The organism is Alishewanella tabrizica (assembly GCF_014652375.1).
GTDB classification, from domain to species: domain Bacteria; phylum Pseudomonadota; class Gammaproteobacteria; order Enterobacterales; family Alteromonadaceae; genus Alishewanella; species Alishewanella tabrizica.
On the sequence record NZ_BMYR01000002.1, the window covers coordinates 115,343 to 230,685 of the forward strand.

The following is a 115,343-nucleotide window of genomic DNA, read 5'->3' on the forward strand; positions in this document are numbered from 1 at the left end:
CGATGTATTTTCGTAATCCTGTAGCCGTTGCGTGTGAGTGCATTTTTCCGTTTAATCCAAAGTCGCTATATCAAGTTACGTATGCAACATTACTTAATATGTGAACCACACAACTTACAATCGCGCATCTCAGCACCTCGTGTTGTCGTTATGCGCCAATCAAAGGAATTGCGAATGCATTTAACACTCTCAAATCTCTTATGCAGTGCCACCCTTGCGGTGAGCTGTTTGTTGCCGGTGGCATCGGGATTAGCGGCTGCGCCCGCTAATGAACAAACGCCGTCTTTACAGCAGGCCTATCAACCTTTTTTTCATATTGGTACCGCAGTGAGTTTGGCGCAGTTACAACAACCAAGCCGTAGTGAGCTTTCGTTAATCGCGCAGCATTTTAATAGTTTAACCGCTGAAAACATTATGAAATGGGAGGAAATTCAACCCATTGAAGGACAGTTCAATTTTGCTGCAGCCGATCAATTAGTTGCGTTTGCCGAGCAGCATAAGATGTTTATGGTAGGGCATACATTATTGTGGCATGAGCAAACTCCCGCCTGGGTATTTGAAGAGGCTACTGGCAAGCCGGCCAGCAAGGCACAATTGCTGGCGCGTTTAGAGCAGCATATTAGTACGGTGGTAGGCCGTTATAAAGGCCGTGTGCACGGTTGGGACGTGGTTAACGAAGCATTAAACGAAGATGGTAGTTTACGTGATACCAAATGGCGGCAGATTTTAGGCGACGATTACATTGCCACGACGTTTGCATTAGTGCATAAGATCGATCCCAGTGCCAAACTGTATTACAACGATTATAACTTGTATAAACCTGAAAAACGCGCAGGTGTTCTACGTATTATTGCCCAACTACAAGAGAAAAATGTTCCTATTCATGCGATTGGCGAGCAAGCGCATTACGGATTAATCTCGCCTGATTTTACGGAAGTGGAAGACTCTATCAAGGCGTTTGCGGCGACGGGATTAGAGGTGATGATTACCGAGTTAGAGATTTCGGTGTTGCCTTTCCCTCCTGGGATGACACCGGGCGCAGATATCAGCCAATATCAAGAGCTGCAAGAGCAGCTGAATCCTTATCGGGAAGGGTTGCCCGCTGATGTTGAGCAGGCTTGGGAGCAACGTTATTTAGATCTTTTTGCATTATTTCTGCGTCAGCAAGACAAATTGCATCGTGTCACCTTGTGGGGACTGCATGATGCACAAAGCTGGCGTAACAATTTCCCGATGCGAGGTCGTACGGATTACCCCTTATTATTTGATCGACAATTACACACCAAGCCACTGCTGCCGGCTCTGATTAAACTGGCTGAAGCGCAATAAGCGTTTTTTACGTTTAACATTTTCGTAAAACGCGACGCGTCAATAAAAAATCATACAGCAGAAATGCATTTTCATAAGAGCGCCCGGATTGCAGCCGATGGCGTTCTTCTTTTTAATCCTCCTTAAAAGGATGCCCTGAACATGAATTGCCTCGCTTATTTTGCCAAGATCATTCTGATCGCACTGGTGTACACCACGAGCTTAGCAAGCCAAGCTGAGCCAACGCAGTCCACGGCGACACAGACTTCACCTCAGTTAGTGCCCCTTTATAACTATTTGGGATTCAGACTTATCGGACCTAAGTGGTTGGTCGTGCCGGGTGAACGCGTGGTAAGTTTTAAGGTAATAGCACCTAATAACGATCAGCCTGTATTACAAGGAGAAACGACTCGCGCAGCCTATTGGCCAGAAGCGGCGCAATGGGTAAGTTTAGCGGATGTTTCTGCACTCACCGCGCCAGGCGAATACCAGTTTTTGGTGCCTGGGTTAAAGCCAATCCACTTTACTATTGCTGCCGCGCCTTACAGCGCTGTTCATGATAGTGCGATTAAAGCGTTTTACTATAATCGCGCTTCAATAGCCCTTGAACCTCGTTTTGCTGGTCCATGGGCGCGGGCAGCAGGGCATCCCGATACTAGCGTTAAAGTACACACCTCAGCCGCTTCGGACGCGCGGCCTGCTGGCTTTACCTTCAGTGCGCCCAAAGGATGGTACGACGCAGGGGATTACAACAAGTATGTGGTAAATTCGGGCATTAGTACCTACACCTTATTGCGTACCTATGCCGACTTTGCAGACTTTTATCAACAACGGCAATGGCAGATACCTGAATCAGATAATGCGACTCCCGATTTGCTAGACGAAATTATGTGGAATCTGGACTGGCTAAGTGCCATGCAAGATCCAAACGATGGTGGTGTTTACCATAAATTAACCACATTGGCTTTTGCCGGTATTGTGATGCCTGATCAGACCCATGCCGAGCGTTTTGTGGTGCAAAAAAGTACCGCCGCAGCACTGAATTTTGCCGCGGTGATGGCAAATGCTAGCCGAGTGATTCAGCCCTTTGAAAGCCAATGGCCAGGTAAAGCTGCGTTATATCGTCAACAAGCACTCGCGGCATGGCAATGGGCTCAGCAACATCCTGCGGTTTATTATCAACAACCTGCCGATGTACACACCGGTGCCTATGGCGATGAGCAGTTAGCCGATGAATGGGCTTGGGCTGGCGTGGAGCTATTTTTGTTAACAGGGGAGCCAACATATTTAACCGCGTTTCGCCAGTTAACTGCACCACCCACTGCGCCGTCTTGGGCCAATGTCGCAGCACTGGCCTATTACAGCTTAGCCGCTGAGCTGCGCCAGGGGCGAAACCTCGATTCGGTTATTGTGGGGCAAGTTACCCAAGGGCTGCTGCAGGCGGCCGATCAACTTGTCAGTATTCATCAGCAATCGGCGTATGGCGTTGCAATGCGTGCAGACGACTTTGTTTGGGGCAGCAATGCCGTCGCAATGAACAAGGCGATGTTGCTCTATCAAGCGTGGTTAGTATCGCCTCAGCCACGCTATGAACAGGCTATGCAGGGCTTATTAGACTATGTCTTAGGGCGTAATCCATTACAGCTATCTTATGTAACCGGTTTTGGGATAAAGCATCCGCAGTTTATCCATCATCGCCCTTCTGCAGCAGATAACGTGGACGCGCCGGTGCCGGGATGGTTAGTGGGCGGGCCGCAACCTGGGCAGCAAGATCAGTGCGCGTACACCACTACCTTACCAGCATTAAGTTATGTTGATGATTGGTGCAGTTATGCTAGTAACGAAGTCGCGATTAATTGGAACGCACCCTTGGTGTATGTGTTAGCGGCAATGCATCACCTGCCGATGGCAACGAACAACTCTGTTGAGCCAGAAACTGCCTCAAAATAGAGTAACAGGGTGCAATAAAGGTGCGTTTTCTGTTTTCACTATTCTGATTTTTCCAAGACGGTTTGACGCTGAAACAGCCATGTCGCACTATCAGATGCGGCTAAAACATCAGCGGTTATAGTCGTTAATTAACCCAAAATTGGCGAAGCATGCAGTACGTCAGTAGTAAGTAAAAATATAAAAAAAGCTGGTAAACAGCGCATCGGTTAAACAATGCAACGCGACAAATAGCGCGATTTGCTGTGATCTCCGATGCATTAAAAACACACATGGGAGACCTTCGATGGTGCACAGCAATCGAAACCAACACTTAACCAAAAAACCTGTTTTTAAACGCTCGCTATTGTTAATCGCCATGATGGGATTAACTGCAGGGGTTAGTGCGCAAGAGACGACAGAACAAACCGAACAAGATAAACCCAAAGTTGAAGATATCGAAGTTATTCAAGTAAGTGGTACACGTGCTAACTTACAAAGCGCCCAAAATATCAAACGGCTCGCTGATACCGTGGTTGATGGGATCTCTGCGGAGGATATTGGTGTATTACCGGATCGCAGTGTCCTTGAGGCAATTCAACGGATCCCAGGGGTATCGATTGAGCGGTTTGCGGGGCCAGATGATCCAGATCATTTTAGCGTGGAAGGGAGTGGCGCCATTATTCGCGGTATGACACAAACCCGCAGCGAATTTAATGGTCGTGATTCTTTTACCGCTAACTCTGGACGGGGATTATCGTTTCAAGATGTCTCGCCTGAGTTAATGGCCGGTGTTGATATTTATAAAAATCAAACCGCCGACATGGTTGAAGGCGGCATTGGCGGAACCGTGAGCTTACGCACGCGTAAACCCTTTGATGCTGCGGGACGTTTGTTTGCGATCAGCGGAGATTGGTCTTATGGCGATATTGCCAAAAAAGGCAGCCCAACAATATCCGCTTTATTCAGCGATCGGTTTGTATTAGATAATGGCAGCGAGTTTGGTTTTTTAATTAATGCGGCACGCTCGCAGTTATATGGCGCATCGCATGGTATTCAATCGGATGCCTATGTACCGGTTTATGCTAGAACCATTGCCGGTGCCGAAAACTTTGTAGGAACGGATAATAATGGCTTAGTGTGGATGCCTAATGCCTCTAATTTACTGAATAAGTTTGATGATCGTAAAAGAACCGGTTTTTCCTCCGCGTTACAGTGGAAAAATAGTGACGACACCTTTTTAAGTACGTTTCAATATATTCGCTCTGATGCCCGCTTATCTTGGCATGAGCAAGCGGTGAAATACCAAGGGGGTTATTTTAGTATCGACAATCGGCGCTCACGGCCCTTGGCAGGTACCCAATTTGAATTTGATGATCAAGGCTTGTTTGAATCAGGGATCATTACGCAAGGGGTAGACGGTTGGCGTGCTGCCGATGGTAACGTAGACCGTGTGGCCCGTGGCTGGGGTGATAATCCGCGCGATCAGTTTGGTTATGTTACGCAGTTTGATAGCCGAGTAAAAGACTCTGAAAATCTGGTAGAAGACTTTTCGTTAAATCTCCGCTGGAAAGCCACTGATCAGTTGGAAATTACTACCGATCTTCAATTAGTACAGGCAGAAACCACCGATAACGACGTTACCGTTCATACGGCAGCGTTTGCGGGCCAAGAGTATAATATTCGCGGCAAAACACCCACTATGCGCTTGTTAGAGCCTTGGTTTGGTTATCGTGATGCCAATCCTGAGTTATTTGCGACAGGCTATCCCGGTTTTAGCGGCGATCCTGCCGGCGATAGTAACTACTTTCAAGATCCTACGTCTTATTTCTTACGCAGTGCGATGGATCACTACGAGCGCTCTGAAGGCGAATCGGTTGCCGGACGTATTGATGCCAATTACCAATTAGATAATTTGGGGATTTGGACATCGGTACAAACGGGTGTGCGCTATGCAAAACGGGAACAAACGGTGCGTGCAACCGATTGGAACTGGGGGGCATTAGCCCCTGAATTTAGCAGTGTTGCGCCAGCAGGCTGGCTAGATACGATTCCGGGTGCCGCCAATGATTTTGAATTAGTCGATTGGTCTGGCTTTCATGGTGGTGGTGTTGCCAATATTCCGGGCAATAAAACCATCCATGCCACTGAAGCTTATGTTCGTTCAATAATGGGCGCAAATCCAGCACGACAACCCTTTAGCTCCGCGGGCGGTAGCTGGACGCCGTATCCACAACGGGCGGGAGTCGATTCTGAGTTTGGCCTGTTTACGCCCGGCGAAGTGAACGATACCACTGAAACGAATAAAGCCGTTTATGTTAGGTTTAATTTTGAGGGCCAAGGCGAGCGTCGTTACTCCGGTAACATTGGCTTGCGTTATGTGGTATTGGATCGTGAAGCGATTGGTGCGGTGACGTTTCCTGATTTAATTCCAGACTTTTTACCTCCAGAGTCATTAAGAAATCGACAGCTTAATCCAACTTTGGTGCTGGATTATGTTAATCAGCAAGTCAGCAATGGCACTTATGCATCGGTGGAAGATGCGCTGCGCGCAGAAGAAAATCGCTGGATCGGCGATCCTTTAAATTACCTACCCGATAACGATAGGGCTTTTGGTAATGATGCTGAAGAGCGTTTAAGCGCCAAAAACTCGTTTAAAATGTGGCTACCCAGCTTTAATTTTAAATATGAAATTACCGATGAGTTGATTGGGCGTTTTGCCTTTTCTAAAGCCGTTGCCTTACCTGATATGGGTGACGTGCGTAATCGTATTTCCTTGGGTAATGAATCGGTGCAGGCCGAACGGCCGATACAAGTGATTGATCCTGATAATCCTCCATTGCCGCAAGATAACCTGATTCAACGGGCTTATGTGCCGGCTTGGACCGGTAGCGGCGGTAATCCATTCTTAAAACCGATGGAATCGGTGCAGTTTGATCTTGCATTAGAGTGGTATTTTGCTGAAGTGGGCCAATTAAGTGCGACGTTATTCAACAAAGATTTGAAAAACTACTTTGTACAAGGGGCCTTTGCGCAAAACCTGACGAATCCGGTCAGTGGCGTGAATCAAACATCGTTAATTAGCACCACCACCAATGGCGGTGATGGCAAAATGCGTGGTGTAGAACTGGCTTATCAGCAGTTTTATGATGGGCTACCGGAGCCGTTAAATGGCTTTGGTATTCAAGCTAGCTTTACCTACATTAAAGCCAGTGGTGTGCCGAATAATGAGGTGGATGTTGAAGACGAAAGCTGGTTAGGGGATGATTTTGAAGATACTGGGATCCGCGTTAATATGGATACCATTCCGCTACAAGGTCAGTCTGATCGCACCTTTAACATAGTAGCGATGTATGAAAAAGGTGATTGGAGTTCACGTTTGGCCTACAACTGGCGTTCAAAATATCTGCTGACTACACGCGATGTGATCAGTAAGGCGCCGTTATGGTATGACGATCATGGACAGTTAGATGGTTCTATTTTTTATAATATTACCGAAAACTTTACCATAGGGCTGCAGGCTACCAACATTACTAATGCGCAATCTGAAACCCTGATGCTCCTCAATAACGAGGGACAAGAAGCAGGACGCTCTTGGTTTGTGGCTGATCGGCGGATAGCGTTTGTGGTGCGCGGCAACTTCTAAGCACGTTACGCCATCGCTCAGTGGTTGACTAATACTGAGTGATGGCGCATTAAGGCGTTACGTGACTATGTTAAAACAACGTATTGTTATTTTAGGCGGTGGGACCGCAGGATGGATGGCTGCAGCCGCCTTATCACGATTTTTGCCTTCGCAGCAGTATTCTATTTGCTTGGTGGAGTCAGAGCAAATCGGCACGGTGGGGGTCGGTGAAGCGACTATTCCTCATATTCGACACTTTAATCAATGGGTGGGTATAGAAGAAGCCGAATTTATGCAGGCGACGGGGGCGACCTATAAATTAGCCATTCGTTTTCAGGGATGGGGAACGGCGAACAGCGATTATTACCACCCTTTTGGGGTGAGTGGCGACATGCTAAACGATTTACCCTTTCATCAGGTGTGGTGGTGGTTACAACAGCAACACCAGCCCACTTATCCTTTTGATCACTATTCTTTCGCTGTGCAATTAGCGCAACAAAAACGCTTCCGCTTTCCCAGTACCGACATTGCAGATGTTGCTTCAAGCTTTAATTATGCGTATCAATTAGATGCGGGTAAATATGCCATGTTGCTTCGTCAACATGCGACCGCGCAGGGCGTGAGCCGCATTGAAGGCAAGGTGCAGCAGGTGTTGCAACAGCCTAATGGTGACATCAGTGAATTAGTGTTAGAGCAGGGGATGCGTTTAAAAGGCGATTTTTTTATTGATTGTTCTGGTTTTTCGGCGCTATTGATTGGCCAAACATTGCAAACTCCCTTTGAGAATTGGCAACAGTGGTTGCCTTGCGACCGCGCTCTGGCCATGCCGAGTGCTGCCGATGTTGATCCGGCACCGTACACGTTATCTAAGACGATGGCCGCAGGCTGGCGTTGGCGTATACCGCTACAACATCGCACGGGAAATGGCTTGGTATATGCCAGTGCCTTTTTAGCTGATGACGCTGCGGAGCAACACTTAGTGCAGGAGGTCAATGAGACGGGGTTTGCGGGGGCTTCAATAAAAGCATTACGCTTTACCACGGGGCGCCGTCAGCAAAGCTGGCGACATAATTGCGTGGCCATTGGTTTGGCGGCGGGCTTTTTAGAACCCTTGGAATCGACCAGCCTACATTTAATACAATTAGCATTAGAAAAATTGTTGCTGTACTTTCCGGTGCATACGGCGGGGCAGTCTATCGTGTCGACAAGTGAACGTGATGCCTTTAATGATCAAATGGCGACAGAGTATCAGCGTGTGCGAGATTTTCTTATTTTGCATTACAAAGTAAATACGCGTTCTGAACCGTTTTGGCAATATTGTGCGCACATGTCTCTTCCAGACAGTTTGCAGCAGCGGCTGGCGTTATTTCAGGAAAGTGGGCAGCTGGTAGCGTATCGGCAAGGATTATTCCAACCGGCGAGTTGGTTAGCGGTATTGTTAGGGCAGGGCGCTCGCCCCAACGAAACTGATTTTCGCTTGCAAGCGGCTGCCAGCGCACCTTATAGCGCCTGGTTGCAGCAGTATTATCAACACCTGAAAATGCAAGCCGGCCAAAGTCCTTCTCATCGGCAGGCGTTGGATAATTCATCGCGCTCGTCAAATGCGCCGCCAGTGCATTCTCTATATGGCTATCGTGAAGCCAGTGCAGCAGGAGGGCGTGTATGCGTGCGCTAAATCCTGTGGTAGTCATAGGCAGCGGTGTGTGGTTAGAGCTTGCGTGTGCCTGGATCGCCGCGCCGTTACGTCGTTTTGGTATGCGTGTAGTTGCCGTGGTATTACCCAGTGATCCCGCGGAGAGCCGTAGCACGCAATTTGGCCCAGCGCTGACGGCGTTGTGTGAACATCTTGCGTGTACTCCGTTGTCATTAATCCAGCAGGCTCAAGGGCATGTATCGTTGGGATGTCATTATGAGTTTGCAGCAAGGCAGGGTTTTATCCCCTATGGTTTTTACGGTCTGCAAGCCGAGGCTAGTGAATTTGAGCAGGTGGTATTACGTTGCTTACGTGAGTCGCCAGCCTTGGCAAACACGATAAGTATTGATGCGTTATCAGTTGCCGCGCAGGCGGCCTTACAACAAAAATTTGCGATTGCCCCGAATACTCGACCCGATCTGCAGCAAGCGTTAGCATTTGGTGGGCAAATGGACAGTGTGGCCTTGGCAGCCTGTTTACATCAGCATAATCTGGCTGCAGGTGTGACATACCATGCGTGTGCGTCTCTAGTTTGTGTGCGCAATACGCACGGCATAGCAGAAACCATTAAAACTGATAATGGGTACGAACAGCCAGTGCATTTTCTTATAGATTGTCGACGTTCTTCGGACGTATCGAGCCATGCAACTGCAGCAACGCCCGCTTTGCAACAGCCTTTTGCACTGCGCTTATGGGCCGATAGTCGGCCTGAACCGCTCTCGCCTTACAGTTCGGCGATCCAGCTGAGTGGGAGTTGGGTGGTAAAGCATCGGCTGGCTGATCGAGAACATTGGCAATGCTTACTGCAGCCGCCTGCAACAGTGGCTTTGGTGTTAGCCGAATTGCAGCAAAAAACCGGTATTGCCGATTGGCAACAAGTGCGCTTTCCAGTGCCTAAGGGTATGGATAATCCTTGGCAAGGCAATGTGCTACGTTGTGGTGAAGCCGCAGCTGTCTTAGATCAGCCCTTATATGATGGCGTGTCTGCCTTATCCTTTATGTTACCGCTTTGGTTAGCGTTGTTGCCTGGGCAGGCAATGCGACCCGCTGCGGCCAGTCTGTTTAATACACAATGGCAGTTATTTCAGCAAGAAGTACACATGTATCTGCAATGTCACACTGAGCCATTAGCCACTGCACAAGGTCAGCTCTTTGCACGCGCCGGTCGTTTGTTACCGGCAGAAACGGATGCCATCTTACCGGCGCAATGGTTTGGTTTACTCGTTGGTTTAGGTCTCAGGCCAGCGTTACCCAGTATGTTATTGGCAACACGCAGCACAACCGAATTGTTTAGTGCGGTACACCAAATTCAACACAGTATCGCGCGGCTCGTGTCAGGAATGCCTAGTTACACCGATTTCCTCGCGTTAACGCGTAATGCGGTTTAAAAAGAGACCAACATGATCAATAAATTAAAAAAAATAATTATCTTAGGGGGCGGCTCTGCCGGCTGGATGACTGCAGCAGCGCTTGGGAAGGTATTAAAGGATCAATACTGTCAGATCCAGCTTATTGAGTCTGATCGCATTGGTACGGTGGGTGTTGGTGAAGCGACTATTCCTCAAATTATGTTGTTTAATGAGTTAATTGGCCTAGATGAAAATGCGTTTATGCGTCGCACTCAGGCAACCTTTAAGCTGGGTATTCAGTTTGTCGACTGGCACCAAATTGGCAGCAGTTATATTCATGCTTTTGGCGATGTAGGCAAAAATATGGAAGGCCTACAGTTTTACCATTATTGGCTAAAAATGCGGGCATTAGATCGTGCCGCGCCGCTCGATGAATATACCCTGACATCATTGGCCTGCCATGAAAAACGTTTTATGCGAAGTATTGCCGCGGGCAATTCACCGTTATCGAATATTGCCTATGCGTTTCATTTTGATGCTGGCTTATTTGCCGCCTATCTGCGAGAGCTTGCTGAAAACTGGGGGGTACAACGTACAGAAGGTGAGGTGTTATCGGTACAACAGCGGGCAGATGGGTTTATTCATGCCCTGCAGTTGGCTGATGGCAGTGTGCACGAGGCTGATTTTTTTATTGATTGCTCCGGTTTTCAAGGCGTACTGATTGAGCAAACATTAAAAACGGGCTATGAAGATTGGCGGCATTGGTTACCTTGTGATAGCGCCATTGCCGTACCTTGCGCCAGTGCTGGCGAGCCATGGCCTTTTACGCGCGCCAAAGCACATACCGCAGGTTGGCAATGGCGAATTCCGCTGCAACATCGTATCGGCAATGGCCATGTATTTAGCAGTAAATTTATGTCGGCAGATGAGGCCACGGCAATTTTGCTGCAAAATTTAGATGGCGCGCCCTTAGCAGAGCCCAGACAAATACGTTTTACGACGGGTAAGCGTAAGCAATTTTGGCAAAAAAACTGTTTAGCGATTGGATTAGCCGCGGGTTTTATGGAGCCATTAGAGTCAACCAGCCTACATTTAATTCAGGCCGCCATTTCAAAGCTGTTTAGTTTTTTTCCTGATCGAGATTTTGCACAAAGCGATATTGATGAGTTTAATCGGCAAATGCACTTTGAATACGACAGTATCCGCGATTTTTTGATTTTACATTATCACGCTACAGCACGTCGTGATTCGGCTTTTTGGCGTTATTGCAGTAGCATGCCAATACCTGATGCGCTAACGCAAAAAATCACACAATTTCGCGATCATGGACGGATCTTTCGTTTTAACAACGAAATGTTTAGCGATCTAAGCTGGTTTGAAGTCATGCTTGGGCAGGGGATCACGCCAGCACGTTATCATCCCTTAGTGGATGCGTTTCCAGAAGACGCATTAGATAAACGCTTGCAAGGGATCCGCCAAGTGATCCGTAGCGCTGTGGATTATATGCCGTCACATCAAGCCTTTATTAATCAGCATTGTAAAGCGGACAAGATTTATTGATGTTGTCCAGTGTAAAGACCACAACGCCATACACCCCTCGGATAGCCGTAATCGGAGAGGAACAGCAGCCGCTTTTGCTGGTGGATGACTTTTGGCCCGAACCTAACCAACTGCTGCAGTACGCGTTGCAACAAGGTGCTGTTAATCCAGCCACGGGCTTGTATCCTGGTTTACGCTCGCCTGCACCGCCGATATTTGGGCAGCGTGTGCTGGCACAATTAGCGCCACATATCCAGCACGTGTTTGGACTGACCGCAGCGCGTATTCAGCGCGTCGAGAGTTATTACGCGATGGTGGCCACGCCGGTTGCACAATTATCGGCGTGGCAGTGTATACCGCACTTTGATCGCCCCAAACCGGATGATCTCGCTATAGTGTATTATTTATGTCACGCGCAGCAGGGTGGCACCAGTTTTTATCGGCATCGACGCAGTGGTTTTGAAGCGATCACGCCTGAACGGCAAGCGGCCTATCAGCGCTCACTTAGCGACGATTTTCAGCAATATGGGACGCCAAAAGGCTATATAAATGGGGATAACGCCATGTTTGCACGAATTGCGCAAGTCCCTGCGCGGTTTAATCGTTTGCTGTTGTATCGTTGTTCATCATTACATTCTGGCGATATCGCGACAGATTACCCTTTTGATTTAGATCCGCGCAGCGGGCGCTTTACCATTACCGCGTTTATTACGGCGCGCGATTAAGGTGTCGCAATACGGTTTGCCGTTGTGGTAAGGAATGAGCCCGCGATGCGATTATCCTTTCTGCACCTCGGTAACGATAGCCGTAAATTGTCCCTCGGCCAGTTGTGTACTAACGCTATCGCCAACACTTAATTGTGCCGCACGCGTAATCGCCTGTTGCTGTGCATTAAAACTAATACTGTAACCCCGTGCTAAAGTGGCGAGCGGACTGACGGTATGTAATTGCGCGCTAAGCCTCATCAGTTGTTGCTGGCCCTGTTTTAATTGTTGCTGCTGGGCATGCTCCAGCCGTCTTGCCAGTTGTTGCAGCAATCCCTGTTGTTGCTTAACCATTTTAGCGGGCGATAAATGCTGCAGGCTTTGCTGTAAATAACTGTGCTGGCGTTTGGCGTGTTGCAGTTGCTGTTGCATTACCCGCTGTAAGCGCAATTGTAATTCATCTAAACGCTGCTGTTGTTGTTCTAATCGGCGCTGTGGATGTAAGTGTTGCAGGCGCTGTTGTAGTTGACTTAGTTTTGGGGCTAGTCGTTGCAAGTACAGGCGCTGCGCTCTGGCTAAACGAAGCGCCAATTGTTGCAGTGTAAGCAGATGCTGGCTTTGATCCGGTGACACTAATTCCGCGGCGGCCGAGGGCGTGGGAGCACGTACATCGGCGACAAAATCGGTGAGAGCAAAATCAATTTCATGCCCCACCGCACTGACGATCGGAATAGGGCAGGCCGCAATTGCGCGTGCTAAGATTTCATCGTTAAAACACCAGAGATCTTCTAAAGAACCACCGCCTCGGCCAATAATGAGTACATCTACTTCATTGCGGCGAATGGCGGTGCTTAGCATGGCACGTAGTTGTGCTGCCGCAGTCTCGCCTTGCACTTGGCAAGGATAAATTATCACCTCAAGCGCAGGCGCCCGCCGTTTTAATACGCTAATAATATCGCGAACTGCAGCACCGGTTGGCGAGGTAATCACACCAATAGTCCGCGGCTGTGCTGGCAATGCTTTCTTGCGTTCTTCGGCAAAGAGTCCTTCAGCCGCCAGCTTGGCTTTAAGTTGCTCAAATTGTTGTTTTAGTAAGCCATCACCAGCAGGCTCAATAAACTCGGCTAACAGCTGATATTCACCTCGGGGCTCGTATACGCTGATCCGAGCACGAATTAATACTTGCTGGCCATTTTGTGGCCGCACCAAGGCATTCCGATTCGCCTGCTTAAACATGGCGACTTTTACCTGTGCGGCCTGATCTTTTAAACTAAAGTACCAATGCCCTGAGGCGGCAGCGACAAAATTTGAAACTTCACCCACCAGCCATAATTGCTGAAATTGTAATTCCAAGGTTAAACGCACTTCGCTATTTAAACGGGAAACGGTGTAAATATCATGATTTTGCATAGCGGACTCGGTATCTGCCTGTGGTTTACGGTACGGAAATGCAGTGTACGCCATTGTGACCTTACCTGACAAAAAGAAAAAACCGTTTGTTCTATCGGCGGATTTCCGCTAAAATTGCACCGCAACATTCCCTATCTTTTCATCCACACAGCGAGATTGTTGCAATGCTTAGGATCATTAAAGAAGCCCTTACCTTTGACGACGTGTTATTGGTACCGGCGCACTCTTCCGTGCTACCCCATACTGCGGATTTACGCACAAAATTAACCAACACAATCACGCTGAATATTCCTATGGTTTCCGCCTCTATGGACACCGTAACGGAAGCGCGCTTAGCCATTGCTTTAGCGCAAGAAGGCGGCATTGGTTTTATTCATAAGAATATGACCATTGAAGAACAAGCTGCCAACGTGCGCAAAGTCAAAAAATACGAAAGTGGCGTGGTCTCTGATCCTGTTACGGCCTCGGCCGAAATGACGGTGCGTGATGTGCAAGCACTGGCCCAGCAACATGGTTTCTCTGGCTTTCCGGTATTAGACAAGCAAGGCGATCTGGTGGGTATTGTTACCGGCCGCGATATGAGCTTTGAGGCTAACCTGCAAGCTAAAGTTACCGAAGTGATGACGCCACGCGAAAAGCTGGTCACTGTGAATGAAAACGCACCGCGTGAAGATGCCTTAAAGCTGATGCACAAACATCGTATTGAAAAAGTCTTAGTCGTGGATGATAGCTTTAAATTAAAAGGCCTGATCACCGTTCGCGATTATTACAAAGCGGCCAGCAAGCCTAATGCGTGTAAAGACGAGTTAGGTCGTTTACGCGTCGGTGCTGCGGTGGGCGTAGGCCCGGGCACCGATGAGCGCATTGCTGCCTTAGTAGAGGCCGGTGTCGATATTCTGCTGATTGATACTTCGCATGGTCACTCGCAAGGCGTGATTGACCGCGTGAAACAAACCCGCGCTCAGTACCCTGATTTACAAATTGTTGCCGGTAACGTAGCAACAGCCGAAGGCGCCAAAGCACTGGCTGAAGCCGGTGCCAATGCGGTAAAAGTGGGCATTGGTCCAGGTTCTATTTGTACCACCCGTATTGTGACAGGTTGTGGTGTACCACAAATTACCGCCATCTCTGATGCCGTTGAAGGCGTTAAAGGTACTGACGTGTGCATTATTGCTGATGGTGGTATCCGTTTCTCTGGTGATGTAGCCAAAGCCTTAGTGGCTGGCGCGCACTGTGTGATGGTTGGTTCTATGTTTGCCGGTACTGAAGAAGCGCCGGGTGAAGTAGAGTTATATCAGGGCCGTTACTATAAGTCTTACCGTGGTATGGGCTCGTTAGGTGCTATGGCACAGCGTAATGGTTCATCAGATCGTTATTTCCAGGGCAGCAACAATGCGGAAAAACTGGTACCTGAAGGTATCGAAGGCCGTGTGGCGTATAAAGGCCCGATTGAAAATATTATCCATCAGCAAATGGGCGGTTTACGCTCAGCCATGGGCTTAACCGGTTCTGCAGATATCGAAACCTTAAGAACCAAGCCGCAGTTTGTTAAAGTGACAGCAGCAGGCATGGGCGAGTCGCATGTGCACGATGTGCAAATTACCAAAGAAGCACCCAACTATCGGTTAGGTTAACCGCTTTCGGCTTTCAGGGCTGGCTTATGGCCAGCCCGCTTACTTTGTAAAGGTTAGTATGAACAAAAATATCCATCATCATCGTATTTTAATCCTCGACTTTGGTTCGCAATACACCCAGCTTATCGCCCGCCGCGTGCGCGAAATTGGTGTTTACTGTGAGCTTTGGGCTTGGGATGTGACCGAAGCGCAAATTCGTGAATTTAATCCAACCGGTATTATTCTCTCTGGCGGCCCAGAAAGCGTACATGAAGCTAATTCCCCACGTGCGCCACAGTATGTATTTGAAGCCGGTGTGCCGGTATTAGGCATTTGCTATGGTATGCAAACCATGGCCGAGCAGCTGGGCGGTAAGGTGCAAGGCTCGGATATGCGCGAGTTTGGTTATGCGCAAGTCGAAGTTATTGCACCAAATGATCTGTTTGCCAAAATTGAAGATCATATTGGTAGTAACGGTAATGGCTTGTTAGACGTCTGGATGAGCCATGGCGATAAAGTAGTGCAAATTCCTGAAGGTTTCATTACGTGCGCCAGCACGCCAACCTGCCCACATGCCGGCATGGTAGATGAAGTACGCCAATTCTACGGCGTGCAGTTCCATCCTGAAGTGACGCACACTCGCCAAGGCCTGCGGATGCTTGAGCATTTTGTGGTGGATATCTGTGGCTGTGACAAGCTATGGACGCCAGCTTCAATTATTGAAGATGCGGTAATTCGCTTAAAACAGCAAATTGGTGATGATCAGGTTATTTTAGGTTTATCAGGTGGGGTTGATAGCTCTGTGGTGGCCATGTTGCTGCACCGCGCTATTGGTAAAAACCTGACTTGCGTCTTTGTGGATAATGGCCTGCTGCGTTTAAACGAAGGCAAGCAAGTGATGGATATGTTTGGCGATCACTTTGGTCTTAATATCATCAAGATTGATGCTGAGCAACGTTTCCTCGATGCTTTAGCCGGCGAAAATGAGCCAGAAGCTAAGCGCAAAATTATTGGCCGGGTCTTTGTCGAGGTGTTCGACGAAGAATCGCAAAAACTGGAAAATGCCAAGTGGTTAGCTCAAGGTACCATTTATCCGGATGTGATCGAGTCAGCTGGCTCGGCCACCGGTAAAGCCCATGTGATTAAATCGCACCATAACGTGGGCGGCTTGCCAGCGCATATGAAGCTGGGTTTAGTTGAACCACTGCGTGAGCTGTTTAAAGACGAAGTACGCAAAGTTGGCCTTGAGTTAGGTCTGCCGTACGATATGCTGTTCCGTCATCCGTTCCCAGGTCCAGGCTTAGGTGTACGGGTACTGGGCGAAATCAAAAAAGAGTACTGCGATATTCTGCGCCGTGCCGATGCCATCTTTATTGAAGAACTGCATAAAGCCGATTTATACAATAAAGTCAGCCAAGCTTTTGCCGTATTCCTGCCCGTAAAATCGGTGGGTGTGATGGGCGATGCCCGCAAATACGACTGGGTAGTATCACTGCGCGCGGTAGAAACTGTTGATTTTATGACGGCCCATTGGGCGCACTTGCCATATGAGTTATTGGGTAAGGTGTCGAATCGGATTATTAATGAAATTAATGGTATTTCACGAGTGGTGTACGATATTAGCGGCAAGCCGCCAGCCACCATCGAATGGGAATAGTTTTGGCGTTGTCTTTGTCACTGTAGCGGCATTGTCTTCGCCGCTCACCCCGGTCACATACTATTTGTATGCTCCCGGGGCTGAGCGACTCGACGGCTTTGCTACAGCGACAAATCCTTAGCCAAAACACGAGTCAATAAGGTGTTTTATTTGCCGCTTACCCCAGTCACATACTACCCGTATGCTCCTGGGGCTGAACAGCTCGACGGCTTTGTCAGCCTGCCGATGATTTAGGATAAGGCGTTGTCTTTGTCACTGTAGCGGCATTGTCTTCGCCGCTCACCCCGGTCACATACTATTTGTATGCTCCCGGGGCTGAGCGACTCGACGGCTTTGCTACAGCAACAAATCCTTAGCCAAAACCCGAGTCAATAAGGTGTTTTATTTGCCGCTTACCCCAGTCACATACTACCCGTATGCTCCTGGGGCTGAACAGCTCGACGGCTTTGTCAGCCTGCCGATGATTTAGGATAATGTTTAGTTTTAGTCAAAATGGCAGTTAAGAATAAGGCGTTGTCTTTGTCACTGTAGCGGTATTGTCTTCGCCGCTCACCCCGGTCACATACTATTTATGCTCCCGGGGCTGAGCGACTCGACGGCTTTGCTACAGCGACAAATCCTTAGCCAAAACTCGAGTCAATAAGGTGTTTTATTTGCCGCTTACCCGAGTCAAATACTATTAGTATGTGACCCTATTTTTCCAGCCAGTTTACTACTCTCAAGCCTGCTACACGTGCAAACTCGCGGGTATTGTTGGTAACCAATGTTAAGCCTTCACTTCTGGCATGGCCTGCGATATGCAGATCATTAACGCCTATCGGTGTTCCGGCTTTTTCTAATTCCGCGCGAATATCACCATAGTGTTGTGCTGCTTTTTCGCTATAGGGTAATACCACTAATCTGGAGCAAAAATCTTCTACTGCTTGCCGGTTTTGTTCTGGCTTTGCGCTTTTTTCGACACCATGGCACAGCTCAGCATAAGTAATACTGCTAATACAGAGCAAACCTGCATACTGGTTAAAGGTTTCTAGCACTTCCAAGGGGCGACGTTTAATCACGTAGATACAAATATTGGTATCGAGCAGGTATTTCAGCATTAAAAAGCTTCTCGCTCTGCTTGTTCTTGTGTTGCGCGCTCAGGCATAAAGTCTTCTGTCACGGCAGGCCCTTGTAAGAAAAAAGAATCCCAGCTATGGCTAACAGGCGTGAGGATGCGATCTTTTCCTACAACGCGCACTGTGACTTTTTTTACATCGTCCGGAAAGCGCGCATCAACCGGCAAGCGTACCGCTTGCGTATTGTTATTTTTAAAAACAGTACCTGTATCCATAATACGCTCCTAAAGTTTACGAGTATAATAATTATAAACCCTAATAGTAGATACTCAAGGTATCTACCAGCATTGGTGTTTGATAATCCTAAATACCTTATATGGATAACCTGTTTCAATGAGCAATAAACCCACATTAACGTTGCTAAAACATTACCCTGAGCATATTCCAGAAATAGCCAAGTGGCATTTTCAAGAATGGGGTGAGCTCTTTCCAGAGAAAAGCGAGGCTGATTTTGCCAGCGATTTAGCCGCAACATTAAATGACGGCACTGTGCCTTTGAGTTGGGTGCTAATGTTAGATGAGCAGGTGGTGGGGACTGCCTCTATTTTATTAGACGATATGCAAACCAATCGGGACTTGTCACCCTGGCTGGCGAATATTTATCTGGCACCTGCGGCGCGCGGTAAAGGTTTAGGCAAATGGTTAGTGCAACAGGTAATGTTGCAGGCACAACAGCTGGGTTTAACCAAACTGTATTTATTTACGGAAGATAAACCCGAGTTCTATCAGCAGTTCGGGTGGCAGCCATTAAAACAGGAACGCTACGAAGGCACCTTAGTGACTATTATGTACTGGCATAACTAGCCAGTACCGTTACCCCGCATAACTTGCTAATAAACGTAAACGTTGCTGTTCTAAAGCATGAAGCGGGCGGAGATCACAGTCAAAAGGTGCATTAGCGTTTAGCAACTTGCCAATTGGGTTGTAGAGCCAATTCAAGCTATTTTGCTGCGGCTTCTCATGCTGTCGAGTGCAACTAAGAATACGACTGGCAAGTTCATTCAGTGTGGCTTGTTGTTGCCATAGAGGCTTAATTAGCTGTTCTATTAATTTTGCTGCAATACTAGCGTTTTCCGTCATCTCATTTAAGCTTGCAGCAGGTTCAGACACGCTTTTTATATTTACCCATTCGCCAGCATACACATGCTCTAGGCTGTGTGTTTCGGTAGCGAATGGCGTCTGCCAACTGTTACGTGTCAACACGTGTTGCTGCTCTGGTGTCAAACGGCGTAATAAACCTTCTACAAATTGCAAATGTGTAGTTAAGGCTGAATGCGTAACTGCGTGACTTAGCAACGATCTGTTGTTGGCTAGGGCGTTACGCCAAAATAGGTAATCGTGTTGCAATAGCGTTTGAGCCATATTTACATCGCCTTGCTGGGTAAGAAGCCAAACCTTTGCCAGATATAAGCGATGTGCATAATGTAATACGCTGTAAGAAGGGGCGGTTGTAGTGCTTAGCGGTAAGTCTTCTTGCCAGTGGCTAAACCTTAACAGCGTATCATAAAACGCCAATATGGCCTGCTCTTGCTCAAGTAAAGTGGCAAGCTCAGATTGCTGTGTAACTAAGGTGTCATGGCAAGTGTCTTCACGACAGGGTGAAAATAGGTGTGTTAATAGCGCGCTATGCGTTGCCGTTAACTGGTGACTCTGTTGTAGTAGGTATTGATAGCCATTCAGCTCTGGAGCCGTGTGCGGTTGGTTTTCTATCAGGCCTTGTAACATCAAGGCCTCTGGTGAAGCGGCCTCGTCCTGCCAATTAATCGCAAGCAATACCAGATAACCACTTATTAGCACCGAAATTATGCCCACACATAACCATAAAACGAAGGTAATCAATTTTGCTAGCATAGTGGCCGTATCCTTATGATCATGGCGTAATGTCGCTACAAAGTTGATATTAAGTGACTAAATTGTTTTGATCAAGGCTAAATGTATTTTAGGTTAGCGCCATAGCTTAGCTCTAACACTTAAGGTATGAGCTATACCACTAAACACTTTAACGCGTGCCGCGAGACGCTATTATGTTTGAAACACCGGTTCCAATAATCGAAACGTGCCAGCAGCAGCGTCCATTTCGACATTCGCACCCACCGGTACAATAAACTGTTTCGGAATATGACCAATCATGGCACCACGGTAGGCGGGGATGCCCAATGGCTTAATAAAATCAGTGAAAATCTCATCCAGCGTTAAACTGCCCCAGCCACTACCGGGGTTACAGCGATTGCAATCGCCAAAAATAAAGCCGTTAATTTTATCCAGTGCTCCCATCAGTTTTAACGTACTCATCATACGATCAATTCGATAGGGTTGCTCTTCAATATCTTCTAAAAATAAGATTTTATCTTGAAAATCAGGTAGGTATGGCGTTCCAGCTAAAGCGGTTAATACCGTAAGATTACCACCAATCAACTGACCTTGGGCTTTACCTGAGGTGATGACACGCGTGCGGTTTTCTCGCACCACCAATTCGCCTTTAGGATCGTGCTCATTTTGGTAGGTCAGTAATTCGCGTTGAAAAAAGACCCGCTCAAACTGATCAACATTAAAGGCATTCCAACTGCCAATACCATTAGGGCCATGAAAACTGATCAACCCGGCTTTGGCCAACAACGCGTTGTGTAGCGCGGTAATATCGGAGTAGCCCAATAGCGGTTTTGGATTACGGCGGATCATGGCGTAATCAAGTAGCGGTAAAATGCGAGCTGCACCTGAGCCACCACGAGCACAGATAATGGCACTTACCTCAGGATCGGCAAACATAGCATTTAAATCGGCAGCACGATCTTCGTCTCGTCCTGCTAAATGCCCTCGACGCTCCTGATAAAAGCGGCCACTCTTCACGTTAAAGCCTAATGCGCGTAAAACTTCTTTAGCAATGACGAGATCTTCTTGATCGGCAACGGCAGCTGAAGACGCAATTAAGCCAACGGTGTCACCTTTGTTGAGCGCTCTGGGCAATATACGTGTGGGCAAAGGTGTTGCTGGGGCAGCTGCTGCGGTTACACTGCAACCGACTAAGGGCAACACACTTAGCGCTAAGGCACTGTGTTTTATAAATTGACGTTTGTTCACAGGCAACTCCTCAAACTGTTCTCAGTAACGCACCGATTAAGCAGTAATAAATTATTCCTATTGATAGCATGATTTTGGAATAATTGCAGCAGCTATACGTCAAAAACCAGCAACGCATCCCATCGAGATGATGATCAGTCAAATAGAAAAGGAGAAAAACGTCCTATAAAAAAGCCGCAGTATTGGCTGCGGCTTCGAGGATGAGCATAGAAGAAAAGCTTATTTCTTGGTTTTTTTAGCCAATTTTTTAGCCGCCAACTTACCGGGTTTTTTCACTTTTTTCGTGACTTTGGCTTCTTTGTTTTTTGGGCGTAAGCCGTCAACTACCCGGCGTTTTAACGGTTGTTCAGTGTAGCGTTCAATTTTTCCCACAACCGCCATATCGTGTGCTTCTACCAGTGAAATAGCCGTGCCCTTTTTGCCCGCGCGGCCAGTGCGGCCGATCCGGTGAACATAGACATCGGCGGTGCGTGGCAAGTCGTAGTTAATCACATGGCTAATATCATCAATATCCAGACCTCGGGCGGCCACATCGGTGGCAACCAGAATACGGACCTGATTATTAGTGAAACGTGCTAACGCTAATAAGCGTTTGTCTTGTGGCATTTCTCCTTGTAACCAGCAGCTGCGAATGCCGGCTGTTTCCAACTGGCCGGTCAAGGTCGCTAAACGTTCACGGGTTTTTACAAACACGATGGCTTTGGTTACGTCGGGTTGTTTTAATAAGTGAATCAATAGTGCCAGCTTATGGTTAGCATCATCGGCCAGATGGCACCATTGTAAAATTTTGGCTTTTTCTTTGCGCGATGGCTGCGCTTCTACCCGCTCAGGTTCTTTTAAAACATTGCTGGCAAAACGCTCAAGTGAAGCGCCTTCCAATGTAGCAGACAGCAGCAACGTCTGGCGACGGCGCTTGGCTTCCAGCACAATACGGTTCATCTCACCGACAAAACCCATATCTAACATGCGATCGGCTTCGTCAAGAATAAGCAATTCAACTTCGTCAGCTTGAAAACTTTCTTCGTCTAAATATTCAATTAATCGCCCAGGAGTGGCAACCAAAATGTCGTTATTTTTTTCTAAGGTATCTTTATGGCTACCATAGTTAATACCGCCGGTAATTAAACCAACATTTAAGGTGGTGAACTGGCTAAATTGTCTGAACTCGTCGTATACCTGATACGCGAGTTCGCGAGTCGGTGTCATCACCAGTACACGGGCAAACCCAGGATCGCGCCGCGGGAAATCGAGTAAATATTGAATAGCCGGTAATACAAATGCCAGTGTTTTACCGGTACCGGTTGGCGCACTGGCCAACAAATCGCGACCCTCTAAGGCAATAGGAATCGCCAATTGTTGGATCTGGGTCGGCTGATCAAAACCTGCCAAATCCAGCGCCCGATTTAGGGCGTCATCCAGTTGAAACTCGGTAAAAGACATCTGTGGTACCTCAACGTTATGCGTTTACCTTATGACATTATAAGCAACTGCGGGTAAACTGGCAGTGGAGGGCTTATGTCAGCAGGTTTTCAATGTAAACAATTCTATATTGCGCATCAGTCTTGTGCGATGAAAGTCGGCACTGATGCACTGTTATTAGGTGCTTGGGCGCAATTACCCACTTGCGGCGCTGTGTTAGATATTGGCGCAGGCAGTGGTATTATTAGTTTGATGCTGGCGCAGCGCAGTCAGGGCGCTTTAGCCATCAGCGCGGTTGAGCTGGATGACGCCGCAGCAACGCAAGCAACGGACAATGTCCGGCACAGTCCCTGGCCGCAGGCCATTACTGTAATAAAGGGCGATATTCTAACCTATCAGACAGCACAACGTTATGCTTTAATTGTTTCAAACCCACCTTTTTTTCAAGATGCACTTGTCAGCCCAGATCGAAAACGACAACAAGCGCGACATACGCAATCCCTGCCGTTTCCCGCCTTGCTCAGTAAAGCTTCCAGTGTATTAGCAGATGATGGGCAGTTTTGTCTGATATTACCGGCGGCTAGCCAAGCAGTTTTTATGCAAGCCGCGCAGGCCGCAGGCTGGTATTGTCGGCAATTATGTGCCATCCGCAGTAAGGCAGAAAAGCCGGTTAGCCGTTATTTACAAAGGTGGGGAAGAGGGGATCTCGTAGCAAAGCGGTGTGACCCAATACAACACGATTCGCTGATAATACACGATGCTGGCGGCGGGTATTCAGCCGCCTATCGTGCATTATTGCGTGATTTTTATTTAGCCTTTTAACCTGCAGTATTTTCGGTGCGCAAAAACTGGGCTAACACGGCCTGATGTTGCTGTGCCCATGCGCTGATCGCTCGATCATCACCTGTTACCACTTCGTCGATAAACGCCGTGGATAATGCTTGCGTGGCGGCTTTAATCACCTGTTGTTGCGCTGTCGGTTCGGCATTACGGCGCCAACCCGAAAAAATATTGTGGCTGCCGGCGCTAAATACAGCCAGTATTTTATAGTGGCTGGCCATCGCTTCGTATAAATCAAAGCGATCTTGTGGGGCAGAGTAAAAGCCAGGAACCCGAATTTCGTCTTCAGTGGTGGTGATGTGCAAGGTGGGCAGATGAATATCAGACAACACGCTCACTAAGGATTGGCTGTTATAAAAGGGCGGTGCGGAGATTAAAATCGCCGCCTTAATACGCGGATCCTTTAAACTCACCGTCGAACCATTCTGTTCAACTTGGGCGCCGCTCAATAGCATTGCGGTATTGGCGCCATACGAATGACCCGCCATAATAATGTGCTCGTGATTAATGTCTGTAGCATAGTCAGACGCTAGAAACTGGTCCAACGCAAAAGTCACATCTTGCACTCTGGCTAACGCTTCGCTGGCATCAGCGGCATCCATTAAGCGAAACGGTAATAACAAGCGACTGCCGCGCCAAACTTGGCGATCACTGCCAACATGCTGTAAATGCAAGCTGGCATAGCCTTGACTGGCCCAATATTGACCAAGGTAGGCGTAACGCTCTTTTGACCCCCCTAAACCATGCGAAAAAACGATTAATGCTTTGGCTTTTTGACGTCCTACAGGTTTAAACAAGAGTGCCGGTACTTGGCGGTCGCGGCGGGTATCGAGCCAATTAAAATCGATCTCGGTAACCCGTTGCGATAAGCGCTGCGTGACCTGTTCGGCATAAACAACTGAGGGTAACTGTAATTGCTGTTGCCAAAGGGTATGATCGGGCGCGGGTTTTTGTGCACAGCCGATAAACACAAACAATAAAAAAAGGCTAGAGAGGCCGGCGCAAAAGGGTTTTTGTCTTAATACACGAGACAATTTGCGTGAAAAGCTTAATCTGTTTAAGGAAAAAAAAGCAAACATAGTAGAGGAGTTAACCTTCGCCATTGATAGTAATAAGCAATACGCTGGAAAGGCAATAAAGGTTTGCTTCGTTCGCAAGAACGCCATCGCTAAGCAACTAAATCGCTAAGCGATTATTTTGGGGCACGATACCGGCATTATACGTCGGCACACTCCAACAAAATTTGCTCAATCCATTGTGCTAACCGAGCATCGGTTTGTTCATATTGGTTTTCGTCGTCCAGTGCTAAGCCATAAAACCACTCACCATCTGGAGTTAAAGCTTTAGAAGCAATAAAGTCGTAACCTGTGTTGGGCCAAAACCCCACGCGTTTTACGTTTTGTTGTGCAATTTCGTGGTGTAACATGCCAAGCGCATCCTGAAACCACTCGGCATAGCCAATTTGATCACCCATACCATAGAGCGCAATAATTTTACCGCTTAAATCCACTTGATTGATTTCAGGCCAGTGCGCTTCCCAATCTTCCTGAATTTCGCCAAAATCCCACGTAGACAGCCCTAAAATCAGCATATCGTAGTGCGCCATAGCGTCCAGAGGCGTATCTTTTAAGTTATGTAATGCCACCAATTCAGGCCCAATCAGTGCCTGAATTTTCTCTGCGACCATTTCGGTATAACAGGTGGTTGAACCGTAAAATAAGCCAATTTTCATTAAACACTGCACCTTAAGTATTGCATCTTAAACACTGCATCTTATTCACTTTGTCAGTATTTTATACCCAAATACCCTAAAGATGCGAGCTTAGCGGTCTTAACTGCGAACGGCTATTAGGGGCGAGCTTGGATTTGGATACAGTGAGGTGCAAAACACGGTTGAAGTCTGTTACTCGCCCAGTAAATCCGTTACTATAAGGCTATCCAGATTTTAAAAGCTTGCTATGAGCATTATACCTTCGAGTGCGTCTTCGATGGTGCTACCTGACAGCACCTTAGCACACATACAACAGTTCTTAGATCAGCTCTACTTAGAGCAAGACGCCAGTCCGCACACGTTAAGTGCTTATGGCACTGATCTAAAACATTTTGCCCAGTATTTGTTATCAAAACAGTTATCGTTATTGGCCGTCAGTGCCAATGATATCAATGGCTATTTAGCCGAGCGTATAGATAAAGGCTTTAATCCACGGAGTACCTCGCGCTTATTAAGCAGTTTGCGCCGATTTTATCGCTATTGGCATCAGCAAGGGGCGGTGGCCGCAAATCCGGTTGAACACTTGCTTAACCCGAAAATAGGCTCTAGTTTGCCTAAAACCCTGTCTGAAGCCGATGTAGATGCATTACTCTCAGCGCCTGACTTAACCGATACGATTCAATTTCGTGATAAAGCGATGCTAGAACTGCTGTATGCCACGGGATTACGAGTAACTGAATTGGTAAGCCTAACCATGCAGCAGCTGTATATTAATCAAGGCGTAGTGCGGGTATTGGGGAAAGGCCGCAAAGAACGTCTAGTGCCCATGGGCGAAGAGGCGCAGTTTTGGTTAACGCGCTATTTGCGTGAAGTACGGCCAGCCTTATTGGGCAATGATCAGGATGTGGTGTTTCCCAGTAATCGCCAGCAAGAAATGACCCGGCAAACCTTCTGGCACCGTATTAAGTTTTATGCGAAAGTAGCGGGCATTCAGGCAACGTTGTCGCCACATACGGTAAGGCACGCCTTTGCCACGCATTTATTGAACCATGGCGCTGACTTACGCGTGGTACAACTGTTATTGGGGCACAGTGATTTATCCACGACGCAAATTTATACCCATGTTGCTCAGGCTCGGCTAAAGCAACTGCATCAACAGCATCATCCGCGCGGATAATGCAGATTAGGAACTCATATGAATAAAATTGTTAACACGGTAACCGCAAGTATTGTCGCCAGTACATTGTCTTTTATGGCGTTTGCCGATCAGGCAAAAATTACTGCAGCATTAGATCAGGTGGGATTGAAGGTACAACAAGTCAGCGCCTCTCCTATGACTGGGGTATCCCAAGTGGTGACGGATCGTGGACTCTTTTTTATGTCGGATGATGGCCGGTTTTTAATTGCGGGTAATGTACTGGATTTGCAAAATTGGCAGCAAGTGCGCGGTCAACAAGTGCCCACCAATTTAAAAGATCAATTAATGGCGCCCATTATTGTCGACAAGTTGGCTGAGCAAAAAGCCAGTATGATTGAATACAAAGCCCCTAACGAAAAATATGTGGTGCACGTATTTACTGATCCCAGCTGTGGTTATTGCCGCAAGCTACACTCAGAGATGAAAGACTATCTAAAAGCCGGTATCACCGTGCGTTATCTTGCTTACCCCCGTGCGGGTGTTAGCTCAGAGACGGGCTTACAAATGCAGCACATTTGGTGCGCTAAAAATCAACAAGGTGCCATGGATAACGCGAAAGACGATAAAAACGTTGCCAAAGCCATGTGTCAAAACCCGGTTGCCAACCATTATGAATTGGGGCAGTTTTTTGGGGTAACGGGTACGCCAGCGGTCATCATGCCAAACGGTCAGTTAGTGCCGGGATATATGCCGGTTGCCGCGATGTTGGAACAACTGAAAGCGGGTTAAGGAGTTATCGCGTTGTTGCTAAAACAGATTAATCGACGGCCATTACCACAGGGCGAAAGCGTGCTTGATCCCGCCTTGCATCCTATTTTACAGCGCCTCTACCTTAGCCGTGGTGTACGGAGTAATAACGAATTACAGCGCAATGCGGGCGCATTACTGCCTTTTAGTCAGCTAAAAGGTATGGTTAGCGCAACGGCTTTGCTGATCGATGCTCTGACACAGCAACAACGGATCGTTATTGTGGGTGACTTTGATGCGGATGGCGCAACCAGTACCGCCGTACTGATGAGTGGTTTAAAAGCCTTTGGTTTTAAGTACCTTGAATATATGGTCCCCAACCGCTTTGAGTATGGCTACGGCTTAACGCCCGAACTGGCTGAAATTGTGGTAGCGCAAGGCGCCGAATTGATTATCACCGTGGATAACGGCATTTCGGCAATCGAGGGCGTAGCCTTAGCGAAAAACGCCGGGGTAAAGGTATTGGTTACCGACCATCACTTACCAGGTGCCGAATTACCGGCAGCGGATGCTATTGTTAATCCTAATCAGCCGGGATGCGACTTTCCTAGTAAAGCACTGGCTGGTGTGGGTGTGGCCTTTTATCTGTTGCTGGCACTGCGAGCCGCGCTTCGCGATCAGGGCTATTTTCAGCAGCATAATCTACCCGAGCCTAATGTGGCGGAACTGCTGGATTTAGTGGCGCTTGGCACGGTTGCCGATGTGGTGCCACTGGATAGCAATAACCGCATTTTAGTGCATCAAGGTTTAATGCGGATTCGTGCTGGCAAATGCCGCCCCGGTATTCAGGCGCTAATTGATGTGGCTAATCGCGATGCGACTAAACTTACTGCCAGCGATTTTGGTTTTGCGCTGGGGCCGCGGTTAAATGCCGCTGGTCGCTTGGATGATATGGCATTGGGTATAAGCTGTTTGCTGGCGCCTAACCTAGGGTTAGCACGCCAATATGCGGCAGAGTTAGATGCCTTAAACGGCGAACGGCGTAGCATTGAACAAAGTATGCAAGTAGAAGCGCAAGCGTTTTTAAGCCAGTTATCCTTTGATGGCAGTAGCTTGCCAGAGTGCCTGTGTTTATATCGGGCTGATTGGCATCAAGGGGTTATTGGTATTTTAGCCGGGCGTATTAAAGAGCAGTTTCATCGGCCCACTATTGCCTTCGCGCAGGGCGACAATGGTGAGCTAAAAGGCTCTGCGCGTTCAATCCCTGGCCTGCATATGCGTGATTTATTGGAAGAAATTGCTAGCCAATACCCAGGCTTAATTAAAAAGTTTGGTGGCCATGCTATGGCCGCTGGCTTGACCATCGCGGAAGAAAAACTGGAAACCTTTAAAGTCGCCTTGGGGTTTACCGCCAAAAAATACCTGACTGCTGAGCAGCTCCAAGCCATTATTTTTAGCGATGGCGAGCTGGATCACAGTTGTTTTGAGCTGGATTTCGCACAATTGCTGCAAAATGCCGGTCCATGGGGGCAAGCCTTTCCTGAGCCGGTATTTGATGGTGAATTTAAACTCCTCAACCAAAAGATGCTGGCAGATCGTCATTTAAAGCTGATGTTACAAGGGCCAGGCGGTAAGCTGGTCGACGCCATCTGGTTTAATGCTGACAACAAAGCGTGGCCCAATGTGAATGTACAGCGTGTAAGGTTGGCGTATCAGTTAGATATTAACGAATATCGCGAGCAACAGAGCTTGCAATTAATTGTTAGGCATATGGAAGCGCTGACCTAAGACCCACCGCAAAAACAACGACCAAACGTCAACGCGCCCTAATGTACTTAAAGAGGGTAAAACGTGGTCGCAGCAGCACTTTTGCGGCTTGTTGCATCTCGATAAGATGCAAATTTCTGCGCAATAACTGCCCTTAGTGGCAGTTTTTTTGTTATAATCCGCGCCAATTTTTTGTGTCGCATTACAGGTCAGCCACAGCATGTTTGAAGTAAATCCGGTTTATAACAGTATTAAAGATCTGACTGAACGCACTAATGTGCTTCGGGGGTATCTTTGACTATGATGGCAAAAAAGAGCGTTTAGAAGAGGTTTCTCGCGAACTAGAAGACTCGGCCATCTGGAATACCCCGGATAAAGCACAAGCCCTTGGTAAAGAACGCTCAGCGTTAGAGCAAGTGGTGGGCACTATCGACAAGCTGGATCAAGGTTTAGAAGACGTATCGGGTTTGCTTGAACTGGCGATTGAAGCCGAAGACCAAGACACCTTTGAAGAAGCTAAAACCGAGCTGGCCGATCTTGAAAAGCAATTAGCATTGCTAGAATTTCGCCGTATGTTCTCGGGTAAAAATGATCAAAACCATTGTTATTTGGATATTCAATCTGGCTCGGGCGGTACCGAAGCGCAGGATTGGGCCAGTATCCTGATGCGCATGTATCTGCGTTGGGGTGAAGATAAAGGCTTTAAGCCAGAGCTGTATGAAGTCACCGACGGTGATGTGGCGGGCATTAAAGGCTGTACCATCAAATTTACCGGCGAATACGCTTATGGCTGGCTTCGTACTGAAACTGGTGTGCACCGTTTAGTGCGCAAAAGCCCATTTGACTCGGGTAACCGCCGCCATACCTCTTTTGCCTCGGTGTTTGTGTCGCCAGAAATTGACGATGATATCGAAATCGAAATTAACCCGGCCGATTTGCGTATCGATACCTATCGCGCTTCAGGTGCCGGTGGTCAGCACGTAAACCGGACAGATTCTGCGGTACGGATCACCCACTTACCGACCAATATTGTGGTGCAGTGTCAAAACGATCGCTCGCAACATAAAAACCGCGATAACGCCTATAAGCAACTGCGGGCCAAACTGTATGAGTTTGAGCTGCAAAAGCAAAATGCCGAGAAACAAGCATTGGAAGATACCAAGTCGGATATCGGTTGGGGCAGTCAAATTCGTTCTTATGTGTTAGATGACTCGCGCATTAAAGATTTACGTACCGGTATCGAAACCCGTAATACCCAGTCGGTGCTAGACGGCGATCTGGATAAATTTATCGAAGCCAGCTTAAAAGCCGGCCTGTAATTTTAAACTTAATTAAATACTCACTCAGGAATCAAAAAATGTCTGAACAGCATACTCAACATGAAGAAATTCAGGATGTTAACAAACTGATTGCTGAGCGAAAACAGAAGCTAGCGGCTATCCGTGAACAAGGTATTGCCTTTCCAAACGATTTTCGTCGCGAGCATATTTCTGATGAAATTCATGCCAAGTATGATGCCCTGAGCAAAGAAGAGCTGGAAGCGACTAAGATTGAAGTTAGCCTGGGCGGCCGTATTATGACGCGCCGTATTATGGGTAAAGCCAGTTTTTGTACACTGCAAGATATGGGCGGCAAGTTTCAGGTGTATGTGGCGCGCGACAGCCTGCCAGAAGGCCTATATAACGACCAGTTTAAAAAGTGGGATTTGGGTGATATCGTTGGTGTAAAAGGCCATTTATTTAAAACCCAAACTGGTGAGTTAACGGTATGGGCTAGTGAAATTCGTTTATTAACCAAAGCGCTACGCCCACTGCCAGATAAATTCCACGGCTTAACCGATAACGAAGCGCGTTACCGCCAGCGTTATTTAGATCTGATCTCCAACGATCAATCACGCAAAACCTTTTTAGTGCGTAGCAAAACGGTGGCTTATATCCGTCGTTTCTTTAACGATCACGGCTTTTTAGAAGTAGAAACCCCGATGCTGCAAGCGATCCCAGGTGGTGCCTCAGCACGGCCGTTTGAAACACACCACAATGCATTGGATATGCAAATGTTCCTGCGTATTGCGCCCGAGCTGTATTTAAAGCGCTTAGTGGTCGGTGGGTTTGAAAAGGTATTTGAGTTAAATCGTAACTTCCGTAACGAAGGCGTTTCAACCCGCCATAACCCAGAATTTACTATGCTGGAGTTCTACTGGGCCTATGCCGACTATAACGATTTAATGGATTTAACTGAAAAGTTATTCCGTGGTTTAGCGTTGGATGTACTGGGCAGCACGGAAGTGCCGTATCAGGGCGAAGTGTTTGATTTTGGTAAGCCGTTTGCGCGGATGTCGGTGACTGAATCAATTCTGCACTATAACCCTGAGCTAACGATCGAGCAATTGAATACCCGTGAAGCGGTGGCGGCACTGGCTAAGTCTTTAGGGATTGAAGTAAAAGCTAACTATGGACATGGCCGTATTTTAATGGAAGTGTTTGACGAGCTGGTCGAAACCAAGCTGCGTCACCCAACGTTTATTACTGAATATCCAGCCGAAGTTTCACCACTGGCCCGTCGTAACGACGATAACCCAGAGATCACCGACCGCTTTGAGTTCTTTATCGGTGGTCGTGAGCTGGGTAATGGCTTTAGCGAGCTAAACGATGCTGAAGATCAGGCTGAGCGTTTTCGCGAGCAAGTCGCGCAAAAAGATGCGGGTGATGACGAAGCCATGTTCTACGACGAAGACTTTGTTACCGCACTGGAGCACGGTTTACCACCAACTGCTGGCCAAGGCATTGGTATCGATCGCTTAGTCATGCTGTTAGCCGATGCCGCTTCAATTCGCGATGTGATCTTGTTCCCGCATATGCGTTTACATAACGAAAAGTAATCGCTAATCTGTTTAAAAAGCCGGGCTTGGTGTATGCACTAAGCTCGGCTTTTTATTAAGCGGATTAAAACGCCTGCGTTATAAGTAAAATCCTCTCATACTGACGCAATAATTCAGCGCTACTTGCTACTTGTTACTCATTAATTGTCACTCTGACCAGACCGCATATTCATTGCCAAGAATTCCTATTATGGTTTTACTGATAACAGCATATGGTATAGGTTAAAGCTACTTTATCATGCAATTTATGCAGCTTTTTAATCTATTGCGGCTAATGGGCTGTATTGATACCAAGCTGCTTTATAAAAGCAACCGGATCGTGTCATTGCAAAAATAATTAGTCTAAAAATAATCCTCATTCAAGGAGTGCCGCATGCCCCGTTTAACTGCCGCCGATTTTAGTCCTGAACTGTTAGAGCTCTACGATTTTTACGTACATGGTAAGTTGAGTCGCCGTGATTTTCTGGAACGGGCAGCCAAGTATGCTGTAGGCGGGATGACGGCTATTGCGGTGTTATCGGCGCTCAGCCCAAACTATGCGTTGGCACAGCAAATTTCCTTTAACGATCCTGAGATAGTGGCCACCTATATCCGTTATCCTTCGCCCAATGGCCATGGCGAAGTACGAGGGTATTTAGTGCATCCTGCTAAGTTAGATAAGCCAGTGGGTGGCGTGGTGGTGGTGCATGAAAACCGTGGCCTAAATCCTTATATTGAAGATGTGGCGCGGCGGGTTGCAAAAGCGGGTTATGTGGCGTTGGCACCAGATGGTTTAAGCTCGGTAGGCGGATATCCGGGGAATGACGAAGAAGGTCGGGCGTTACAGCGGCAAGTGGATCCACAAAAGCTGATGAATGACTTTTTTGCTGCAATCGAATTTCTAAAAGCCAGTGAGCTTACTACCGATAAAATTGGCATAACCGGTTTTTGTTATGGCGGCGGTGTGTCGAATGCGGCAGCCATTGCCTATCCAGAATTAGCGTGTGCGGTGCCTTTTTATGGCCGACAAGCTGATCCTGCCGCCGTTGCCCCCATTAACGCGCCCTTGTTGTATCATTTCGCCGAAACGGATCCTAATGTTAATGCGACCTGGCCCGCCTTTGAAGCAGCACTAAAAGCGGCCAATAAAACCTATGAAGCGCATTTTTATCCTGGTACTTCTCATGGTTTTCATAACGATTCCACGCCACGCTACGATGAAGCAGCAGCAAAGCTTGCTTGGCAGCGGACTTTGGATTGGTTTGGCCAATATCTGAATACATAGTTCAGCAGCGCACCAATACTGCGGTATGCTGGCTGTACCGCAGTGTGATCTTAATTATCCAGAAAAGCCTTAACCCAAATAGCGATGCCGCTGCTCTAGTATGCTAACCCCGCTGAAGCCTTTCCTGCGATATTCACCCATCCACTCACTCACTCACTCACTCACAAAGCTAATCTGGCTGGTAACCGCAGAGAATTTAGCTGCAGCCTGCTGATTTTTCTCTATACTACGGGTTAATTGCCTGAAGTCGGGGGCGTGGCGGGTCACTGTCGTAGCCAGATCGTTACTAAACTAACAAGCGGGTAGTAAGATTAGTGGCAAGTGTAATCGAGAGATTTTTTTATGTATATCAACAGTACTCGGCTTCGTGAACTTAGAGCTGCTCGTCAATGGTCGCAGGAACAATTAGCAAACCTGAGTGGTTTAAATTTACGCACTATTCAACGCCTTGAATCGGGTGCCAAAATTTCTACAGAATCGTTGCGGGCGTTGGCTGCAGTATTTGAAGTTCCGGCAGACACTTTGCTTATTGCTGAAATCACACCCAGTCAGCAAGCGGTTTTTGCGATAAAAACAGAGACGCTCCGAGGCCTAGAGTTTTCTGGCGTTACTAAACGTTCAGATTTCTGGTGGTTTGTTCTGGCGATGATGATGCTTTTGGCGCTGGCATCTATTATTGCCGAAGCGCTGGGGCCACTGCCACTTCAGTTAGTCTCACTCCTTGTATTATTGCCTTGGATTGCGGCCTGCACTCGCCGATTACGAGATGCGGGCCTAAATCCGTGGTGGCAGTTAATCAGTTTCGCGCCGGTTGGCGGGATTTTAGTGCTGTTATATTTTTTAACCTATCCAACAAAAACCATTGAGGCAACTGTCGAGAATGCCGAAAAAACCGATCATTAAATGTAGTTAGCTAAAACACCACCTTACTCAATCTTATAAGTTGGTAATGTTGATAAACCATGTTTGACGCTAACGGATAGTTGTTTTTAAAGTAATGCCAATATATGAGTGATTGTTTTGTTGATGGTGAACACGTTAGATTTTCATGCTGTTAAAAATATGGTTATTGTTTTACCAAGCTGCACGCCATCATGGTGCTTTTATCAGTTTCAGTGTTCCTGTAGCGGTTATTCAAGTCACCAAATAGGCGGGGCGTTTAGGCTGGGAAATCAGAAACTTCCCAGCCAAAAGCATCAAAAGGCGTAGCTTACGCCAATTTTGTAAATTGCAATGTCACTCTCTTTTGCATAAGAGGCGACACCGTGGAAACGGTTGGTGAATTTAATTCGCGCATCAACACCAATTAAGGTTGTTGCATCAACTTCACTGCCGCCGCCATCAAGGTGTTCAGCAAAAATACCGCCTTCAAATCGACCAAAACTATGTTTTAAGCCTACTTTCAGTAAGTAGCCATCATTACTGTCTGATTCAGAGTAGGGTATGCCTTGAAATTCGAGATTTTCGTTGTACTTTTCCCGGACATAACCCAGCTGACCATATAAGTCGGTTGAGGGGGCAATACCATGACGATAACCGATCGATAATCTGAATTGATCGATATTAATGTCATAAGCTAAACCTGTCTCTATGCCTGAATCGTCAACGGAGCTCCATTGGCCTGTTACAAACGCATTCTCGCTAATCAGCTTTGATGCCTCAATGACAAAACCATTTAAGGTTAGGTCGACTTCATCATATGTTACACCGGTATAACCAACATCTACGAAATCATAGGTGTTTTTGACATCAGCGCTTGCTAAACCACAGATGCTGAGCAACAACGTTGCTAAGATTGTTTTTTTCATCCTTTATGTTCTCCCTTTAAATACCTCAGCACCATGCCAAGGTTGCACAGTCATTTCGCACATTCTTAATTCCAAGCCACAAAACAAGTGGCAACGCATTATATGCACAATTAATAATGAAACAAATAAGTTTTATTTGTTAAAAAATAAAAACATAAGAACGTAGTTTGCGGGCTGATGGACAAGGCTGGCGCGTTTTGGTCGAGGCGCTAGCCGCGGTAAGCTCTTTGATGTTGCACAGCATTTTAGCGTCTATTTAAATAATGTCTTCAAGCTATGGCTCGTCCGGGATAAAGATAGATTCCGTTTATGTTAAGTGATTTATTATCAAGAGCTTATTTCGAGGCTTAGGTTGGGTGTCCGTTATATTTTTGGAAAGTACACCAAAATCCACAATAAAAATGGAATGAGATTATTGCCGATTTGAGCTCACGTTAGCGATATAAAATTGGCCTGTTTACTAAGTTGCAGTTGAGAAAAAATATAACACAGCTAACTAGTTTTTTGATGGGTTATTGATGGTTGATGGTTGTCGATGAGAATAGACAAGAACCCAGTAAGATGTCGAACTTCACTCCAATTTACCGCCAAGAACACTGACTGCTTACCACCAGTTGCTCAACAAACCTGTAAGTGCAATTTCAGTTTACAGTAAAAAGCACATATTGCCCTTGCACCAAAATTTCCACACGAATGTTAGCTCTACCGCAAATGCGGACATACTGTTAGGTTTCCTAAGCCTTAATGAAGTGGCTGTTTAAATAGCCTGCCTAATGGAATTTTAGGAATAGCGGCTGGGTCAATTAGGCTTTCGGTTTTAATGATCGCGTCATTTCTGAGAAGTCTCTGTAATAACTGATAACAAGGAGGATGGAATTCATCCTAAATTTCTGATTTTAAACGTTTATATACGATTTAGAGATGAGATGTTACTAAGACTTCTTAGTAATATCGTAAATTAAAAGTGAATTAAGTGCTTAACTGGCTACTCAAGTCATTTATTTTCTGTAAACTTATAGGCATGAATTAATTTTGCCTTTAGGATGTTACTGAGAGGTTTAGATAATAACTGTTACAACTCAAAAAGGGTTCACTCATGAGATCAGTTTTATTAGCATTATCGTTGGTTCTTTCTTTACAAGTTTATGCTAATCCGGTACCAGAATTTCCGTTCGTTATTGTTACGGAAAAGTTGGAGCAAGAAGTAAAGCCAGACTTGGCTAAAGTACGTTTCAGTATCCTTGCGTATGATGAATCGTCTGATAAAGCAATGGAGCAATTAACCAAGTATTCTGCTCAAATGTTAGAAATTATAAAGAGTAACGAAATCCCTATTTCCAACCTAGAGTCTACGCAGGTCGATAAAAGCACCAAGCGCGCTAGGAAGGATGGTGCATATAACTTAGACATCTTGGGGTATGAAGTTCAACAGGGATTTAGTTTACGAGTGGTCGATCTCACAAAATACCCAAGACCCATGAATCAACTGATTAGATTAGATGGCGTTCAAAATATTGCTGCACTCTTTGAAACGACGAAAGAGGATGAATACAAAGAAAAAATGGTTGTGGATCTTAGCCTTAAAGCAAGGAAAAAAGCAGACGCTCTTGCTACAGCTCAGTCAAGGAAGGTAAAAAGTGTTTATGGCATTACCACAGAAGAAAATTTCGGCCAAGCATATGCTACTTTCTCTTTGGAGTACCGCCCTCAGTCGTATGCTTTTGCTATGGATTCTGGTTCCGATGGAATGGAATTGATAATGGCTGTCCCTGAGTTTATCAAGGTTGGCCAACGAATAACCGCCATTTATGAATTGAAGTAGTTATCGGACCAAAATTTGTAACAAAGCCATCATTTTGACCGCCTTTTGCTGCGCTTCAGGCAAATTATGGCGGCGTTATGAAACTTTAATTACTACCTGGTGGAATGCATGAAAGTAAAAATATTTAGTGATTTAAGCAGAACAAAAATCAAGCTTTCAGGAAAGATTAAAGAGCCAATTTTCAATGAACTAGAGAAAACAGTTAATGATTGGTTTGGCGATAGTCCTGAAATTAAAATTCATAAAATTGAACAGACGGTTTGTCCTGGATCTTTTTTGGGAGAACCTGAAAAACTCGTCATTACAATTTTCTATGAAGCTTAAGAGAATTTTCTAGAGCCATTTGATGAGATTTCTCGCTTGTTTTATTAGAATCCTATTAAATTCGCTCTCTTCGCTTGCCTGACCTCGTTCATTCGGCAGTTTATAGCGGGCGTTATGTTCACCATAAATCAAAATCACGGAGTTAGAAATGAGTAAAAATATAATAAAAACAGCTGCATACACTGCTTTAGTTCTAGTGCTTGGGGGTGTTGCATTTTACGCGACAATGGAAGATTACCAGAAAGAGAACTTTTCAAAGTTAGTCAGCCAAACCTTTTCGGAATAGTCTTTTTACTGGGTTAACTATTACAATTTCAATATTTTTTTTCATGCATGTATATGAAATGCCAAGTGAACCCCGCCATCGAGCCTATTAATTGTAGGCTTACCTTACAGGACATCCCATCTTTGAAGCAGGAAGTTGCTTTAACTTACTGTATTAAAATCCATTTTTAAAAATGGATTCCAAAGTTATCCCGGACGAGCCACTCAAAAAATTTTTAATTATTTTCACTCTTGCTTTTATACTGTGTGTTACCTAGTATTTGCTGTGTGGTGCACAGTATGCGCTGCACAGTATCAGGAGCAATAGATGACCCAATCGCAATTAGACAAAATTCGCTTGGAGCTACGCCGTGGCGTGTTGGTGTTGGCGGTGCTTGCGTCATTAAAAGAAGCGCATTATGGCTATTCGCTGCGTAAACAGCTAAACGATAACGGTATTGAAATAGACGAGGGGACCTTATATCCCTTGATCCGCCGCTTAGCCGAACAAGGTTTGCTCGACAGTGAGTGGCAACATACTGAAGGGCGGGAGCGTCGTTATTATCAGTTAAATGACACAGGCAGTCAGATCCTGCGCCAACTCACGTTGGAATGGCAGCAGCTTAGCCTGACCATGCAACAGTTACTACAGGAGTAAGTACCATGGAATTACTGGAACGTTATATTGAAGCCTTACATGCTGAGTTGCCCGCTGCGCAGGCAGACGAGTTCTGTCGGGAAGTAAAAGCCAATATTCTGGATGAATTGGAAGCAATCCCTGATTCTGAGCAAGCATCACAGTTAACCCGTATATTGTTGCATTACGGCGATCCAAAGCAATTAGCATTGCGCTATGCGCCGGTAACGCCCTTAATTGCGGCGTCAGACATGGCATTATTTTGGGAGCTAAATAGAGTGATGCTCGCGGTTATTGCCGCCATACAAGGATTAGTATTGCTGTTTAATTGGTTAACGTCAGAGCATATTCGCCTAGTACAAAGTGTTATACAGTATGCCTTTGCCACGGCAACCATGGCCGCAGTGGGTTTTGCGTGTATTACGCTTATTTTTTACAGTACCTATTTGTCGAAAGAAGGTCAGTCAAATGAAAGTCAGTCAAAAGCACGTCAGATAAAAAAAAGTACCGTGCCAGAATGGAGCCCAACAGATTTACCTGCGATACGCTTTAGTTGGCAACGTATTAAACGCACCGATCTTATTCAAGATATGGCCTCGATCCTAGCTTTGGTGATGGTGCTTTGGCCAAGTTTATGGCTTACTGCACCAGAGGTAAGCTTATCTAATTGGTTTATCCCTGAATTACAGCTTTGGCGTATTATGGTATTGATATGGTGCGCTTTAGCCTTTGAGCGGCTTTTTTGGTGGTTGTTTAAACCGATCTGGAATCAAACCCAACTTATTATCACCATTTCGTTACAGCTTAGTTTGTTGGTACTACTGGCTTGGGGCGCTTCTTATTCGCAATGGTTAGCACCTGACGTCATTGCAAATTTTATAGAGGATCCTCAGGTATTAACATGGTCTTATTGGACGCGGCAAAGTATTGTAGCGGTGATTGCGGTTATTATTTTATTTGAATTAGGGCGTGATTTACTTCGCTTGCGACAATTGCGTGCCTGCAATTAGATTCAGGTGTGAAGTGTAAGGTCGCACGACTATCGATGTCACACGAAGCGCAGCATGCAAACCAAAAATAACAAGGTAAACCGCTTTTAGCCAATAAAAAAACCGGCGCGATGTCGCGCCGGTTTTTTAACGTGTTAACGGCACTTAATACTGACGTTGCCGACGATTGTCACGCACCAGCCACCAAATCAAATAGCCTACCAGCAATATGGGGCCTAGGGTCACTAACAATGTTATGCCTACCCCTAATATTGCGCCTACTAAACCAATGGCCAGCGCAAAGATACCCGCAATAATGGCTAAAATAGTAGGTAAACAATAAATCCCTACGGCAACTAATAAAATGATAACGAGTGTTCTGTTCATCTGCTATTTCCTTCAAGGTTGATTTGTTTTATTTAGTGAATGTCACTTTCTATACATATATAAAATGTATCAAATGCTATGCCAGTTTTTATTTGTATATTAATCAAGTGCTTACACTTAATTCTTGCTGTTGGTGGCAATGGCTCGGCTAAGCGTTAGTGAGTTTGACTAAATATTGGTTAAAAATTGATATTCGGTTGGCGCGTTATTCCGTAGTGTAAAGAGAGGCTAGGGCTGATGTTCGGTAGAAAACGTTTTCGTTTAAAACACAAAAGCCGCTATAGTAGCGGCTTAATACGGTGAAAACAGCAGGATTAAAGTTTATTGATCTGTTCTTTTAATTGATAAGACTTATCGGTAACGATAGTTTCCAAGGTGCCTACACGTTCTTTTAGTCTGGCGATTTCTGCCTGAAGCGCCTCAATATCTGCTTTACCCGCTTTCGTTTTCGTTTTCATATGCACTTCATAAGCTGAGTAGGCTAAGCCGCCGATAATGGCAATTGCCGCGATTTCAAATGGTCCCATAATGATCTCCTTGATGGTTTTTAAAGCTCAAAGCAATTGCAATGCCAAAAGTATAATGTATTGATTAGCAACACGTTAATTTAAAGTCGCTCACGCTGCATGGTGCAATATATAAATATTTAGTCAGATCTAGCATAGTCTAGTGGTAAAATTAACTATTGAATGTGAATTTTTGTAAGCCTTTATGACAATAACGCCGTTAACCGATGAAGATTGGATGCGCCACGCCCTACGCTTGGCAGCAAAGGCCGAAGCCGCAGGAGAAGTCCCGGTAGGGGCAGTATTAGTGAAAGATCAGCACATTATTGCGGAAGGCTGGAATCAAATGATTAGCTTGCATGATCCCTCAGCGCATGCCGAAATGTTGGCGGTGCGTGCTGCTGGGCGAGTGCAGCAAAATTATCGGTTACCCGATTGTACCTTATATGTCACGCTAGAGCCCTGCAGTATGTGTGCAGGAATGTTGGTGCACAGTCGCGTGAAACGGCTAGTGTTTGGCGCCCGTGATTATAAAACCGGTGCAGCAGGTTCAATCATGAACTTAGTGAATCACCCGAAATTAAATCATCAGCTTGAAAGTGAGGGTGGGGTATTAGAGAGTGAGTGTTCAGCGATGTTATCGGCCTTTTTTCAGCGGCGGCGTGCTGAAAAAAAGCATCTTAAACTGCAGGCGTTGCGTCCGGCAGATGTTGGAAATACGCTTGAAAAGCGCGACGACGATGATGCAGTTTCATCGTGCTAAAATTACGCTTAATACGGCGGCGACTGGATGCGGTATCCAGTAACCGACGGCGACGTTTTAGTGCCGGCTTTTTTCTTTTAAGCATGGCTCCTCCAAGGTAACGAGCTAATGTTTTAATAATATGTGAATAATATGGCTGAATGCCTGCTACTACAAGCGCTTAAGATGAATTTATTATGACGAAGGCGGCGAAACCTCGGCTGGTGATTCAACAACCGGTTCTGCGGTGCTATCAATCGCATCGGTAAGCTCTGCTTCTAGCTTTAAACGTTGTTGTTCTATAAGACTTTCAAGTTGTTGCCGCTCATCAACCCCTACCAATGTATCGTAATAACGGCGGATATTTTCCACATACATTGCGGCCTCGTCACCGCGTGCAAAGCCAAAACGGGTATGCTGATACACCGACTTTTTACGTAGCAACGGCAAGCGTTGTTTCACTTCTAGCCATTTATCAGGATCGGCACCATCACGTTGGGTTAAGCGCCGTGCATCCTCTACATGGCCCCAACCGATATTATAGGCCGCAAGTGCAAACCAAAGCCGATCCGGCAATGGGATCCGCTGAGGGATCCGTGACAGCAGTAATTGCAAGTAACGGCTACCACCATCAATACTTTCTTCGGGATCAATACGGCTTTGTACGCCCATCTGTTTTGCCGTGGGTAGGGTTAACATCATTAACCCTCGAACACCCGTGGGACTGCGAGCTTTAGGGTTCCAATGCGATTCTTGATAACTTAATGCGGCTAAAAGACGCCAATCTAAATTGCCAGCGTACTCAACAAACCATTTTTTATACTTAGGTAAATTCTGATTAATAGCCTGAATAAATTTTAGCGTATCAACATAATCAAATAATTCGATATGCCCAAAGTAGCGATCTTCCAACGTGACTAAATCGCCATTTTGATACACATGGCCAAAGTACTCTATAAGCACGCTGTATAAACTGTCGTCTTGATTTTTACGTAGCAGCCAGCCAACAGGCAAGTTCTCGTTTACGGTAAAGGCAATACTTAATTGTGGAAATAAGCGGCGGTTAACCGCCAATTGGTTAGAATCGGTAAGTGTGTAGGCAATGCTTCCATCCACAACCTTTTGTAATAATTCATCGGAATCAACCTCGGCGTCTTCTAAAAATGCCACGGCAAAGTGGTCGGGTAATGCCGCTAAGCTTTCGGCATGGCTGCTGTGTTTCATCACCACAATAGGGTGTTTTAAGTCGGCTAATTGGCGTGGCCAATGATTCCCTTGGCGAAAAACCAATACTTCATTGATCCAACGATAGGCTGGCGCGGCTCGAAATTTCTCTAATCGTGATGGCGTGAGGGTAAGCCCTCCGGCAATAAAATCAACTTGGCCTGACGCGAGTTTTTCTAATAAATCTTCTAAGTCAAAACTGGGTGCGAGTGTTAGCTCAACGCCAAGCCGATCAGCGAGTGATTTTGCCAATTCATATTCAAACCCTGTTGGCCCGTCTACTCCAATATAATAGCTTGTAGGGCCATGTAAGATCCCCACGCGAAGACTGTTTCGCTGATAGATCTCAGTGAGCTGGCTGCTGTTATTTGCCGCAGGTGGTGTGCAAGATAACAGTAAAAAACAGCAGCAAAGAAGGCACAGCGATTTGAGCATGTTGGGGTCCAATATTCATTTACGCCGACTGTTATAACAAACTTCTTGCAATCAGTCAGGTATTTCACATATCACTTAGCGTGAATTTTCATTATAATGCAGCGCCTTTATGGCGTGTTGACGTTTGCTGCAAAAACAAACAGCAAACGTCAACACGCCCTAGGTTCCACTGTCGTTCAACCAACGGAAATAAGCCTATGTTGATCCTGCGTGGTGCACCTGCACTGTCCGAATTCAGAATTCAAAAGTTATTAGACCTTTGTGCCCAGCAACAGTTACCGGTAAGCGGTATCTATGCGGAGTTTGCCCATTTTGCTGACGTAAGTGCACCGTTAAGTGCCGAGCAGCAACAAACGTTGGATAAATTGCTAACATATGGCCCGGCCATTGCAAGCCATCAACCTGACGGACAGCTTGTGTTAGTTACACCACGCCCAGGCACAATTTCGCCTTGGTCATCGAAGGCAACTGACATTGCTCATAATTGTAACCTGCCACAGATTAAACGACTAGAGCGCGGTATCGCTTACTACATTCAAGCTACGGCATTAACGGCTGATCAGTTACAACAGATCATCGCCTTGCTACATGATCGTATGATGGAAGTTACTTTTACCTCATTTGAACAGGCTTCTGCGTTATTTAGCCAAGCCGCGCCAGGTGAGCTGAGTTCGGTTGATATTATAGGCGGTGGTCGTGCCGCTTTAGCCAAAGCGAATCTCGATTTAGGCTTAGCGCTGGCCGATGATGAAATTGATTATTTGGTCACCAATTTCCAGCAGCTTGGCCGTAACCCGAATGACATTGAGCTCTATATGTTTGCTCAGGCCAACTCAGAACATTGCCGCCACAAAATTTTTAACGCCGATTGGACTATCGACGGCGTAAAACAGCCGAAATCGCTGTTTAAAATGATTAAAAATACCTTTGAGCAAACACCAGATTACGTATTATCTGCTTATAAAGATAACGCTGCGGTCATGGTCGGTTCGGAAGCCGGACGTTTCTTCCCCACACCCGAAGGTAAAGACTACCAGTATCACCACGAACCTATTCATATTTTGATGAAGGTTGAAACGCATAACCATCCAACCGCAATTTCACCTTACCCGGGTGCCGCTACCGGTTCAGGCGGTGAAATTCGTGATGAAGGTGCTACCGGTGTTGGCTCTAAGCCGAAAGCCGGTTTGGTTGGTTTCTCGGTATCAAACTTACGTATTCCAGGTTTTGAACAGCCATGGGAAACCGATTTTGGTAAGCCAGCACGTATTGTCACTGCACTTGACATTATGCTGGAAGGGCCACTGGGTGGCGCGGCCTTTAACAATGAATTTGGTCGTCCAGCCATTAACGGTTATTTCCGTACTTATGAAGAAAAAGTCACCAGCCACAATGGTGAAGAAGTGCGTGGTTACCATAAGCCGATAATGATTGCCGGTGGTTTGGGTAATATCCGTGAAGATCACGTGCAAAAAGGCGATTTACCCGTTGGTGCCAAGTTAGTGGTACTGGGCGGCCCAGCGATGAATATCGGCTTGGGCGGCGGTGCTGCTTCGTCGATGGCTTCGGGTCAGTCAGCGGAAGATCTGGACTTTGCCTCGGTACAGCGTGAGAACCCAGAAATTGAACGCCGTTGTCAGGAAGTGATCGATCGCTGCTGGCAGCTAGGCAAAGACAATCCAATCGTGTTTATTCATGACGTCGGTGCCGGTGGTTTATCTAATGCCTTCCCAGAGTTAGTGAATGACGGTGGTGTCGGTGGTAAGTTTGAACTGCGCAATGTACCTAACGATGAGCCAGGTATGTCGCCATTGCAAATTTGGTGTAACGAGTCGCAAGAGCGCTATGTTATGGCCATTCCTGCCGACAAAATGCCGGTGTTTGAGCAAATTTGTAAGCGTGAACGCGCCCCTTATGCCGTTGTGGGTGAAGCTACCGCTGAGCAGCATTTAACCTTAAGTGACAGCTATTTTGGTAACACGCCCATTGATTTACCACTGAATGTGTTGCTGGGCAAAGCGCCAAAAATGCATCGTGATGTTCAGAGCCTGCAAGTACAGGGTAAGCCACTGGATCGCTGTGCAATTACCATTGCCGATGCGGCCGAGCGCTTATTGCGTTTACCGACCATTGCAGAGAAAACCTTCTTAGTGACCATTGGCGATCGTACCGTAACGGGTTTAGTGGCGCGCGATCAAATGGTCGGCCCTTGGCAGGTGCCGGTGGCAAACTGTGGTGTTACCGCGGCCAGTTACGATACCTATCATGGTGAAGCCATGGCCATGGGCGAACGTACGCCAGTTGCGTTGTTAGATTTTGCGGCTTCTGCGCGTTTAGCCGTAGCCGAAGCCATTACCAATATTGCCGCGACCGATATTGGTGATTTAAACCGCATTAAGCTTTCCGCAAACTGGATGGCTGCAGCCGGTCACCCAGGTGAAGATGCCGGTTTATATGCCGCGGTGAAAGCCGTGGGCGAAGAACTGTGTCCGGCGCTGAAAGTAACCATTCCGGTGGGTAAAGACTCGATGTCGATGAAAACCCGCTGGCAGCAAGACGGCGAAGAAAAAGCGGTTATCTCACCGATGTCTTTGGTGATCACCGCCTTTGCCCGCATTGAAGATGTGCGTAAAACGGTAACGCCGCAGCTACGCACCGACAAAGGTGAGAGTGCCTTAGTATTAATTGACTTAGGGCAGGGCGCTAACCGTTTAGGTGGCTCTTGTTTGGCCCAGGTGTATAAGCAGTTAGGCGATAAAGCAGCGGATTTAGATAGCCCTGAGCTACTTATCAACTTCTTTAATGCGATGCAGCAATTAACCCGCGAGCAAAAGCTGCTGGCTTACCATGATCGCTCAGACGGCGGTTTATTGGTTACCCTAGCGGAAATGGCGTTTGCCGGTAAAGCTGGTATTAGTGCAGATATCAGTGCCTTAGGTGATGATGCGTTAGCCGCACTGTATAGTGAAGAGCTAGGTGCAGTAGTGCAGGTAGCGCAAGCGGATGTGGCCTATGTGCAGCAGGTGTTAGCAGCGCATCAGTTAGCGACAGTAAGCCATGTGATTGGTAGCGTAAATAACAGCGATACGCTTGCAATCACCCAGCATGGCAAGGCCGTGTTTAGCGATAGCCGTACCCGTTTACGCTTAATTTGGGCGGAAACAACGTATCAGATGCAGGCATTGCGCGATAATCCGGCTGGCGCTAAGCAAGAGTTTGACGCTAAAGCCGATCAGCAAGATCCGGGCTTAAATGTTAAACTCAGCTTTGATCAAAATGCCGATATCGCTGCACCCTTTATTTTAAAAGGCGCTGCACCTAAGGTCGCTATCCTACGTGAGCAGGGCGTTAACTCACAGCATGAAATGGCTGCTGCCTTTAACCGTGCAGGCTTTACCGCTATTGACGTGCATATGAGCGATATCTTAGCCGGCCGAGTAAAACTGAGCGACTTTAACGGCATAGCCGCGTGTGGCGGTTTCTCTTACGGTGACGTTTTGGGTGCCGGTGAAGGTTGGGCGAAATCAATTCTGTTTAACGAGCAAGCGCGCCAAGAGTTCCAACGTTTCTTTGAACGGCAATCAACCTTTGCCTTAGGCGTCTGTAACGGTTGTCAGATGATGTCAAACCTAAAGAGCCTGATCCCAGGTGCCGAATTATGGCCGCACTTTGTGCGTAATAAATCAGAGCGTTTTGAAGCGCGTTTTAGCTTAGTTGAAGTGCAGCAAAGCCCCTCGCTATTTTTTAGCGGTATGGCGGGTTCGCGGATGCCTATCGCCGTCTCACACGGTGAAGGTCATGCCGAGTTTGCCAATGCGGCTGCCTTTGCTGCGGCCAATAGCAGCGGCACCATCGCGATGCGCTTTGTCGATAACTATGGTCAAGTGACTGAGCAGTACCCTGCGAACCCGAATGGGTCACCTGCCGGTATTACCGCACTAACCACCACTGATGGCCGCGTCAGCATTATGATGCCGCACCCAGAGCGGGTATTCCGAACTGTGGCGAACTCATGGCATCCAGATGATTGGCAAGAAGATAGCCCGTGGCTGCGGATGTTCCGCAATGCGCGGGTATGGTTAGGTTAAGCAATACCTCGTGATAACTTTCTGTATAAAAAATCCTGCTGCGGCAGGATTTTTTTATGATGCATTAGCCTAAATACTGATGTTGCGCTTGATTACGCCCTTGTTCCTTAGCACGATACAGCAAGGTATCAGCCAGATGCATTAACTCACCTGAGCTAGCGTGAGTAGCAGGATAAGAGAGTGTCACCACACCGATTGATGCAGTAACAACCCCAAAGGGTGAGGTGATATGAGGGTGTGCTTGCTCAAACAATTGCTGAGGTAAATTTAATAATGTGGGTACCGCCCCACGGGGATGCTGCTCTACCAAAATAAACTCTTCGCCACCAAAACGCACGACTAACAATGCCGGATCTTGCGAGAGTAAGCGTGAGATATGCACTAACACTAAATCGCCGTCTAAATGCCCATAGTGATCGTTGTAGCGTTTAAAAAAATCAATATCCAATAAGCCTAACGATAATTGCTGATCAGGCGTAAGTGCCTTGAGTTTTTCTTGTAATCGTTGTTCGAAGCTTCGACGATTTAATAAACCAGTTAATTGATCTGTTTCCGCTTTTTCTGTCTCTAAACGTACGGCTTTAAATTGGCTGCGTAATAAAATATCCAACTGCCGCTGCCAACTAAAACAGAGCAGGATTGTGATGGCAAGGTAAAATAGCGTCCAGCCAGTATCAGTTTGAGTACAGTATTTTAAAAAAGCCAAACTGGCATATAACAATAGCCACAACAAGATTTTTTGCTGAACATTAAAAATAGGGATAGCGGTAAGCGCTATAGCGACGATCATCGTGCCGCCTTCGCCTAATTGGCCAAAGTATTGGGCGGCCGCATACGAGGTAACTGTTAATAGCAGTATGACGATGGCGCATACCAATAACCAACCTTGCAGATAACTGTCAGCGTTTAAGTGTCGCGTAAAGGGCAGGTAACTCAGTAAGATAACAACAATAGCAAGCCGAGTGAGATTATTAAGACTAAACCAATTATCGCCCAGCAGCATGTCAGAGAAATTAAAAACCAGTAGCAAAGCCACACATACCCAGACCAGACGCTGCATGGTATGTCGGGTGCTCTCGACAATATAATGTCTAAATGCCTGCTCACTGGCAGGATCTAAATAAGATAAAGAAGGAAAAAAGCGCTTAATAAATGCCATTAAATGTAAACTAACACATAATTTTTTTAAGCATAGCAGCTTAGCGCAACATGGTGTGCCATCTTTGCCCCCTATTTATCTTTGATTTAATACTTAACCGAACGTTTCCTTGCTCGGCAAATTCTTTAAATAGGCAATTTATTTACATTAATCCTTTTAAAAAGGCGACGACACTGCGCCCTAAGGCGCTTAATGCGTATCCGCCTTCTAACATAGCAACAATACGCCCTTGGCAATGTTTATCAGCAAGTCGCTTCAGTTCACTGGCAATCCAATGATAGTCATCTTCACGCAACATAAAATGCGCCATGTCGTCTTCGGCATGGCCATCAAAGCCTGCCGAAACTAGGATGAGTTGTGGTGCAAATTGATCTAATGCCGGGAGCCAATGTTGCTGCACCTGCTCGCGCCAAGCAGCACCTTTGCAGCCTCCGGCTAACGGCAGATTAATAATATGATCGTTCGTGCTATCTGCACCAGTGTAGGGGTATAAGGGATGCTCGAACGAGGAGCAAAACAACACCCGCGGTTCATTTTTAAAAATATCTTCAGTGCCATTACCGTGGTGCACATCAAAATCGACAATAGCAACGCGTTGTAAACCATAATGATTTAGCGCGTGTTCGGCCGCTACGGCGATATTGTTAATCAGGCAAAAACCCATAGCCTGTTCACGGGTGGCATGATGCCCCGGTGGCCGGATAGCGCAAAACGCTTGTTGATTTGCAGCCGACATTACTTTAGTTACGGCATTAATACCGCTACCGGCCGCATGTAAGGCGGCGTTCAGGCTTTTGGGGCCCATCACTGTATCGGGATCGAGCCAGATATGCCCCTCGGTTGGCGCCTTGGCAAATAACTCATCTACATAGCGTTTGCCATGGGCTAAATACAGATCGTCGCGGCTAGCCGGGCTGGCATCAAGCTGCATAACAACGTATTCCATACCCGAGCGAATAAGCTGATCATTGATAGCAGCTAGTCGTTCAGGGCATTCTGGATGATCGACACCGTTTTCATGATAATAACAGCTGGGGTGGCTGAAAATGGTGATGGACATTACTTTTCTCCTACCGGCGGTAAATCAAGCTTTAAAAAAGCTTCTGATGGATCTTCGCTTTTTAAGCGAACAAAACCCGCATTTTCAAATACTCTTAACATAGGTTTATTTTCGGCCCGCACATAGGCTTGCATTGAGGCCAAGCCACGGCTTTTTGCCACATCAATCATTTCGGCCAGCAAGCGTTTTGCCATACCTTTACCCTGAAATTTCTCTCGCGTGACAAAGGCCACTTCGCAGCTATTTTGGCTCTCAATGAGGTAATAACGTCCTACCGCCTGAATCTCTACTACTGAGCCTTTTTGCTTTACGATACAAAGCGCTAAGTCCTTAGATTGATCAACGCTGACCAGCGTACAAGACTTTTCTCGGCTCATTTGCGTTGGCACAGAGTTATAGCGCATCTGCAAGGTTTCTTTGGTGTGTGAGTAAAAAAATTCTTGCAACCGCCGTTCGTCAGACGGGTTTAACGGCCTAAGATCAAAGCTATCGTTGCCGACCTTTAATTCTTTAAACCCCACAGGCCCAAGCTCAGGGACTTCAACCGGTGTTTGCACCTGATAATGGGGTACCCAATAATTTTTTCGTACCTCAGCCAGTAATTGATTACGAAACTTAGGATGCGCGACACGGATCAATTCTAATGCCCGTTCGCGAATGCTTTTACCCCGCAAAGAGGCTACGCCAAACTCGGTAACCACATAATGCACGTGAGCGCGGGTGGTGACTACGCCGGCACCCTCTTGAATATGCGGCACAATTCGGGAAATGGTACCGTTTTTCGCCGTTGAGGGTAGGGCGATAATGGGCTTGCCGCCATTACTCATAGAGGCACCACGGCTAAAATCTACTTGGCCACCCACACCGCTATAAAACTGATGCCCGATCGAATCTGACACCACTTGCCCGGTCAAATCGACCTCAATGGCACTGTTAATGGAGACCATACGCTCATTGCGGGCAATATTGGCAGGCGAATTAACATATTCACTGGGATAAAAGCCAATATGCGGGTTTTGATGCACAAAATCATAGAGGGGTTTGGTGCCAATACAAAAACTGGTGACGCTTTTCCCTGGATGAAAGGTTTTACGTCTGTTATTGATTACGCCTTTTTTAATCAGATCCAATACGCCATCGGTTAGCAGTTCAGTGTGCAACCCCAGATCTTTATGATTGCTTAAATAGCGGGTGACAGCGGCGCAAATTTTGCCCACCCCCACTTGGATCGTTGCGCCATCTTCAATTAAGAGTGAGACATACTGACCAATCCGTTCGGTACGAGCATCCAGTTCTGGCGGATTTACCTCGGGTAACGCTTGGTCAGCGTAAAAAAAGGCGTCAATATCGTCTTTATGGATAAAAGATTGCCCATACGTGACTGGCATAGAGGGATTAATCTGCGCGATAACGATTTTTGCCGCGCGAGCCGCCGCAGAGATGACATCGACGGATACGCCTAGCGAGTGATAACCATGTTCATCGGCAGGGCTCACCATGATCAGCGCAGCATCTAATGGTAATACACCATCGGTAAAAAGCGCTGGAATATCGGTCATGAAACAAGGTGTATAATCGGCGCGACCTTCTGCCACGGCGTCTCGAATAGTATTTCCGCCAATAAAAAAGGTATTTACTTTAAATAAGTGCTGAAATTCGGGGCGTGCCCATTTGTTATCAGACAAGGTAACAAGCTGTACAATTTCGATATCATGCAAACTTTTAGCGTTGGCAATAAGATCATCAATTAATTTGGTGGGCACACTGGCGTGCGAGCCGATAAAAATGCGGTTACCGGATTTAAGTAATTGTTGCCAGTTCAATTTAGTAATAGGACTTGGCATAGCGGCTCCACTGAATTTGGGGGATAGCAAACGTATCGTACTGTTACCTTAGGCGTGAAGATACACCTGAACAAATACCCCAACAGTTAGGTTCAACGTTTAATTTAATACCAAGACAATGTAATGCACAAACGTAAATGAAAATAGCCCCGACTTTGGTCGAGGCTATTGGGTTTTACGCGAAATAACGTCTACCCGTTTCAGATAAGTAACACTTACAGTGTCCAGCGCAGGCCGATCATGGCCACTAAGGGATCAATATTCACATCGACGCTTTGCACCGTGTTGCCGTTTACCCGGACATGCGCTGTCGTATCAATGTCAATTTTGCTCAGCATAAAATGAATACCCAGATTGTCGGATAGCTTGATATTCATCCCCGCTTGCACAGCTAAGCCCCAGGAATTTTTTAGTTTGATCGTTACCGGATCATTTGCACCTGCAGCGCCTAACGCCACTAAGGTAGAAACCAATTGCTCATCAGCTTCAGTATTAAAGAAATTAGTATAGTTAACGCCTAAACCAACGAACGGCTGAATATTGCTGTTACCTAAGTCAAAATAATATTGGCCTAATAAGGTAGGGGGTAAATGTTTTGTTTTGCCAATTTTTAAGCCATCGATAGCGCCATCACCAGTCATCTTGTGGGTGAAAGGTGTAGCAGCAATTAATTGTACCCCCCAATTCTTATCCAGTTTGTAATCGAAAGTTAAGCCCACCTGAGTATTATTATTTACTCTTACACCGGTAGATCCAGCGGGTAAGCCTGCCACAGTCTCGACAACGTTTAAGTTGCTACTGCTATCGCTGGGCATAACGCTAATAGCCCCGACGTTTACAGAAATATCGGCTTGAGCCGATGTTGCCAATAACCCCATACTTAACGAAATAACCGATAATAATGTTTTCATTTTTAGCCCCTTTAAGAAATTACGCCTATTGTGCGCGCACAGCACAAGAGTTCTTTGGGCTGGATCAATAAAGCCCACAGTGCAGTGGGCTTTTGGGTGTAAAAATTGTTTTATATCAATAAAGTTGCGTTAAATGTAAATAGGTTAAAACTGTTCTATTCGCTGTGGGCGCTCAATGCGTGAGGGACGGCTCACGTCTTGCCGCGGTATCTGCGGTTCCTGTTGTGGGCGACTTATTTGCTGCACACGTGATTGCACCGGTTGTTGGCTGCTCGGTTGAACCCGTTGTTCACGTTGCGGCCTTTGTGTAGATTGCGCGCCCGATTCAGGTTGTGGACGGCTAATTTGCAATGAACGTTGCTCACTCTGCGGCGGAGTGATTGGCTGTGGCCGTTGCTCAGCTTCAGTGCGCTGAGACAGCTGCCGCCGTTGTTCATATTGTGGCCGATTTGATTGTGGCGAGCGCTGCTGCACACGTTGCTGTGACTGCACTGTAGACTCCGGCGTCGTTATCGGCTGGGTCTGTTGTTCACGTTCAGTGTGTTGTGCTTGCCGTTCGCGCCGTTCAATACGTCGGCTGACAAAGGACGCCTCGCTAACCGGTGTAGCGGCTGGGCTTGTTTGGTTAGCGCGACCTTCAGCACGTTGCCTTTGCGCCTGTTGCCGTTGGCTAAATTGTGCTTCGCGTTGCTGACGTTGCATGTCACGATCTTGTCGCTGCGTTTCTCGCTCTAAACGTTCGGCTTCACGTTGCTGGCGCTGCGCATAGGCATCACGTTCATCACGACGTTGTGGGTTTTGTCTTAAACGACTATCAGCCGGTACTAAACGATTATCAGTGCGTAATTCATTGGCACGCTCTTCTGCATACTGCCGATCACGAGGTGCTTTGCTACGATCCTGTTGCGCATGACGACGATGCTCAGGGCGGCTGTCATAAAAATCGTGGCGATCACGCAATTCGCGGTGTTGATAATGCACGCCTCGGCGATGGTAATGATCGTGCTGCCAGCGTGAGGCATGATGGAAATGCTGCCGTTTCGGATAATAACGGGGCGGCGTGTAATGGTAATGATGATGAACAACCACATGCCGACGCTGCCAATCGAAAATACTAAAGTAGAACGATGGGCGGATATTAAAACCTGATCCCCAATAAAAAGTGACATTATTGCGATAACCTACCGGTTCATACCAATGTACTGGTGGATAGCTTGGCCACCACCAATTACCATACACCACACGCGTGTCATAGTAAGGTACATAAATCACTTCTCGCCGAGCAGGCTCAATCACAATAATTTCCCGCTCTCGCTCGACAACAACATGTTCCATTTTATTCAATGAACCCTGAGCGTAAGCGCGTTGCCGCAAGCGCTGAATACTGGCGAGTAAAGCAGGCTCGTTGCTGATAAAGGCCTCACCCAGTTGCTGGGTCCAGATAAGATCATCGTTTAATCTTTGCAGCAGCTGAGGAAAAGCTACTAGGGCTTGCACACTGGGATCCCAATCTTGATCACTGGCTGCTGCTACAGCGGCCTCACCTGATAGTCCAGGATTTTGCTCCAACCAGCGCGCGGCTTGGACGATTTCAAGAGGGTAGGTTGCTGCAATCAGTACATGGGTTAGTACGCTGTCAGGATATAACGCGATAGGCGCAAGCATTTGATCAAGTTCAGCGGCTTGCGTGTTTGTCACAGTGGTCTGATGTGGTTTTGCCGATGAGCAACCGCTAAGTAACAACAGCAGTGTTACTAGAAATAGTTGCGGTAAAGCACGAAAGACTTGCATAACCCCTCCTTACTAGCAATGTTAAAAACATTGCCGTGTCATGTATAGTGGATAAACACTATCGAATACACACTATATAGAGGGCTGTGGCTGAATAACAGCTGAACTTTGCTTAAGGTTTACACAAGCTTGAGACTTGTCTGGCGCGGCTAATCCAAATATCTTGCCCTTTTGTGCGCTTTTATTTGCTGGGTATCAACCAGTACCAGTCCATCAATGCAATCGGCAAAGTCAGGATCGGTACCAAAGGCTAAAAACTTAACACCTCCGGGTTCACATAATTCACTGTATTGCTTATACAAGGTTGGAATACTTAAGCCCATATTGGCCAGTAAATGCTTTAATTGCACAAAGTCTTCAGCGTAATGTGTGCCACTAAAGTGCCCCTGTAAGGTTTGTATAATAGATTGCGGTAGCTGATAAGGGCTATTTGAAATTGCCGTATGTTGATCATCATGAAAATAGAGCGAATAAAAATAGACCATCAAATCGCGCGCAGCTTTAGGATAACTATTTGATAAACTTACTCCACCAAATAAATAGCGCAGTTGCGGATTTAGGCGCAAATAGGCGCCAATGCCATACCATAAATAATCTAAGCTACGCTTCCCCCAGTAGCGAGGTTGTACAAAACTCCGACCTAGCTCTAGCCCTTGCGCTAAATAGGGTTGCATTTTGTCGCTGAACTGAAAAAGTGATGCGGTGTAAAGCCCTGATTGGCCATGCTCGGCCAAGGTTTTTGCTGTGTTTGCAAAACGATAGGCCCCGACAATTTCTAAATCTTCTTTGTCCCACAAAATTAGGTGTTGGTAATGGCTATCAAACCGATCAATATCGCGGCGTAAACCAGTGCCTTCGCCAACGGCGCGAAAGGCCAGTTCACGCAAACGGCCAATTTCACGCAAAATGGGAGAACTTTGTTGATGCTGATACAGATAAATTAATTTGCCATCACCGGTTTCGCCCAGTAGTTGACAGCCTTCAATGGCTTTCTTTAACACTTTACGCTCTTCAGGATGGGCTATAGCACTTTGTGTTTTAAATAATGCGGGTTTGTCTTTTGCCAAACGGTACAGGTGTTTTTTGAATAATTTAACTTTTGCAGGAAGTTCTAAAGACAGCGTACTGAAGCTATCGTAGGGGATTTGCTCGCCAATGCGCATGCTGATGGTTTTTTGTTTTTGTTTAAACATTTCTTTAACCAGCAAGATGCTGGAAAGTGGCTTATACAGCATGGACGCACTGTAAAATAATAACGAGTTACGGCCATCAATGTGTATCGGTAAAATAGGCGCATTGGCTTGTGTAGCAAAACGTAAAAAACCGCTGTGCCATTTACCATCACGAATACCATTGGGTTTTAAGCGTGATACCTCGCCTGCGGGAAATAAGATAAGGGCACCCTCATTCGCCAAGTGCTGCAAGATTGCATCTAGGCGGCGGCGCTCGGTACCACCCTGCATATTATTGACGGGTAATAAAAGGCTATGTAAGGGACTAATGGCCATAAGCAGTTGGTTGGCTAATACTTTTACATCGGGTCGAATATCACTGACTAATTTGAGTAGGGCTAAGCCATCTAAAGAGCCAATCGGATGATTAGCAATAATAATAACGCGGCCCGATGCCGGTATCCGTTCTAATTCATTATCACGTACTGCATAGCTGAAGTTAAAGTAATCCAGCACTTGCTCAACAAATTCTAATCCTTGCAGGTGAGGGTAGCGTGCAGTAAACGTTTGAAATTCTTGTTCATGTAGTAAATATCGCAATATCCCCTTTACGGGGCCGTATAACCATGGTTTGTCTGACACGGTTGGTAATTGCTGCTGAATCATGTGTTCGACATTTAACATAAGATAATTCCCCTGCACGTGTGCTTGTGTCAAGGCTAATGGCCAAGTATGACAATGCGGTGGCGCTTTTATGGCTTTTTTTTGAATCTGCAAGACAGGGTGTAATAGCGCTTGGCGAATCCTGTGGTGTCGGTAACAATACTAAGCTAGATCAATTTCTCAAACCTTAAGGAGATCAGGTGGCCATAGCGTTAATTATTCCCGATAGAAAGTTGGACGATTTACAATTACGGTTACAGCACGCTTTGCCCGATACCCGGATTGAAATATGGCCACACTTATCAGAGCCTGACGCCATTACATTTGCCGTGCTATGGAAGCAACCAGCGCACGTCGTGGCGGCATTACCTAATCTCACTGCATTGCAAAGTTTTGGTGCTGGCGTAGACGGTATTTTAGCGGATGACACTTTGCCGACGCTGCCGTTAGCCCGTATTGTCGATCCGGCCTTAACCGCAGCGATGTTGCAGTATCTTTCCGGAATAGAGAGTTATTACCGCTTACGACTTGATCGCTTTGCAAGGCAACAACAGCAACAGCGATGGCAACCCAAAAGCCCTCGACGGCTAACCACGTGTTGTGTGCTTGGTTTAGGTGAGCTGGGCACTGCCGCGGCGGTGCATTTTCAACAATTGGGCTATCAGGTTACAGGCTGGGCGAGAACAGCAAAAAATGTCCCTCATGTGCAGTGTTATGCGGGAGAGGATGAATTGCCGGCAGCCCTAGCCAATGCAGATATCGTGATCTGTTTGCTGCCGTTAACGCCGACGACAGATAACCTAATCAATGCCAAGGTTTTTGCGATGATGAAGCCGGGTGTGATTTTTGTTAATGTAGCACGTGGTGCTATTGTCGACGATGCTGCCTTATTGGCTGCACTAGACAGTGGGCAGGTGCAAGCGGCGTGTTTAGATGTTTTTCGACAAGAGCCTCTCCCCTCTGAACATAGGTTCTGGTCGCATCCTGCTATTTTTATTACGCCACATATTTCAGCCGTGACGCAAGTTGCCACTGTTGTCGCACAGATTGCTGAAAATTATCGACGAAGTCAGCAAGGTTTGCCGCTGTATAATCAAGTTGATCTGGTGCGGGGTTATTAAAAACGCGCGGCGACAGTATCGGCAAACATCGGGGCATTAACCCTGCAAGCGGGGTAGTCGTTTGTTACTAGTTACAACTGGTTAAAAATACAGCTATTGTAACTTAGCATTATCTTTATTACACTGATTTGGCTGATTATCTTAGAGGGTAGTGAGCGTTTTATAACAATAATAAAGTGGGTGAAGGAATATTTATGAGTAAAGCGTCCAATCGTGGTTTTGGCTTTACCACACTGGCCATTGCCGTTTTGGTTATGGCGTTATCAGCGTTTTTTACCAAGGCTGAAGCAATAGCGTGGTTGCTGTAAGTGCTGAAACTATAGACAATAAATAACTATAGAAAGGCACAAAAAGCCTAGCGCTATTTCTACTAAATAAAGGGCTGTAACAGCCCTTTATTTTTTGGTGTGACGCTCACGGTTTTCACGTTTCTGCTCAGCATTTTTTTGCAGTAATACATAGGTCGCGTTATAACTACCATGCTGGCGCTGGGCGGTGTGAGCGGCTAATACCTCACTAAAACTGGGTAACCATTTAAACACGTAACTGCGTAAAATAGCAGGATGCGGTTTGCTATTCCTGCCCATGCCGTGTTGTATCAGTAAGGTTCTAACGCCGCGTTGATGACAATCGGTAATAAACTGTTGCAATTGACTACGCGCTTCTTGCAAGGTTTTACCCAGGAGATTGAGTGTGGCATCACACTGATATTTACCTAGCCGTAAATTTCGGTAAACCCCTTGTTGGACGCCATCTTTGCAGTAGGCAAACACATCGTCAGGCTTAACTAAATCAACGTATTCCATACTTAAATAGTGCGCATCGTATTCCATCTCGAGCTCTGCAGCTTTGCGTCTGGCCTGTTGCGCTAAGGTTGGGCTAAATTCGCCACCTTGCAACAAAACGGCATCTTGCGATAAGGGTTTTACATCGGCTATTTCTTGTAAAAACAACTCAAAATCGTCATGTTGCATGCCATACTCCAATAGGTACTACTAGCCCAAGGCGATCACTAGTATACCGCGCCGTAAGCGTTGGCAAAAGTAACTTATTCGGCTTGCGTGCTTAGCTTCACCGCAGCGTCGGGTTGATGCGTCGCACGCTGCGCTTTTCTGCGGGCGCTGGCAAAGCGTAATAAGTAATACGCGTTAATCAGCAAAACTAACAGGTTAGAGATCACCCCTTGTGGGATGGCGATATGGCTGTAGTAAACAAATAACAGGCTACAACCTATTAATGTAGCTAATCGTAGCCAAAAAACATCTTTAATAAAAAAGGCGCCGATGCAGATGGTTAAACCAACCCAGCTAATAATGTCGTAGATCAGATTTTCCATGCTAAAGCTCCTAGGGCGCGGTGTTTAATTGCGCGCATTATGAGCAGTGTAGAGCCTTTACTCAACTGAGTAATATTGCTGATTTCAGATTAGAATTTTTAATGGATGTAAGAATGCTGTCATATCGCGCGCCCTGCTATAATAAACCTGTCTTAACAGGGCGCGTTGCTCATTTACTTTGGTGTTATCGTATCGTTACTGACGAAGATTTACTTGGCTGTTGGCAATTTCCCGCGTCATAATTAACCACGCCTCGAGATTTTGACGTAATGCTGCAGGATCAATTTTATCCAATGTATCGTTAGGGGTATGGTGATAATCAAAGTAATCAGTACCATCTTGCATGAGGCTCGCAACAGGAACGCCTTGAGCTTTTAATATAGAGACATCAGGGCCGCCTGAGGCGGTATTTGGCCCCATGGCAATGCCCAGAGGTGCTAATTTCTTTTGTAACTCGCGAGCGAAGGTTAATGCTTGTTCTCCCATGCCGGTATCAAAGCGCCAGATACGTCCAGCGCCAAAATCAGATTCTGAGGCAAAAACGTGGTTTGCTAACTGTTGATGATGCCGCGCAGCATAAGCTCTAGCACCAATTAAGCCGCCTTCTTCATTCCCAAACAATACCACCCGAATTGTCCGTTCTGGTTTTTCTTGTTTTAAGAGCGCTGCGGTTGCCATCACTAATCCCACACCCGCACCATCATCCAGTGCGCCTGTACCTTCATCCCATGAATCAAGGTGAGCGCTAATCAATACGATTTCGTCTGGTCGTTTGCTGCCGGTAATCTCAGCAATGACATTATGACTGGTGACCGTACCCGGTAAATTATTGTTCATTTGCAAACTCAGCGTGAGTTCGGGATTAATGACCAGCATTTTGCTGAGCTGCTGGGCATCAGGAACAGAAATGGCTGCAGCGGGGATCCGAGGCACACCGTCTTCATAGCGCATTTGACCAGTATGCGCAAAACGATTATTACTGCTACCTACCGAGCGGATAATGATGGCTTTTGCGCCGAGTTTTGCCGCTTCAACTGCCCCACGCGCTCGGCCTCCGACGACTTGCCCATAAAATCCCCCGCGAATATCCCGCTCCAGTGCATGATTAATAAACACTATGCGATCTTGCACATCGGCTTTATTGGCTTGGATCAGGTCCTCTAACGTATTAAACATGACAACTTGGCTGCTGATGCCATCAAACGGTGTACCCACTGAACCGCCCAAGGCCGTGACCACAAGCGATTGGTTAAAGGGTGCGGCGACAGTGAGTTTTGCTGCGCCACGCTCCCAGTACAGCATGTCAAACGGTTCTCGCCAGACTTTATCAAAGCCTAACTGCTGCAAGCGTTGTTCCGCCCATACTACAGAACGTAGATCGGCTTCGGTGCCCGCAAGCCGGGGACCAATTTCGACTGTTAATGATTCTACCAAATGATAGGCTAAATCTTTGTCGAGTTTTAATGTCTCAGCCTGCACATTCAGGCTAAAAGCTGCTAGTATAAATGTTAACCCTAATCTCATAGTATTTTTTGCGCCTAAATGAGTGCCCTAAAATAGGGCTTAAAATAAGAATCTAACATGTTTATCAGCGATACCCAACTGGATTAACGTGTTTGTGGTACGCTTTAATACAGCAATTTTTACCCCGTTAACGCCCTGGCAATTGAATAGAGCCAGAACGCCAACAAGGAGCCGCTTCAAGGATGCAAGCACATCAGCAAGACACTTTACTGCCTAATACTCCCACTTTCCCCCTTAGTGCACTGGTTGTAGACGATACGCCCGCTATAAGATTGTATCTGAAGCGAATTTTACAGGAATTAGGCATCAGCCAAGTCTTTGAAGCTGCCGATGGCGTGAGTGCTGAGGCGATCTATCTTCAGCATCAGCCGCAGTTTGTTTTTTTAGACATTCAGCTGCCAGACATAAATGGTAAGGTACTGTTAGAACGATTCCGGCTTTTTGAGCAAACATCGCATATTTTTATGATTTCAGCGTATTCCAGTGTGGATAACCTGAAAGCGGCGGTTGCCGGTGGTGCCCAGGCGTTTGTGGTTAAACCTTTTACAGCAGAACGGATCTCTAACCTGGTGCAACCTTTATTGTAAATGAGGGTCATAGCGGACTGGACATTATCTTATGGTGATGGTGCCAGAGTATTTTCAGTTAAGTTAAGCGGTGTACAACATGAATTTAGAAGATATGCTGAAAAATTCAGCAGAGGCCGTAAAGTTACTTAAAGCGGTTTCTAATGAGCGCAGATTAATTATTTTATGCCATCTGCTTGAAGGTGAAATGTCGGTAGGCGAGATTAATGAAAAGCTAGATTTAAGTCAGTCGGCTTTATCACAGCATCTGGCATTGTTACGGCGGCACAAGTTGGTAAAAACACGCAAAGAGGCTCAAACGGTGTTTTATACGTTAAACAGTGCTGAGGCCGAATCGTTAATTGCCTTGTTACACAAATTGTATTGCCAAAAATAAGTTTTTGGTTCGTTAGCTTGTTGGGATTATGTGTGTGGAATTTAGGGTAGCGTGATAGCTCGTGGTTACCGCTGCCCTTAAATATAAAGAATATCAATAATTGCAGAATGTTACCTAAAATTTGCAAGAATTGGTACAAACAAAAAAGCCAGCGTTAGCTGGCTTTTTTGTTTGTTGCTGTCAATTAAGCAGTTTTTAACGCTTTTACATGGGCGTTTAAACGCGCTTTATGACGAGCTGCTTTGTTCTTATGGATCAGACCTTTGGCCGCCATACGATCAATAACAGGTACCATTTTGTTGAACGCTTCCTGAGAAGCTACTGCGTCAGCAGTTAATACTGCTGCGTAGGTTTTCTTGATGAAAGTACGCATCATAGAACGTTGACTGGCGTTTTGCTGACGACGTTTTTCTGATTGTATTGCGCGCTTCTTAGCAGACTTAATGTTAGCCAAGGTAACACTCCTAAAAACTAAAACCGGACTCTTTAAAGGCCGCATAATATGCCTATTTACTGTGCCATTGTCAAATGCTTTCCGCGAAAAGGCGAGGAATTAAATTAGGTTTACTACTGGCTATTCGTTGGCTTAACGGGTGAAAATAGCGGTGGGACCATTTAAGGAGCTTGGTGTGTCAGGAAAATTATTAAAATCGGGCTTAATTGTCAGCTTTATGACGTTGCTATCCAGAATAATGGGGTTGGTACGTGATGTAGTGGTGGCAAATTTTGTGGGGGCGGGTGCTGCAGCAGATGTGTTTTTTTTCGCCAATCGGATACCAAATTTTTTACGCCGTTTATTCGCTGAGGGGGCCTTTTCGCAAGCTTTTGTCCCAGTATTAAGCGAAGTAAAAGCTAAGCATGGCGACGATGCAGTTCGAGAATTAATTGCTAAAGTGGCAGGTACCTTAGGGGTGATTGTGACGATAGTCACCATTTTTGCAGTGATTGCATCACCGTTAATTGCACTGTTGTTTGGTATGGGCTGGTTTATTGAATGGCTGAACGATGGCCCCGATGCGCATAAATTTGAGATGGCGAGTGTGATGTTAAAAATCACCTTTCCCTATTTGTGGTTTATTTCTTTGGTGGCGTTTAGTGGCGCAATTTTAAATACCTATAACAAATTTGCGGTCGCGGCTTTTACGCCGGTATTTTTAAATATTGCCATTATTGCCAGTGCTGTGTATTTAGCCCCCACGTTGCAAGAACCCTCTTTAGCCCTTGCTTGGGGGGTATTTATAGGGGGAGCAGTGCAATTACTTTTTCAATTGCCCTTTTTAGCAAAAGCGGGATTTTTGGTGATGCCGCGTTGGAGCTGGCGCGATGAAAATGTGACTAAAATTAGAACGTTAATGCTACCTGCTTTGTTTGGCGTATCGGTAAGTCAAATCAATTTGTTGTTGGATACTGTAATCGCCTCATTTTTAGTTACCGGTGCAGTAAGTTGGTTGTATTATTCGGATCGTTTAATTGAGTTCCCTCTCGGTTTATTTGGTATCGCCATTGCTACGGTGATCCTCCCGAATTTATCGCGCCATCACGCCAGTGCCGACGCGAGCAAGTTTGCCGCGACGATAGATTGGGCGTTACGTTTTGTTGCCATGTTTGGCTTGCCGGCGATGTTAGCCTTAATGGTGCTGGCACAGCCAATCATTACCGTACTTTTTATGCGTGGAGAATTTACGCCACACGATGTTTTGATGGTCTCGTACAGTTTAATTGCTTATGCTTGCGGTTTGTTAAGTTACATGCTGATTAAAGTCTTAGCACCCGGTTTTTATGCTCGGCAAGATATCAAAACGCCCGTTCGCATTGGGATTATTGCCATGGTAGCCAATATGGTGATGAATTTACTGCTCGCCCCTTTTATGAGTTACGTGGGCTTAGCATTAGCTACGGCACTGTCTGCTAGCTTAAATGCCTATTTGTTGTATCGTGGCTTGCGGTTAAGTGGGGTATATCAATTAAGTCGTCGCAGTATCGTGTTTTTACTTAAGTTTGCCTTAGCAAGTTTGCTCATGGCTGCTGCGTTGTACTATTTTAGTCCAGCGTTATCGGTTTGGACAGCGCTTACGCTCGGTCAGCAAATGCTAAAATTAAGCTTACTATGCGGTGGCGCTGTAGTGGGGTATTTTGTATTGCTATTGTTGTTAGGGATAAGACTTGCCGATTTTAAAGCAAAAACTATTGCTGAAAGCCAAGGGTGAACGGGGTATAATGTGAGGTTTATAAACAGTAGTCGGCAAAGTGTAAGGCAGGCATGGAGTTAATTCGCGGTATCCATAACATCGTTCCTCGGCATCAAGGCTGTGTGTTAACTATTGGTAATTTTGATGGCGTGCATTTAGGACATCAAGCCGTTTTAGCGCAGGTTAAGCAATTAGCGCAGGCAAAGAACTTACCTACTTGTGTCATGGTGTTTGAACCACAGCCTCTTGAACTGTTCATGGGCAATGCGGCGCCAGCCAGAATTAGCCGATTTCGCGAAAAGTATCAGGCTTTAGCTGCACTGGGCATTGATCGGTTGCTGTGTGTAGGGTTTAATCGTGCTTTTGCGGGGCAAGCTCCCGAGCAGTTTATTGAAGAGTTGTTGTTAAAAAAGCTGGGTGTTAAGCATTTGATTGTGGGCGACGACTTTCAATTTGGTAAAAACCGTAGCGGTGATTTTGCCTTGCTAAATCAGGCTGCTCAACACTTTGGTTTTGGTTTAAATAGCACCTCGAGCTTGAAATTGGGCGAGCAGCGTGTGAGCAGTACGCTGATTCGTCAAGCGTTGGAACAGGATCAACTGCCTTTGGCACATAGCATGTTAGGGCGGCCCTTTACCTTAACGGGCCGGGTGCGACACGGCCGTAAATTGGGGCGTGATTTGGGATTTCCGACAGCAAATGTGTGGTTATACCGGCGCAAATTGCCTGTTTCTGGTGTGTATGCTATCAGTGCCCGCACCTGTTATGGTGAATTTTCAGGCGTGGCCAATATTGGCAACCGGCCAACTGTGCAGGGCGTACGTGAACAGCTAGAAGCGCACTTATTTGATTTTAACCAAGATTTATATGGCACTCAGATTGAGGTTGTGTTGCGGCACAAACTAAGAGCAGAGCAACGCTTTGCCAGTCTAGATGCGTTAAAACAGCAGATTGCTGCGGATGCGGCAGCTGCTAAGCAGTATTTTAGTCAACAGCTTATGCTGTTGAACGCACTCACTTAATGGAACCGAACCGGATGAGCGATTACAAGCATACCTTGAATTTACCTGAAACCGCCTTTGCCATGCGTGCCAATCTGGCACAGCGCGAGCCACAAATGCTAAAAGCGTGGACCGACGCCGATTTATATGGCCAGATCCGTGCGGCCAAGAAAGGTAAAAAAACGTTTATTTTGCATGATGGCCCTCCTTACGCTAACGGTAATATTCACATTGGTCATGCCGTAAATAAAATCTTAAAAGATATTATTGTGAAAGCGAAAACCTTATCAGATTTTGACGCCCCCTATGTCCCTGGGTGGGATTGTCACGGTTTACCTATTGAATTGGTTGTAGAAAAAAAATATGGCAAACCGGGTGTTAAATTAACACCAGCCGAGTTTCGGCAAAAATGCCGTGATTATGCTTTAACACAAATTGATGCGCAGCGTACCGACTTTATTCGCCTTGGCGTCCTCGGTGATTGGGATAAACCTTATCGCACGATGGATTTTGATACTGAAGCCAATATTATTCGCAGCCTAGGAAAGATCATCAGTAACGGACACTTATTGCAAGGCTTTAAGCCGGTGCATTGGTGTACTGATTGTGGCTCAGCGTTAGCGGAAGCTGAAGTAGAATATCAAGATAAGATATCGCCTGCGATTGATGTCAGATTTGCTGTCGTTGACGCGGCAGTGGCAGATAAGTTTGATCATCCGGCAGATCACAGTGGTCAAGGGCCTATTTCGGTAGTGATTTGGACCACAACGCCTTGGACGATTCCGGCTAACCGTGCGGTTGCGCTTAATGCCGCTATTAGTTATAGCTTAGTGCAAGTAGAACAAGGCCCAAATGGTGCTGAGCGTTTAATTATTGCCACAGATCTGGTCAAAGAAGTCATGGCACGCGCTAATATTGAGCATTACCATGCCTTAGGATTTTGTTTGGGCGCGGCCTTAGATTTAGTGCAATTACGGCATCCGCTTTACGACTACACGGTGCCCGTTGTGTTGGGTGAGCATGTGACCACTGATTCAGGCACCGGTTGTGTGCATACCGCACCCGGTCATGGTCAGGAAGACTTTGTCGTCGGGCAGAAATATGGTTTAGAAGTAGCTAATCCAGTAGGGGCCAATGGCGTTTATTTACCCGATACGCCTTTATTTGCTGGTCAGCATGTGTTTAAAGCCAACGATACTGTGGTTGAAGCGTTAAAAGAGGCCGGTGCGTTATTAGTGCATAAAGCCTACAAACACAGTTACCCGCATTGCTGGCGTCACAAAACGCCCATTATCTTCCGCGCAACGCCACAATGGTTTATTAGCATGGAACAGCAAGGGTTGCGCCAAACCTCACTAGCACAAATAGAACAAACGCGCTGGATCCCGGATTGGGGCCAACAGCGTATTGAAAATATGGTGGCAGGACGGCCTGATTGGTGTATCTCACGTCAGCGTACTTGGGGCGTTCCAATAGCGTTATTTGTGGATAAAGATACTAGCGCATTGCATCCTGATACGGCCAATTTAATCGAACACGTGGCTAAACGCGTGGAACAAGGCGGTATTCAAGCGTGGTTTGATTTAGATGCTACTGAGCTTTTAGGGGCAGATGCAGCGCAGTATATTAAAGTCACTGATACCTTAGATGTCTGGTTTGATTCTGGGGTCACCCATGCTGCGGTAGTCGATGCTCGTCCCGAATTTCAGGGGGCTAAGCAAATCGATCTGTATTTGGAAGGCTCGGATCAACATCGTGGTTGGTTTATGTCGTCGTTAATGACGGGCGTAAGCACAAAAGGGATTGCACCTTATAAACAAGTACTAACGCATGGCTTTACCGTTGATGGCGAAGGACGCAAGATGTCTAAGTCGTTGGGTAATGTGGTTTCGCCCCAAGATGTGATGAACAAGCTTGGTGCCGATATTCTACGTTTATGGGTGGCTACAACCGATTACACCTCAGAAATGACTGTATCGGATGAGATCCTAAACCGTGCTGCCGACAAGTATCGTCGTATCCGTAATACGGCACGCTTTTTACTGGCGAACTTAACAGGCTTTGATCCCGCAAAAGATTTATTACCCTTTAATCAATTGGTTGAGCTAGATCTTTGGGTAGTGAATCGTGCGGCGCAGTTACAACAAGAAATTGTTGAGGCGTACGATAATTATCAGTTCCATCAAGTCAGTCAAAAGCTGATGAATTTCTGCACGGTAGAATTGGGGAGCTTTTACTTAGATGTTATCAAAGATCGTCAATATACCGCCCACAAAGAGAGTCAGGCCCGACGCAGTTGTCAAACCGCGTTGTACCATATCGCGCAAGCCATGGTGCGTTGGATGGCACCCATTATGAGCTTTACGGCACAAGAGATTTGGGAAGCCTTACCGGGTCAACAAACGCCCTTTGTGTTTACTGACGTTTGGTATGACGGTTTTGCGGGTATCCCTTCGGGTAAATTAAATGACGCCTTTTGGCAGCAATTATTACACGTGCGTGATGAAGTAAATAAAGTGCTGGAAAGTGCCCGCCGTGACGAAAAGTTAGGCGCGTCTTTGCAAGCCGAAGTCACGTTATACGCTGCACCAGAACTGGCCTCGGCACTCGACAGATTAGGCGATGAGCTGCGTTTTGTATTAATAACGTCAACTGCGAAAGTGAGTACAGACACGCCAGATACGGCGGCAGTGGCAACTGACATTAAAGGATTAAAGGTGCTGGTGTCGGCGTCAACGGCGGCTAAGTGTGAGCGTTGTTGGCATCATCGTCATGATGTGGGTGCGGATAGCGCGAATCCGGGGATCTGTTTGCGCTGCGTAAGTAATGTTAGTGGTGAGGGTGAAACGAGGGAATTTGCGTAATGCCGTTATTTCAACAAACAGCGTGGCGTTGGTGGTGGCTAGTGCTGCTCCTTATCGTGGTTGATCAGGTAACTAAACAACTGGTTCATCAGCAAATGGCTTTAGGCGACTCCATTGATTTGTTGCCCTTTTTTAATCTTACCTATGTGCGAAATTATGGGGCGGCTTTTTCCTTTTTAAGTGATTCCGGTGGTTGGCAGCGTTGGTTCTTTACCGGTATTGCAGTGGTGATGAGTGTGGTGATTGCCGTTTGGATGAGCCGGCTTAATCTGCAGCAAACCAAGCTAGGCATTGCATTAAGTTTGATTTTGGCTGGTGCAATAGGTAATTTAATTGATCGTAGTATCTATGGTTATGTGATTGATTTTTTTCATGTGTATTACCAAAGCTGGCATTATCCGGTATTTAATATTGCTGATTCAGTGATCTGTATTGGTGCGGCACTGCTAATTTGGGATAGTTTTAGTGATGATGCCGGAGTCAAAAAATGAGTGAACAACAGGTGATTAACGACCGCAGTACCGTCGTATTTCATTTTGATATTAAGCTGTCTGACGGCAGTGCCGCTGAAAGCACGCGTGTACACAACAAACCAGCAAAGCTACAAATGGGGGATGGTAGCTTATCGCCCGCGTTTGAAGCTGAGTTATTAGGATTAACCATTGGTGCCAAGAAAACCTTTACCTTAGCCCCTGAGGATGCCTATGGTATGCCTAACCCAGATAATATCTACTATGTGGATCGGAGTAAGTTCTCTGCTGATGCGCCAGCCAAAGTGGGTGCAATCATTGGGTTTGGTATGCCTGATGGTTCAGAGTTACCGGGGTTAGTACGTGAAGTAGTAGGTGACTCAGTCACGGTCGATTTTAATCATCCACTGGCAGGGCAAACCCTGACCTTTAATGTGGAAATTGTACAGGTAAGCTAGAAATGGATATTTTATTAGCCAATCCACGTGGTTTTTGTGCTGGGGTAGATCGTGCTATCAGCATTGTATCGCGTGCCTTAGAGCTTTTCCCACACCCCATTTATGTTCGCCATGAAGTTGTGCACAATAAATTTGTGGTGGATGGTTTACGCCGAAGTGGCGCGGTATTCGTGGATGAGCTGGATGAAGTGCCCGATGATCAAATTGTCATTTTCAGTGCGCATGGCGTATCGCAAGCGGTGCGCGAAAATGCCAAACAACGCGGCTTAAAAGTATTTGATGCGACCTGTCCTTTAGTCACTAAGGTACATATGGAAGTGACACGTGCCAGCCGTAAAGGCACCGAGTGCATTCTGATTGGCCATGCTGGCCACCCGGAAGTCGAAGGCACCATGGGGCAATACAGCAATGCGGCGGGTGGTATCTATCTGGTGGAGTCGGTAGAAGATGTGCAGCGTCTGCAGGTAAAAAATCCACAGCAGCTGAGTTATAGTAGTCAAACCACGTTATCGGTAGATGATACTGCCGATGTGATTGATGCGCTGCGTGCCCGTTTTCCGGATATTGAAGGACCACGCAAAGATGATATTTGCTATGCTACGCAAAATCGGCAAGATGCGGTACGTGAGTTAGCGGCTAAAGCTGAACTTATGCTAGTGGTTGGCGCAAAGAATAGTAGTAACTCCAACCGTTTGCGTGAATTAGCAGAAAAGCTGGGCTGCACCGCATATTTAATTGATACTGCAAATGATATTCAGCAAAGCTGGTTAACTGGCATTAACCGGGTTGCGGTCACCGCGGGCGCGTCGGCACCAGAAGTGCTGGTGCAAGATGTGATTAGCCAGTTAAAAATGTGGGGCGGCAAAACAGTCACTGAAACAGTGGGCCGGGAAGAAAATGTGGTGTTTGCTATACCCGCTGAGTTACGTTAAATAAGACGGGAAGGTTAACCTAGAGGGGAAACGCCTTGCACAAACATCCGCTGACCCCGCGTTATGAGCTGCAATTACCTGACTTTACGCAGGCTGCACCACTGCTAAGAGTGGTGGTGTTTTCCCAGATATTAGCGTTATTGCTTACGTTAGCCTCGGATGCCCAGCAGGCGTTTTGGTTGCGATTAGGGCTAACCAGCCTATTGGTGCAATGGATTAGTTTAGTCAGCAGCCTGGTGTTTTCGCGTTTACGCCCTTTTTTAAAGCACGCCAGTGTGTTTCAGTTAGCAATTGCCGTATTGCTACTGTTAGCACTGGTGACCTTTATCTCGTCTGCTGCTGCTTACAACGTGTTGGCCAGCCAAAGCGTCACACTGAATTTTATTCATTTTGCCTTCAATAATGTGCTGATTGCAGTGCTTGTCGGGTTAGTGCTGATTCAATTTTTAATTATGTATGATGAACTGGCCCGCACAATTAATGCGCAGCATCAGGCAAAATTGAGTGCGCTACAAGCGCGTATTCGTCCCCATTTTCTGTTTAACTCGTTAAATACCGTCGCTGAGCTTATTCATACTGATCCCCCGGCGGCAGAGCAAGCTTTACTGAATCTGGCTGATCTGTTTCGTGCAGCAATGGCCAGCGCTGAGCGGATCAGCTTGCAAGACGAGCTAGCATTGTGCCAACAATATTTGTCACTTGAGCAGTGGCGATTGGGCAACCGATTACAGGTTAATTGGCAGATTTCAGAAAAGATCCCGGCTATTCTGTTACCTGCCTTGACGATACAACCTTTAATAGAGAATGCTATTCAATATGGTTTTGAAACACGGGTTACAGCTGGGGTACTTGATGTGACGGCTTACTTAGGTAAAAAACAGCTCAGTATTGTGATTGAGAATCCGATTGCGGAAAGTCATGATAAGCATGTTAAAAATGGTATTGCATTAAGTAATATCAGACAACGTTTGCAGCTTTGCTTTGGCCAACATGCGCAATTAACGACCTACCAACTGGCTGACATTTATCGGGTAAAATTAGTGTTACCTCTGGAGGGCGCATGAGAGTCCTAGTGGTTGATGACGAACCGCTGGCTCGCGCCCGATTGCAGCGCTTATTGGCTGATATTAGCCAGGTAACCTGGGTGGGAACCGCTGAAAGTGCCGAGCAAGCATGGCTAGCTTTACAACAGCACCAACCCGATGTGGTTTTACTTGATATTGATATGCCCGAGCAAGATGGCTTAACCCTAGCTGGCCGCTTTAATCAATTGGCGTTACCGCCAGCGATTGTGTTCGTTACGGCGCATCCTGAACACGCCTTGCAGGCATACCAAGTGTCTGCCGCCGATTATTTATTAAAACCTGTGGTTGCGACACGTTTAGTCAGCAGTTTACAAAAAGTGGGGATGCATACACGTGCGCACAAACTCACTCAGGTGGCGCTACAACATGCTGACATCAGTACCGCTAAATTAACGTATCAAAGTGGCAATACAACAAAAACTATCGCCTTACATCAAATTTATTATTTCAGCGCAGACAGTAAGTATGTGAAAGCAAATTTTCAGCAGGGTGAAGCCTACCTTGATCTTTCACTAAATGAGCTGGAACAACGTTATCCAACCTTAGTGCGTGTTCATCGTAGCTATCTTCTGAATCCTCATTACTTTGCGGCCTTGAAACAACGCCTAGGCCAATATGAAATTTTGTTAAAAGAGAGTACCGATATCTTGCCAGTAAGCCGACGGGCATTGGCGCTGGTTAAGCAACGTTTACAGCGTTAAAACGATTGTTCTCATACGCCCATTCTTTTACCGTTTATCGGAGATTTCGGCCGCTTGTCCTTATGCTAGTTGGGTAAGTTTTTAACACAAGATATAGTTATCGTGTGTTAGTAATCTAGAGATGTAAATGCATGCGCCGCCTAGCAGGTTTTACGCTAATTGAATTAATGATCACGGTAATCGTATTGGGTATTGTGGCCAGTATAGCAGTACCGTCTTTTATTTCATTGCTACAAACAAATCAATTGTCTGGCCAAGTTAACCAATTTGTTGGTGCGCTAAATGCGGCAAGAACGGAAGCCATTAAGCTTAATCGGAACGTGGTGTTATGTCACAGCAGCGATGGCGCCACGTGCTCCGCGCCTTCAAATGATGGCTGGACTGGCTGGCTGATTGGTATTGCCCCCGCACGTCCACAGACTGGCATTGTCGCAAATACGGTGATGGCTTCGGGTTTTTTACTGTCAAATCGGTTAACTGTTAATACCAGTGATAGCATTGCGGATACCAATTCCGAAATCCGTTTTTCACCGCAAGGGTTAGTGAGAACGACTGCAGGAGCGCCACTCAATGGGGCGTTACGAGTCTGTTTAAGTGATACTTCTATCGAAAATAATGCGCGAGATGTCGTTATTCGCTCTGGTGGGCATATTGCGGTAAATGCCCTTGCCAGTAATGCCTGTGCGGTCCCCTAAGGAGTTAAGTATGTCGCAGATCCGTTCTTTACATAAACAAGCAGGGATTAGTTTTTTAGAGGTGTTGATCTCTGTTGTTGTGCTCTCGATTGGTTTATTAGGTATTGCAGGCTTACAAACTATGAGTTTAAAAAGCACCAGTATGGCGCATGAAAGAGCGATGGCCGTTATTTTAACCGATACCCTATTTGAAGTTATGCGTGCCAATAGCGATGCAGCGCGGGCGGGTGCCTTTGATATGGATTGTAACTCACCGGTTGCCGGAACAGAGCAGTGGTTTGAAGATGTGAAAGCAGCCACCTCGCCACAAACCTGTGCTTTGGTAGAGTGGAATAACGGGGTCTATACCGTCACGATCAATTGGAATGATCAACGTATGAATGCGCAATCGGTGATTGTGATGGAAACTCGGCCATGAAATATCAACGCGGGGTGACATTAACTGAACTGCTTATTGCCTTAATGTTAGGTATTTTGCTATTGGGTGGCGTATTAGGGGTGTATTTGTCAAATCAAACCACTGCCAGAACCACAGAGGATTTGTCTAACTTACAAAACCGCATCCGTTTGGCTTTTCAGGTAATGTCTTATGATTTACGTAGTGCCGGGTTTTTAGGTTGTAACAATTCAGAGCGCGTGGTTACCGTGGTCCAGGTTGCAGGTGCGATACCCGCTTGGCTAAATTGGCAAGGTGGGTTGGTAGGCGCCGCGCCGGAGGCAGCAAACAATAATAATGAATCGATTCGAATTATGTATGCGGCTGGTCAAAGTAGCAGTGTGGTCTCGCATACGCCGCCGTCATTTCAGCTCAATCAAATACCTGAATTGGCTGTGAATGATTTAGCCTCGGTGTGTGATGAAACGCTGACCTCTATTTTTCAAGTGTCTGCTATTAACGCGCAACAGGTACAACATCAAGCCGTGGGGCTAAATTGTTCTGCCGATCTTGGCTTTAGCAATCCTTTCGTCTGTGCAAATCCTCGTCCAAGAGTCTATCCCGCTGATGCTATGTTACTGCGGTTTGAATCTATACGCTGGTTTGTGGCACCAAGCCAAGTGGATGAAAATTTTAATTCATTATATCGCGAAGTGATTGTTGCCGGTGTGCCAGTAGCCGAAGAAGTACTCTTTGGGGTAGAGCGGTTAAGTTTTGCTTATCAAATACGCAATGCCCCTTTTGGCCCTGTCGCCTTTACTGCTGCATTAGATATGACTCAAGTCACAGGAGTAAATGTAACGGTTTTATTAGCCGATGAAGCCTATCAAGCCATTGATATGGAAGAAAGTATCCGAACAATTGAATTTTTTGTATCTATTAGAAATCGCTAGAGGTAATTATGCGAACAGCTATTTCTGCCCAGCGCGGCATCGCGTTAATTGTCACCTTGTTGTTATTAGTAGCAGTTACTGTTTTAACCTTATCAAGTATGCAACGCTCGACCATGCAAGAACGTATGACATCTAATTTATACGAGCATCAATTATATGTACAACAAACCGAATCTGCGTTGCGAGCGGCTGAGAATGTGTTGGCAGGCTTACTACCTAATCCGGCAACAGCAGCAGGCGTACAGGTAGGGTTTTATGGAATACCTATTGCTGGACAAATTGATCGTTGGAGTGATCCCGCAACGATTTGGCAAGCTGCGCCAGACAATAATGCGATGTTAGATTTACCAGCACAATATATTATTGAATATGTTGGTGATTGGCCATCACCTATTGCGCCAGATTGCGACAGCGCCACTACTATCGAAACAGATTGCTTATCACCCACGTTTAGAATTACAGCACGTACCCAACCAGCAGATAATCGCCCAGGCGTGACGATGCAAACTATCTGGCGTTTATAAGGCGAGTAAGGACAATATTATGCGAGCGTTGACGAAAAAAACACTGTGGTTATTGGCCAGTTTTAATTTGGGTGTGACGATATCGGTATCAGCCAACACCCTGGCGATTCCTAATGTACCCTTACAAACGGGCAGCGATGTGCCACCCAATATTATGTTTATACTCGATAATTCTCTGTCTATGAGTTTGGAGTATATGCCAGATGAAGTTAGCGCCGGTTGGCGGGGTAGTAGTGCGGCAAATTCAACGAATATAACTAACCCTTGGTATTTTTCCTCCAAAGTGAATACTATTTATTACGATCCAGATGTAACTTATACAATACCTGCTGGATCACAATATGTGCCAAGTTATAATTCGGCGAGGCTTGATGGTTTTTTAACTTCGACTGCATATGATTTGAGTAGAGCATTTGTGCATAAGTATGATGAGTGGAATTCAACGTACACTAACTATGTTGCTGGTGCTAGGGGGAATTTAAACTTTGCTAAAGGGGGGTTTTATTACAGATTTATTTCAACCTTGCCAAATTGTAATGGTAACGAGCGTTCGGCAAATTGTTACCAATATGTCTCTTTGAATAATGCCTCTGCACAACAGAAACAAAATTTTGCTATTTGGTACTCTTATTACCGAAGCAGATTATTATTATCAAGGTCAGCTATTATTGATGCTTTTAGTACTATACCTGACAATGTTCGGGTGGGGTATACTGATATAGAAACTAGACCCGGAGTGATAAGTGATGTTATGGAGTTTTCAGGAGGGGGGCGAACTAAGCTTATTAATTGGCTTCGGAGCTACGGAGTAAATAGCCTTGGCACTTACACGCCACTGAGGGGAGCCCTTAGTGTTGCAGGAAATTATTTCAGTAGTGAAACGCCATATCTTGTTGATCCGCAAAGAAGTAAAAGCGCATCAAATCCTGTTGTAAGTTGTCGACAGAATTTTGCTATTTTGATGACAGATGGCGCATGGAGTACATCAAATGCATATGATTCAGGGAACTTTATCAAAGTCGGTAACGTAGATGGCGACAGATATTCTAATACCTTAGCAGATGTTGCTCGTAATTTTTACATTAAAGATCTTTTGCCATCGCTAACTAATAATGTACCAAAACGAAAAACATCTTCGCCAAATTGGCAGCATATGGTTACATTTGGAGTTGGGCTGGGTGTTGATGGTACTTTAAACCCAAGTGTTGCAAAAAATTATGCTCCGAATGATAGCAGATGGCCAGATCCTTTCCATACTGCTAATTTGAATTTAGCCCTTAAATATAGAACTGATGATTTATTGCATGCTGCTGTAAATAGTGACGGTGGCTTTTTTAGTGCAAAAGACCCTAAAACTTTTAGTACTCAGCTCGCTGAAGCACTTAAAAGTATCATAGAAAGAACAGCCTCTGCATCTAACCTTGCAGCGACATCAACGTCTTTACAAGAAGAAAATAGTGTTTTCCAAGCCTCGTTTGATACCACCAATTGGAGTGGTAATTTAGTGAGTCGTGATACAAAAGATCTGTCAATACAATGGTCAGCAAATTTTGCGCCTTGGGCCGATCGCCCCATTTTCACTAGTCGAACAACAGGTAGCACCACGACTAAATTTGCGTTTAATTGGGCAAATTTAAATAGCGCTGAACAAACCGCACTAGAAAGTGCCAATATCGTTAATTACTTAAAGGGCGATCGTGCGAATGAAAAGCCTGCGGGTACCTTACGGCAACGGTTTTCATTATTAGGGGATATCGCTCACTCGTCTCCTGTTTATGTTGGTGCTCCGCAAAACCGTAATTACCAGCGTTATAGCTGGGATGGCGCTAGTAGTTACGCCGCTTTTTTAGCAGCGAAAAAAGAGCGTGCACCTATGGTTTATGTTGGGGCTAACGACGGTATGTTGCATGGGTTTGATGCTAATCTAAGCAGTTCAACCAAAGGCCGTGAATTGTTTGCTTATGTGCCGCAGCGTATGTTGACCGCGTCGGCACAGCTGTCCTCTTTTGCTAAAGAAACCTATGCGCATCGCTTTTATGTTGATGGTTCGCCTACTGTGGGTGATGTCTATATTAATGGCGCTTGGCGTTCGGTGTTGGTAACGACATTGGGTCGTGGTGGTAATAGCATTTTCGCGTTGGATGTGACTGATCCAACCAATATAAGCTTACTGTGGGATCTTAGCATTCCAGAGCTAGGCATCATGACTGCAAAACCGGTGATTACGCGCTTAAACAATGGTCGTTGGGCTGCGGTAATGCCCTATGGTTACAACAACACGTCCAACAAAAATGGCCTACTGGTTATTGATATTGCCAATGGCACAACAACAGCGAAGTTAGAAGTACCTGCAGCGGCTGGGGCTTTAGGCCAGCCTGAAGGCTGGGACACAGACCGTAATGGTAATACCGATTGGTTTTTTGCGGGTGATTTAAATGGTAATGTTTGGAAATTTGATTTAGCGAATGCATTACCGGGCAGTTGGCGCGTAGCGTACAGCAATGCGCCGCTATTTACTGCAAGAGATGCCACCAATAAAGTACAACCCATTACGGGCGGTATGACACTGTCCAGTCATCCGCAAACCGGCCAGTTGTGGTTGTTTTTTGGCACAGGTAAGTACTTAGAAACGGGCGATAGTTTAAGTAATGATCCACAAAGCTGGTATGGCATCGTTGATGGAACCACCGCTATTAGTGGCCGTTCAGAGTTAGTGCGTCGAATCATTACTAATACGACCTATACTAATGGCAGCGTATCAGAGCAAACGCGGACTGTCTCAGCCGCTACCACGAATGATATGGTGAATAAACGTGGTTGGTTTATGGATTTAATTGATGCTCGGGAGCGTGTGACCTCGAAAGCGAGAATGGTAGGCAGCAATCTGATTATGAATACGATTATTCCGGATTCTGATTTGTGTAATCCACAGGGCGATGGCTGGGTAATGGCGGTAGATCCGTTTAGCGGCAGTCGCTTAAAATATCATTTGTTCGATCTATCTGGCGATGGTGAATTTAATAATTCCGATGGTATTAACTCTGGTACTTCGGCTAATCCAGTGATTGATGTAGCCAGTGGCTTACGCTTTGAAGGTATGCCAGGTGAGCCCGTATTTGTGGGTGAGCAAATGTTTGTGGGGGATTCGCGAGTTGCCATTGATTCGCGTGTAGTTAATTTGCAATTAAGGCGCGGTCGAATTTCGTGGCGCGAGGAAATGAATTAATGCGTAAAAGTAAAGGTATTACGTTAGTTGAGCTGATGGTGGCAGTCGCGGTAATTGGTATTTTGGCGTCGATTGCTTATCCTTCTTACCAAAATTATGTGCTGCGGGCAAACCGTGCGGCAGCAACCGCCTGTTTAATGGAGCTGGCGCAATTGATGGAGCGCAACTATATGCAAAGCATGAGTTATAACTCAAATGGATCTGTTTTGCCCGCAACGCAATGCCAGCAAGAGTTAACGGCGCGCTATACCTTTGCGATTGCCGCGATAAGCGCTCGAACTTTTACTTTAAGCGCGGCGCCTACATCGCTTCAAAGCGATGGCTGCAATACGTTAACGTTAAACCAAGCTGGTCAAAAAGGGGCAAGGGGTGTGACTACCGCCGCTGCTGTGCAAGCCTGTTGGTAACGCTCATTTTATCAAAAAAATTACAAATTTAATTTGAATTTTTAACCATGGCTGCTAAGGTTATTTACTCAAGGGTTTATAACCGAGGTCGTTATGGAACACCAACGCGGTGCAACATTGATCGAAGTTTTGATCACTTTGTTGATTCTTAAAATAGGGCTGCTAGGGGCGTTGGCTGGGCAACTGTTTGCACTTAAGGTGGTTACAGATGCCAGTCAACGTACCACTGCCGTTGCCCTCTCTCATGAAATTGCGCAACAGTTAGCGACCTTCAATCGTACTGCTACTAGTAGTGATTTTACGGTGCAGACTATCACATCTAATCTGAATTGCTCTAATGCTGCGCCCTGTATGTACGCAGAGGCCAGACAATATTTGCTTATGCGTTGGCAACAAAAATGGTTATCACCCAATTCAAGTTATGGGGTGCTGTTCGCGCCCACTTTTTGTATTCAACAACAGGCAGGGCAGTTACAACTTAAAGCCAGTTGGCGGCATCATGCGGCACTCGCGCAAGCTACCGCCAACGATTGTGACGTTGTAGACGGGCGTTCTGTTTTGCATCTGCAATAAGGTATGAACTATGACGGCCAGGCAAGGAGGCTTAAGCTTAGTTGAATTGATGATTGCGATGGTGTTAGCGCTAGTGTTGCTAGGGTTAGTGTTAACCGCTTTTAGGGTAATGCATAGCACCGCCATCCAAACGCGTCAGTTAGCTTTTTTACAGCAAAATGGACAGCTGGTCCTTAATTTACTGCATAACGAGTTACAAAACAGTGGCTTTTGGGGCGGACAGTCTTTACATCATATTCGTCAAGCTGCAGCACTTGGCATCCAACCAATGCCAGATTGTGTTGCTGCTGATATAGACAGTGGCAGTTTTCCGCAGCCAAATCAGCCTTTTATTAATGTGTTTGCAGCGGTGGCAACTGGCGGTCGACAATTAAACTGTTTGAATGATCTATTGCCAGCGACTGAGTTTATTCAATTAAAGCGTAATATTGGCGAAGCTGTTGCCCCAGATGCGTTACGTGCTAATCGATTTTATCTACAGAGCGATTGGCAGCAAAGTCGTTTTGTGACACAAGACAACGTTGATCATGATGCCAAGCATGTGTATCCCTATCAACATGTGGTGTTGTATTTACAGCAGCAACAACAGCAAGGACAATCTGTACCCGTACTTATGCGGAAACGGCTGGTAAGAACGGCTGCAGGAGCCCCTAGAATGGCTACCGATTCTGTAATTGACGGTGTTGAGCGTTTGCATTTTGAGTTTTTAATCGATAGTAATTTAGACGGTCGACCTAATTACACCCTAGCAACACGCGATATGACTAATGCGCATTGGTTACAGCACGATCATCGCATTGTTGCTGTGCAATTTTATGTGTTACTGCGTACCACAGAGCCAGATCCTCGTTATCGTAATACCCAACATTATCAATTAGGTAGTGTTAATTTTTATGCCACCAATGATCATTATCGACGTTTGCTGTTAAGTGGCGCCGTATATTTTGAAAATGCTGTTTTGGCAGATTTATAAGGAGTAGCGTTACCCTAGCAGGAGGAAAAACGATGAAAAACCACGGTATGGTTTTACTTACTACATTAATCATTTTAATGATTATGTTATTGCTTGTGAGTAGTAGCTTATTTATTAGTCAAATAAGTCTGAAGTCGGCGCAAGCCGCGCAGCAGCAATTACAATTAGATCATCAAGCGCAAACACAGCATTTGCGGGGTGTAAAGCAACTGGCACCTGCAACGATTGAGCAAGGCATTTTTGATTTACCAACTTGCCCAGGTGTATACGCCGCTTGGTCAGATACCCATTTACAATGTGAATTGTTATTGCTTGAAACAAGTTTAGAAAGCCAAGCTGCGCCGTTGATCACTCGTTACAATAGCCTAGTGTTAAGAAAACGTGTGCGATTACCGGAGGGCAAATAATGAGATACCTCTACTTTGTTTTGGTTTTTATGAGCCATTTTACCTTTGCACTTTGCCCCCCTGAGCGTCCTGAACCGGTTCGTATTACGCTAACACAGCAGCACACATTACAGGATAGTTGGCTGATGTTTGGGGAAACTGCGGATCATTCATCGCAGTTACAACTTTGGGAGGGTTATCCAGGACGATTACGTGCTCAGCTCGATTTACAAAACGCTGGTTTACCCACCCAAGTCCAAGCAAAACCCTTGATTGAGGATGCAAATTTAGATGGGGTAGCTGATTTCTTTTGGATTATGGGGATAGACGGGCAGTTATGGCGTTTAGGATGGCAAGGTGGACAGTTTTTGCCACCACAATTGATGGCGGATTTACGTGATAGTGGGCTAAAATTTTTGGCCAGTGCAGGTTTACTGCGCACGCGTTTGCCAAGCACTTTAGCACCTTTAGCGTGGCGTCAGGCCGAACAGCAGTTAGCACTTTTTATTGCGCGTGATATGGTGAGTGGGCATGATACCTTAGTGATGCTGCGATTCGCACTAAATCACACAACAGACAATATTACTCAGTTTAGTTATTTACAAGATAGAACCTTGCTCACTGCTCATGAGCAAACCAACCCGTTAGCCGCTGATGATTGGCGCGCTTTGTTGGCAAATGCAGGCTGGTATGTACAGTTTCCAGGGAAGGTCAGTGCTACGCCGAATGTGATTGCAGGGGTAATTTATGCGCCCGTTGCGAATACGGTTCATCCTGACGCGTGCGTCACTGAACAGACTGAGCAAACGCTATATGCTCTGAACCTTCACACTGCTGCACCGATTTACGCAAAACGACATCAATCTATACCCTATGTGCCAGACGCTAACTTGGCTTTAGCGACAGATGTAAATAATCAGTTGGTACTTGTACTTAGTGTCGACGATGTATCCATTCCTGTTTTAGACAATTTGCTGAAAATAAGTAAAGCTTGCCATGATTGTACTGAACCTCTTGAATTAGATAAATATCCCTTATGGCGACGTTTAGCAACCTATCGAAGTGAGTTAGGAGCCTATTGATGCGAATGCAGGGGCTTAGTTTGATAGAATTGCTGGTGGTGGTGGTGCTTGTTGGCATATTAAGCAGTATTGTGTATCCCTCCTATCAACAATATGTATTACGCAGCTACCGTGCAGAAGCCATGAGTAATTTGTTGGAAATTGCAAACCGGCAAGAACAACGATTGCTTGATGCGGGGGAGTACTCGTCTGACTTAACGCTGCTCGGGATCCCTACGGGATTCAGTGTGTCTGGTCGATATCGCTTTCGTGTTGATTTGTCGAACGATAATCAAGCCTATACACTAGAGATGCGCGCACAGGGCCCACAGCAAAAAGATGCCGAGTGTTTGCAGTTTACCATTAATCAGCTTGGGCAACGTAATGCGGGGCTGGCTGAGTCTGTTTCTTGCTGGTATTAACGTTGAAAGCATCATCTAATCACATTTTACGCGAAAAATAGTCTGTTTAAAAAAGCGTACCAATTAGCTTATGTTATTCAGCCTACTAAAGGCTCTGTAACGCATCACACTGGGCAACTTTCTTGGTATTGGCTAATGCGATTACGACCGGCTTGATTTAAGACTAAGCGATAATGCCATTGGTAAGGTGCAGGAGGGCAATAGTAAAATGTGCCGTTTTCTAACGCATCTAAACTGCCATCTCGACGAAACTGCAATTGTTGGCGATTATAGTGTAAGCGATGCGTGCGGTGAATTTGAGGAATGGTGCGAAGATGCTGCTGCTGTTGGGTTAGCGGATTAAGAAGCGTAAGATGCACGGGATCGGTTTGCCAATCTCCCAGACAACGATGATTACTCATCGGGCACACTTTTACCGGTAATTGACTGCTGCTCGCTTGGATCCGTGCATAATGCAAGTGACGGCTAAATTGCTGCATATAACTGCTGGCTCGCTGTTTATGCACAAGTTCATTCAGAGGTGGGGTAATAATACCCAGCATAATGACCAGGATCAGTATAGTAATTAATAGCTCAAGTAAGGTTAAGCCACGGGCAAACATAGGCTACACTCCACAGTAAGATGATACTGAAGTGTAGCCTAATTGTATATTTATGTAAAAAATTGTTTGTCTTTTTACCGCGTCAGACTTAAGACTTAAGACTTAAGACTTAAGACTTCAGATTTCAGACTTCCGACCTACTTGCTCTGGCTATCGTATATCGTGGGGATTGGCTGCCGTTTATGTTGCGTTTTTTGGTAGATCTGAATTAATCGCTCTGCCACCGCGGTGTCGACAGCCTTACCTTCTAAGAAGTCATCAATTTGTTGATAGGTCAGACCCAGCGCAGCTTCATCCGCTTTTTGTGGCGCCATACATTCCAAATCAGCTGTCGGCGTTTTCTCGACCAGTAATTCTGGCGCACCTAACTGTCGTGCTAATGCGCGTACTTGACGTTTACTTAAACCGAATAAGGGGGCAAGATCACAGGCACCATCGCCCCATTTGGTATAAAAGCCGGTAATGTTTTCGGCTGAATGATCGGTTCCAAGTACAAGCCCGCCTTGGAGTGCAGCAATATGATATTGCGCTAGCATGCGAGCGCGTGCTTTGACATTGCCTTTAGCAAAATCGATTTGTGCATCGTGTGGTAAGGTCGCATTTGCATCACTAAGGCCTATAGCCGTAGCACTGTGAAGCGCATCGGCTGCTGCTTTAATGTTAACTGTCACCGCTTGGCTAGGCTGAATAAACCGTACAGCTAATTGTGCTTCTTCTTCATCTTTTTGCACGCCATAAGGTAAACGAACCGCGATAAAGCGATAGGGATTATTAGATGAGGTGGCATTAAGTTCATCAATGGCTAACTGCGCTAAACGGCCGCAGGTGGTGGAGTCTACCCCGCCGCTGATCCCCAGTACCAGCACCTTTAATCCGGCTTGCGTTAAAGTCTGTTTGATAAAATCGATTCGCCGACGAATTTCAAAATCAACATCTATGTGCGGCAGCACCCGCATTTCTTGAATAATTTGTTGTGCAATACTCATAATAGCCTCATTAACTGAATCGTTGTTGCTGGTGCGAGAACCTATTTATCTTAACGTATCTGCTGCAAAGAAGATCAACTAATTAGCGCAAACTACTGAAGCCTCTTAAGGTTTGGGTATATACTATAAACATCTGGGGTAAAAATACGACGGTCTTTTTATGAAAAAAATTGAAGCAATTATCAAACCTTTTAAGTTAGACGATGTGCGCGAAGCGCTCGCCGATATCAATATTACTGGTATGACGGTGACTGAAGTAAAAGGCTTCGGCCGGCAAAAAGGCCATACGGAATTGTATCGTGGTGCCGAATATATGGTCGATTTTTTACCTAAGGTGAAGCTGGATATTGTTGTACCAGACGAGCAAGTCGAACGCTGTGTTGAGGCCATCATGAAAACCGCTCAAACTGGCCGAATTGGTGACGGTAAAATTTTTGTGTTTGACGTTGAGCGTGTTATTCGCATCCGCACCGGCGAAGAGGATGAAGAAGCCATCTAGGATCTGTTGTGCTGTTCAATTAAATGTAAAGCGTAAGCTTAATCGTTAAACAGTGTAAGCTGGCGTTCGGAAACCCGCTTGCGCTGTTCAATAGGCCTACTACGACTGGCATGTCGTTTTACAATACGTTTCTTTTGCTCGGTCCAACAGGCTCTATTAGCTGCAAGCCAGAGTTTTAAACGTTCTCGCGCTAATTTTATTGCCCGTTCCGCCGTGATAATGGGGGCGGGGTAATCGACGCCAAGCAGGCAACCATACTGCTGCTGTTGAGATTTCGTCAATAACCAAGGTTGATGCAGCCAACTGGTGGGAATATGCTGTAATTCGGGGAGCCAGTGGCGAATAAAGCGGCCATCGGGATCTTTTAGCAGGCTTTGTTTTACCGGATTGTACATGCGGTTTGGATTAATCCCTGTGGTGCCGGCTTGCATTTGAATTTGTGGGTAATGGATCCCTGGTTCATAATCTACAAAACACTGTGCTAAGTGTAAGGCTACAGGCCGCCAATGTAACCAAAGATGATAACTCGCAAACGCCACTAACATTGCCCTGCCTCTAAAATGTAGCCAACCGGTGGTACGCAAAGCACGCATAGCGGCATCAATTAAAGGATAACCTGTTTCGCCTTTTGCCCATGCTGAAAAAAACTCGGCAGAAAAATCGTTTTCTCGCAAGCCATCAAAGCCGCGATGCATATTTCGCGCTTCAATTTCGGGCTCGTCTTCCAGTTTTTGGATAAAGTGGCAATGCCAGCGTAATCGGCTGTAAAACGCATCCAAACCTAATTGTTGTTTGGTATTCGTTGCTGCTTTTCGATGCTGCCAACTTTCTTGCTGTAACGCGCGCATGCTGAGCATGCCATAGCTTAAATATGGGCTGAGGCGTGAACAGCTATGTGGCGCTTTTGCGGCATACGAAATACCGCCTCGATACCCTAGAACACGATCCTGTAAAAATGTGTTAAGTGTAGACGAGAGTGCTGTTGCACGTTGTGCTTGGCTACAAGGTACCAAATCAATTTTACGCTCGGGCCAAGGTAAAGGCGCTTGCCAATTTGTATGGCAAATAAACGGTAACGAAACAGGGGTAGGATATAGAGGGGCGGTTAACCAGGCATCGGCTTGCTTAAACCAATGATCACGATTGGCCAGTGGTCTAAAGACAGCAAATTGCTGGTATTGATGCCAAGGAATAGCCCGTTCTTGCCAAAATTTTGCGACAGCGAGATCGCGTTGATAACTCCATAAATTCCCCGTTTCTTCATGACTGTAAACAGCACTGATCGGAAATTGTTGTAATAAATCGCGAAATACCCGACTGGCTGCACCATAAAATACTAACAGTGGTTGGCCCAACTTTTGGAATTCATGCTGTAATTCGGTTAGCGCGTCGCTAATAAATGCCCAATGCCGCAAAGAGGTATCGGGCTGTTGCCAATAGTCAGGCTCAACAATATAAACCGGTAACACCGGCTCACCCTGCTTTGCGGCATGGTATAACGCAGCATGATCCTTTATGCGCAAATCCCGCTTAAGCCACAATAAATGCATAGGCTAATCGAGTTCAGCTAGCCAATTACGCCAATGTGCAGGCAATGTCGTACCCGCAACAGGACGATGTGCTTGTTTACCTTGCGCGGTGAGGTCCGGCAGCATCTGTTTTACAAACTGCGCCTGTGGATCATACATGATGGCTTGTTTGATGATATTGAATGGCCGAGCTTCGCTGTTGCCATAACCAGCAATGTAAGCCCAATTACCCCAATTACTCGCGGGATCATAATCAAGTAAACGTTGTTCAAAATACGCAGCGCCGACACGCCAATCAAGCTGCAGATCGTGAATTAAATAACTTGCGACATTTTGACGGCCACGGTTACTCATCAATCCGCTTTGATTTAGCAACACCATATTGGCATCAATAAAAGGCACGCCGGTTTCGCCTTGGCACCAACGACTAAACAGCTTTTGTTGCTTTGGCGTGAGCTGAGGTAATTGAAAATCGGGTTGCCCATGAATACCGGTCCGGCTAAACCAGCGACTTTGGTATTTGCGCATTTGCCATCGAAAAAATTCGCGCCACAATAATTCAAATTTTAGCCAGTAGGTTGAATCGTTAGCACGTACCTGTTCTTCAAAAGCCACGATTTGTTGCCACAATGCCCGAACCGATAAACTTCCAAGTGCCAATGGCGCGGAAAAAAAACTCGCATAATCGGCACCACTAAGCCCATTACGGGTGTCTTTATAGTGCAATATATGCTGTTGTTGCCAAATGTAGTGCTCAACACGTTGCCAAACTGTCGCCTCATCAAATGACGGCATGGTAGGGGCGGTAAGTGTATGCTCATCACGGCTGGCCAACGCGATTAATGTTTGCCAATTGGAACTGAGCGCATCAGCTTGATCGGGGGATAGCCATTGCTGTGTTGGACGGCGTTGAAACAGGGGGTGAGCCGGACTAACCTGAAGTAAGGGTTCTAGAGTTTTTCGAAAGGTCGTAAAACGATCAGGCATGCTTTGAAAAGCGGGGCGCAAGCTTGATCCCAGCAAACTGTTTACATCGTTTAGTTCCACTTGTATCTGTGTTTTTAATCGCGAAAACAGCTGGTATTCTTCTGGGGCTGTGGGTTCTGCGGCAACAATGCGATCGGCGTTTAGCTGTTTCGCGAGCTGGAGTAGTGCTTGGCTGCTGTTACCAAAGCATAACACTAAACCAATTTGCTGTTGTGCCAGTTGCTGTTTTAAAGCGGTAATGGTGTCAATCTGTGCCCGCAAACGTGACAAATTAGCACGGTTTAGGCCATATTGTTGGCCAAAAAACTGTTGGCGTGTCAATGTTACAACTGCACATAACTCGCCTTCTACTTGGGTTAGCAGTGGATTGTCTTCTAAACGTAAGCAATGATTTAGTAAAACCAAGGTTCCCATTAAAGTTGCTCCACATGAATTAATATTTCTTGTGCTTTCAAACGAAGCGCCTGTTGTTGTTCGGGGCCTTTGGCTTGCCAATTTTTGTAGGCGAGTTGTAAACGTGCATTCTGCCCTAAGGTGGTAGCATTACGATCCAAAAAGTCCCAATAAAGGGCGTTAAATGGACATGCCTTTTCGCCAAGGCTCTCTTTGACGTTGTAATGGCAATGCTTACAATAGTTACTCATACGATTTATGTAAGCGCCACTGGCTGCGTAGGGTTTTGACGCCAAGATGCCACCATCTGCAAATAGTGCCATACCAAGGGTGTTCGGAAGCTCCACCCATTCATAGGCGTCGCAATACACTGCAAGATACCAATCGGTAACGTCTTTGACACTGAGTCCCGCGAGCAAGGCAAAATTGCCCGTTACCATTAAACGCTGAATGTGATGGGCATAGCTGTATTCCAATGTTTGGCTGATGGCCTGTTGCATGCAGCGCATCTTGGTATTGCTATGCCAGAAATAAGCTGGTAGCGGGCGTTCAGCCTGCAAGAAATTATTATCAACATACTCTGGCATTTTTAGCCAATATAAACCTCTGACATATTCGCGCCAGCCAATAAGTTGCCGGATAAAGCCTTCAGCCGCATTAAGATTAACGCGCCCTTCTTTCCAAGCAGCTTCGACCTTTTGACACATCCAGCGCACGTCTAATAAGCCTGCGTTTAGGTACATGGAGCAAATGCTGTGAAACAGAAATGGTTGATCGACTAACATTGCATCTTGATAATCGCCAAATTTGGCAAGTTGATGCTCAACAAAGTGTAAAAACGCGCTCCGGGCATTTTTACCCGTAACGGCGTAACGGAAATTTTCAACTGCGCCAGGATGATCAGCAAAATTCTGGTCAACTAATTGACAGACAGCTTCTGTAATCTCATCACGCTCAAAGGCCAAGGGGGGAATTTGCGTGATATCAGGCGGGCAGGCTTTACGATTTTCTTTATCAAAATTCCACTGACCACCAACAGGTTGTTGTTGTTGATCAATTAATAGGCCAGTGTGGCGGCGCATAAGCCGATAAAAATATTCCATGCGTAATTGTTGCCGATCCGTTGCCCACTGCGCAAACATACTGATAGAGCAGATGTAGCGATCATCCTCAAGTATGCTCACCGGGCGATTAAAACGGTTTTCCCAACTGAGCAATTCTTGTTGTAAACGATACTCACCACATTCAGTAACAACAATTTTAGTGATAGCGGTTTGTTGTAATGCGTAATCGACGGCATCCGTTATGCTGTTAACAATAGTTTCGCCATAGGCAAGATAGCAGACGTTAAATCCCTGTTGCCGCAGCACAGCGGCAAAATGGCGCATGGCACTAAACAGCAAAATAATTTTATGTTTATGATGCTTAACATAGGTGGCTTCACGATTAACTTCAGCCATAAGGATCAGATCGTCTGGTTTAGCCTGCCGTAAACTGGCTAGGGCTGGGCTAAGTTGATCGCCAAGTATTACAATAAGTTTGGGCATAAGCATTCGTACACAAAGGTAATAGTGTTAGTACGTTTTAGCTGGCATATTCAGATCAGCTAAGGCATTGCGACGAAACAAAAAGTCAGTATGATAAGTAAAACATGAATTTGAGGTATCACATTATGCAAAAAAGTTACGCTATTTTCGCACTGTCGGCCTTGTGGCTAAGTTGTCAGAGTGTGGCATTAGCTCATCCTAAGCCAACCGATACAGTAGAAACCCCTGATACGTCTACCACGCAACGTGTTAGTCAGCAACAACCGTCATCGCACGATCATGCTCATGATGAAACGCATCAGCATGATGAAAAACACGATCACACGCATGATCATGATCACGGCCACGATCATAATGACGACTTTACCCAACTTGGGACACATGTGCATGGCGCGGCTACGCTAACAATGGTGCTTGAAGGCAATGAGTTGCAACTAGCACTGCAATCGGCTGCTTATAATATTGTTGGTTTTGAGCATGCACCTAAGAGCAGTGAGCAAAAACAAGAGATCGCCTTAGCATTAGACAATTTAGCGCAAGGCAACTGGTTTAGCCTGAGCGCAGAGGCAAACTGTGAAATTCAAACCAGTGATGCAAATACAGATTTAACGGAACCGGGCTATGCTGGGCATGGTGATTTCTACGCCAATATAAGCCTGTTGTGTCAACGGCCTGCACTGTTGCAACAACTGGAGTTAAGTTTATTTAGCTTAACGCCTGCCTTAGAAAAAGTGGATGTGCAATGGGTATTAAATGGTCAACAAGGTGCCGCATCGGCAACGCTGAGTTCAGGCCCTTTGCGTTTTTAACACACATATCTTTGAATTGTTTTCCTTAAACAAAGAAATGAAAAACGGCTGTAACATACAGCCGTTTTTGCGTAATACTCTTCAGAGACATGAGCCTGAAGAGAGAGTCTAATGACGTAGAGCTAAGTAGAATAGTGTCAGGCAGTATAAGGTGCCATTATCACTGTTATTTACCACGTGTACTCTTCGACTTTGTCTGCTTTCATACTGTAAGCCGCGTTAGCTAAATCATGAGAGATACTATCTGTGGTAATAGTGCCGGTGATCCAGAATGGAGAATAGATCATGTCGGCCTTTAAATTAGATGCGCCGCTCACATAAATAATTTGATTAGGTGGCGGTGGCGGCACATGAATGCAAGCACCAAAATACGGAACCAAAAAGAAACTGGTCACGTTTTGGTCTGCGTCAAACTCCAGCGGCACTATAAAGCCGGGTATTCTGATTTTGGTATTGTTATATTCCGGTTTTACTTTGGCTGATTGTAATATTTGCTGCCACGCTTGAGCCGATGGATCATCACCGTTGTAATTATCATCAAAGGGAGAGGGCTGACTATAATCGTGCGCAACTTCCGGCATTGCCATTAATGCCTTTAGATCTTCCTCTGGCATTAAATCAGTCCATTCTATGGTTTTAACTTCACTGGCGTGTAAGCTTAGCGCGAAACATGCGGCCAGCACCCCAGAAAACGCAACAGACAACTTATTGAACATTGGAGCTTCGCCTCTTAATTTTGCATAATACCCAAATGAGATATTCACTATCATAGCATGCACAAGGGAGTACCTGTGACCACCAAGCTGAAAATTCCTGCTATTGAACTCAAAGAGGTTATTTTTTGGTATAAGCCAAACGGCTGGCAATTGCAGATACCTGCATTAACCTTAGACCATGGCCAACATCTGTTTATTCGTGGTGCCTCGGGAAGCGGTAAAACCACCTTATTAAATTTATTAGCGGGCATAACGCAGCCCAATCAAGGGGAGCTATGGGTGCAGGGACAGCCATTACATCAGTTACGTGCAGCAAAGCGCGATAAATTGCGTGCTGCCCAAATTGGCGTGGTGTTTCAGCAGCTGAATTTAATTCCTTATTTAAGTGTACTCGACAATATTTTATTGCGCGCGAGCTTTGCCGGTAAAACGGGCACAGCTTTACAACAGCGAGCTACTGCGTTGTTAGAGGCTTTGGGGTTAGCAGCGTCGCTGTGGCAGCAACCGGCCAGTGCACTGAGTGTGGGGCAGCAACAACGTGTTGCTATTGCACGGGCTTTACTCACTGAGCCGGCGTTATTGATTGCGGATGAACCCACGTCGGCCTTAGATGCCGATAATCGAGATGCGTTTATGCGGGTATTACTCGCTGAGGCAGATAAATGTGGCACCACAGTTATTTTTGTTAGTCACGATCAGCAATTAAAGTCGTATTTTAAAGTTGAATTACAGATGGCGAATTTAGCGCAAGGAGTCGTGGCATGTTAATGAAATTAGCCCGGCTTAGTTTATGGAATCGCAAAGCAACAGCGTTTATGACGTTGTTGTCATTAACGATAAGTTTAGTCTTGCTATTAGGTATCGATCATATTCGTAAGGAGGCACGCAACAGTTTCACCAATACGGTATCCGGTACCGATCTTATTGTGGGCGCTCGCTCTGGGCAGTTGAACTTGTTACTTTACTCCGTATTTCGTATTGGTAATGCGACTGCAAATGTCAGCTGGCAAACTTATGAACGTGTTGCTAAGCATCCGCAAATTGCTTGGACTATTCCGCTTTCATTAGGTGATTCACATCGCGGTTATCGCGTGTTAGGCACTAACCAGAGCTATTTTGAACATTATCGTTACGCTAATCAGCAATCGTTACACTTTGCACAAGGCGCTGCCTTTACACAGGTGTATGATGCGGTGCTCGGCGCTGAGGTGGCCAAGCAATTAGGCTATACCTTGGGGCAAGAAATTACGCTGGCGCATGGTATCGGCGCGGTGAGCTTTTCTGAGCATAAAGATAAACCGTTTACGGTTACAGGAATATTGGCGCCAACGGGTACTCCGGTTGATCAAACTGTTCATGTGAGTTTAGAAGGTATTGAGGCCATCCATATCGATTGGCAACAAGGTGCACCGATGCCCGGTCGTCAGGTGAGTGCGGCTCAAGCATTGGATATGGATTTAACACCAAAAGCCATTACCGCCTTTATGGTTGGACTGAATTCGCGGATGGCGACCTTTGTGGTGCAGCGCCAAATTAATGAATTCCGAGGTGAGCCGTTATCTGCAATATTGCCAGGCGTCGCCTTAGCCGAGCTCTGGCAAATGCTAAGTATGGTTGAAAACATGCTCTTATTAATCACCTTAATGGTACTCGTTGCGGGGTTAGTCGGCATGATGACGACATTATTAGCCTCTATGCGGGAACGGCAGCGCGAAGTCGCCATCTTGCGTGCGGTAGGGGCTAATCCTTGGTATCTCTTTTGGTTAATTCAGCTTGAGGTGTTGTTATTAACCGTGCTTTCCATGTTGGCCGCGGCATTATTTCTGGTAATCAGTTTGTGGGCTATTCAAGATACGTTGGCCGCGCATTATGGACTATTTATCAGTGTTAATCCCTTTAGCCTGCAAACCTTGTATTGGGCAGCAGCTATTTTGGTGGCTACTGCGGTGTTAGCCTGTATACCCGCGTTTGCTGCTTATCGACGTGCGCTAACCGATGGGTTAAGCGTTCGAATATAATAAAGGATCTGTATGAAATTATTTATGGTTTATCTTGGTGGGTCTGCACCAGGTGCTAATATTGAACTGCATGATGTACGTTTTGTGGTGGGTGAACATATTGTTGATACCTATCCACAACTACGCGCCCAATGGTTTGGGCAAGTGAAAGGGTTGCACCTCGACAGTTATCTTGCCTTGCAACACATCGATGGCTATGAGATCACCTTGGTCACAACGCCCATAAAACAAGATGTTAAACTGTATTTTGTGAATTTTGGTGGTTATTATCCGAATAAAATTGCCGAGCAACACGATTTTACAGTATGTGTAGCACGTTCTGCTGCAGAGGCAAAAGCCAAGGCTAAAGCCAGTTTGCTCACTGATGCGCAAAGCCAACATAAAGACGATTTGTTGATGTTGGATGAGTGTTTATCTATAGATGAAGTAAATGGTTATTATATTCAGTTACAGGCCAAGGGGCACAGTCAACCGTTAATACCTGACTGGTCAGGGTATGAGGTGATTGGTTAAGCGCGGCGGTTTCGTCGCCGCGTAATGTTCGCCACACCCAACTCAGCGTGTCAGAGAGTTGTAAATTTCTTGGAAGCCGACGGGCATTCATGTCGGCTTGCTCTGGCACAACAAAACTAAAGGCATATTGTTGCTGTTGTCCCATTCGCAAATCGGTAATCACCACGTCATCGCCTATGCGTTCCAGTGCATAAAAACCATGCGTAAATGCAGCCAGTGTTTGCACATCCGGATGTAGCTGAAAGTCGCGATACAGCTCTAAATCAAGAGGGTGTACCACAAATTCAATGTTTGTTTCTTTTTCTAAAATAGAATAAAACCCTTCGTAATATGCGGTATCTGTCATTACCACAACTCGCCAAAGCAGTGTATTCATGGCAGTAGGTAACACAATCACTTGATTATAGGGTTTACCTGTCAGTTGTTGTTGGACCGTTTGAGTAACATGCTGTTGAGCGGCAATACTCCACAACAAATAACAGCTCGAAAACACTAAACCTGCGGTATTCGCGGCCAGTGAGCTACGTCCTTTCACTATCACCCAACCTAAACCAAACAATAATGGCAAGGTATAAAGCGGATCAATAATAAAGAGACTGCCAATCCCAAAAGGATAATCGCTAAAAGGCTGCGCCAATTGTGTTCCATATATTGTCATCGTATCCAGTAATGGATGCGTGATTAATACAGCCCAGATCGCCAGTAACCACTGACGATAGTTTGCGAGCTCATTATGGATTTTGCAGATAAGCAGGGCTAATAAGGGAGAAAGCAGGGACAGATAAAATAACGAGTGGCTGACACCACGATGTTCCACCATATTACTCAGATCATCGCCATAATCCACAAACACATCTAAATCAGGCAGCGTACCCGCTAGGGCGCCCCAAAGCGCAGCTTTTTTAACTGAGCTACGTTTGCCAACTACTGCCACGGCCACAGCAGAGCCGAGGGCAATTTGAGAAAGTGAATCCATGCGTTAAAACTCGCTGTTTAAATTATATCGAAGAGAGCGTATCGGTCTGCGGAGCATCAGATTGCTGCAATTGTGCCGCTAATACCTTAAAGAGTAATTGATAGTCGTTACAGAGGGTTTGTAAGCTACGATCAATATCCAAATAGTAGGCTGCTCTTTTGCCATTTAGTTCAATGGGCTGACTAATTTGTTCAAATTGAAATCCTACCCGATTAAGCATTCTGGCCAACGCTGGGGCAATGGCTGCATAAGCGTGCTTCAATTGCATCGCGCGGGCCTCTTCCAATGCCGCTAGATATAATCCTGCTGAGATATAACGAAAATGGGCTTGTTGATCGAGATCACTGACAGCGGCGATGTGAGACAGCTGCGGGTTTTGTTGGCTTTGCATATTTTTTCGAAACGGTGCGGCCACGGCCAATCTCGAGAGTTCGAAAATTTGTTCTCGGGCAAATGCCGATGGGTGTAAGTCGGAACGAATAAATTGCCCTTGAAAATAGTGTTCAATAGGCAGTTTTTGACTGTCATTGAAACATTCTATCATCCGCAGTGTGCCGGCAATGGTGTTGCTGTTACGATGCTCTAAAAAACAATGGATCGAATGCTGATCGAAGCTGTCGTATTCAATGCCTTCAGGTCTAACCGGCTCATAGCCTAATTCTTCACAATATACCCGATGTCTTAATCGATATACTTTGGTACGTTCAGTGGCATTTATAGCCTTTTTAACCTGAAAGTCTGCAGTAAACCGCTCAATCCAATGATTAGAAGCGATGGTGTTATTATAAACAACATGTTCAGGCGCCGAAAATAAAGCAGAGGCAGCCTGTTGGTTTTGGTACATAGCTTAACCCTGAACACAATTAAGGTTTGAAAAATGCAACAGTAATACTTATTACTGTAAGTAAAATCCCTATGTTAGTGATTACAAACTTCCGTATCTAGGCTCTACTATGCAGACTCTTGTGAAAGAGATCAAATAAGAAAAGTGTTTTTTTTATGCTTTTCAGCAAATTTTGTGCTGAAAATGCTGAAAATAGACATTAAATTAATTAATTACCGATTTTGGATTTTATGATACATCTTAACGATTTTTTAGAGGCGATATATTTTATTTGATGTTGCTAAAACAAAAGGCCAGCATTTCTGCTGGCCTTTGTTATGTGGTGGAGCTGGCGGGAGTTGAACCCGCGTCCGAAAAACCTACGTCGTCGGTACTACATGCTTATCCAGTCGTTTAGTTAACCCTATGAGCGCCGGCTGGCAGGCTATCGTCGGGCGAGTCCGATTGGTTTTAGCATCTTGGCTCCGGACAAAGCCGCCATGCGATCCTGTTAGGGGTGATCTTCCAGAGTCTCAGCTTACAGGCATGCGTGAGGGGAAGAGCTATCTACTGCCTATTAAGCAGCGATTGCGTAGTTTTCGTCGTTTGCGACTAGTTTTTTGCGGCTTTTTTACGAGGCCTACCGCACCTCGGCATGCACCTAAGATTTCGTGAATCCCGTCGAATCCAGAATCAGCCCCGAATTCTGAGGTAAATCACTTACACCTTGAGTGAAATTTTATTGTACTCGGCCATCGATGAAATAGCTAGAAACTTTATACTGTATGCTTAAACAATCAGCGTTTCGAGTGCTTCATCATCCGCTCTTTCTCGCGTGACCAATCACGGTCTTTAATATCATCGCGTTTATCAAAGCTCTTTTTACCTTTAGCCAGGTGGAACTCTAATTTTACCCAGCATGCCTTCCAGTACATAGCCGTGGCAATTAAGGTGTAGCCATCGCGTTCTTTCAAGCCAATAAGCTTTTCTATCTCGCGTTTATGCAACAGCAGCTTACGGCTGCGCTCCGGGTCGCACACCACATGGCTGGAAGCACTATTTAATGCTTGAATTTGCGCGCCAAATAAATACGCTTGGCCATCATTTAAGATGACATAAGAATCCGACAGATTTACTTTGCCCTGTCGAATGCTTTTTACTTCCCAGCCTTGTAAGCTGATACCTGCCTCAAAGCGATCTTCCAGAAAATATTCATGTCGGGCTTTTCTGTTTAAAGCAATGGTACTGTTTTGCTTTTTGTTCGTTTGTTTTTTACTCATAATTCACTTTTTATAGCTGACAAGCGAGTTTTGCTTATGCGATCAAGGTGGGCTGCTTTGCGCTGCAACTTTGTTGCCTCGCGTTCTTCTGATACAATCCGCAGCCTGATTTAAGGGGAGTGAGTATGCCACAAATTGAGCGCAGTGCCTTGGTTTTTTACAGCGCGCAACAGATGTTTGATCTTGTCAATGCGGTGCCACAGTATCCTGCTTTTTTACCAGGATGTAGCGCCGCCACGATTGTTAGTCAGTCTTCATCAGAGATGGTGGCGAAACTCCATGTTTCCAAGGCTGGTATTGGTCAATCTTTTACAACTCGCAATCTACTAGTACCTTACGAGCGCATTGATATGCAATTAGTAGAGGGGCCATTTAAACAGTTACGCGGTGGCTGGTATTTTCAGCCATTAAATGCCCAAGCCTGTAAGGTTATTTTGCGATTGGAATTTGAATTTTCTAATCGATTAGTACAATTTGCGTTTGGAAAAGTGTTTCAAGAATTAACGGCTGCAATGGTTAATGCGTTTACAGAGAGGGCAAAACACGTATATGGTTAATAATAGCGCTGGTGAAGCTGTTAATGAACGTTTCACTGTTGAAGTGGCTTACGCACTTCCAGATCGACAAGCGCTGCTAACGATTTCTGTGAATGGATCTACTAGCGTAGAGCAAGTGATTCAACAATCGGGTATTTTGCAGCAATTCCCACAGATTGATTTGGCAGTGCAAAAAGTCGGTATTTGGAGTCGGCCGGTTAAACTTAGTGAGGCAGTAAAAGACGGCGATCGGATAGAAATTTATCGACCGTTAATTGCCGATCCTAAAGACTTGAGACGCCGCAGAGCCGAAAAGGCCAAAGAAGAAGGCCGTGCTGATAAAGTCACTGGCGGACGAGTACATGAAGCGAAAGCTATGCAAGATGACGCTAATAGCAGTGATTAAGTAATTTGCTCAATATTAAGAATTTAGCGGTAAATTAAGCGAATAGCTGTAGCGTAGGTTTTAACTGTAATTCAAGTTCTCAGCCGTAGGCAAAAGATTTGACGTATTAACACTGTCAAAGTGTGATGTTCTAACTTATCTGTAATGCTTAGCCGCCCTGAAACAGAGCGGCACAGCGTAGCCGTTAAATATCTAACGGTTTATCAAAGTCAGCACTTTTATCAAAATCACCGCTAATGTTCACCAAGCGATCATCTTTAAATTCTACCACCAAGCGTTTTTCAAAGTTGTTTCCACGCCCACCTTTTAAGGCATAAAAATAATGCCAGGTGTCGTTATCAAAAGGGTTTGCGGCGACGGGATTTCCCAATACAAACACCACTTGCTCTTTAGTCATTGCAATACGCAATTTATCAACATCTTTTTGTTCTAAAAAGTTACCTTGTGGTATATCGATTCGGTATACCCAGCTGCTGCATGCACTCACTGAGCTAAGTACCGCCAATAAAACTGCAATTTTTACTACTGCTTTCATAGATGCCATTAATGTGTTGTGTCAATACGAAGATAATAAAGCCATCATACCCTATGATGACCCCATAGAAAAACCTTGTTTTAGGTTGTTGGCGCACATAAAAGTTCCCGCGCATTGGCTAAGGCGTTTGCGCTGATATTTTCACCGGCTAATAAGCGTGCTATTTCCTGAATACGCTCATCGTCGCTTAAGCAGCGCATCCGTGTTTCGGTGGCTTGACCGTCAGTGTATTTCTCAACAAATAATTGTTGATGCCCTTGGCTGGCAACTTGCGGCAAGTGTGTCACGCAAATAATTTGTGTACTTTGTCCAAGCTGACGTAATAAACGCCCTACGCCTGCGGCAACTGGCCCACTAATACCAACATCGACTTCGTCAAAAATAAGTGTGGGAGTGGTAATTTTATCTGCCAATATCACCTGAATTGCCAAGCTGATCCGAGATAGCTCGCCTCCTGACGCAACTTTGCTTAACGCTTGTAAAGGTTGCCCTGGATTGGTAGAAACATCAAAGCTGATCTGATCAACACCATGAGCGCTACCTTGTGCTAAAGGCAGAGTGTGTAAGTTAATGGCAAAACGGGCGTTAGCCATACTTAATTCATGCATGTTTTGCGTAATCAATTGACTTAATTCTGAGGCCGCTTCTACTCTGGCTTGCGTTAGACTCGCGGCAGCAGCTTCATACACTTTCGCTGCTTGGCTAATAGCGAGTGCTAATTCTGATAATCGTGAATCACTCTGCGTTAATTCTGCTAATTGTTGCGACAATTGTGCATGTAGCTCTGGTAACGCGTCGTAGCTCGTTTGATGTTTGCGTGATAACGTTAACCAAGTGCCTAAGCGATCGTCTATGTATTGTAAACGTTCAGGATCTAGTTCAACTTTGTCAGCATAGCGGCGAAGTTCACGGCTAGCTTCTTCTGTCTGCAGTAAGGCATCGCTGAGCATGTGTTGTACATCGGCCAAGGCGGGATCAAGTTGCACTAATTGCTCGAGTTGCTGGCTCACCACTGATAAGGCCCGGTAAATCGTGTCGTCGTCACCATCATACAATTGTTGCAAACATTGCTGGCTTTGGCTCAGTAACGTGTTGCCATGGCTTAAGCGATTGTGCTCGGTTTCTAACTGTGAAAACTCATCTGCTTGCGGGGCAAATTGATCTAGCTCCGCAACTTGGTATTCTAATAATTGCCGCTGAGCATCGCGCTGTTGTTGTGTTTGTTTTAATTCAGTAAATTCCTGCTGTAATTGTTGCCAATAACGATAGCTTTGCTTGGTTTGCTGCAGTAGAACAGGCTTTGCACAATACGCATCCAGTAATTGGCGCTGATAATCTGCTTTTTGCAATAGTTGATGCGCGTGTTGCCCGTGGATAGCCAGTAAATATTGGCCCAATGTCTTGAGTTGTTGCGCGGGAACTTGTACACCGTTGATATAGCCTCTGGAACGACCTTCAGCACTTACTACGCGGCGCACAATACATTCGTTACCCATTAATAAATCTTGTTGCTGTAACCATTCTTTTGCAGAGTTTAAGTGTGAAATATCAAAGGTGGCAACAACATCGGCCTTATCCGCGCCTGGACGAACTACCGTGGCCTCTGCACGCTCGCCAAAACATAAAGAGAGCGCGTCGATTGCTATCGATTTACCTGCACCCGTTTCTCCGGTAATGGTAGACATGCCAGCCGCCCAGTCAATTTCCAGCGCCCGTACAATAGCAAAGTTACTGATATGAAGATGTGACAGCATAAATCCACTCCGGATACTGTTTATAGGTACAGTGTAAATTTATACAGTAATTGTGGATTTTGCAAGCACTACGTACAGAAATTTTATTAGTACAACTTACTGCCCCAGCCCAATTTGTTCCGCAATACGTGATAGTAACTGTAACCAGGTGGATGCACCAATCGTAATGGATTAGGGTGTTTTCTAATGTAAATATCGTCGCCAGGCATGACGGCTAAAATGACATGGCTGTCGCAACTGATTTGTAAATGTGCATCGTTGGTGTCAGCAACTTTCAAGCGAATTTCACTGTTGCCCGACACCACAAGCGGGCGGCTACTCAAGGTGTGGGGAAACATCGGGACTAAACTCATTGCATCTAAATCTGGCGTCAGAATCGGGCCGCCACCCGAGAGTGAATATGCAGTCGATCCTGTAGGCGTACTAATGATTAAGCCATCTGAGCGTTGGCTGTACACAAACTCATCATTAATATAGGCTTCAAATTCTATCATGTGTGCGACTTTATCAGCATGTAATACTGCTTCGTTTACGGCGCTATTACTACTTTTGATGCTGCCATGGCGGTGGACGGATATTTCCAACAGATTACGTTTCTCTGTGACAAAGTTACCCATCAACACCTCTTTTAATGGATGTTGAAAATTTTCAGGTGCTAAATCGGTTAAAAAGCCTAAATTGCCACGATTAACTCCCAATACCGCTACGTCAAAACGCGCTAGTACTCTTGCGGCACCTAACATATTACCATCACCGCCAACAACAATAGCGAGATCACAGATTTTACCTAGCTCAACTAAATCAACAATCTCGGCATCGGTTAATTGTAAATTTTGCGCCACGCGTTCTTCTACATAAACACTTAGCCCCAGTTCGGTTAAAAAATTGTAGAGGCTGGCGAGAGTTTGATTGGCGCCGCTATGGTGTGGCTTTCCAATCAAGCCAATTTTGGCAAATGCATAACTCATAGTAAAAAATCTTCCTTTTCTCTTACTGCTCAGTATAGGTCAGCTTGGCTAACTATAAAACGCCTACTTGAATTAATTGGAAAAAGCCCCATTTCCAATAACACTTTAGTTGCGGATTATATCCATGGTAGTGGCGTTAAGCAGGGCAGAACTTATTCTAAAATTGATTGTTGAGCAATATCTGCTAGACGGTCAGCCCGTTTCATCAAAATTACTGGCGGAGCATGATGCCTTAGCGGTCAGTTCTGCCACGGTGAGAAATACTATGGTGCAATTGGAGCAGCAGGGTTACATTCGCTCTCCACACACGTCGGCCGGGCGTATCCCCACAACAGCAGGCATTCGTTTATTTATCGATAAGATGCTTAAACTACAGCCACTGAGTGAAACGTGGCAACGTGAATTAACCACTAAATTAGTACCACAATTACCGGTCTCTATTTTATGCCAGCAAGCAGGGCAGTTATTAGCCAACCTAACCGGTTGTGTTGCCATTGTTAGTGCTCCTAAGGCGGCTGGCCGTGAAGTTCGCCAAATTGATTTAGTGCGTTTAGCCAGCGATCGCTTGTTACTGGTTGTGATTGATGAAGATGGCGATATTTTACATCGCGTATTGCATTGCGAACAAAGCATTGATTCAGCCACGTTGAGTAAAGTGTTATGTTTACTCAATGCCGCTTTAGCGGGGGGGCAGTGGCAGGATGGCATTGTGCGGTTGGGTAATATTATTCGTAGTGAAAGTGGTTTAACCCAGCTAGTAATACAAAAAGTGTTGGGACAATTGAGTCTTGACGAATTTGTGCAGCATCAGCCGCTAATCTATGGGCAGCATCAATTATTACTCAGTCCTGATTATCAACAGAATGCTTCGTTGCAACAAGTCGTGCAGATGCTAGAGCAACCTTCAGGTTTGATACAGTTATTGCAAGCCGTTACGCAAGATAATCAGGCCAAGTTAATTTTGGGGAAAGAATCCGGCTTTATTGAGCTATCCAAGTTAAGTATTATCGCGCAAAGCTATCAAACCACACCCCATCGGTTTATCGCGTTGCTCGGACCTCGTCGTATGAACTATGCACAGTTGGTCCCTTTGGTTGAATCCTGTGCCGTACAGTTAAATTTAAACTTGAATCGGCAAAATTGATCCCCATAATACCCCTACATTAATTGGAGTATTGTAACAATGACTGAGCAAAATAAGCCTTCTGAGCCTGTAGAAGAACTACATCAAGCCACCAGTGATGCCCATGCCGATACGGTAGAGTTATCCTCTGAGCAAAGCATTATTGCGAAATTAGAAGCTGAGCTGGCGAAAAGCCAAAGCCAGCTCGCCGATCAGCATGAATTAATGCTGCGTATTAAAGCTGATGCAGAAAATGCCCGTCGTCGCGCTAACCAAGACGTAGAAAAAGCGCATAAATTTGCTTTAGAAAAGTTTGCTGGTGATTTATTACCCGTTGTCGACAATCTGGAGCGAGCCTTATCTTTTATTAATCGTGAAGATGAAGCCTTTAAAGGCATTATCGAAGGCGTTGAGCTAACGATGAAAAGCTTTTTAGATACGGTGGCAAAATACGGCGTAGTACAAATCGATCCAGCTGGTCAGCCGTTTAACCCAGAACAGCATCAAGCCATGAGCATTCAGCCCTCTGCTGATGTGGCACCTAATACAGTTACCTTTGTTATGCAAAAAGGTTACGAGTTAAATGGCCGCTTATTGCGCCCAGCCATGGTTGGTGTATCAAAAGCGCCTGAGTAACGATATTGTTGTTCGTGTGATTTTTCCAAAAACCGGCGCCAGATTGCCGGTTTTTGCGTTTACAGCAAGTGCGACGGTTTGATAATGCAAAAATGCAAAAATGTTAAACGATGAAGTTACAAAATTCTAAAAAGCACTACACCCTAGGGTATTAGCTTCATTGCATTACCTGAAAAGGTAAAGGCGTAAAGAGAAAAACGCTGTTAATGTCTGCCTAGTTAACATTATGATTTATTGATTTTACAACAAATCCCGATAAACATACTTGGCTAACGGATGCCGTTGCCCTTGTAAATCACGTACAAACAGCTGGGCAATTTTGCTGGCGCCTTGCAAGGTAAGGTGCGTGTTGTCTAATTTTCCCTCTGGATATTTTGCATACAAACCGGCCGGAACTTGGATAAAATAGGGTTGGCTGCCAGCCAGTCCTTGCTGTTCAATAAAGTCACAGCTGTGTTGCTGTAGGTCAAAAAATGCAACTTGCTCTGTTGCGGCAACCTGCGCGGCGGCTTCAGCATATTTCGCTAAATCTCGCGTTAAGCGCCCTTGAGCAGTAAAATTGCGCCGACAGATAGAACTGGCCAATAAAGGAGTCGCATTTCGTGCTCTTAACTCCTGAATAAAGCGGCGTAAAAACACTTGGTAATCGCCTTCTGCGGCGGCAAAACGAGCTGGATCGTCATGTTTTTGATCATTATGGCCAAATTGAATCAACACATAGTCGCCAGCACTCACCTCGCTTAGCAAGCGTTGCCAGCGCCCTTCGTTGATAAAACGTCGGGTGCTACGGCCATTTGCAGCATGATTGATAATGTTAAGTTGTGGCAACATAAATTCGGGCAATAACTGGCCCCAGCCTCGTTCTGGATAAGCCAGCTCGGGTTTATCTGACATGGTAGAATCTCCCACCAGATGTAATGTTGCTTTAGATAATGCGGTATAAGTTTGCTCTTGCGCCAGCAAATCGCCGCTACGAAGTAATGTCGCTGCTATGCCAGCCATCGTAAGGAGTGTATTACGCATCATTTTTGCTCCAGTAATAGATAAAGTCGGCGTAATTCCGCCTCTGGATCCCAGCGTTGATCAAAGGTCCAGCGAGCTGTTATTTGTTCGGCGCTTATTGCCCCCAGATGCTGCGATAAGTTTGTGGCAAGCCAGGGATAGATAGCGTTAACGTGATCCTGATGGCTAAAGTAATTACGATCACCCCAACGATTAGCGCGATCACGCGTGGGTTCAGCAGGGTAGGTATGACGGAAAATGGGCTTATCGGCCATATTCTGGCTGTAACGGTTGTTAATTAGGTAAAACTGACCATCGTAATGGCGACGGCCCAGCATAAAGCCTGGCACCCCATCAAAAGTTGAATCACGCACCACCAGTTTCTGTGCTTTGGCCAGTTCACCATCGTGCCACAAGGTGGCATAGGCTTTTTTGTTAACAAAGGTGCTGTGGGTGAAAAAAGCCCAACCACGCGGGCATACCATATCGGTATGGCCTTCAAAATAGCAATTGCGATGATAGTACATGCCATCAGTTTTATTCCACAGGCTAAGAGTATCAGCGCCCCCGGCAATGACGGCGCAATCATCAGTAATAATGCGTGTAGCGGTTTCAAAACCTCGAATAGCAAATTGGTGTTCATGATCGCCAGTCAGCTCACCATAGCTATTTTTAACAGTAAGGCGTAGCAGGGCAATATCGCTGGCGCGGATATTGACAACGGCGCTGCCCCAATCATCCGGATGCTGTTTTAGCCAATTGCTACGAAGCTCTGCCACTTGAATAATAGTGTGTTCACGCCCATGTCCAATTAACGCAACATTATCACGGGTAAGGTAAAGCTTTTCAGCATAGACACCCGGCCCAATAAAAATCAGCGCCTGTTGTGAGTTATTGGGTAAGTTATTTAGCGCCGCTTGAATGCTCTTAAAATCAGCATGGCCATCTAGGGCAACAGTAAGTCGAATAACGGGAGCGTCCTGCGATGGCATAATGGCTATTGCAGTTAGGGGAAGCAAGAGCAAGCTAAGGCCAAGCCATCGTAACACGGGGTTTCTGCAAGAGATGGCGACGAAAACAAAACACAAAAACGCGTGGAATAACATGTCACAGGTATCCATGATTAGCCTAAACCATTCTTATCAATATGCGCGAAAACGTGCGTTAAAATAACGCAAGGGTTAAAAAAAGCCGACCGAAGTCGGCTCAAACCACAGGCGCGCCAGGGCGCGCATACCACGGGAGCCAAGGTAACAGTTTAGCGTTGCATGCTTAGTGTATTAAACACGTTTATATTGAATTGCGTTGTTCGCATTAGTTAATCGACGGTTGCCAGCCTAGTAAGGTTGCCATTTGTGCTGCGGCCATTATAAAAGGCCCATTCGCTTTGGCATCGTTACGAAACACGGGCTCACTCATGTAATAGTGATAGCTGCCATCGCGACCAAAGCCCAAACCTGCAACTTGTACGGTGTTAATTAAGCTAATGCTATTGTCTGGATGCACCAAGATAAACTCCTGCAATAAACCATTGAACGCTTTTACGGCGGTATCTTTATACGCTGCGGGTAAGTAGCCTTTATTGACTGCTTTCGCAAAAAAATAGGCGTACATGGCACTGCCGGATGATTCCAAGTAGTTACCCGGCGCATTAGGCATATCTAAAATCTGATACCAAGTACCACTTTCGTGTTGGTATTGTTTAAGGGTTTCAGCCAATTCTGTGATCATTTGCAGTAATGGTGCGCGTAGCTCGGTGTTTTCAACGGGAATATAATCCAGCACATCAACCAGTGCCATCGTTAACCAGCCTTGACCACGGCTCCAAAAGTGGGGTGACAACCCTGTTTCTTTATTGGCCCAGCCTTGTTGTTTCGATTCATCCCAAGCATGAAAGTACAGCCCAGTTTTCGGATCGCGCAGTAGTTCGCGAGTTAAGGTAAATTCCTTGACCACCTCCGCTAAGCCCTTGCCCTGTTCAAACTCGGAGGTGTAAAAGGCGTAGAAGGGCATGCCCATGTAAACACCGTCTAGCCAGAGTTGATGCGGGTAAATTTTTTTATGCCAAAATGCACCACCCGCAGTACGAGGATGCTCTTCAACCTGTCGACGTAAAAGATCCAGAGCTTTACGTGCTTTATCCGTGGGATTTCTTAAGTAATCACGCAGCAACATATTGCCCGTATTTAGGCTATCAATATTATATTTATTAATATCATAGGTATGAATATTGCCCTCTTCTGTAACAAATGAATTTACCACCTCGCTAATCACTTGCTGCCATGCCGGGTTTGGTTTTAGCTGTAATAAATCATCGTAGGCTTGCAACACTAAGCCGGTGGTATATTCAAAGGTGGCAGGGCGACTACGTTCAAAATCCCAACCGCCATAAGCATAGTAAGGCGTTTGACGAATCATTTCGCTGGCGGCCAGTTGTTCACCCCAGTATAAAGCGCGCTCTGCGGTAAGTGGCTGTGCTAACGCCGCTTGAGTCGCTGCTGTGTGGTAACGCATTCTAGGGGTTAAGGTTAGCGCTTCAACCTGTTGTGCTAAGTAGGCCACAAACTGCTCTTCAGTTTGAATACCCTCTGTCTCACCATCCCAAGCCGCTAGGAAATAGTATTCTAAGGCCTTCCCTGCCGGGCGCAGCACGGCGACATGGCTATTGTCATCGCTAGTGTGTTCAAGCAAGGTGCCGCGTTTAAACAGTATCGCCATCCCTAATTTGCTATCAGCAGCAGACAGGCTTTGGTTACCAAAAGTGGCTAAATAGGTCCAGGCATGGCCAGTAATCTCCAGATCACCTTGGATAACGTTTGTATCGGGCAGTTTAACTAAGCCTACGGCAATATTGTCGAGCGCTTCAGAGACGTTAAGCCGGCTATGCACTAAGCGACTGCCCGCGGTCATCGATAAATCAGCGGTAAGCGTCAGGGTTTTATCGGCAATTTGCCACTCGTTATAGGTAATTTGTAGCGCTGAATACAGTGGGCCATTACTAATCACGCTAGCCGTATGCTGACCCACTTGAGAGACCAACTGCACTTGTTGACCATCCCAGTAACCATAGCCCCCAGCGCCAAGTGATTTACCCACTTTTAAGATATCCATACCCCAGTCGGCCATCTCATGGTACGACTTGTATCCATCTTGCCCTACCTGTTGCAGCACCATATCACTGGTTTTCTTACCAAAAATATCAAAGCCGTTCCGCCAATCCAGATAAATACGATAGCCTACTTTGTCAGACTCAATGCCCGGGCCTTCATAGCGGATCCACTCAGAGTGATCGGTGTACTGTGTGGGTGGCGTCAGGGTTTGCACATTTTGAAAGGTCCCGCCGATGTATTTGGCACCTTGCCACTCGCCGCCAATTTTATGCGAGATTTCCGCTTGGGTTTGTGCTGGCCAGTCTTGCGCTGCAAACGCAGCCGCATCAGCATAAATACCCAATTGCTTGCGCTCTGCCGCAGCAAAATCTAGCGCAACAAACAGCGTATCGGCGTTACCATCGCCACTACGGTCAATATGCTGTGAGGGGATAAGAGTATTATTCACCCGAGCAACCAGCGACGTGGCTTGCTCAGCGGTTAACCCTAAATCATGATAACTGAAATAGAGCGGTTGCTGTGTTCTAACAAATTCAGAGGGATTAGCAATGTCAATGGTGGCAAGCTGCGTTGCTGTTGCTTGGTGTGTACTTTGCTGGCTAACGTTTTCTGGTGCCTGCGGTTGACCACAAGCAAATAACAAACTGCTGAGCGTAAGAAGAGGAAGAGTGTGAGAGATACGCGTGTTCACAATAATAACCCTGTTTTAGATTCAGTGATCCTTGCGGTAACATCGGGCCTTCCGTGGCGCGCGATACACGATAGATAATAAGTACAAAAACGGCCAAGACAGTCGCTTGGCCGCACACTAACATTAGAACTTATATTGAGCACCCAGATAGTACTGGCGGCCTGTAGCATGGTAGTAAGTTAAGCGATTACCGCTAGAATCAACCCACTGATCATCTACTTCATCCGTTAAGTTAAGTGCTTCAAAGGTCACTTTCCAGTTATCGGTTACTTGATACGATAATGAGGCATCAATATTACGCGTCGCATTCGTACCTTCCATATCGTTGTTATCGCGACCGATGGCGTTGGTTAAATAGTTTGAGCGATCCGCTAACGATACGCGTGCAGAAAATTTATCATCTTCATAATACAAGGTTGCACTGCGTGTCGCCTCGGATAATCCTTGTAAATCACGTGTGGCCAGCACTACACCCGTATTATTGATGTAGTCCATTTGTGCTTTAACATAGGTATAATTACCGATAAAGCCAAAACGGTTCCAGAACTCGGGCAAGAAGGTAAAAGGCATTTGGTATTGCACTTCAAAACCATATAAATCGCCACCAGGACCATTTAAAGGCGTATTGGTTTGCCATTCGACGTTTTCGTTACAATCTACCCCATAACCTGGGCCAGCATTACAGGCATCAATGGCTGCCTGAATAGGTAAGCCAGTTGCTGTAAAGGTTTTGGTTTCACGCAAGCCTTGCACATAGCTCTCGATATCTTTGCGAAAGAGTGCAACCCCTAATAACGATTCATTATCAAAATACAATTCTAAACCGAGATCGTAGGTTTTTGCCTTGGTGGGCTCAAGTGTAGGATTACCGCCGTTAATTGAACGGGCACTGCCCGAAACTGATACTGATACATTGGGACGAATACTGCCTAATCCAGCGCGAGCCATAACTTCAGCATATCCAAAGCGAATAATGACATCATCCATTGGCTCAAACACTAAATTGAGTGAAGGTAAAAATTCGTTGTAATCATGCTCGGCAGTAATTAATTGATCGGTAGCGCCCAACCGTGCCCACGCGGTAGAGGATTGATCGGTTTTAACAAAACGGCCTCCCACATCACCACGAATGCCGGTATCGCCAAATTCGGTGTCAAATGCTAATTGAACATAAGCGCCCAATGTTTTCTCTTCAGCTGAGTAGTTATCAGCTAACCGAAATTGTTCACTAACTGTAAAAACGCCAGTGTTACTATAAATATTAAAGCGCGCATCAATAGCGGCTAAATCAGGGACTAACCAACTAGCATAAGGGCCAACACCGGCGCGGTATTCGCGCATTAAGTCTGGTGCCATAACAACACCTGCCGCATTTTCACTTTGTCTACGAGCTTCAGTTGTTTCAAATTGGAATTTTTTATAATGCAAACCGCTGCGTAGTGTTAGTGCTTCAGTCAAAATATATTCAATATTAACCGCAGCGCTATCAAAGGTATTTTCGGCACCTAATGGACGTAATCTTACACTGCTGGTGGTCCAACCGTTTGGATCAAACACACCTGGTCCAAATAACAGTTCAGGTTTATCTCGCTTATTGCCGCGATAATCATAGCTAAAGGTTTGGCCTGCTTTATCCATCACCACGGTAGTTTGAATGGGATTAGAAAATTCCGATTTGGCACGACCTGCCAAGGCATCGATTTTTAGATTATCCGTTAATTGATGTTGGCCACTTAAGGTAAATTGTAAAAAGTCGGTGGCTAATTCATCGTAACGTAATTCGTTGCGAACAAGTGCATTTTGGAAGGAACCATAGGTCATGGTATTAGAATTATCGATCTCATAATCAATAACATTCATCCCACCGGTAGTACTGCTTGCTGGTGCAGCTAAGGTTGCACGATTAGCACCGGCATTTAAAATGGCTTGCATAAAGGCTTCTTGACGAGTGGAATCATCTTTAGAATATAAAACATCTAAGTTAAAGCGCGTCTCGTTGCTGGGGCGATATTCTAATGCCGTGGCTAAACCGGTGCGTTTCACGTTATGCACATAGGAATCATAACGGGGTAAACGTGGCCGAAAGGCGTTATTAATGGCTTGTAATTCGGTTGCTTGGGCATCACCACGGTAAGTGCCAAAATCATTTTGGTTATTCCAGCGCACAGTGGAATAACCCTCATCCAAGATATTACGCTCGGAAAATGCCGCCGAAATAAGGTAACCAAACGTGCCTGCTTCGTTGATATTGCTAAACAATACTGACCCTTTTGGATCCACCTCTTCAGACATATCGTTGTAGCCCGCTTGAACATTGGCTGCAAAGGTTAAACCATCATAATCGAATGGACGAGCAGTACGAAGATCAACCGTTGCGCCTAATGAGCCTTCTTCAACATTAGCTGAAGCCGTTTTTCGAACAGTGAGCTCGCTAAATAAATCTGATGAAAAGGTATTAAAGTCGAACCCTCTTCCTCGGTTAGCACCACCAATCGCATCAGTACCACCGCTGGTTGATTGCGCTTCCATACCGTTAATACGAACTCGAGTAAAATCAGGTCCTAAACCCCGTACAGAAATTTGTCGCCCTTCACCAGCGACCCGGCTAATGGCCACACCAGGGATCCGTTGCAGCGATTCGGCGAGGTTCAAATCGGGAAAATCAGCGATGTCTTCGGCTTTAATGGTATCGGTGGCACCAGATTCAAAACGTTTTTGATTCAATGCACTGGCTAAGCTACCACGAAAACTTCCTACCACTGAGATCACTTCAATTTGCTCTTCGGCTTTTTCTTGCTCGGTGGGCTCGGTCTCTTGGGTTTGGGCTAAAGCCTGTGCGCTAAATAACGTTGCAAGCCCTGCGAGTGTCAGCGCGCGGCATAATTTGGATGGGCGAAACGTGCTGTGTGCACGCGATGATGTAAAGTAAGTTGCCATGTTATCCACCTTGTCCTGAGTGTTTATCTATTGCCAATTGATGCTGGCTATTTTCATCTTTGTCAGGAGCATGTTGTTTGCTCCCCTGTTGATAATTCGGTGACATCACGTCTTGGATGTTATGCTATTTTCTAAACGTTTTTAGTTTTTTCTGTCTACCGGTGGCAGAAAAAGCTTGCAATTTTGTGCCACCGATGGCAAAAAGCTAACACCAAGTAGTAAATTCTGTCAATTAATGATGCAAATTAAATCAGAAGTTGCCTAGAGTAAAATCGATGAATTACTAGTAAGTTCATGATTATTATTGGTTTTGTGAATTTACTGAAAATTGCCTCTGTTCCATATTTGAACAAAGACAAACACCAGCGCTGCCTGAGTATATCAAGGAAACGCGTAAAAAATGCCAGCGGTGGCAGTGGAGAGAAACACTATGAACGATTTATTTTCATTATCTGGAAAAACAGCACTCGTAACCGGTGCGAGCCGAGGCCTCGGTAAGGCCATAGCAGAAGCATTGGCATCAAAAGGTGCGCGCGTACTGTGTGCTTGTACCCAGCCAGGTGGTGCCAGTTCAACCATTACACAGATTCAAGCGGCAGAGGGGATTGCATACGAATTAGTCGCCGATCTTGCCGATGAACAAGCAGTTCGCCATTTGGCTGGTCAAGCATTAGAACAGGGGCCTGTTGATATACTCGTAAATTGCGGGGGCACCATTTTTCGGGCACCAGCGCACGAGTTTCCCATGGAACAGTGGCATAAGGTGATTGCGGTAAATCTGGACGCGGCGTTTTTGCTATCGCAAATTTTAGGCGCTGCCATGATCAAGCGTCAAGGCGGAAAGATTATTAACATTGCCTCTATGCTTTCTTACAGTGGCGGTATTACCGTACCCGCTTATACCGCCAGTAAACATGCCATTGCTGGATTAACAAAAGCCCTAGCCAATGAATGGGCTCAGCACAATATTCAGGTTAACGCTATTGCACCGGGGTATTTTCGCACCGACAACACCGCGGCATTACAAGCAGATGAGCAACGCAATAATGCCATTTTAGCGCGGATCCCGGCAAACCGTTGGGGTGAGCCAGAAGATTTAGCCGGTGCAGCACTTTTTCTGGCGTCTAGCGCCAGTGACTATGTTAATGGCCATGTGTTAGCCGTCGATGGCGGTTGGCTAGCACGCTAAACACTTTTTAAACATGATGTTGATTGCAAGGATTTTACTATGACTGTTATTTACGAAAGCCGTTATCCCACCCATCCGGATGATGTGAAAAAGTATGACACCGAACAGCTTCGCCAGCACTTTTTAGTCGATAACTTAATGCAGACTGATAAATTAGTGTTGTGCTATACCCATTACGAGCGTGTCATTGTTGGCAGTGCCGTGCCAGTGCAAGCGCCGGTAAAGCTAGAAACGGTAGAGGCATTAAAAGCCGAATTTTTCTTACAGCGTCGTGAGCTGGGCATTATTAACGTCGGGGGCAGCGGCACAGTATCTGTTGATGGCACAAACTTTGTGCTACACAACAAAGAAGCGCTCTATGTGGGGATGGGAGCAAAGGATGTCAGCTTCCATAGTAGCGATAGCGCCACCCCTGCCAAGTTTTATCTGAACTCTGCCCCAGCACACCATAGCTATCCCACCAAGCATCTGACGATGGATACGTGTACGGTATTGCAAATGGGGGCACAAGCAACGTCCAATGAGCGCGCCATTCACCAATTGATGATTAATGATGTGGTTGAAACCTGCCAGTTGCAAATGGGTTTAACGGTATTAAAACCCGGGAGTGTATGGAATACCATGCCCGCGCACCAACATGATCGCCGTATGGAAGCGTATTTTTATTTTGATTTAGCTGCGGATCAGGGCGTGTGTCACTTTATGGGGCAGCCACAGCAAACTCGGCATATTTGGGTTGCTAATGAGCAAGCCGTTGTGTCGCCCGCATGGTCTATTCACAGCGGCTGTGGCACCAGTAATTACGCCTTTATCTGGGGCATGGCTGGAGAAAATTTAGATTATCACGATATGGATAAGTTTCCAGCCAGTGCAATGCGCTAAACGAGCTTGTGCTGCCGAAGTTTACACAGAATAAACCGGTAGCCAACGTAAGCGAAATAAGCAAATAACAGGGTAACAGTATGAAACAGCAACGAAATCGCGTGCGAAGCTTTGCCACTTTGCTGCTGGTGATCGCCACAGTCGTGCTCAGTGCATGCCGGGTTGAGCAAGACGTTAAAGTGCTTAAGTTGGCACATACCTTAGATCAAGAACATGTTGTGCATAAAGCTATGGCCTTAATGGGCGAGCGTTTGGCATTGTATTCTAATGGCACTATGGCGGTAGAAATTTACAGCAGTGGCCAATTGGGTAATGAACGCGAGCTGGTTGAATTGCTGCAAATTGGCAGTTTAGCGATGACTAAAGTATCAGCCAGTCCATTGGAGGGGTTTGTCCCTGCGATGCAGGTGTTTAGCGTGCCCTATATTTTTGACGACAATGCACATTTTTGGCGCGTTCTGGAGAGTGATATCGGTAAAAATTTGTTAACAGAGATTCAGGGCGCACGTTTATTTGGCTTGGGGTATTACGATGCAGGCAGTCGTAGTTTTTACTCCAGTAACACACGTATTGATTCGCCTGCAGATTTACGTGGTAAAAAATTTCGGGTGCTAAACAGTCAAACTGCGGTAAAAATGGTTGAAGCACTTGGTGGCGCGGCTACTCCAATAGATTGGGGCGAGCTTTACACCGCTATTCAGCAAGGCGTGGTGGATGGCGCTGAAAATAATCCACCCAGCTTCTTTTTATCTCGCCATTATGAATTAAGTAAATATTTTTCCTTAGACGAACATACTGCAGTACCTGATGTGCTAATTATGAGCTTAACCGTTTGGCAAGATTTAACGCCACAGCAGCAGCAATGGGTGCAACAAGCCGCCAATGATTCTATTGCCTATCAAAAAGCCGCTTGGCATGAGGCCTCTGAGGCTGCGTTATTAGCAGTTAAAGCCGCCGGTGTTACCGTGATTTATCCAGATAAAGCCCCCTTCCGGCAGGCGGTAGCCCCCTTTTATCAACAAATGCTGCAAACACAAATTGGTCCATTACTCGAAGGGATTGCCGCATTGCGCACGCAACCGACTGTTCAGCAGGAGGCCAATAATGAATAAATTGATTCGCCGTTTTGATAACACCTTAAAATGGATTGTAGCGGCCATGATGCTAAGTATTGTGTTAGTGGTGTGTTGGCAGGTGGTTTCGCGCTATTTACTTCATTCGCCTAGTTCTATTACTGAAGAATTGTCACGCTGTTTACTGATTTGGATTGGTATGTTAGGGGCGGCGTTGGCTTATCGTACTGGGGTGCATTTGGGATTAGACATTGTCACACAGCGCTTTAATCCGCGTAATCGTCAACGTTTGGCTATGTTAGTCAGTGCTGCTGTTGTGTTGTTTGCATTCTCGGTAATGGTGGTGGGGGGCGGTAATTTAGTGGCACTGACGTTTGAATTAAATCAAATGTCAGCCGCGCTAGGTATTCGTATGGCCTATATCTACCTGATTATTCCCTTCTCTGGCAGCATCATGGTTTTTTACGGTGTTTGTCAGTTGTATTACTTAAGCACCAATCAAAACATGCCAACCGTTGAGGGACTGCACTAATGGAAATATCAATTCTTGTTTTATTAGTGGTGTTCTTCGGATTACTGCTGCTGAATGTCCCTATTACGTTTTCTATCGGTTTAGCTACGCTGGCGACAATGTTGGTGAGTATCGATTTTATCCCTGCTGTCACTACCATGGCACAACGAATGGCGGGAGGCATTAACAGCTTTGCCTTATTGGCGATCCCGTTTTTTATTCTTTCGGGGTTAATCATGGGGCGAGGTGGTATCGCCAAGCGCTTAATTGAATGTGCCATGGCATTAATAGGCATGTTGCCAGGCGGCTTAGCACTTGTAAATGTGGTGTCCTGTATGTTTTTTGGCGCGATTTCGGGATCTGCCGTGGCGGCAACTTCTGCTATTGGTAGTTTTATGCTGCCTGAAATGAAAAAGCAGGGGTACGATGTCAATTACAGTGCAGCGGTAACGGCGGCGGCAGCTACGACGGGTATGTTAATTCCACCCAGTAATATTCTTATTGTGTACGCTATTGCCAGTGGTGGCGTGTCGATTGCTGCGCTTTTTGTAGCGGGATATTTACCAGGTATTTTACTGGGCGTCTCGTTAATGTTGGTATGTGCCGGGTATGCCAAAATCAAAGGTTATCCCGTTGGAGCCCGTTTACCCCTTAAACTGGTTATACAGAAAGTAGCGGCAGCCTTGCCAAGCCTATTTATGATTTTTTTGGTGATTGGCGGCATTATTGGCGGTATTTTTACCGCAACTGAAGCAGGTGCCATTGCGGTAGTGTATTCGTTGATCTTGGCCGTTGGTATGTATCGGGAAGTAAAGATCAGTGAATTGTCTGGCATTATGATGAAAGCCGCTGAGACAACCGCCATTGTGCTGGCATTAATTGCCACCTCTTCTGCTATGTCTTGGATCTTATCTTACGAACAAATACCGCAAACCCTGAGTGCTGCGATGTTAACCATTAGCGAAAATCCGCTACTGATTTTACTGATGATAAACCTGATACTGCTGTTGGTAGGCGCCTTTATGGACATGACGCCCGCGGTGTTGATCTTTACGCCAATTTTCTTACCTGTCGCCGTTGAGCTAGGGATGAGCCCTCTGCACTTTGGTATTATGATGGTGTTAAATCTTTCAATTGGTTTAGTATCCCCACCTGTTGGCAGTGTGCTATTTGTAAGTTGCGCTATCGCTAAAACGAAAATAGAAGCCATTATTAAACCGATGATGCCATTATATTTTGCGATGTTTGTGGTGCTGATGTTGGTCACTTACATTCCCGCAATCAGTGAGTTTTTACCCGGGTTGTTTGGTTTGTAATCTCAGCAGAGGAGCGTAATTATGGTCAGTTATGTGATCCCAAATTTGGCAAATGCCTGCCGTATTTTAGCTTTGGTGTCGGAGTCTGAACAGGGACTGAGCTTAACGGAGTTAGAACAGCGAGTCTCAGTGCCCCGCACAACAACGTTCCGGATCTTGCAGACTTTATGTCAACAGCAATTATTAGAAAAACAAGGAAAGCGTTATTTGGTTGGTACCGCGTTGTTCAAAATGAGTTTTAATTTAGTCAGCTCTAGCAAGTTAAGTCGACAGGCTATGCCAATATTGCAAAAGCTGGCGCTTAGCACTGGTATGACGGCACAATTAAGCTTGCCACATGCCGAAGGCGCTCTGATAATCGAGGTATGTGATAGCCCCAACCCCTTGCGTATTGCGGCTCGCCCCGGCACTATAGCGCACTTTAATTGCGCTGCAGCAGGTAAAATTTTTTTAGCATTTCTGCATTTTGAACAGATAACTGCGCTAGCTGAGCAAGGGGTTTTTAAACGCATGACAGCACAAAGTGTGGTAGCACCTGACGAACTGACCTTAGAATTACAACGTATTTTAGGGCGAGGCTATGCAACGGATGATCAAGAGTATCATCAAGATGTGCGCTGCTTAGCCGCGCCCATTCGTGATGAGCGTGGTGCGGTGGTGGCGGCAGTAACCGTTACGGCACCTACCAGTATCTTTGCTCGAAGCCAATTTGCAGACATGGCCCAAAAAGTAAAAAAAGCGGCCATTGATATTGGTCTTACGGTCTATCGGCCACAGTTAGCAGCAAATCAGAAATAGCCTATAGGCGGAAAGAGTGATGCATAAGCAATCAACCATTAACGATGTCGCCCGCATTGCAGGCGTGTCCAAAAGAACCGTTTCACGCGTGATTAATGGCTCTTTGAGTGTGGGGGAGAGTACCCGTTTAAAAGTTGAAAAAGTCATAAATGAGTTAAAGTATGCCCCCAATGCGCAAGCACGAGGTTTAGCATCAAGTCGCTCCTATTTACTGGGCTTAATTTACGATAATCCTGATGCATTGTATTTGGATGATGTGCAACGCGGAGTCTTAGAGGTATGTTCAACCCTAGGGTACGAGTTGGTAGTACATCCTTGTCGCTATCAAAGTGAGTCGCTGGTGAATGATTGCTTACGGTTTATGCGCCGTTCTAAACTGGATGGCGTGATTGTGTTACCGCCGGTATCAGAATCGGAAACACTGGCTTCGGCACTTAAAGAATCGGGAAGTCCTTATGTGCGTTTAAGTTCTGTGGCACTGGATACACAAGAGCATATTGTGGTGTCTGATGATCGTGCAGCTGCAGCAGAGATGGCGCGTTATTTTGCGCAGCTTGGGCATAAGAATATTGCGTTTATCAGTGGTCCGCAGCGCTATAAATCGTCCACAGAACGGATGGAAGGCTTCCAATTAGGACTTTCTGCCTATGGTGTAAGCATCGCAGCCGATAACATTTTGGAAGGGAATAATACCTTTGAAACGGGTATTGAATGCGCGAAGCAATTACTACGTGGCACCAGTAGGCCCACAGCAATTTTTGCCAATAATGATCAGATGGCGGCGGGCGTATTAAAAGTAGCCTACAGTATGGGTATTAAAGTGCCTGATGAACTCTCTGTTGCCGGCTTTGATGATAACATGCTGGCCTCCCGAGTTACGCCTTCTCTCACCACTATTCGACGGCCAGTACGACAAATGGCCCTACTCGCTACGACAAAGATGATTATGTCGATTGAACAAAATCATAAAGCTGCGGCAAACGTGGCGGCAAAAGTGGCACCAACATTAGTGGTGCGTGAGTCTACAGGTCCTTGTTCTCACTCTGATATAACAGAATAAGTCGTGTTATTAAAAAAGTTGCCAGCGGTGGCAATTTTTTTAATGAAATGCTTGCCACCGGTGGCAAATTGGTTATTATAGAACTGTAAGCACGATGCCGCTGGCTTGAGCATCGGTTGCACCACAACAAAGGAAACAAGATGACAGATCTGATAAAACGAAACAGTGTAAAAACCCTCGGCTTACTGTCCGCAGGGCTTGGCCTGTTATCGGTTAGCGGTTGCCAGACTTTACCCGCGTTGCGCCATGACGATTCACCCGCCAACCTAAAAGACACAGAAGATCTTGCCAAGTGGCAAGAGGCTGACAATATTATTGCGGCGATTAAACCTACTCAATTCCCGGCACAAGATTTTGTTATAACTGCTTATGGTGCCAGCACTGCTGTAGGTGTTGATAATACCGCAGCCATCAAAGCCGCTATTGCGGCGTGTGCCGCCGCCGGCGGTGGACGGGTAGTGGTGCCAGCCGGCCGTTTTGAAACCGGTGCTATTCACTTGCAATCTAATGTGAATTTGCATCTGCACGATGATGCCGTGCTGTCGTTTTATACCGATGCCAAGCATTACCTACCATATGTAATGACCCGCTGGGAAGGTGTAGAGCTAATGGGATATTCGCCATTAATTTATGCTTATCAGCAAGAAAATATTGCCATAACAGGTAAAGGTATTTTAGAAGGTAATGGTTCTATAACCGCGTGGTGGCCATGGAAAGGCGATTGGGAGCGTCGCAACTGGGAATATGACGCTAATGTTGATCAGGTAAAAACACGTGCGCCTTTATTTGCTATGGCGGAGCAAGGAGCACCTGTAGCGACACGCAGCTTTAACGAAAACTATTTACGGCCGCCCTTTATCCAGCCCTATGCCTGTAAACGCGTGTTGATTGAAGGGGTCACCATTCGTAATTCGCCGTTTTGGTTGATTAATCCGGTGTTATCGGAAGATGTCATTGTCCGCAGCGTTAATTGTGTTAGCCATGGCCCAAATTCAGACGGCTGTAATCCTGAATCATCGAATCGGGTATTAATTGAAAACTGCTTATTCGACACGGGTGATGATTGTATCGCGTTAAAATCAGGCCGTAACAATGATGGCCGCCGTTTAGCCACCCCAGTGCAAAATGTGGTAATTCAGGATTGTATTATGCGCTCTGGTCACGGCGGCGTGGTCATGGGGAGTGAGATCTCAGGGGGAGCCCGTAATATTTTTGCTCGTCGTTGCCGGATGAGTAGCCCTAATTTAGCCAGAGGCATTCGTATTAAAACCAACTCGGTGCGTGGTGGTTTAATCGAAAACGTGTATGTACGCGATATTGAGATTGGTCAAGTGCGAGATGCTATCGTCATTAACTTCTATTACGAAGAGGGTGATGCCGGTAATTTTATGCCCGAAGTGCGTAATCTGCATATTAGTAACTTAACGGTACAAAAAGCCCAGCGCGCTTTTGAATTACGCGGCTTCGAGCGAGCTCCCATTAGCGGTGTGACCTTGCATCATGTACATTTTAAACAGGTAGCATCAGTTGGTGTATTGGAAAATATTGCAGGTATAGATCAGTTAGATCTTAGCCTGAACGGTAAGCCATTTAGTATTTAATACTAGCTAACTGACTCTCTTTAACTTTAAAGTGCCACCGCTAGACAGTGGTAAGACAAATTACGTAACGCTAGGCAGCAATACAGGTAGCAAAGATGACAACAGAGCAAAAACCCGGCTGCAGCATACATTTGCCCGAAGCCATGATAACAGAGCAGCTTAAGGTGTTGCAGGTGCATGCGCGAGACAATGTGCTTGTTGCCCTACAACCATTTGCTGCTGGGCAGGCATTACCTGCGCCTTATCAGACGATTGTTGCAAAAAGCGACATTCCTGCCGGGCATAAGATAGCACTGCAACCTATTGCGCAGGGGGAGGCTATTATCAAGTATGGGTTTGCTATTGGTAAGGCGACTGCCGCCATCGTGCCGGGTCAGCAGGTACACTCGCATAATCTGGCTACGGCCCTAAGCGGTACGATAGCGTATCAGTATGCCGGCTGTCAGGCGCAGCCTTTAACATTCCCGGCAAACTTACCCACCGAGTTTCAGGGTTATCGCCGCGCCAATGGCAAGGTGGGCACCCGCAACGAATTATGGATTATTAATACCGTTGGTTGCGTTAACCGCGCGGCGATGCGTGTGGCGGAATTAGCCCGCAAAGAATTTGCAGCGCTGCTTGATTCGCCGAATATCGATGGTATTCATGCGTTTACTCACCCTTTTGGTTGCTCGCAGCTTGGTGATGATC

Annotated in this window: 103 protein-coding genes and 1 other RNA gene (1 of these 104 cut by a window edge); 65 read left to right on the forward strand and 39 right to left on the reverse strand. The window is 46.0% G+C overall.

Annotated features, from left to right (window positions below; all coding sequences use genetic code 11):
* Positions 1-174: 174 nt before the first annotated feature.
* The 7 genes from IE070_RS02940 (at position 175) to IE070_RS02970 (ending at position 12,165) form a co-directional block, all read left to right on the forward strand.
* A complete protein-coding gene (locus tag IE070_RS02940; protein WP_189480300.1) occupies positions 175-1,329 on the forward strand; it encodes an endo-1,4-beta-xylanase in 1,155 nt (384 codons plus the stop codon).
* A gap of 141 nt (positions 1,330-1,470) precedes the next feature.
* Positions 1,471-3,258 (forward strand): glycoside hydrolase family 9 protein, encoded by a 1,788-nt coding sequence (locus tag IE070_RS02945; RefSeq protein WP_189480303.1) that lies wholly within the window; start codon positions 1,471-1,473, stop codon positions 3,256-3,258.
* A gap of 283 nt (positions 3,259-3,541) precedes the next feature.
* Positions 3,542-6,880 (forward strand): TonB-dependent receptor, encoded by a 3,339-nt coding sequence (locus tag IE070_RS02950; RefSeq protein ID WP_189480306.1) that lies wholly within the window; start codon positions 3,542-3,544, stop codon positions 6,878-6,880.
* A 67-nt stretch (positions 6,881-6,947) separates the two neighbouring features.
* Positions 6,948-8,534: a tryptophan halogenase family protein gene (locus tag IE070_RS02955; RefSeq protein WP_189480308.1), complete on the forward strand. Its 1,587-nt coding sequence runs from the start codon at positions 6,948-6,950 to the stop codon at positions 8,532-8,534.
* Positions 8,522-9,940: a tryptophan 7-halogenase gene (locus IE070_RS02960; protein ID WP_189480310.1), complete on the forward strand. Its 1,419-nt coding sequence runs from the start codon at positions 8,522-8,524 to the stop codon at positions 9,938-9,940. Before IE070_RS02955 ends, IE070_RS02960 begins: the two co-directional genes overlap by 13 nt.
* 12 nt (positions 9,941-9,952) lie before the next feature.
* Positions 9,953-11,461: a tryptophan halogenase family protein gene (locus IE070_RS02965; protein ID WP_189480312.1), complete on the forward strand. Its 1,509-nt coding sequence runs from the start codon at positions 9,953-9,955 to the stop codon at positions 11,459-11,461.
* A complete protein-coding gene (locus IE070_RS02970) occupies positions 11,461-12,165 on the forward strand; it encodes a DUF6445 family protein (RefSeq protein ID WP_189480314.1) in 705 nt (234 codons plus the stop codon). Before IE070_RS02965 ends, IE070_RS02970 begins: the two co-directional genes overlap by 1 nt.
* A gap of 51 nt (positions 12,166-12,216) precedes the next feature.
* Here the strand turns inward: IE070_RS02970 and xseA are convergent, their stop codons facing one another.
* Complete coding sequence (xseA, locus tag IE070_RS02975; protein ID WP_189480754.1) at positions 12,217-13,554, reverse strand: exodeoxyribonuclease VII large subunit; 1,338 nt, start codon at positions 13,552-13,554, stop codon at positions 12,217-12,219.
* 164 nt (positions 13,555-13,718) lie between these two features.
* Between xseA and guaB the strand changes: the two genes are divergently transcribed.
* Positions 13,719-15,188, forward strand: coding sequence for an IMP dehydrogenase (gene guaB, locus IE070_RS02980; RefSeq protein ID WP_189480316.1), 1,470 nt, complete (start codon positions 13,719-13,721; stop codon positions 15,186-15,188).
* A gap of 58 nt (positions 15,189-15,246) precedes the next feature.
* A complete protein-coding gene (gene guaA, locus IE070_RS02985; protein ID WP_189480318.1) occupies positions 15,247-16,824 on the forward strand; it encodes a glutamine-hydrolyzing GMP synthase in 1,578 nt (525 codons plus the stop codon).
* A gap of 692 nt (positions 16,825-17,516) precedes the next feature.
* On the opposite strand, the gene vapC is transcribed toward guaA, so the two are convergent.
* A complete protein-coding gene (vapC, locus tag IE070_RS02990) occupies positions 17,517-17,921 on the reverse strand; it encodes a type II toxin-antitoxin system tRNA(fMet)-specific endonuclease VapC (protein ID WP_189480320.1) in 405 nt (134 codons plus the stop codon).
* Positions 17,921-18,154, reverse strand: coding sequence for a type II toxin-antitoxin system VapB family antitoxin (vapB, locus tag IE070_RS02995; protein ID WP_189480323.1), 234 nt, complete (start codon positions 18,152-18,154; stop codon positions 17,921-17,923). Before vapB ends, vapC begins: the two co-directional genes overlap by 1 nt.
* Positions 18,155-18,272: 118 nt before the next feature.
* Between vapB and IE070_RS03000 the strand changes: the two genes are divergently transcribed.
* Positions 18,273-18,743, forward strand: coding sequence for a GNAT family N-acetyltransferase (locus tag IE070_RS03000; RefSeq protein ID WP_189480325.1), 471 nt, complete (start codon positions 18,273-18,275; stop codon positions 18,741-18,743).
* 9 nt (positions 18,744-18,752) lie between these two features.
* On the opposite strand, the gene IE070_RS03005 is transcribed toward IE070_RS03000, so the two are convergent.
* The 3 genes from IE070_RS03005 to srmB all read right to left on the reverse strand — a co-directional run bounded on the left by IE070_RS03005 (position 18,753) and on the right by srmB (position 22,457).
* Positions 18,753-19,790 (reverse strand): hypothetical protein, encoded by a 1,038-nt coding sequence (locus tag IE070_RS03005; RefSeq protein WP_189480327.1) that lies wholly within the window; start codon positions 19,788-19,790, stop codon positions 18,753-18,755.
* 171 nt (positions 19,791-19,961) lie between these two features.
* Positions 19,962-21,017 carry a S66 peptidase family protein gene (locus IE070_RS03010; protein ID WP_189480329.1) on the reverse strand — a complete coding sequence of 352 codons (1,056 nt, stop codon included), beginning with the start codon at positions 21,015-21,017 and terminating at the stop codon, positions 19,962-19,964.
* Between the two features lie 219 nt (positions 21,018-21,236).
* Positions 21,237-22,457 carry an ATP-dependent RNA helicase SrmB gene (gene srmB / locus IE070_RS03015; RefSeq protein ID WP_189480331.1) on the reverse strand — a complete coding sequence of 407 codons (1,221 nt, stop codon included), beginning with the start codon at positions 22,455-22,457 and terminating at the stop codon, positions 21,237-21,239.
* Between the two features lie 75 nt (positions 22,458-22,532).
* Here srmB and IE070_RS03020 point away from each other — a divergent pair, with 75 nt between their 5' ends.
* Entirely contained in the window at positions 22,533-23,258 is a 726-nt protein-coding gene (locus IE070_RS03020; protein ID WP_189480333.1) for a tRNA1(Val) (adenine(37)-N6)-methyltransferase, read from the forward strand.
* On the opposite strand, the gene IE070_RS03025 is transcribed toward IE070_RS03020, so the two are convergent.
* Together IE070_RS03025 and fldB are read right to left on the reverse strand one after the other, a co-directional pair.
* The gene (locus IE070_RS03025; RefSeq protein ID WP_229796916.1) at positions 23,255-24,247 is read right to left on the reverse strand and encodes an alpha/beta hydrolase family protein; all 993 of its coding nucleotides are present in this window, start codon (positions 24,245-24,247) and stop codon (positions 23,255-23,257) included. The genes IE070_RS03020 and IE070_RS03025 overlap by 4 nt on opposite strands.
* Before the next feature lie 245 nt (positions 24,248-24,492).
* Entirely contained in the window at positions 24,493-25,008 is a 516-nt protein-coding gene (gene fldB, locus IE070_RS03030) for a flavodoxin FldB (RefSeq protein ID WP_189480337.1), read from the reverse strand.
* A 226-nt stretch (positions 25,009-25,234) separates the two neighbouring features.
* On the opposite strand from fldB, the gene xerD reads away from it, so the two are divergent.
* The 7 genes from xerD (at position 25,235) to IE070_RS03065 (ending at position 33,684) form a co-directional block, all read left to right on the forward strand.
* A complete protein-coding gene (gene xerD / locus IE070_RS03035) occupies positions 25,235-26,164 on the forward strand; it encodes a site-specific tyrosine recombinase XerD (protein WP_189480339.1) in 930 nt (309 codons plus the stop codon).
* A gap of 18 nt (positions 26,165-26,182) precedes the next feature.
* Positions 26,183-26,914 carry a bifunctional protein-disulfide isomerase/oxidoreductase DsbC gene (gene dsbC, locus IE070_RS03040; protein ID WP_189480341.1) on the forward strand — a complete coding sequence of 244 codons (732 nt, stop codon included), beginning with the start codon at positions 26,183-26,185 and terminating at the stop codon, positions 26,912-26,914.
* Between the two features lie 12 nt (positions 26,915-26,926).
* Positions 26,927-28,660: a single-stranded-DNA-specific exonuclease RecJ gene (gene recJ / locus IE070_RS03045; protein WP_189480343.1), complete on the forward strand. Its 1,734-nt coding sequence runs from the start codon at positions 26,927-26,929 to the stop codon at positions 28,658-28,660.
* 199 nt (positions 28,661-28,859) lie between these two features.
* Positions 28,860-29,958, forward strand: a protein-coding gene (prfB, locus tag IE070_RS03050) for a peptide chain release factor 2 (RefSeq protein WP_189480345.1) whose coding sequence is annotated in 2 segments (ribosomal slippage) — positions 28,860-28,934 and positions 28,936-29,958 — 1,098 coding nt in all. Because the reading frame shifts where the segments join, the coding sequence is not laid out codon by codon here.
* Between the two features lie 38 nt (positions 29,959-29,996).
* Positions 29,997-31,517 carry a lysine--tRNA ligase gene (lysS, locus tag IE070_RS03055; protein ID WP_189480348.1) on the forward strand — a complete coding sequence of 507 codons (1,521 nt, stop codon included), beginning with the start codon at positions 29,997-29,999 and terminating at the stop codon, positions 31,515-31,517.
* A gap of 373 nt (positions 31,518-31,890) precedes the next feature.
* A complete protein-coding gene (gene yghX / locus IE070_RS03060) occupies positions 31,891-32,781 on the forward strand; it encodes a YghX family hydrolase (RefSeq protein WP_189480350.1) in 891 nt (296 codons plus the stop codon).
* A gap of 342 nt (positions 32,782-33,123) precedes the next feature.
* Positions 33,124-33,684 (forward strand): DUF805 domain-containing protein, encoded by a 561-nt coding sequence (locus IE070_RS03065; RefSeq protein WP_189480352.1) that lies wholly within the window; start codon positions 33,124-33,126, stop codon positions 33,682-33,684.
* 293 nt (positions 33,685-33,977) lie between these two features.
* On the opposite strand, the gene IE070_RS03070 is transcribed toward IE070_RS03065, so the two are convergent.
* Entirely contained in the window at positions 33,978-34,589 is a 612-nt protein-coding gene (locus tag IE070_RS03070; protein WP_189480354.1) for an outer membrane beta-barrel protein, read from the reverse strand.
* A gap of 1,096 nt (positions 34,590-35,685) precedes the next feature.
* Here IE070_RS03070 and IE070_RS03075 point away from each other — a divergent pair.
* From IE070_RS03075 to IE070_RS03095, 5 genes are all read left to right on the forward strand, one after another.
* Positions 35,686-36,411, forward strand: a complete 726-nt coding sequence (locus IE070_RS03075; RefSeq protein ID WP_189480356.1) for an SIMPL domain-containing protein — start codon at positions 35,686-35,688, stop codon at positions 36,409-36,411.
* Between the two features lie 108 nt (positions 36,412-36,519).
* On the forward strand, positions 36,520-36,735 hold the full coding sequence (locus IE070_RS03080; protein ID WP_189480359.1) for a hypothetical protein: 216 nt from the start codon (positions 36,520-36,522) through the stop codon (positions 36,733-36,735).
* 148 nt (positions 36,736-36,883) lie between these two features.
* Entirely contained in the window at positions 36,884-37,021 is a 138-nt protein-coding gene (locus IE070_RS03085; protein ID WP_189480361.1) for a hypothetical protein, read from the forward strand.
* Positions 37,022-37,327: 306 nt separating this feature from the next.
* The gene (locus IE070_RS03090) at positions 37,328-37,657 is read left to right on the forward strand and encodes a PadR family transcriptional regulator (protein WP_189480363.1); all 330 of its coding nucleotides are present in this window, start codon (positions 37,328-37,330) and stop codon (positions 37,655-37,657) included.
* Between the two features lie 5 nt (positions 37,658-37,662).
* Entirely contained in the window at positions 37,663-38,646 is a 984-nt protein-coding gene (locus IE070_RS03095) for a hypothetical protein (RefSeq protein WP_189480365.1), read from the forward strand.
* 144 nt (positions 38,647-38,790) lie between these two features.
* Here the strand turns inward: IE070_RS03095 and IE070_RS03100 are convergent, their stop codons facing one another.
* Together IE070_RS03100 and IE070_RS03105 are read right to left on the reverse strand one after the other, a co-directional pair.
* Complete coding sequence (locus IE070_RS03100) at positions 38,791-39,012, reverse strand: hypothetical protein (protein ID WP_189480367.1); 222 nt, start codon at positions 39,010-39,012, stop codon at positions 38,791-38,793.
* 314 nt (positions 39,013-39,326) lie between these two features.
* Complete coding sequence (locus IE070_RS03105) at positions 39,327-39,539, reverse strand: hypothetical protein (RefSeq protein ID WP_189480369.1); 213 nt, start codon at positions 39,537-39,539, stop codon at positions 39,327-39,329.
* 184 nt (positions 39,540-39,723) lie between these two features.
* Here IE070_RS03105 and tadA point away from each other — a divergent pair, with 184 nt between their 5' ends.
* Complete coding sequence (tadA, locus tag IE070_RS03110) at positions 39,724-40,281, forward strand: tRNA adenosine(34) deaminase TadA (RefSeq protein WP_189480371.1); 558 nt, start codon at positions 39,724-39,726, stop codon at positions 40,279-40,281.
* 174 nt (positions 40,282-40,455) lie between these two features.
* On the opposite strand, the gene mltF is transcribed toward tadA, so the two are convergent.
* Positions 40,456-41,919: a membrane-bound lytic murein transglycosylase MltF gene (gene mltF / locus IE070_RS03115; protein WP_189480372.1), complete on the reverse strand. Its 1,464-nt coding sequence runs from the start codon at positions 41,917-41,919 to the stop codon at positions 40,456-40,458.
* Between the two features lie 197 nt (positions 41,920-42,116).
* Between mltF and purL the strand changes: the two genes are divergently transcribed.
* Positions 42,117-46,007: a phosphoribosylformylglycinamidine synthase gene (gene purL / locus IE070_RS03120; RefSeq protein ID WP_189480374.1), complete on the forward strand. Its 3,891-nt coding sequence runs from the start codon at positions 42,117-42,119 to the stop codon at positions 46,005-46,007.
* Between the two features lie 64 nt (positions 46,008-46,071).
* On the opposite strand, the gene IE070_RS03125 is transcribed toward purL, so the two are convergent.
* From IE070_RS03125 to olsF, 6 genes are all read right to left on the reverse strand, one after another.
* Positions 46,072-47,166: a GGDEF domain-containing protein gene (locus IE070_RS03125; protein ID WP_189480376.1), complete on the reverse strand. Its 1,095-nt coding sequence runs from the start codon at positions 47,164-47,166 to the stop codon at positions 46,072-46,074.
* 142 nt (positions 47,167-47,308) lie between these two features.
* Positions 47,309-48,226, reverse strand: coding sequence for a histone deacetylase family protein (locus IE070_RS03130; RefSeq protein ID WP_189480378.1), 918 nt, complete (start codon positions 48,224-48,226; stop codon positions 47,309-47,311).
* On the reverse strand, positions 48,226-50,070 hold the full coding sequence (locus IE070_RS03135) for a bifunctional acetyl-CoA hydrolase/transferase family protein/GNAT family N-acetyltransferase (protein ID WP_189480380.1): 1,845 nt from the start codon (positions 50,068-50,070) through the stop codon (positions 48,226-48,228). Before IE070_RS03135 ends, IE070_RS03130 begins: the two co-directional genes overlap by 1 nt.
* 215 nt (positions 50,071-50,285) lie before the next feature.
* A complete protein-coding gene (locus IE070_RS03140) occupies positions 50,286-50,981 on the reverse strand; it encodes an OmpW/AlkL family protein (RefSeq protein WP_189480382.1) in 696 nt (231 codons plus the stop codon).
* Between the two features lie 144 nt (positions 50,982-51,125).
* Complete coding sequence (locus tag IE070_RS03145; protein ID WP_189480384.1) at positions 51,126-52,772, reverse strand: DUF3300 domain-containing protein; 1,647 nt, start codon at positions 52,770-52,772, stop codon at positions 51,126-51,128.
* A 149-nt stretch (positions 52,773-52,921) separates the two neighbouring features.
* Complete coding sequence (gene olsF, locus IE070_RS03150; RefSeq protein WP_189480385.1) at positions 52,922-54,628, reverse strand: bifunctional ornithine lipid synthase OlsF; 1,707 nt, start codon at positions 54,626-54,628, stop codon at positions 52,922-52,924.
* Positions 54,629-54,807: 179 nt separating this feature from the next.
* Between olsF and IE070_RS03155 the strand changes: the two genes are divergently transcribed.
* The gene (locus IE070_RS03155; RefSeq protein WP_189480387.1) at positions 54,808-55,728 is read left to right on the forward strand and encodes a 2-hydroxyacid dehydrogenase; all 921 of its coding nucleotides are present in this window, start codon (positions 54,808-54,810) and stop codon (positions 55,726-55,728) included.
* A 395-nt stretch (positions 55,729-56,123) separates the two neighbouring features.
* Here the strand turns inward: IE070_RS03155 and smrA are convergent, their stop codons facing one another.
* The 3 genes from smrA to IE070_RS03170 all read right to left on the reverse strand — a co-directional run bounded on the left by smrA (position 56,124) and on the right by IE070_RS03170 (position 58,588).
* The gene (smrA, locus tag IE070_RS03160) at positions 56,124-56,702 is read right to left on the reverse strand and encodes a DNA endonuclease SmrA (protein ID WP_189480389.1); all 579 of its coding nucleotides are present in this window, start codon (positions 56,700-56,702) and stop codon (positions 56,124-56,126) included.
* Between the two features lie 74 nt (positions 56,703-56,776).
* Positions 56,777-57,064 carry a hypothetical protein gene (locus tag IE070_RS03165; RefSeq protein WP_189480390.1) on the reverse strand — a complete coding sequence of 96 codons (288 nt, stop codon included), beginning with the start codon at positions 57,062-57,064 and terminating at the stop codon, positions 56,777-56,779.
* Positions 57,065-57,259: 195 nt separating this feature from the next.
* The gene (locus IE070_RS03170; protein ID WP_189480393.1) at positions 57,260-58,588 is read right to left on the reverse strand and encodes a M20/M25/M40 family metallo-hydrolase; all 1,329 of its coding nucleotides are present in this window, start codon (positions 58,586-58,588) and stop codon (positions 57,260-57,262) included.
* Positions 58,589-58,770: 182 nt separating this feature from the next.
* Here IE070_RS03170 and IE070_RS03175 point away from each other — a divergent pair, with 182 nt between their 5' ends.
* Together IE070_RS03175 and IE070_RS03180 are read left to right on the forward strand one after the other, a co-directional pair.
* On the forward strand, positions 58,771-59,175 hold the full coding sequence (locus IE070_RS03175) for a response regulator (protein ID WP_189480395.1): 405 nt from the start codon (positions 58,771-58,773) through the stop codon (positions 59,173-59,175).
* Between the two features lie 79 nt (positions 59,176-59,254).
* Complete coding sequence (locus tag IE070_RS03180) at positions 59,255-59,551, forward strand: ArsR/SmtB family transcription factor (RefSeq protein ID WP_189480397.1); 297 nt, start codon at positions 59,255-59,257, stop codon at positions 59,549-59,551.
* A gap of 184 nt (positions 59,552-59,735) precedes the next feature.
* On the opposite strand, the gene rpsT is transcribed toward IE070_RS03180, so the two are convergent.
* The gene (gene rpsT / locus IE070_RS03185; RefSeq protein ID WP_189480399.1) at positions 59,736-60,005 is read right to left on the reverse strand and encodes a 30S ribosomal protein S20; all 270 of its coding nucleotides are present in this window, start codon (positions 60,003-60,005) and stop codon (positions 59,736-59,738) included.
* A gap of 175 nt (positions 60,006-60,180) precedes the next feature.
* Here rpsT and murJ point away from each other — a divergent pair, with 175 nt between their 5' ends.
* The 19 genes from murJ (at position 60,181) to IE070_RS03280 (ending at position 78,847) form a co-directional block, all read left to right on the forward strand.
* The gene (murJ, locus tag IE070_RS03190; protein WP_189480400.1) at positions 60,181-61,758 is read left to right on the forward strand and encodes a murein biosynthesis integral membrane protein MurJ; all 1,578 of its coding nucleotides are present in this window, start codon (positions 60,181-60,183) and stop codon (positions 61,756-61,758) included.
* A gap of 53 nt (positions 61,759-61,811) precedes the next feature.
* Positions 61,812-62,762 (forward strand): bifunctional riboflavin kinase/FAD synthetase, encoded by a 951-nt coding sequence (ribF, locus tag IE070_RS03195; protein WP_189480402.1) that lies wholly within the window; start codon positions 61,812-61,814, stop codon positions 62,760-62,762.
* Positions 62,763-62,776: 14 nt separating this feature from the next.
* A complete protein-coding gene (gene ileS, locus IE070_RS03200) occupies positions 62,777-65,605 on the forward strand; it encodes an isoleucine--tRNA ligase (RefSeq protein ID WP_189480404.1) in 2,829 nt (942 codons plus the stop codon).
* Positions 65,605-66,096: a signal peptidase II gene (gene lspA, locus IE070_RS03205; RefSeq protein ID WP_189480406.1), complete on the forward strand. Its 492-nt coding sequence runs from the start codon at positions 65,605-65,607 to the stop codon at positions 66,094-66,096. The genes ileS and lspA overlap by 1 nt, the downstream gene beginning before the upstream one ends.
* Positions 66,093-66,533 carry an FKBP-type peptidyl-prolyl cis-trans isomerase gene (fkpB, locus tag IE070_RS03210; protein WP_189480407.1) on the forward strand — a complete coding sequence of 147 codons (441 nt, stop codon included), beginning with the start codon at positions 66,093-66,095 and terminating at the stop codon, positions 66,531-66,533. Before lspA ends, fkpB begins: the two co-directional genes overlap by 4 nt.
* Positions 66,534-66,535: 2 nt before the next feature.
* Complete coding sequence (gene ispH, locus IE070_RS03215; RefSeq protein WP_189480410.1) at positions 66,536-67,465, forward strand: 4-hydroxy-3-methylbut-2-enyl diphosphate reductase; 930 nt, start codon at positions 66,536-66,538, stop codon at positions 67,463-67,465.
* Positions 67,466-67,500: 35 nt separating this feature from the next.
* The gene (locus tag IE070_RS03220) at positions 67,501-68,529 is read left to right on the forward strand and encodes a sensor histidine kinase (RefSeq protein ID WP_189480412.1); all 1,029 of its coding nucleotides are present in this window, start codon (positions 67,501-67,503) and stop codon (positions 68,527-68,529) included.
* Positions 68,526-69,251, forward strand: a complete 726-nt coding sequence (locus IE070_RS03225) for a LytR/AlgR family response regulator transcription factor (protein WP_189480413.1) — start codon at positions 68,526-68,528, stop codon at positions 69,249-69,251. The genes IE070_RS03220 and IE070_RS03225 overlap by 4 nt, the downstream gene beginning before the upstream one ends.
* A 131-nt stretch (positions 69,252-69,382) precedes the next feature.
* Positions 69,383-69,946: a GspH/FimT family pseudopilin gene (locus IE070_RS03230; protein WP_189480415.1), complete on the forward strand. Its 564-nt coding sequence runs from the start codon at positions 69,383-69,385 to the stop codon at positions 69,944-69,946.
* Between the two features lie 10 nt (positions 69,947-69,956).
* A complete protein-coding gene (pilV, locus tag IE070_RS03235; RefSeq protein ID WP_189480417.1) occupies positions 69,957-70,364 on the forward strand; it encodes a type IV pilus modification protein PilV in 408 nt (135 codons plus the stop codon).
* Complete coding sequence (locus IE070_RS03240) at positions 70,361-71,275, forward strand: PilW family protein (protein WP_189480419.1); 915 nt, start codon at positions 70,361-70,363, stop codon at positions 71,273-71,275. Before pilV ends, IE070_RS03240 begins: the two co-directional genes overlap by 4 nt.
* A gap of 8 nt (positions 71,276-71,283) precedes the next feature.
* Positions 71,284-71,799 carry a pilus assembly PilX family protein gene (locus IE070_RS03245; RefSeq protein WP_189480421.1) on the forward strand — a complete coding sequence of 172 codons (516 nt, stop codon included), beginning with the start codon at positions 71,284-71,286 and terminating at the stop codon, positions 71,797-71,799.
* Positions 71,800-71,818: 19 nt separating this feature from the next.
* Complete coding sequence (locus IE070_RS03250) at positions 71,819-75,025, forward strand: pilus assembly protein (protein WP_189480423.1); 3,207 nt, start codon at positions 71,819-71,821, stop codon at positions 75,023-75,025.
* Positions 75,025-75,432 (forward strand): type IV pilin protein, encoded by a 408-nt coding sequence (locus tag IE070_RS03255; RefSeq protein ID WP_189480425.1) that lies wholly within the window; start codon positions 75,025-75,027, stop codon positions 75,430-75,432. The genes IE070_RS03250 and IE070_RS03255 overlap by 1 nt, the downstream gene beginning before the upstream one ends.
* Positions 75,433-75,525: 93 nt before the next feature.
* A complete protein-coding gene (locus IE070_RS03260; RefSeq protein ID WP_189480427.1) occupies positions 75,526-76,005 on the forward strand; it encodes a prepilin-type N-terminal cleavage/methylation domain-containing protein in 480 nt (159 codons plus the stop codon).
* Between the two features lie 10 nt (positions 76,006-76,015).
* On the forward strand, positions 76,016-76,978 hold the full coding sequence (locus IE070_RS03265) for a PilW family protein (protein WP_189480429.1): 963 nt from the start codon (positions 76,016-76,018) through the stop codon (positions 76,976-76,978).
* A 32-nt stretch (positions 76,979-77,010) separates the two neighbouring features.
* Complete coding sequence (locus IE070_RS03270; RefSeq protein ID WP_229796903.1) at positions 77,011-77,385, forward strand: hypothetical protein; 375 nt, start codon at positions 77,011-77,013, stop codon at positions 77,383-77,385.
* On the forward strand, positions 77,385-78,446 hold the full coding sequence (locus IE070_RS03275; RefSeq protein WP_189480431.1) for a hypothetical protein: 1,062 nt from the start codon (positions 77,385-77,387) through the stop codon (positions 78,444-78,446). The genes IE070_RS03270 and IE070_RS03275 overlap by 1 nt, the downstream gene beginning before the upstream one ends.
* Positions 78,446-78,847 (forward strand): type IV pilin protein, encoded by a 402-nt coding sequence (locus tag IE070_RS03280; protein ID WP_189480433.1) that lies wholly within the window; start codon positions 78,446-78,448, stop codon positions 78,845-78,847. The genes IE070_RS03275 and IE070_RS03280 overlap by 1 nt, the downstream gene beginning before the upstream one ends.
* Positions 78,848-78,951: 104 nt before the next feature.
* Here IE070_RS03280 and IE070_RS03285 read toward each other — a convergent pair whose 3' ends face one another.
* Together IE070_RS03285 and nadE are read right to left on the reverse strand one after the other, a co-directional pair.
* Entirely contained in the window at positions 78,952-79,449 is a 498-nt protein-coding gene (locus tag IE070_RS03285; protein WP_189480435.1) for a GspH/FimT family protein, read from the reverse strand.
* 137 nt (positions 79,450-79,586) lie between these two features.
* Positions 79,587-80,429, reverse strand: coding sequence for an NAD(+) synthase (nadE, locus tag IE070_RS03290; RefSeq protein WP_229796918.1), 843 nt, complete (start codon positions 80,427-80,429; stop codon positions 79,587-79,589).
* Between the two features lie 166 nt (positions 80,430-80,595).
* Here nadE and glnB point away from each other — a divergent pair, with 166 nt between their 5' ends.
* Positions 80,596-80,934: a nitrogen regulatory protein P-II gene (glnB, locus tag IE070_RS03295; protein ID WP_189480438.1), complete on the forward strand. Its 339-nt coding sequence runs from the start codon at positions 80,596-80,598 to the stop codon at positions 80,932-80,934.
* Between the two features lie 38 nt (positions 80,935-80,972).
* Here glnB and IE070_RS03300 read toward each other — a convergent pair whose 3' ends face one another.
* The 3 genes from IE070_RS03300 to IE070_RS03310 are packed head-to-tail and all read right to left on the reverse strand — an operon-like array spanning position 80,973 to position 85,390.
* On the reverse strand, positions 80,973-82,484 hold the full coding sequence (locus tag IE070_RS03300) for an FAD-binding domain-containing protein (protein WP_189480440.1): 1,512 nt from the start codon (positions 82,482-82,484) through the stop codon (positions 80,973-80,975).
* A 3-nt stretch (positions 82,485-82,487) separates the two neighbouring features.
* A complete protein-coding gene (locus IE070_RS03305; protein ID WP_189480442.1) occupies positions 82,488-83,864 on the reverse strand; it encodes a DASH family cryptochrome in 1,377 nt (458 codons plus the stop codon).
* Entirely contained in the window at positions 83,864-85,390 is a 1,527-nt protein-coding gene (locus IE070_RS03310; RefSeq protein ID WP_189480444.1) for a cryptochrome/photolyase family protein, read from the reverse strand. The genes IE070_RS03305 and IE070_RS03310 overlap by 1 nt, the downstream gene beginning before the upstream one ends.
* A 125-nt stretch (positions 85,391-85,515) precedes the next feature.
* On the opposite strand from IE070_RS03310, the gene IE070_RS03315 reads away from it, so the two are divergent.
* Complete coding sequence (locus tag IE070_RS03315; protein WP_189480446.1) at positions 85,516-86,199, forward strand: ZrgA family zinc uptake protein; 684 nt, start codon at positions 85,516-85,518, stop codon at positions 86,197-86,199.
* Between the two features lie 170 nt (positions 86,200-86,369).
* Here the strand turns inward: IE070_RS03315 and IE070_RS03320 are convergent, their stop codons facing one another.
* Positions 86,370-86,915: a DUF3299 domain-containing protein gene (locus IE070_RS03320; RefSeq protein ID WP_189480448.1), complete on the reverse strand. Its 546-nt coding sequence runs from the start codon at positions 86,913-86,915 to the stop codon at positions 86,370-86,372.
* 75 nt (positions 86,916-86,990) lie between these two features.
* Between IE070_RS03320 and IE070_RS03325 the strand changes: the two genes are divergently transcribed.
* Genes IE070_RS03325 through IE070_RS03335 form a run of 3 tightly spaced genes read left to right on the forward strand, consistent with a single transcriptional unit; the run spans position 86,991 to position 89,446 of the window.
* Positions 86,991-87,683: an ATP-binding cassette domain-containing protein gene (locus tag IE070_RS03325; RefSeq protein WP_189480450.1), complete on the forward strand. Its 693-nt coding sequence runs from the start codon at positions 86,991-86,993 to the stop codon at positions 87,681-87,683.
* Positions 87,677-88,933 (forward strand): ABC transporter permease, encoded by a 1,257-nt coding sequence (locus tag IE070_RS03330; RefSeq protein WP_189480452.1) that lies wholly within the window; start codon positions 87,677-87,679, stop codon positions 88,931-88,933. The genes IE070_RS03325 and IE070_RS03330 overlap by 7 nt, the downstream gene beginning before the upstream one ends.
* 12 nt (positions 88,934-88,945) lie before the next feature.
* Positions 88,946-89,446 carry a DUF1543 domain-containing protein gene (locus tag IE070_RS03335; protein ID WP_189480455.1) on the forward strand — a complete coding sequence of 167 codons (501 nt, stop codon included), beginning with the start codon at positions 88,946-88,948 and terminating at the stop codon, positions 89,444-89,446.
* On the opposite strand, the gene IE070_RS03340 is transcribed toward IE070_RS03335, so the two are convergent.
* The 4 genes from IE070_RS03340 to smpB form a co-directional block, all read right to left on the reverse strand.
* The gene (locus IE070_RS03340) at positions 89,349-90,422 is read right to left on the reverse strand and encodes a metal-dependent hydrolase (RefSeq protein ID WP_189480457.1); all 1,074 of its coding nucleotides are present in this window, start codon (positions 90,420-90,422) and stop codon (positions 89,349-89,351) included. The two genes, IE070_RS03335 and IE070_RS03340, sit on opposite strands and share 98 nt — an antisense overlap.
* A gap of 22 nt (positions 90,423-90,444) precedes the next feature.
* On the reverse strand, positions 90,445-91,266 hold the full coding sequence (locus IE070_RS03345; RefSeq protein WP_189480459.1) for a PEP-CTERM/exosortase system-associated acyltransferase: 822 nt from the start codon (positions 91,264-91,266) through the stop codon (positions 90,445-90,447).
* 320 nt (positions 91,267-91,586) lie between these two features.
* Positions 91,587-91,946, reverse strand: a transfer-messenger RNA (tmRNA) gene (ssrA, locus tag IE070_RS03350).
* A 96-nt stretch (positions 91,947-92,042) separates the two neighbouring features.
* Entirely contained in the window at positions 92,043-92,525 is a 483-nt protein-coding gene (gene smpB, locus IE070_RS03355) for an SsrA-binding protein SmpB (RefSeq protein WP_189433565.1), read from the reverse strand.
* Between the two features lie 125 nt (positions 92,526-92,650).
* Between smpB and IE070_RS03360 the strand changes: the two genes are divergently transcribed.
* The gene (locus IE070_RS03360; RefSeq protein WP_189480462.1) at positions 92,651-93,082 is read left to right on the forward strand and encodes a type II toxin-antitoxin system RatA family toxin; all 432 of its coding nucleotides are present in this window, start codon (positions 92,651-92,653) and stop codon (positions 93,080-93,082) included.
* The gene (locus IE070_RS03365; protein ID WP_189480464.1) at positions 93,075-93,467 is read left to right on the forward strand and encodes an RnfH family protein; all 393 of its coding nucleotides are present in this window, start codon (positions 93,075-93,077) and stop codon (positions 93,465-93,467) included. The genes IE070_RS03360 and IE070_RS03365 overlap by 8 nt, the downstream gene beginning before the upstream one ends.
* Positions 93,468-93,651: 184 nt before the next feature.
* On the opposite strand, the gene IE070_RS03370 is transcribed toward IE070_RS03365, so the two are convergent.
* The 3 genes from IE070_RS03370 to nadK form a co-directional block, all read right to left on the reverse strand.
* Positions 93,652-94,011: an outer membrane protein assembly factor BamE gene (locus IE070_RS03370; RefSeq protein WP_189480466.1), complete on the reverse strand. Its 360-nt coding sequence runs from the start codon at positions 94,009-94,011 to the stop codon at positions 93,652-93,654.
* 71 nt (positions 94,012-94,082) lie between these two features.
* Positions 94,083-95,756: a DNA repair protein RecN gene (recN, locus tag IE070_RS03375; protein WP_189480467.1), complete on the reverse strand. Its 1,674-nt coding sequence runs from the start codon at positions 95,754-95,756 to the stop codon at positions 94,083-94,085.
* A gap of 86 nt (positions 95,757-95,842) precedes the next feature.
* The gene (gene nadK, locus IE070_RS03380) at positions 95,843-96,724 is read right to left on the reverse strand and encodes an NAD(+) kinase (protein ID WP_189480469.1); all 882 of its coding nucleotides are present in this window, start codon (positions 96,722-96,724) and stop codon (positions 95,843-95,845) included.
* Positions 96,725-96,848: 124 nt separating this feature from the next.
* Between nadK and hrcA the strand changes: the two genes are divergently transcribed.
* On the forward strand, positions 96,849-97,868 hold the full coding sequence (hrcA, locus tag IE070_RS03385; RefSeq protein ID WP_189480471.1) for a heat-inducible transcriptional repressor HrcA: 1,020 nt from the start codon (positions 96,849-96,851) through the stop codon (positions 97,866-97,868).
* Positions 97,869-97,907: 39 nt separating this feature from the next.
* Positions 97,908-98,483 carry a nucleotide exchange factor GrpE gene (gene grpE / locus IE070_RS03390; RefSeq protein ID WP_189480473.1) on the forward strand — a complete coding sequence of 192 codons (576 nt, stop codon included), beginning with the start codon at positions 97,908-97,910 and terminating at the stop codon, positions 98,481-98,483.
* A gap of 240 nt (positions 98,484-98,723) precedes the next feature.
* On the opposite strand, the gene IE070_RS03395 is transcribed toward grpE, so the two are convergent.
* From IE070_RS03395 to IE070_RS03410, 4 genes are all read right to left on the reverse strand, one after another.
* The gene (locus tag IE070_RS03395) at positions 98,724-99,509 is read right to left on the reverse strand and encodes a rhamnogalacturonan acetylesterase (RefSeq protein ID WP_229796904.1); all 786 of its coding nucleotides are present in this window, start codon (positions 99,507-99,509) and stop codon (positions 98,724-98,726) included.
* Complete coding sequence (locus IE070_RS03400; RefSeq protein WP_229796905.1) at positions 99,506-100,534, reverse strand: pectinesterase family protein; 1,029 nt, start codon at positions 100,532-100,534, stop codon at positions 99,506-99,508. The genes IE070_RS03395 and IE070_RS03400 overlap by 4 nt, the downstream gene beginning before the upstream one ends.
* A 265-nt stretch (positions 100,535-100,799) precedes the next feature.
* Positions 100,800-103,286: a glycoside hydrolase family 88 protein gene (locus tag IE070_RS03405; RefSeq protein WP_189480475.1), complete on the reverse strand. Its 2,487-nt coding sequence runs from the start codon at positions 103,284-103,286 to the stop codon at positions 100,800-100,802.
* A 123-nt stretch (positions 103,287-103,409) separates the two neighbouring features.
* A complete protein-coding gene (locus tag IE070_RS03410; RefSeq protein ID WP_189480477.1) occupies positions 103,410-106,223 on the reverse strand; it encodes a TonB-dependent receptor in 2,814 nt (937 codons plus the stop codon).
* Between the two features lie 430 nt (positions 106,224-106,653).
* Here IE070_RS03410 and IE070_RS03415 point away from each other — a divergent pair, with 430 nt between their 5' ends.
* From IE070_RS03415 to IE070_RS03455, 9 genes are all read left to right on the forward strand, one after another.
* Positions 106,654-107,412 (forward strand): SDR family oxidoreductase, encoded by a 759-nt coding sequence (locus IE070_RS03415; protein WP_189480479.1) that lies wholly within the window; start codon positions 106,654-106,656, stop codon positions 107,410-107,412.
* A 39-nt stretch (positions 107,413-107,451) separates the two neighbouring features.
* The gene (gene kduI, locus IE070_RS03420; RefSeq protein WP_189480480.1) at positions 107,452-108,294 is read left to right on the forward strand and encodes a 5-dehydro-4-deoxy-D-glucuronate isomerase; all 843 of its coding nucleotides are present in this window, start codon (positions 107,452-107,454) and stop codon (positions 108,292-108,294) included.
* A gap of 80 nt (positions 108,295-108,374) precedes the next feature.
* A complete protein-coding gene (locus IE070_RS03425; RefSeq protein WP_189480482.1) occupies positions 108,375-109,406 on the forward strand; it encodes a TRAP transporter substrate-binding protein in 1,032 nt (343 codons plus the stop codon).
* The gene (locus tag IE070_RS03430) at positions 109,399-109,899 is read left to right on the forward strand and encodes a TRAP transporter small permease (RefSeq protein ID WP_189480484.1); all 501 of its coding nucleotides are present in this window, start codon (positions 109,399-109,401) and stop codon (positions 109,897-109,899) included. Before IE070_RS03425 ends, IE070_RS03430 begins: the two co-directional genes overlap by 8 nt.
* A complete protein-coding gene (locus tag IE070_RS03435; protein WP_189480485.1) occupies positions 109,899-111,194 on the forward strand; it encodes a TRAP transporter large permease in 1,296 nt (431 codons plus the stop codon). Before IE070_RS03430 ends, IE070_RS03435 begins: the two co-directional genes overlap by 1 nt.
* Positions 111,195-111,215: 21 nt before the next feature.
* On the forward strand, positions 111,216-111,992 hold the full coding sequence (locus tag IE070_RS03440; protein WP_189480487.1) for an IclR family transcriptional regulator: 777 nt from the start codon (positions 111,216-111,218) through the stop codon (positions 111,990-111,992).
* 19 nt (positions 111,993-112,011) lie between these two features.
* Positions 112,012-113,052: a LacI family DNA-binding transcriptional regulator gene (locus tag IE070_RS03445; protein ID WP_189480489.1), complete on the forward strand. Its 1,041-nt coding sequence runs from the start codon at positions 112,012-112,014 to the stop codon at positions 113,050-113,052.
* A 140-nt stretch (positions 113,053-113,192) separates the two neighbouring features.
* Positions 113,193-114,653 (forward strand): glycoside hydrolase family 28 protein, encoded by a 1,461-nt coding sequence (locus IE070_RS03450; RefSeq protein WP_189480491.1) that lies wholly within the window; start codon positions 113,193-113,195, stop codon positions 114,651-114,653.
* Between the two features lie 95 nt (positions 114,654-114,748).
* A protein-coding gene (locus IE070_RS03455) for a UxaA family hydrolase (RefSeq protein ID WP_189480493.1) crosses the window boundary here: on the forward strand, positions 114,749-115,343 show its 5' end (the start). Its footprint extends 974 nt past the window's final position; only the first 595 of its 1,569 coding nucleotides appear in the window; its start codon is at positions 114,749-114,751; its stop codon lies off the right edge, out of view.

Coding starts and splice junctions, on each gene's coding strand:
- IE070_RS02940 (WP_189480300.1), top strand. CDS start 175: ATGCATTTAACACTCTCAAATCTCTTATGCAGTGCCACCCTTGCGGTG.
- IE070_RS02945 (WP_189480303.1), top strand. CDS start 1,471: ATGAATTGCCTCGCTTATTTTGCCAAGATCATTCTGATCGCACTGGTG.
- IE070_RS02950 (WP_189480306.1), top strand. CDS start 3,542: ATGGTGCACAGCAATCGAAACCAACACTTAACCAAAAAACCTGTTTTT.
- IE070_RS02955 (WP_189480308.1), top strand. CDS start 6,948: ATGTTAAAACAACGTATTGTTATTTTAGGCGGTGGGACCGCAGGATGG.
- IE070_RS02960 (WP_189480310.1), top strand. CDS start 8,522: ATGCGTGCGCTAAATCCTGTGGTAGTCATAGGCAGCGGTGTGTGGTTA.
- IE070_RS02965 (WP_189480312.1), top strand. CDS start 9,953: ATGATCAATAAATTAAAAAAAATAATTATCTTAGGGGGCGGCTCTGCC.
- IE070_RS02970 (WP_189480314.1), top strand. CDS start 11,461: ATGTTGTCCAGTGTAAAGACCACAACGCCATACACCCCTCGGATAGCC.
- xseA (WP_189480754.1), bottom strand. CDS start 13,554: ATGCAAAATCATGATATTTACACCGTTTCCCGTTTAAATAGCGAAGTG.
- guaB (WP_189480316.1), top strand. CDS start 13,719: ATGCTTAGGATCATTAAAGAAGCCCTTACCTTTGACGACGTGTTATTG.
- guaA (WP_189480318.1), top strand. CDS start 15,247: ATGAACAAAAATATCCATCATCATCGTATTTTAATCCTCGACTTTGGT.
- vapC (WP_189480320.1), bottom strand. CDS start 17,921: ATGCTGAAATACCTGCTCGATACCAATATTTGTATCTACGTGATTAAA.
- vapB (WP_189480323.1), bottom strand. CDS start 18,154: ATGGATACAGGTACTGTTTTTAAAAATAACAATACGCAAGCGGTACGC.
- IE070_RS03000 (WP_189480325.1), top strand. CDS start 18,273: ATGAGCAATAAACCCACATTAACGTTGCTAAAACATTACCCTGAGCAT.
- IE070_RS03005 (WP_189480327.1), bottom strand. CDS start 19,790: ATGCTAGCAAAATTGATTACCTTCGTTTTATGGTTATGTGTGGGCATA.
- srmB (WP_189480331.1), bottom strand. CDS start 22,457: ATGTCTTTTACCGAGTTTCAACTGGATGACGCCCTAAATCGGGCGCTG.
- IE070_RS03020 (WP_189480333.1), top strand. CDS start 22,533: ATGTCAGCAGGTTTTCAATGTAAACAATTCTATATTGCGCATCAGTCT.
- fldB (WP_189480337.1), bottom strand. CDS start 25,008: ATGAAAATTGGCTTATTTTACGGTTCAACCACCTGTTATACCGAAATG.
- xerD (WP_189480339.1), top strand. CDS start 25,235: ATGAGCATTATACCTTCGAGTGCGTCTTCGATGGTGCTACCTGACAGC.
- dsbC (WP_189480341.1), top strand. CDS start 26,183: ATGAATAAAATTGTTAACACGGTAACCGCAAGTATTGTCGCCAGTACA.
- lysS (WP_189480348.1), top strand. CDS start 29,997: ATGTCTGAACAGCATACTCAACATGAAGAAATTCAGGATGTTAACAAA.
- yghX (WP_189480350.1), top strand. CDS start 31,891: ATGCCCCGTTTAACTGCCGCCGATTTTAGTCCTGAACTGTTAGAGCTC.
- IE070_RS03065 (WP_189480352.1), top strand. CDS start 33,124: ATGTATATCAACAGTACTCGGCTTCGTGAACTTAGAGCTGCTCGTCAA.
- IE070_RS03070 (WP_189480354.1), bottom strand. CDS start 34,589: ATGAAAAAAACAATCTTAGCAACGTTGTTGCTCAGCATCTGTGGTTTA.
- IE070_RS03075 (WP_189480356.1), top strand. CDS start 35,686: ATGAGATCAGTTTTATTAGCATTATCGTTGGTTCTTTCTTTACAAGTT.
- IE070_RS03080 (WP_189480359.1), top strand. CDS start 36,520: ATGAAAGTAAAAATATTTAGTGATTTAAGCAGAACAAAAATCAAGCTT.
- IE070_RS03085 (WP_189480361.1), top strand. CDS start 36,884: ATGAGTAAAAATATAATAAAAACAGCTGCATACACTGCTTTAGTTCTA.
- IE070_RS03090 (WP_189480363.1), top strand. CDS start 37,328: ATGACCCAATCGCAATTAGACAAAATTCGCTTGGAGCTACGCCGTGGC.
- IE070_RS03095 (WP_189480365.1), top strand. CDS start 37,663: ATGGAATTACTGGAACGTTATATTGAAGCCTTACATGCTGAGTTGCCC.
- IE070_RS03100 (WP_189480367.1), bottom strand. CDS start 39,012: ATGAACAGAACACTCGTTATCATTTTATTAGTTGCCGTAGGGATTTAT.
- IE070_RS03105 (WP_189480369.1), bottom strand. CDS start 39,539: ATGGGACCATTTGAAATCGCGGCAATTGCCATTATCGGCGGCTTAGCC.
- tadA (WP_189480371.1), top strand. CDS start 39,724: ATGACAATAACGCCGTTAACCGATGAAGATTGGATGCGCCACGCCCTA.
- mltF (WP_189480372.1), bottom strand. CDS start 41,919: ATGCTCAAATCGCTGTGCCTTCTTTGCTGCTGTTTTTTACTGTTATCT.
- purL (WP_189480374.1), top strand. CDS start 42,117: ATGTTGATCCTGCGTGGTGCACCTGCACTGTCCGAATTCAGAATTCAA.
- IE070_RS03125 (WP_189480376.1), bottom strand. CDS start 47,166: ATGGCATTTATTAAGCGCTTTTTTCCTTCTTTATCTTATTTAGATCCT.
- IE070_RS03130 (WP_189480378.1), bottom strand. CDS start 48,226: ATGTCCATCACCATTTTCAGCCACCCCAGCTGTTATTATCATGAAAAC.
- IE070_RS03135 (WP_189480380.1), bottom strand. CDS start 50,070: ATGCCAAGTCCTATTACTAAATTGAACTGGCAACAATTACTTAAATCC.
- IE070_RS03140 (WP_189480382.1), bottom strand. CDS start 50,981: ATGAAAACATTATTATCGGTTATTTCGTTAAGTATGGGGTTATTGGCA.
- IE070_RS03145 (WP_189480384.1), bottom strand. CDS start 52,772: ATGCAAGTCTTTCGTGCTTTACCGCAACTATTTCTAGTAACACTGCTG.
- olsF (WP_189480385.1), bottom strand. CDS start 54,628: ATGTTAAATGTCGAACACATGATTCAGCAGCAATTACCAACCGTGTCA.
- smrA (WP_189480389.1), bottom strand. CDS start 56,702: ATGCAACATGACGATTTTGAGTTGTTTTTACAAGAAATAGCCGATGTA.
- IE070_RS03165 (WP_189480390.1), bottom strand. CDS start 57,064: ATGGAAAATCTGATCTACGACATTATTAGCTGGGTTGGTTTAACCATC.
- IE070_RS03170 (WP_189480393.1), bottom strand. CDS start 58,588: ATGAGATTAGGGTTAACATTTATACTAGCAGCTTTTAGCCTGAATGTG.
- IE070_RS03175 (WP_189480395.1), top strand. CDS start 58,771: ATGCAAGCACATCAGCAAGACACTTTACTGCCTAATACTCCCACTTTC.
- IE070_RS03180 (WP_189480397.1), top strand. CDS start 59,255: ATGAATTTAGAAGATATGCTGAAAAATTCAGCAGAGGCCGTAAAGTTA.
- ribF (WP_189480402.1), top strand. CDS start 61,812: ATGGAGTTAATTCGCGGTATCCATAACATCGTTCCTCGGCATCAAGGC.
- ileS (WP_189480404.1), top strand. CDS start 62,777: ATGAGCGATTACAAGCATACCTTGAATTTACCTGAAACCGCCTTTGCC.
- lspA (WP_189480406.1), top strand. CDS start 65,605: ATGCCGTTATTTCAACAAACAGCGTGGCGTTGGTGGTGGCTAGTGCTG.
- fkpB (WP_189480407.1), top strand. CDS start 66,093: ATGAGTGAACAACAGGTGATTAACGACCGCAGTACCGTCGTATTTCAT.
- ispH (WP_189480410.1), top strand. CDS start 66,536: ATGGATATTTTATTAGCCAATCCACGTGGTTTTTGTGCTGGGGTAGAT.
- IE070_RS03225 (WP_189480413.1), top strand. CDS start 68,526: ATGAGAGTCCTAGTGGTTGATGACGAACCGCTGGCTCGCGCCCGATTG.
- IE070_RS03230 (WP_189480415.1), top strand. CDS start 69,383: ATGCGCCGCCTAGCAGGTTTTACGCTAATTGAATTAATGATCACGGTA.
- pilV (WP_189480417.1), top strand. CDS start 69,957: ATGTCGCAGATCCGTTCTTTACATAAACAAGCAGGGATTAGTTTTTTA.
- IE070_RS03240 (WP_189480419.1), top strand. CDS start 70,361: ATGAAATATCAACGCGGGGTGACATTAACTGAACTGCTTATTGCCTTA.
- IE070_RS03245 (WP_189480421.1), top strand. CDS start 71,284: ATGCGAACAGCTATTTCTGCCCAGCGCGGCATCGCGTTAATTGTCACC.
- IE070_RS03250 (WP_189480423.1), top strand. CDS start 71,819: ATGCGAGCGTTGACGAAAAAAACACTGTGGTTATTGGCCAGTTTTAAT.
- IE070_RS03255 (WP_189480425.1), top strand. CDS start 75,025: ATGCGTAAAAGTAAAGGTATTACGTTAGTTGAGCTGATGGTGGCAGTC.
- IE070_RS03260 (WP_189480427.1), top strand. CDS start 75,526: ATGGAACACCAACGCGGTGCAACATTGATCGAAGTTTTGATCACTTTG.
- IE070_RS03265 (WP_189480429.1), top strand. CDS start 76,016: ATGACGGCCAGGCAAGGAGGCTTAAGCTTAGTTGAATTGATGATTGCG.
- IE070_RS03270 (WP_229796903.1), top strand. CDS start 77,011: ATGAAAAACCACGGTATGGTTTTACTTACTACATTAATCATTTTAATG.
- IE070_RS03275 (WP_189480431.1), top strand. CDS start 77,385: ATGAGATACCTCTACTTTGTTTTGGTTTTTATGAGCCATTTTACCTTT.
- IE070_RS03280 (WP_189480433.1), top strand. CDS start 78,446: ATGCGAATGCAGGGGCTTAGTTTGATAGAATTGCTGGTGGTGGTGGTG.
- IE070_RS03285 (WP_189480435.1), bottom strand. CDS start 79,449: ATGTTTGCCCGTGGCTTAACCTTACTTGAGCTATTAATTACTATACTG.
- glnB (WP_189480438.1), top strand. CDS start 80,596: ATGAAAAAAATTGAAGCAATTATCAAACCTTTTAAGTTAGACGATGTG.
- IE070_RS03300 (WP_189480440.1), bottom strand. CDS start 82,484: ATGCATTTATTGTGGCTTAAGCGGGATTTGCGCATAAAGGATCATGCT.
- IE070_RS03305 (WP_189480442.1), bottom strand. CDS start 83,864: ATGGGAACCTTGGTTTTACTAAATCATTGCTTACGTTTAGAAGACAAT.
- IE070_RS03310 (WP_189480444.1), bottom strand. CDS start 85,390: ATGCCCAAACTTATTGTAATACTTGGCGATCAACTTAGCCCAGCCCTA.
- IE070_RS03315 (WP_189480446.1), top strand. CDS start 85,516: ATGCAAAAAAGTTACGCTATTTTCGCACTGTCGGCCTTGTGGCTAAGT.
- IE070_RS03320 (WP_189480448.1), bottom strand. CDS start 86,915: ATGTTCAATAAGTTGTCTGTTGCGTTTTCTGGGGTGCTGGCCGCATGT.
- IE070_RS03330 (WP_189480452.1), top strand. CDS start 87,677: ATGTTAATGAAATTAGCCCGGCTTAGTTTATGGAATCGCAAAGCAACA.
- IE070_RS03335 (WP_189480455.1), top strand. CDS start 88,946: ATGAAATTATTTATGGTTTATCTTGGTGGGTCTGCACCAGGTGCTAAT.
- IE070_RS03340 (WP_189480457.1), bottom strand. CDS start 90,422: ATGGATTCACTTTCTCAAATTGCCCTCGGCTCTGCTGTGGCCGTGGCA.
- IE070_RS03345 (WP_189480459.1), bottom strand. CDS start 91,266: ATGTACCAAAACCAACAGGCTGCCTCTGCTTTATTTTCGGCGCCTGAA.
- smpB (WP_189433565.1), bottom strand. CDS start 92,525: ATGAGTAAAAAACAAACGAACAAAAAGCAAAACAGTACCATTGCTTTA.
- IE070_RS03360 (WP_189480462.1), top strand. CDS start 92,651: ATGCCACAAATTGAGCGCAGTGCCTTGGTTTTTTACAGCGCGCAACAG.
- IE070_RS03365 (WP_189480464.1), top strand. CDS start 93,075: ATGGTTAATAATAGCGCTGGTGAAGCTGTTAATGAACGTTTCACTGTT.
- IE070_RS03370 (WP_189480466.1), bottom strand. CDS start 94,011: ATGGCATCTATGAAAGCAGTAGTAAAAATTGCAGTTTTATTGGCGGTA.
- recN (WP_189480467.1), bottom strand. CDS start 95,756: ATGCTGTCACATCTTCATATCAGTAACTTTGCTATTGTACGGGCGCTG.
- nadK (WP_189480469.1), bottom strand. CDS start 96,724: ATGAGTTATGCATTTGCCAAAATTGGCTTGATTGGAAAGCCACACCAT.
- hrcA (WP_189480471.1), top strand. CDS start 96,849: ATGGTAGTGGCGTTAAGCAGGGCAGAACTTATTCTAAAATTGATTGTT.
- grpE (WP_189480473.1), top strand. CDS start 97,908: ATGACTGAGCAAAATAAGCCTTCTGAGCCTGTAGAAGAACTACATCAA.
- IE070_RS03395 (WP_229796904.1), bottom strand. CDS start 99,509: ATGATGCGTAATACACTCCTTACGATGGCTGGCATAGCAGCGACATTA.
- IE070_RS03410 (WP_189480477.1), bottom strand. CDS start 106,223: ATGGCAACTTACTTTACATCATCGCGTGCACACAGCACGTTTCGCCCA.
- IE070_RS03415 (WP_189480479.1), top strand. CDS start 106,654: ATGAACGATTTATTTTCATTATCTGGAAAAACAGCACTCGTAACCGGT.
- kduI (WP_189480480.1), top strand. CDS start 107,452: ATGACTGTTATTTACGAAAGCCGTTATCCCACCCATCCGGATGATGTG.
- IE070_RS03425 (WP_189480482.1), top strand. CDS start 108,375: ATGAAACAGCAACGAAATCGCGTGCGAAGCTTTGCCACTTTGCTGCTG.
- IE070_RS03430 (WP_189480484.1), top strand. CDS start 109,399: ATGAATAAATTGATTCGCCGTTTTGATAACACCTTAAAATGGATTGTA.
- IE070_RS03435 (WP_189480485.1), top strand. CDS start 109,899: ATGGAAATATCAATTCTTGTTTTATTAGTGGTGTTCTTCGGATTACTG.
- IE070_RS03440 (WP_189480487.1), top strand. CDS start 111,216: ATGGTCAGTTATGTGATCCCAAATTTGGCAAATGCCTGCCGTATTTTA.
- IE070_RS03445 (WP_189480489.1), top strand. CDS start 112,012: ATGCATAAGCAATCAACCATTAACGATGTCGCCCGCATTGCAGGCGTG.
- IE070_RS03450 (WP_189480491.1), top strand. CDS start 113,193: ATGACAGATCTGATAAAACGAAACAGTGTAAAAACCCTCGGCTTACTG.